This is a genomic window from Mucilaginibacter gossypii, assembly GCF_017569325.2.
Lineage (GTDB): Bacteria > Bacteroidota > Bacteroidia > Sphingobacteriales > Sphingobacteriaceae > Mucilaginibacter > Mucilaginibacter gossypii.
Window position 1 is genome coordinate 6,857,645 of sequence record NZ_CP071878.2, and the last position, 115,343, is coordinate 6,972,987.

91 protein-coding genes and 1 tRNA gene (2 of these 92 running past the window's edge) are annotated in these 115,343 nt (G+C 43.0%); 59 read left to right on the forward strand and 33 right to left on the reverse strand.

Annotated features, from left to right (window positions below; translation table 11 throughout):
• The 18 genes from J3L18_RS29560 to J3L18_RS29645 form a co-directional block, all read left to right on the forward strand.
• Positions 1 to 915, forward strand: partial view of a cytochrome c oxidase subunit I gene (locus tag J3L18_RS29560; RefSeq protein ID WP_175490027.1) — the end only. It extends 975 nt beyond the left edge of the window; the window shows 915 of its 1,890 coding nt (coding positions 976–1,890); its start codon lies beyond the left edge, outside the window; its stop codon occupies positions 913 to 915.
• 145 nt (positions 916 to 1,060) lie between these two features.
• Entirely contained in the window at positions 1,061 to 2,119 is a 1,059-nt protein-coding gene (locus tag J3L18_RS29565; RefSeq protein WP_129571515.1) for a COX15/CtaA family protein, read from the forward strand.
• Positions 2,116 to 2,982 (forward strand): heme o synthase, encoded by an 867-nt coding sequence (gene cyoE, locus J3L18_RS29570; RefSeq protein WP_129571516.1) that lies wholly within the window; start codon positions 2,116 to 2,118, stop codon positions 2,980 to 2,982. The genes J3L18_RS29565 and cyoE overlap by 4 nt, the downstream gene beginning before the upstream one ends.
• A gap of 1 nt (position 2,983) precedes the next feature.
• The gene (locus tag J3L18_RS29575) at positions 2,984 to 3,568 is read left to right on the forward strand and encodes a cytochrome c oxidase subunit 3 (protein ID WP_223266290.1); all 585 of its coding nucleotides are present in this window, start codon (positions 2,984 to 2,986) and stop codon (positions 3,566 to 3,568) included.
• Between the two features lie 21 nt (positions 3,569 to 3,589).
• Entirely contained in the window at positions 3,590 to 4,309 is a 720-nt protein-coding gene (locus tag J3L18_RS29580) for a cytochrome c oxidase subunit 3 (RefSeq protein ID WP_129571517.1), read from the forward strand.
• 13 nt (positions 4,310 to 4,322) lie between these two features.
• Positions 4,323 to 4,661, forward strand: a complete 339-nt coding sequence (locus J3L18_RS29585) for a cytochrome C oxidase subunit IV family protein (RefSeq protein ID WP_129571518.1) — start codon at positions 4,323 to 4,325, stop codon at positions 4,659 to 4,661.
• Entirely contained in the window at positions 4,661 to 5,359 is a 699-nt protein-coding gene (locus J3L18_RS29590) for an SCO family protein (RefSeq protein WP_090530128.1), read from the forward strand. Before J3L18_RS29585 ends, J3L18_RS29590 begins: the two co-directional genes overlap by 1 nt.
• Before the next feature lie 6 nt (positions 5,360 to 5,365).
• Positions 5,366 to 5,941, forward strand: coding sequence for a DUF420 domain-containing protein (locus tag J3L18_RS29595; protein WP_129571519.1), 576 nt, complete (start codon positions 5,366 to 5,368; stop codon positions 5,939 to 5,941).
• A gap of 25 nt (positions 5,942 to 5,966) precedes the next feature.
• Complete coding sequence (locus tag J3L18_RS29600) at positions 5,967 to 6,245, forward strand: CAMCR motif-containing small membrane protein (protein WP_129571520.1); 279 nt, start codon at positions 5,967 to 5,969, stop codon at positions 6,243 to 6,245.
• 53 nt (positions 6,246 to 6,298) lie between these two features.
• Positions 6,299 to 6,703, forward strand: a complete 405-nt coding sequence (locus J3L18_RS29605; protein ID WP_189549461.1) for a DUF983 domain-containing protein — start codon at positions 6,299 to 6,301, stop codon at positions 6,701 to 6,703.
• Positions 6,681 to 7,343: a DUF2461 domain-containing protein gene (locus J3L18_RS29610; RefSeq protein WP_129571521.1), complete on the forward strand. Its 663-nt coding sequence runs from the start codon at positions 6,681 to 6,683 to the stop codon at positions 7,341 to 7,343. The genes J3L18_RS29605 and J3L18_RS29610 overlap by 23 nt, the downstream gene beginning before the upstream one ends.
• 23 nt (positions 7,344 to 7,366) lie before the next feature.
• Positions 7,367 to 8,194: an OmpA family protein gene (locus J3L18_RS29615; RefSeq protein WP_223266291.1), complete on the forward strand. Its 828-nt coding sequence runs from the start codon at positions 7,367 to 7,369 to the stop codon at positions 8,192 to 8,194.
• A gap of 272 nt (positions 8,195 to 8,466) precedes the next feature.
• Complete coding sequence (locus tag J3L18_RS29620) at positions 8,467 to 8,976, forward strand: MarR family winged helix-turn-helix transcriptional regulator (protein ID WP_129571522.1); 510 nt, start codon at positions 8,467 to 8,469, stop codon at positions 8,974 to 8,976.
• Positions 8,969 to 10,528 (forward strand): histidine ammonia-lyase, encoded by a 1,560-nt coding sequence (gene hutH, locus J3L18_RS29625; protein ID WP_129571523.1) that lies wholly within the window; start codon positions 8,969 to 8,971, stop codon positions 10,526 to 10,528. The genes J3L18_RS29620 and hutH overlap by 8 nt, the downstream gene beginning before the upstream one ends.
• Positions 10,506 to 12,179 carry a urocanate hydratase gene (gene hutU, locus J3L18_RS29630; RefSeq protein ID WP_129571524.1) on the forward strand — a complete coding sequence of 558 codons (1,674 nt, stop codon included), beginning with the start codon at positions 10,506 to 10,508 and terminating at the stop codon, positions 12,177 to 12,179. The genes hutH and hutU overlap by 23 nt, the downstream gene beginning before the upstream one ends.
• Before the next feature lie 346 nt (positions 12,180 to 12,525).
• On the forward strand, positions 12,526 to 13,752 hold the full coding sequence (gene hutI, locus J3L18_RS29635; protein ID WP_129571525.1) for an imidazolonepropionase: 1,227 nt from the start codon (positions 12,526 to 12,528) through the stop codon (positions 13,750 to 13,752).
• A gap of 52 nt (positions 13,753 to 13,804) precedes the next feature.
• Positions 13,805 to 15,496: a glutamate formimidoyltransferase gene (gene ftcD / locus J3L18_RS29640; protein WP_129571526.1), complete on the forward strand. Its 1,692-nt coding sequence runs from the start codon at positions 13,805 to 13,807 to the stop codon at positions 15,494 to 15,496.
• A 178-nt stretch (positions 15,497 to 15,674) separates the two neighbouring features.
• Positions 15,675 to 16,565: an IS1595 family transposase gene (locus J3L18_RS29645; RefSeq protein WP_189549506.1), complete on the forward strand. Its 891-nt coding sequence runs from the start codon at positions 15,675 to 15,677 to the stop codon at positions 16,563 to 16,565.
• 37 nt (positions 16,566 to 16,602) lie between these two features.
• Here J3L18_RS29645 and J3L18_RS29650 read toward each other — a convergent pair whose 3' ends face one another.
• The 4 genes from J3L18_RS29650 to J3L18_RS29665 form a co-directional block, all read right to left on the reverse strand.
• A complete protein-coding gene (locus J3L18_RS29650) occupies positions 16,603 to 17,346 on the reverse strand; it encodes a head GIN domain-containing protein (protein ID WP_129571659.1) in 744 nt (247 codons plus the stop codon).
• Positions 17,347 to 17,716: 370 nt separating this feature from the next.
• On the reverse strand, positions 17,717 to 19,381 hold the full coding sequence (locus J3L18_RS29655; protein ID WP_129571658.1) for a M1 family metallopeptidase: 1,665 nt from the start codon (positions 19,379 to 19,381) through the stop codon (positions 17,717 to 17,719).
• A gap of 12 nt (positions 19,382 to 19,393) precedes the next feature.
• On the reverse strand, positions 19,394 to 21,064 hold the full coding sequence (locus J3L18_RS29660; RefSeq protein WP_129571657.1) for a M1 family metallopeptidase: 1,671 nt from the start codon (positions 21,062 to 21,064) through the stop codon (positions 19,394 to 19,396).
• Positions 21,065 to 21,302: 238 nt separating this feature from the next.
• The gene (locus J3L18_RS29665) at positions 21,303 to 23,159 is read right to left on the reverse strand and encodes a CocE/NonD family hydrolase (RefSeq protein ID WP_129571656.1); all 1,857 of its coding nucleotides are present in this window, start codon (positions 23,157 to 23,159) and stop codon (positions 21,303 to 21,305) included.
• Positions 23,160 to 23,436: 277 nt separating this feature from the next.
• Between J3L18_RS29665 and lpdA the strand changes: the two genes are divergently transcribed.
• Together lpdA and J3L18_RS29675 are read left to right on the forward strand one after the other, a co-directional pair.
• Positions 23,437 to 24,840, forward strand: coding sequence for a dihydrolipoyl dehydrogenase (gene lpdA, locus J3L18_RS29670; protein ID WP_129571655.1), 1,404 nt, complete (start codon positions 23,437 to 23,439; stop codon positions 24,838 to 24,840).
• A gap of 89 nt (positions 24,841 to 24,929) precedes the next feature.
• Positions 24,930 to 25,370, forward strand: a complete 441-nt coding sequence (locus J3L18_RS29675; RefSeq protein WP_129571654.1) for a sterol desaturase family protein — start codon at positions 24,930 to 24,932, stop codon at positions 25,368 to 25,370.
• Between the two features lie 15 nt (positions 25,371 to 25,385).
• On the opposite strand, the gene J3L18_RS29680 is transcribed toward J3L18_RS29675, so the two are convergent.
• Positions 25,386 to 26,147 carry a hypothetical protein gene (locus tag J3L18_RS29680; protein WP_129571653.1) on the reverse strand — a complete coding sequence of 254 codons (762 nt, stop codon included), beginning with the start codon at positions 26,145 to 26,147 and terminating at the stop codon, positions 25,386 to 25,388.
• Positions 26,148 to 26,258: 111 nt separating this feature from the next.
• Between J3L18_RS29680 and J3L18_RS29685 the strand changes: the two genes are divergently transcribed.
• Positions 26,259 to 27,239: a glycosyltransferase gene (locus J3L18_RS29685; RefSeq protein ID WP_129571652.1), complete on the forward strand. Its 981-nt coding sequence runs from the start codon at positions 26,259 to 26,261 to the stop codon at positions 27,237 to 27,239.
• A 32-nt stretch (positions 27,240 to 27,271) separates the two neighbouring features.
• Complete coding sequence (locus tag J3L18_RS29690; RefSeq protein WP_129571651.1) at positions 27,272 to 28,939, forward strand: ArnT family glycosyltransferase; 1,668 nt, start codon at positions 27,272 to 27,274, stop codon at positions 28,937 to 28,939.
• Between the two features lie 164 nt (positions 28,940 to 29,103).
• On the opposite strand, the gene J3L18_RS29695 is transcribed toward J3L18_RS29690, so the two are convergent.
• On the reverse strand, positions 29,104 to 30,912 hold the full coding sequence (locus J3L18_RS29695; RefSeq protein WP_129571650.1) for a RagB/SusD family nutrient uptake outer membrane protein: 1,809 nt from the start codon (positions 30,910 to 30,912) through the stop codon (positions 29,104 to 29,106).
• A gap of 11 nt (positions 30,913 to 30,923) precedes the next feature.
• The gene (locus J3L18_RS29700) at positions 30,924 to 34,244 is read right to left on the reverse strand and encodes a SusC/RagA family TonB-linked outer membrane protein (protein WP_129571649.1); all 3,321 of its coding nucleotides are present in this window, start codon (positions 34,242 to 34,244) and stop codon (positions 30,924 to 30,926) included.
• A 521-nt stretch (positions 34,245 to 34,765) separates the two neighbouring features.
• Between J3L18_RS29700 and J3L18_RS29705 the strand changes: the two genes are divergently transcribed.
• Entirely contained in the window at positions 34,766 to 36,985 is a 2,220-nt protein-coding gene (locus J3L18_RS29705; protein ID WP_129571648.1) for an alpha-N-acetylglucosaminidase, read from the forward strand.
• A gap of 409 nt (positions 36,986 to 37,394) precedes the next feature.
• On the opposite strand, the gene J3L18_RS29710 is transcribed toward J3L18_RS29705, so the two are convergent.
• The 7 genes from J3L18_RS29710 to J3L18_RS29740 all read right to left on the reverse strand — a co-directional run bounded on the left by J3L18_RS29710 (position 37,395) and on the right by J3L18_RS29740 (position 47,935).
• A complete protein-coding gene (locus tag J3L18_RS29710) occupies positions 37,395 to 37,793 on the reverse strand; it encodes a response regulator (RefSeq protein WP_129571647.1) in 399 nt (132 codons plus the stop codon).
• A gap of 266 nt (positions 37,794 to 38,059) precedes the next feature.
• Positions 38,060 to 38,884, reverse strand: a complete 825-nt coding sequence (locus J3L18_RS29715; protein WP_112653969.1) for a family 16 glycosylhydrolase — start codon at positions 38,882 to 38,884, stop codon at positions 38,060 to 38,062.
• A gap of 254 nt (positions 38,885 to 39,138) precedes the next feature.
• The gene (locus J3L18_RS29720) at positions 39,139 to 40,668 is read right to left on the reverse strand and encodes a glycoside hydrolase family 32 protein (RefSeq protein ID WP_129571646.1); all 1,530 of its coding nucleotides are present in this window, start codon (positions 40,666 to 40,668) and stop codon (positions 39,139 to 39,141) included.
• 122 nt (positions 40,669 to 40,790) lie between these two features.
• Positions 40,791 to 42,497: a RagB/SusD family nutrient uptake outer membrane protein gene (locus J3L18_RS29725; protein ID WP_090529584.1), complete on the reverse strand. Its 1,707-nt coding sequence runs from the start codon at positions 42,495 to 42,497 to the stop codon at positions 40,791 to 40,793.
• An 18-nt stretch (positions 42,498 to 42,515) separates the two neighbouring features.
• Positions 42,516 to 45,656 (reverse strand): SusC/RagA family TonB-linked outer membrane protein, encoded by a 3,141-nt coding sequence (locus tag J3L18_RS29730; protein ID WP_129571645.1) that lies wholly within the window; start codon positions 45,654 to 45,656, stop codon positions 42,516 to 42,518.
• 29 nt (positions 45,657 to 45,685) lie between these two features.
• Positions 45,686 to 46,597, reverse strand: a complete 912-nt coding sequence (locus J3L18_RS29735) for a carbohydrate kinase family protein (RefSeq protein WP_129571644.1) — start codon at positions 46,595 to 46,597, stop codon at positions 45,686 to 45,688.
• Positions 46,598 to 46,609: 12 nt separating this feature from the next.
• Positions 46,610 to 47,935 carry a sugar porter family MFS transporter gene (locus tag J3L18_RS29740; protein ID WP_091165151.1) on the reverse strand — a complete coding sequence of 442 codons (1,326 nt, stop codon included), beginning with the start codon at positions 47,933 to 47,935 and terminating at the stop codon, positions 46,610 to 46,612.
• 356 nt (positions 47,936 to 48,291) lie between these two features.
• Here J3L18_RS29740 and J3L18_RS29745 point away from each other — a divergent pair, with 356 nt between their 5' ends.
• Together J3L18_RS29745 and J3L18_RS29750 are read left to right on the forward strand one after the other, a co-directional pair.
• Complete coding sequence (locus tag J3L18_RS29745) at positions 48,292 to 51,078, forward strand: hybrid sensor histidine kinase/response regulator transcription factor (RefSeq protein WP_223266299.1); 2,787 nt, start codon at positions 48,292 to 48,294, stop codon at positions 51,076 to 51,078.
• Between the two features lie 213 nt (positions 51,079 to 51,291).
• A complete protein-coding gene (locus J3L18_RS29750; protein WP_129571643.1) occupies positions 51,292 to 53,301 on the forward strand; it encodes a PAS domain S-box protein in 2,010 nt (669 codons plus the stop codon).
• 179 nt (positions 53,302 to 53,480) lie between these two features.
• Here the strand turns inward: J3L18_RS29750 and J3L18_RS29755 are convergent, their stop codons facing one another.
• From J3L18_RS29755 to J3L18_RS29785, 7 genes are all read right to left on the reverse strand, one after another.
• Complete coding sequence (locus tag J3L18_RS29755) at positions 53,481 to 54,257, reverse strand: CHAD domain-containing protein (RefSeq protein ID WP_189549477.1); 777 nt, start codon at positions 54,255 to 54,257, stop codon at positions 53,481 to 53,483.
• A gap of 166 nt (positions 54,258 to 54,423) precedes the next feature.
• The gene (locus tag J3L18_RS29760; protein ID WP_129571641.1) at positions 54,424 to 55,176 is read right to left on the reverse strand and encodes a DoxX family protein; all 753 of its coding nucleotides are present in this window, start codon (positions 55,174 to 55,176) and stop codon (positions 54,424 to 54,426) included.
• 168 nt (positions 55,177 to 55,344) lie between these two features.
• Positions 55,345 to 56,130, reverse strand: a complete 786-nt coding sequence (locus J3L18_RS29765; RefSeq protein ID WP_129571640.1) for a hypothetical protein — start codon at positions 56,128 to 56,130, stop codon at positions 55,345 to 55,347.
• Between the two features lie 547 nt (positions 56,131 to 56,677).
• Positions 56,678 to 57,568 carry a helix-turn-helix domain-containing protein gene (locus J3L18_RS29770; protein ID WP_129571639.1) on the reverse strand — a complete coding sequence of 297 codons (891 nt, stop codon included), beginning with the start codon at positions 57,566 to 57,568 and terminating at the stop codon, positions 56,678 to 56,680.
• A gap of 11 nt (positions 57,569 to 57,579) precedes the next feature.
• Complete coding sequence (locus tag J3L18_RS29775) at positions 57,580 to 58,512, reverse strand: SDR family NAD(P)-dependent oxidoreductase (RefSeq protein ID WP_129571638.1); 933 nt, start codon at positions 58,510 to 58,512, stop codon at positions 57,580 to 57,582.
• 414 nt (positions 58,513 to 58,926) lie between these two features.
• Positions 58,927 to 60,327 (reverse strand): alginate export family protein, encoded by a 1,401-nt coding sequence (locus J3L18_RS29780; RefSeq protein ID WP_311084900.1) that lies wholly within the window; start codon positions 60,325 to 60,327, stop codon positions 58,927 to 58,929.
• 129 nt (positions 60,328 to 60,456) lie between these two features.
• Positions 60,457 to 61,041 (reverse strand): Crp/Fnr family transcriptional regulator, encoded by a 585-nt coding sequence (locus J3L18_RS29785; protein ID WP_129571636.1) that lies wholly within the window; start codon positions 61,039 to 61,041, stop codon positions 60,457 to 60,459.
• Positions 61,042 to 61,232: 191 nt separating this feature from the next.
• Between J3L18_RS29785 and J3L18_RS29790 the strand changes: the two genes are divergently transcribed.
• The 5 genes from J3L18_RS29790 to J3L18_RS29810 all read left to right on the forward strand — a co-directional run bounded on the left by J3L18_RS29790 (position 61,233) and on the right by J3L18_RS29810 (position 65,012).
• Entirely contained in the window at positions 61,233 to 61,862 is a 630-nt protein-coding gene (locus J3L18_RS29790) for a Crp/Fnr family transcriptional regulator (protein WP_223266298.1), read from the forward strand.
• A 124-nt stretch (positions 61,863 to 61,986) separates the two neighbouring features.
• Positions 61,987 to 62,640 carry a hydrolase gene (locus tag J3L18_RS29795; protein WP_129571635.1) on the forward strand — a complete coding sequence of 218 codons (654 nt, stop codon included), beginning with the start codon at positions 61,987 to 61,989 and terminating at the stop codon, positions 62,638 to 62,640.
• Positions 62,641 to 62,720: 80 nt separating this feature from the next.
• Positions 62,721 to 63,596 carry a pirin family protein gene (locus J3L18_RS29800; protein ID WP_129571634.1) on the forward strand — a complete coding sequence of 292 codons (876 nt, stop codon included), beginning with the start codon at positions 62,721 to 62,723 and terminating at the stop codon, positions 63,594 to 63,596.
• Between the two features lie 83 nt (positions 63,597 to 63,679).
• Positions 63,680 to 64,036: an ISAon1 family transposase N-terminal region protein gene (locus J3L18_RS29805; protein ID WP_129571947.1), complete on the forward strand. Its 357-nt coding sequence runs from the start codon at positions 63,680 to 63,682 to the stop codon at positions 64,034 to 64,036.
• 7 nt (positions 64,037 to 64,043) lie between these two features.
• Positions 64,044 to 65,012: an ISAon1 family transposase gene (locus J3L18_RS29810; RefSeq protein WP_129571946.1), complete on the forward strand. Its 969-nt coding sequence runs from the start codon at positions 64,044 to 64,046 to the stop codon at positions 65,010 to 65,012.
• 107 nt (positions 65,013 to 65,119) lie between these two features.
• On the opposite strand, the gene J3L18_RS29815 is transcribed toward J3L18_RS29810, so the two are convergent.
• Positions 65,120 to 65,192: transfer RNA gene (locus J3L18_RS29815), tRNA-Phe, on the reverse strand.
• Between the two features lie 207 nt (positions 65,193 to 65,399).
• Between J3L18_RS29815 and J3L18_RS29820 the strand changes: the two genes are divergently transcribed.
• Together J3L18_RS29820 and J3L18_RS29825 are read left to right on the forward strand one after the other, a co-directional pair.
• Entirely contained in the window at positions 65,400 to 66,698 is a 1,299-nt protein-coding gene (locus tag J3L18_RS29820; protein ID WP_129570984.1) for a 4Fe-4S dicluster domain-containing protein, read from the forward strand.
• Between the two features lie 104 nt (positions 66,699 to 66,802).
• On the forward strand, positions 66,803 to 67,600 hold the full coding sequence (locus J3L18_RS29825) for a (Fe-S)-binding protein (RefSeq protein WP_129570983.1): 798 nt from the start codon (positions 66,803 to 66,805) through the stop codon (positions 67,598 to 67,600).
• Here the strand turns inward: J3L18_RS29825 and J3L18_RS29830 are convergent.
• Entirely contained in the window at positions 67,595 to 68,077 is a 483-nt protein-coding gene (locus J3L18_RS29830) for a hypothetical protein (RefSeq protein WP_129570982.1), read from the reverse strand. The genes J3L18_RS29825 and J3L18_RS29830 overlap by 6 nt on opposite strands.
• Before the next feature lie 45 nt (positions 68,078 to 68,122).
• Here J3L18_RS29830 and J3L18_RS29835 point away from each other — a divergent pair, with 45 nt between their 5' ends.
• Entirely contained in the window at positions 68,123 to 68,608 is a 486-nt protein-coding gene (locus J3L18_RS29835) for an ABC transporter ATPase (protein ID WP_091165184.1), read from the forward strand.
• A 118-nt stretch (positions 68,609 to 68,726) separates the two neighbouring features.
• A complete protein-coding gene (locus J3L18_RS29840) occupies positions 68,727 to 69,128 on the forward strand; it encodes an SPW repeat domain-containing protein (RefSeq protein ID WP_091165187.1) in 402 nt (133 codons plus the stop codon).
• 59 nt (positions 69,129 to 69,187) lie between these two features.
• Here the strand turns inward: J3L18_RS29840 and J3L18_RS29845 are convergent, their stop codons facing one another.
• Positions 69,188 to 69,874, reverse strand: coding sequence for a PAS domain-containing protein (locus J3L18_RS29845; RefSeq protein WP_129570981.1), 687 nt, complete (start codon positions 69,872 to 69,874; stop codon positions 69,188 to 69,190).
• Between the two features lie 88 nt (positions 69,875 to 69,962).
• A complete protein-coding gene (locus J3L18_RS29850; protein WP_129570980.1) occupies positions 69,963 to 71,219 on the reverse strand; it encodes a BamA/TamA family outer membrane protein in 1,257 nt (418 codons plus the stop codon).
• A gap of 194 nt (positions 71,220 to 71,413) precedes the next feature.
• Here J3L18_RS29850 and J3L18_RS29855 point away from each other — a divergent pair, with 194 nt between their 5' ends.
• The 7 genes from J3L18_RS29855 (at position 71,414) to pyrH (ending at position 78,062) form a co-directional block, all read left to right on the forward strand.
• A complete protein-coding gene (locus J3L18_RS29855; RefSeq protein WP_129570979.1) occupies positions 71,414 to 72,838 on the forward strand; it encodes a S41 family peptidase in 1,425 nt (474 codons plus the stop codon).
• A gap of 321 nt (positions 72,839 to 73,159) precedes the next feature.
• Positions 73,160 to 73,597, forward strand: a complete 438-nt coding sequence (gene rplM / locus J3L18_RS29860) for a 50S ribosomal protein L13 (RefSeq protein ID WP_090529488.1) — start codon at positions 73,160 to 73,162, stop codon at positions 73,595 to 73,597.
• A gap of 25 nt (positions 73,598 to 73,622) precedes the next feature.
• On the forward strand, positions 73,623 to 74,009 hold the full coding sequence (gene rpsI, locus J3L18_RS29865; protein ID WP_090529485.1) for a 30S ribosomal protein S9: 387 nt from the start codon (positions 73,623 to 73,625) through the stop codon (positions 74,007 to 74,009).
• Between the two features lie 18 nt (positions 74,010 to 74,027).
• Positions 74,028 to 74,870: a 30S ribosomal protein S2 gene (rpsB, locus tag J3L18_RS29870; protein ID WP_091165203.1), complete on the forward strand. Its 843-nt coding sequence runs from the start codon at positions 74,028 to 74,030 to the stop codon at positions 74,868 to 74,870.
• 166 nt (positions 74,871 to 75,036) lie between these two features.
• Complete coding sequence (gene tsf, locus J3L18_RS29875; RefSeq protein WP_091165207.1) at positions 75,037 to 75,888, forward strand: translation elongation factor Ts; 852 nt, start codon at positions 75,037 to 75,039, stop codon at positions 75,886 to 75,888.
• A 219-nt stretch (positions 75,889 to 76,107) separates the two neighbouring features.
• Positions 76,108 to 77,232 carry an N-acetylglucosamine-6-phosphate deacetylase gene (nagA, locus tag J3L18_RS29880; RefSeq protein ID WP_129570978.1) on the forward strand — a complete coding sequence of 375 codons (1,125 nt, stop codon included), beginning with the start codon at positions 76,108 to 76,110 and terminating at the stop codon, positions 77,230 to 77,232.
• 125 nt (positions 77,233 to 77,357) lie between these two features.
• The gene (gene pyrH, locus J3L18_RS29885; protein WP_090529473.1) at positions 77,358 to 78,062 is read left to right on the forward strand and encodes a UMP kinase; all 705 of its coding nucleotides are present in this window, start codon (positions 77,358 to 77,360) and stop codon (positions 78,060 to 78,062) included.
• A 174-nt stretch (positions 78,063 to 78,236) separates the two neighbouring features.
• On the opposite strand, the gene J3L18_RS29890 is transcribed toward pyrH, so the two are convergent.
• Entirely contained in the window at positions 78,237 to 80,735 is a 2,499-nt protein-coding gene (locus J3L18_RS29890; protein WP_223266257.1) for a M1 family metallopeptidase, read from the reverse strand.
• 527 nt (positions 80,736 to 81,262) lie between these two features.
• Here J3L18_RS29890 and J3L18_RS29895 point away from each other — a divergent pair.
• From J3L18_RS29895 to J3L18_RS29935, 9 genes are all read left to right on the forward strand, one after another.
• A complete protein-coding gene (locus J3L18_RS29895; protein WP_223266256.1) occupies positions 81,263 to 84,037 on the forward strand; it encodes an ABC transporter permease in 2,775 nt (924 codons plus the stop codon).
• A 168-nt stretch (positions 84,038 to 84,205) separates the two neighbouring features.
• Complete coding sequence (locus tag J3L18_RS29900) at positions 84,206 to 86,635, forward strand: ABC transporter permease (RefSeq protein WP_129570977.1); 2,430 nt, start codon at positions 84,206 to 84,208, stop codon at positions 86,633 to 86,635.
• Positions 86,636 to 86,888: 253 nt separating this feature from the next.
• Positions 86,889 to 89,249: an ABC transporter permease gene (locus tag J3L18_RS29905; RefSeq protein ID WP_129570976.1), complete on the forward strand. Its 2,361-nt coding sequence runs from the start codon at positions 86,889 to 86,891 to the stop codon at positions 89,247 to 89,249.
• A 90-nt stretch (positions 89,250 to 89,339) separates the two neighbouring features.
• The gene (locus J3L18_RS29910) at positions 89,340 to 91,733 is read left to right on the forward strand and encodes an ABC transporter permease (protein ID WP_129570975.1); all 2,394 of its coding nucleotides are present in this window, start codon (positions 89,340 to 89,342) and stop codon (positions 91,731 to 91,733) included.
• Between the two features lie 334 nt (positions 91,734 to 92,067).
• Positions 92,068 to 95,379 carry a preprotein translocase subunit SecA gene (gene secA, locus J3L18_RS29915; RefSeq protein WP_129570974.1) on the forward strand — a complete coding sequence of 1,104 codons (3,312 nt, stop codon included), beginning with the start codon at positions 92,068 to 92,070 and terminating at the stop codon, positions 95,377 to 95,379.
• A 263-nt stretch (positions 95,380 to 95,642) separates the two neighbouring features.
• The gene (locus J3L18_RS29920) at positions 95,643 to 96,107 is read left to right on the forward strand and encodes an SPOR domain-containing protein (protein ID WP_129570973.1); all 465 of its coding nucleotides are present in this window, start codon (positions 95,643 to 95,645) and stop codon (positions 96,105 to 96,107) included.
• Positions 96,100 to 97,290, forward strand: coding sequence for a M20 metallopeptidase family protein (locus J3L18_RS29925; protein WP_090529452.1), 1,191 nt, complete (start codon positions 96,100 to 96,102; stop codon positions 97,288 to 97,290). Before J3L18_RS29920 ends, J3L18_RS29925 begins: the two co-directional genes overlap by 8 nt.
• A 109-nt stretch (positions 97,291 to 97,399) precedes the next feature.
• The gene (locus tag J3L18_RS29930; protein WP_129570972.1) at positions 97,400 to 98,326 is read left to right on the forward strand and encodes a hypothetical protein; all 927 of its coding nucleotides are present in this window, start codon (positions 97,400 to 97,402) and stop codon (positions 98,324 to 98,326) included.
• 388 nt (positions 98,327 to 98,714) lie between these two features.
• The gene (locus J3L18_RS29935) at positions 98,715 to 100,610 is read left to right on the forward strand and encodes a T9SS type B sorting domain-containing protein (protein ID WP_189549395.1); all 1,896 of its coding nucleotides are present in this window, start codon (positions 98,715 to 98,717) and stop codon (positions 100,608 to 100,610) included.
• A 170-nt stretch (positions 100,611 to 100,780) separates the two neighbouring features.
• Here J3L18_RS29935 and J3L18_RS29940 read toward each other — a convergent pair whose 3' ends face one another.
• Positions 100,781 to 101,302 carry an NADPH-dependent FMN reductase gene (locus tag J3L18_RS29940; RefSeq protein WP_091165234.1) on the reverse strand — a complete coding sequence of 174 codons (522 nt, stop codon included), beginning with the start codon at positions 101,300 to 101,302 and terminating at the stop codon, positions 100,781 to 100,783.
• Between the two features lie 298 nt (positions 101,303 to 101,600).
• Here J3L18_RS29940 and J3L18_RS29945 point away from each other — a divergent pair, with 298 nt between their 5' ends.
• The 7 genes from J3L18_RS29945 (at position 101,601) to lepB (J3L18_RS29975) (ending at position 109,095) form a co-directional block, all read left to right on the forward strand.
• The gene (locus J3L18_RS29945; protein WP_090529444.1) at positions 101,601 to 102,404 is read left to right on the forward strand and encodes a ParA family protein; all 804 of its coding nucleotides are present in this window, start codon (positions 101,601 to 101,603) and stop codon (positions 102,402 to 102,404) included.
• A gap of 3 nt (positions 102,405 to 102,407) precedes the next feature.
• A complete protein-coding gene (locus J3L18_RS29950; RefSeq protein WP_091165240.1) occupies positions 102,408 to 103,319 on the forward strand; it encodes a ParB/RepB/Spo0J family partition protein in 912 nt (303 codons plus the stop codon).
• Positions 103,320 to 103,334: 15 nt separating this feature from the next.
• Complete coding sequence (locus tag J3L18_RS29955; protein WP_091165243.1) at positions 103,335 to 104,012, forward strand: DUF5683 domain-containing protein; 678 nt, start codon at positions 103,335 to 103,337, stop codon at positions 104,010 to 104,012.
• Positions 104,013 to 104,035: 23 nt separating this feature from the next.
• A complete protein-coding gene (gene dapB, locus J3L18_RS29960) occupies positions 104,036 to 104,785 on the forward strand; it encodes a 4-hydroxy-tetrahydrodipicolinate reductase (protein WP_091165245.1) in 750 nt (249 codons plus the stop codon).
• A gap of 16 nt (positions 104,786 to 104,801) precedes the next feature.
• Positions 104,802 to 106,256: a signal peptidase I gene (lepB, locus tag J3L18_RS29965; RefSeq protein ID WP_129570970.1), complete on the forward strand. Its 1,455-nt coding sequence runs from the start codon at positions 104,802 to 104,804 to the stop codon at positions 106,254 to 106,256.
• 198 nt (positions 106,257 to 106,454) lie between these two features.
• Complete coding sequence (lepB, locus tag J3L18_RS29970; protein WP_129570969.1) at positions 106,455 to 107,594, forward strand: signal peptidase I; 1,140 nt, start codon at positions 106,455 to 106,457, stop codon at positions 107,592 to 107,594.
• 22 nt (positions 107,595 to 107,616) lie between these two features.
• A complete protein-coding gene (lepB, locus tag J3L18_RS29975; RefSeq protein ID WP_189549393.1) occupies positions 107,617 to 109,095 on the forward strand; it encodes a signal peptidase I in 1,479 nt (492 codons plus the stop codon).
• Between the two features lie 181 nt (positions 109,096 to 109,276).
• Here lepB (J3L18_RS29975) and J3L18_RS29980 read toward each other — a convergent pair whose 3' ends face one another.
• From J3L18_RS29980 to J3L18_RS30000, 5 genes are all read right to left on the reverse strand, one after another.
• Positions 109,277 to 110,359, reverse strand: coding sequence for an Ldh family oxidoreductase (locus J3L18_RS29980; protein ID WP_129569199.1), 1,083 nt, complete (start codon positions 110,357 to 110,359; stop codon positions 109,277 to 109,279).
• 132 nt (positions 110,360 to 110,491) lie between these two features.
• Entirely contained in the window at positions 110,492 to 111,310 is an 819-nt protein-coding gene (locus J3L18_RS29985; RefSeq protein WP_223266156.1) for a cytidylyltransferase domain-containing protein, read from the reverse strand.
• A 142-nt stretch (positions 111,311 to 111,452) separates the two neighbouring features.
• Positions 111,453 to 112,169: a DUF4397 domain-containing protein gene (locus J3L18_RS29990; protein ID WP_129569198.1), complete on the reverse strand. Its 717-nt coding sequence runs from the start codon at positions 112,167 to 112,169 to the stop codon at positions 111,453 to 111,455.
• 246 nt (positions 112,170 to 112,415) lie between these two features.
• Complete coding sequence (locus J3L18_RS29995; protein WP_129569197.1) at positions 112,416 to 112,688, reverse strand: hypothetical protein; 273 nt, start codon at positions 112,686 to 112,688, stop codon at positions 112,416 to 112,418.
• Between the two features lie 11 nt (positions 112,689 to 112,699).
• Entirely contained in the window at positions 112,700 to 113,296 is a 597-nt protein-coding gene (locus J3L18_RS30000; protein WP_129569196.1) for a sigma-70 family RNA polymerase sigma factor, read from the reverse strand.
• 260 nt (positions 113,297 to 113,556) lie between these two features.
• Here J3L18_RS30000 and msrB point away from each other — a divergent pair, with 260 nt between their 5' ends.
• Complete coding sequence (gene msrB / locus J3L18_RS30005; RefSeq protein ID WP_129569195.1) at positions 113,557 to 114,051, forward strand: peptide-methionine (R)-S-oxide reductase MsrB; 495 nt, start codon at positions 113,557 to 113,559, stop codon at positions 114,049 to 114,051.
• Positions 114,052 to 114,074: 23 nt separating this feature from the next.
• Complete coding sequence (gene msrA / locus J3L18_RS30010; protein ID WP_129569194.1) at positions 114,075 to 114,743, forward strand: peptide-methionine (S)-S-oxide reductase MsrA; 669 nt, start codon at positions 114,075 to 114,077, stop codon at positions 114,741 to 114,743.
• A gap of 171 nt (positions 114,744 to 114,914) precedes the next feature.
• Here the strand turns inward: msrA and J3L18_RS30015 are convergent, their stop codons facing one another.
• A protein-coding gene (locus tag J3L18_RS30015; protein WP_091165277.1) for a hypothetical protein crosses the window boundary here: on the reverse strand, positions 114,915 to 115,343 show its final stretch. 627 nt of this gene lie beyond the right edge of the window; 429 of the gene's 1,056 nt are visible here — the last part of the coding sequence; its start codon lies beyond the right edge, outside the window — the gene reads right to left on this strand; its stop codon occupies positions 114,915 to 114,917.

Sequence of the window (115,343 nt, forward strand, 5' to 3'; positions counted from 1 at the left end):
ATGGTTTACTCTCTGATCGGTATCACTGTATTATCGTTTATCGTATGGGGCCACCACATGTTTGTTACAGGTATGAATCCATTCCTGGGTGGTGTGTTCATGATCACTACGTTGATCATTGCGGTTCCATCGGCAGTAAAAACATTTAACTGGTTAGCTACGCTTTGGCGCGGTAACATCAGGTTTACACCTGCTATGCTGTTCGCTATCGGTATGGTATCGTTCTTTATCTCTGGTGGTTTAACAGGTATCTTCCTGGGTAACGCTACTTTGGATATCAACTTACATGATACTTACTTTGTGGTTGCCCACTTCCACCTCGTAATGGGTTCGGCTGCTATATTTGGTATGCTTGCAGGTGTTTACCACTGGTTCCCTAAAATGTTCGGCCGTATGATGGACGAGAAATTAGGTTACCTGCACTTCTGGTTAACATTTATCTGTGCTTACCTGGTATTCTTCCCAATGCACTTTATGGGTCTTGACGGTGTTCCACGTAGATATTATGCCTTCACCGAATTTGCTTCAATGCAAAAATGGTTAACCATCAATACATTTGTAACCTGGGCTGCTATTATCGCCGCACTTACCCAATTTGGTTTCCTTTATAACTTCTTTGTATCCATCTTCAAAGGGCAAAAAGCAACTCAAAACCCATGGGAGTCAAATACACTTGAGTGGACTACTCCTGTTGAGCACTTACACGGCAACTGGCCGGGCGAAATTCCAACCGTTTATCGTTGGCCATATGATTACAGCAAACCAGGTGCAGAAGAGGATTATATCCCTCAAACTGTTCCTTACTCGCAAACTATGAGCTCAAACCTTCCGCACGATTTTGAAGATAATCCTGCAGGTTTGGAAGAACTTAATAAGTTTACAAGTACGCTGAAAGCAAACGAACAAGTAAAATAATTAATACTTATCTGATCTTTTAGGGTACCATCCTAATTTGAAGATTTGAAAATGTGGAAAAATTTGAAAATCGATATTTTCAAGTCAATAAATTTTCAAATCTTCAAATTCAGAATAGGTACCCTAAATTTTTAGAACTATTTAGATGAGCACAGCCGGAAAAAATAGGTTTCAAAAGATCAATATTACAACCATTGTTCTGCTCTTTGTTTTGATTCTTGCCGGTGGTGTTGTGCGTAGCTCAGGTTCAGGCATGGGATGTCCCGACTGGCCAAAATGTTTTGGAAGGTACATTCCGCCTACTGATATCAGTGATCTGCCTAAAGATTATAAACAGAAATACGTAGCCAAACGGGTTGAAAAGAACCAGCGTTTTGCAAAAACACTTGATGTATTTGGTTATAGTGATCTAGCAAAACGAATCCGCGAAGATCGTTCTATCCTTGTGCCTGAGGAGTTTAATGCAGGCAAAACATGGACTGAGTATATCAACCGCCTTATTGGTGCTTTATCTGGCTTTTTTCTTTTGCTTTCGGTTGTTTTTTCATTCAGCTACTGGAAAACGGATAAGAGGATAGCCATCCTGAGTATTTTTAATCTGGTGCTTGTGGGGTTTCAGGCGTGGTTAGGCTCAATCGTGGTATCTACCAATTTGATTGCCTGGATTGTTACCGTACACATGCTTTTAGCGCTGGCTATCTTAGCTATTTGTATTTACACTTATCATGGAGCGCGGATTTCGGGTAAAAGTACTTCAGGGTCGTCACCTTTGGTTTATGTTATAACGCTTGCTGCACTGTTTGTAAGTATTCTGCAAATTGCTTTCGGAACCGAGGTGCGTGAGAAAATAGATGCGGTTGCCAATCATTTTCAGGGAGGTTACCGTAAAGATTGGATCACTAATGCCGGCGAGATATTTCAACATCACAGGGATATAGCCATTTTGGTGTTGATATTGAACGTTGCTCTGTTTGCTTTGATCCGTAAAGGCTTTAACAGGCATTCTATTCAGCAGCAGCTGATGAGTTTTACATTTTTAATGATCACGTTGCAGATAGTTACCGGGATCTTGTTATCATATCTCGCATTGCCGCCTGTTGCCCAGGCTGCACATATTGTATTGGCGAGTTTAATATTTGGGGCACAATTTTATTTGCTTTTGAATTTATTTCAGGGTGTTAAGGGTAGGGAGGTAAGCAGATGAAATGGGCTGATTTTTCAAAATTGATCAAAACAAGACTTACTACCTTGGTGGTATTTTCGGCGTCGATATCATTTTTAATCGGAAGTCGCGCAAATGGCCATATTGTTTGGATTGATTGGGTAAAGCTTATTATAGGTGGTTTCCTGGTTACATCGGCAGCCAATGCTTTTAACGAAATCATCGAAAAAGATCTGGATAAGCTAATGAAGCGCACTATGGACAGGCCAATCCCTTCAGGCAAAATGACTACGGGGCAGGCATTGGTATTAGGTTTAGGCATGGGCATGGCCGGCACTTACTTGCTAGGCAGCTTAAACCTGTTAACCGGCTTACTATCTGTATTTTCGATTTTATTGTATGCATTTGCGTATACGCCTTTGAAACGCAAATCGGGTATTGCAGCAGTTTTTGTTGGCGCTATCCCCGGAGCATTGCCGCCGCTTATAGGCTATGTAGCTGCGCAGGTGCACGGTAGGATAGACGAAATAGCCTTAATCTTATTCTCTATCCAGTTTATCTGGCAGTTTGTCCATTTCTGGGCTATTGCCTGGGTTTTGGATGATGATTACAAGCTCGCAGGTTTTCGCTTGCTACCGTCAGGTAAAAGAGATTTAACAAGTGCGGTTATTACGTTTATATTTGCCGTTGTTTTAGTCCCTGTAAGTTTATTGCCAACCTTTTATGGTTATGGCGGTTACTGGGTAGGCGGCGTATCGCTGCTATGCGGCTTAATATTTTTATATCAGTCATTTATGCTGTTGCGTACCCGGCAAATACCCGAGGCTCGTAAATTAATGTTCGGCTCGTTTTTTTACCTGCCGGTAGTCCAGATAATGTTTTTAGTAGATTTTATAGTTAAGTGAGATGATGGCAAGGATGGAACAAGATAACGACAGGCTGAACCTTGGTGCCAAAAAGTTTAATATGTGGATCTTCATATTCACATCATTTATGCTTTTTGCAGCTTTTACCAGCGGCTTTATCGTTTATTCGGGAGGCAGCGGGCACGGTTTAAATGTGATCATGCCGCAGTCGTTTTTGTATAGCACTATTGTTATAGTGTTAAGCAGCGGCTCGTTGTTTTTAGCGTCAAAGGCTGCCAAGGCGTTGCAGTTTGACAAACAGAAGCTGTATTTATGGATAACATTGGGCTTAGGGCTGGCTTTTTTTGCCTTACAGATCTATGCCTGCTATGTGTTAACCTTCAAAATGCAGATCTATTTTGTTGACCCTAATGCTTCACGCTCCTTTGTTTATGTTTTTGTTGGCGCGCATTTGGTACACATTTTTGCGGCGCTGTTATTGCTAATAAATACACTTATAGGTACATACCGTAATATCCCCCAGGTAAGGAATATGTTTAAGATGGAATTAACTTCCATTTTCTGGCATTTTCTCGATATTATATGGATTTATCTCTATGTTTTTTTACTTTTGAATCATAATTAATACACCCATAGATTAGTACAGATGAGTACAACAGTTTCACAAATTGACGAAGTAAAAACTTCGCCCTGGTCGGGAGGAAGATCCCCGTTCAACGTGGAGTACGGAAAAATAATGATGTGGTTTTTCCTCCTTTCGGATGCGTTCACCTTTTCATCATTATTGATAGCTTACGGTTCATTGCGTTTCAGCGCAAGCGTATGGCCAGGTGCAGATAAAGTTTTTCAATCAGTACCCGGTTTAGTTGATCACGGTTATCCATTGGTTTTCGTGGGTATAATGACCTTCATCCTCATTGCAAGTTCTGTTACTATGGTATTAGCTGTTGAGGCTGGTCACCGTAATGCAAAAAGGGAAGTTGTAACCTGGATGATATGGACTGTTATTGGTGGATTTATGTTCCTGGGTTGCCAGGCGCTTGAATGGAGCCATTTGCACCACGAAGGTTTTTGGTGGGGTAGCGTTCCTCCAGCAGAAGAATTGAGACATTTGTTTACTGGTGGTACGGAAGCTGTACAGCACATGACCTCGCAGGAGTTTGCTAACCTGTTCTTTACCATCACGGGTTTCCACGGTTTCCACGTATTTACAGGTGTAATCATCAATATTATTATTACCGTTAACGTGTTAATGGGCACATACGAAAAACGCGGTAGCTATTTAATGGTTGAAAAGGTTGGTTTATACTGGCACTTTGTTGACCTTGTTTGGGTATTCGTATTTACATTCTTTTACTTAGTTTAAAAACATTTTACATATGTCAGCAGAATCGCACGAAGTTCACCATGATGGTGATCACGAAACCATGAGCAAAAAGCGGATATTGCAGGTTGCAGGTATATTAACCATAATTACTTGTATCGAATTTTTTATCGCGCTTGTATGTGTGCCTAAAGGAATTCTTCCGATACAGTATGCCAATCCTGTATATATCGTTTTAACATTGTTTAAAGCATTTTATATCGTAGCATATTTCATGCACTTGAAATTTGAGAAAATGGGTCTCATATTGTCAATAGCAATTCCGGTAATATTTATAATCGGTTTAATCCTGGTACTTACAAACGAAAGCCACCACTGGGTTGACCTGAGGTAATGAACAAGGCTTCTATATTAAAAAAGATCCTGATCCTGGTACTCATATTAGCGGTACCGGGATTTTTATATTATTTACTTACCGCTAAAGGTAAAAACAGGTATAAGCCCCTCGCTGTTTTTGGGCCAAAGGTGGTTGCCAAAACTGGGCATAAATTTCACGGCAAGTACATTCCTGATACCATCTACCACACCATTCCTGATTTTAAACTTACCGATCAGGAAGGAAAGCCGGTTACACTGAACACACTGAAAGGAAAGATTTTTGTAGTTAATTTCTTTTACGCTAACTGCCCTACGGTTTGCCAAACCATCAACAAAAACATGAGCTGGCTGGTGGGTACGTATTACAAAAACAAGATGGTTTACTTTTTAACCATCACAGTTGATCCGGAACATGATACTCAGGAAGTATTAAACAAATACCTGCAAACATTTAAGCCCGAATCAAACCGCTGGCTGATGTGCAGTGGCGATACTTCATCGGTTTACAACTTTGCCCGTAATGGGCTGTTTGTAAATGCTGCAAAAGCCGGTAGCGACTTTGTTTACAGCGATGATTTTGTACTGGTTGATCAGGAACACCGGATTCGTGGATATTACAAAGCAGCGGTAACACCAGAGGTAAACCGCCTTAACGATGAGATAAAAGTGTTGATAGCCGAAGAGCTTCGTAAAGTTGATAAGCCGTTATATTAATTTGCCATGAGTGATAAATTTATAATCCGCTTTGTTGCGGGTGTTACCATATTTGTAATTGCAGTAGTTGTTTTGTTAAACAGGCACCTGATACCGGGCCCGGCTGTGGCCCCTGCTTTTACACCTTACCTGCCGATGCTTAATGCTGTACTTAACGGCACTTGTACCTTATTGCTTCTTTTGTCGTTATATCAAATTAAACAAGGGAACATAACACTGCATAAACGACTTAACATTGTTACCTTCTGTTTATCGTCGTTATTCCTTGTATCGTATATCCTGTTTCATTACCTGATGCGTAACGAGATCGTTTACGGAGATCTTAATGGCGACGGGAAATTGTCAGCAGCAGAAAGGGCATCTGCAGGTTCTTTAAGGACGATATACTTAACCATTTTAACGCCTCATATTATACTTGCGGCGGCTGTTTTGCCGTTAATATTGTTGAGCTTTCACCGCGGTCTGCAAATGCAGGTTGAAAAGCACCGTAAACTGGTGCGTTGGGCGTTTCCAATCTGGCTTTATGTTACCGCAAGTGGTGTGGTGGTTTATTTAATGATCTGCCCGTTTTATCATTTTTAATTTATAATTGGTTAAATTTGTACCTATGAAACAAGGTTTTAAAGTTGTCCTTTTTGTACTGGCCCTTGGCCTTATGCTAATTGCCCGTGAACCTGTAAACGCACAGTGCGCACAATGCGCTGCTACTGTTGAAACCAACGCGCAAAGCGGTAGTTCAAAAACAAGGGGTTTAAATAACGGGATCCTGTTTTTATTGGGCGCTCCTTATTTTGCTGTTGCATTAGGTGGTTACATCTGGTATAAAAAATACCGCCGTAAAGATGTTAAGCTTGAGATGCGCGGCGAAAAACTTAATCTGAATTAATAAGCAGCTGCGGGTGTTATTTGCCGCTTTTGTAACCTTATAAGATACTTATCGTGTCTCAAACACCAAAGTCATGGGCTATGCTTAAATGTAAATGTCCGCGCTGCAGGCGCGGCGATATGTTTAAGGGTAGCCCTTACAGTTTCTCCAATAAAATAAATCTTAACTGCCCGCATTGCAACCTCTTTTTTGAGATAGAGCCTGGCTATTTTTATGCCGCCATGTACGTTAGTTATGCACTGAATGTGGGCGAGGCCCTCGGCATTGCCTGGCTTACTTATTTGGTTACCCATAACCAGGATTCGCCGTGGTTATATCTTGGTGCTATAATTTTTGGCTGTTTTGTACTTGCTCCTGTAAATTTCAGATATTCGCGTATGTTTTTGTTGTATTGGTTATCACCCAAGATACATTACCAAAGCTATTTAGATACCGATGATATACCAGGAAAGTATTGATTTTTTAAAAGATCTCGCCGTAAATAACAACCGCGAATGGTTTGCCGCCAATAAAGAGCGTTACGATAAAGCCCGCGAAAATGTAATTGATTTTACAACGAAGGTGCTTGACAGCGTTCGTAAGATTGAGGCAGGCATGGACGAGAACCTTGATGCCAAAAAATGTGTGATGCGAATTTACCGCGACATTCGCTTCAGTAAAAATAAAGCACCTTACAAAAATAACTTTGGGGTAAGTATGCCAACCTCGGGCTTAAAAGGTGGCGGTGTGGAATATTACCTGCATATCCAGCCCGGCAATTCATTTATCGGCGGCGGATACTGGATGCCGGAGGCGCCACATCTGAAAGCAATTCGGCAGGAAATTGATTACAACGCTGCCGATCTGAAAAAGATCATTGATCAGAAGGAGTTTGTTAAGTTATTTAGTGATTTCAGAAAGCAGGAGCAGCTTAAATCGGTACCGAAGGGATACGAACCCGATAATGAAAATATCGACCTGCTAAAGCTTAAAAGCTTTGTAGCCTGGCATAAACTGGAAGATAAAGAGCTAACGGCCCCTGGTGCGGAAAAGCTGGTTGCTGATGTATGCAGCATGATCCATCCGCTTAATGTATTTTTGAAGAACGCCCTTTCTTAATTGGATATAACCCCTTAATAACTATGAAAATTAGATATGCATTTTTAGCCGCTGCTGTATGTTTCACAATGTACTCATGCAAGGTAATGTCTCCAAAAGCATACAAAAGCCTTGTTGCCGAACGAGACTCTTTAGCTAACCGCACAACAAACCTTGAAGGAGAGCTTGCACAGCTGCAGGCAGATACAGCCCGCCTGCACAACCAGCTTGCCGATCTGCGTAAAAACAACAGTGTATTAAACAGCAACCTGGATGCAACATCATCAAAAGCTAACGAATTGGCCGCCCAAACCTCAAGACTGGCTGCTGATTTGAAAAAACGTGAAGCCCGTTTAAAGGAAGTAGAAGATATTTTAAAGAAACGCGATGAGGCTACTAATGCATTGAAAGATAAATTGCAGAAGGCATTATTAGGCTTTCAGCAAAGCGGTTTAACGGTAGATATCAGAAATGGCAAGGTTTATGTATCATTAGCTGATAAGTTATTGTTCCCTTCGGGCAGTATCATTATTGATGAGAAGGGTAAGGCTGCGTTGAAGCAATTAGCGGTGGTGGTAAACAAGGAACCAGACATCAATATGGCGGTTGAAGGTCATACGGATGATAAGAAAGTAAAAAACCTTGGCCAGATCAAAGATAACTGGGATTTGAGCGTTTTACGCGCTACCTCGGTAACCCGCTACCTGACCGAAACTGAAGGTGTTGACCCGCACAGGCTCACTGCAACAGGTAAGAGTGAGTTTCAGCCGATAGATGCCAGTGGTACTGATGAAGCCCGCGCAAAGAACAGGCGAATAGAGATCGTGCTTACCCCTAAGCTCGACGAGTTATACAACCTGATCACTAAGTAATAAATGAAAAGCTCCCGGATAACCACCGGGAGCTTTTTTGTTTCAAGCAGATTCCTTCCCGCTCCTAAGAAGTTGTTTGAATTTTGGCGGAGAGCTTTCATGTAGAGACGCATAATTGCGTCTCCCATAGGACAAGCAGCTTTGCATGTGTTTAACTACCTTAACTTGCATACTGTAGACGCAATTATGCGTCTCTACATTCAAAAAACATAATATTTAAACGACTCCAAAATAAAATTTGCAATTATATAAGCACTTATATAAATTGCATCATGAATTTATATCAAAGTCTCGGTCATCTGGTTTTGGGCAGCCGTTTGAGGCGGCTGAGTGAAGCTTTTTTGGCCGAAATTAATCGTGCTTATCAAACCGCAGGTATCGATTTTGATGCCAGCTGGTTTCCTGTGTTTTATTTACTATCAAAGAATGATGCTTTATCTATCAAAGAATTAAGCGAACAGATAGAGGTTTCACATCCTGCTGCCAGTCAGCTGATCACTAACCTGAAAAAACGGGGTCTGGTAAGTACAGGTACCTGCACCGACGATGGCAGGCGGCAACTGGTTACCCTTACTGCCGAAGGGCGTGAGTTGCTGAAGCAGGTTATACCTGTTTGGGATGCTATCAGCCTGTCGATGGCCGACCTTGTTGCTAAAGACGAAACTGCAAAACAATTATTGCCGGCCATAAGCGCGCTTGAAAATACTTTTCGCCAAACTAAACTGGCCGATAACATCGTTGAAAAACTGAATACCAATTTAAAACCCGCCGGCAATGACTGATATATTTAATTACGGCACCGACCATCTTACAATAGGTATTTGTCTTGATATAGCAGCAGGCAAAACCAAAGGCATCATTAACAAAGAAGCCGCCGATATGATCAAATCTTCATGGCGCGAGGTGGAAAAGATTGTGCATAGCCATCACCCGGTTTATGGCATTAACACCGGCTTTGGCCCACTGTGCGATACCCGGATCTCGGAGGAAGACACCAGTTTGCTGCAAAGTAATATCCTCAAAAGTCATAGCGTAGGTGTCGGGAAACCCATCCCGCATGAAATTGCCAAACTCATGATGATTACTAAAGTGCAGGCTTTGGCACAAGGCTATTCGGGTATTGCGCTTGCAACGCTTCAGCGGATCATTTGGCATATCGATAATGATATTATCCCGGTGGTTCCGGAAAAAGGCTCTGTAGGTGCTTCCGGTGACCTGGCTCCTTTGTCCCACCTGTTTTTACCATTGATTGGTTTAGGAGAGGTATTTGAGAATGGCGGGAGGATACCGGCCGGAGAACTTTTAAAGAAGCACGGTTTACAGCCGTTATCCCTTGGCCCCAAAGAAGGCCTGGCCCTTATCAATGGTACACAGTTTATCCTGGCTTTTGCGGTTAAAGCTGTACAACGACTGGATGACACCCTGAACCGTGCCGACCTCATCGGTGCCATGTCATTAGAGGGATTGATGGGCTCTATCCGTCCTTTTGATGAGCGACTGCACCAGATCAGGCCTTTTAAAGGTACAAGGATGGTAGCTCATCGCCTGTTTACTTTGCTTGACGGATCGGAAATCAATTCGTCGCACATCAGTTGTGATAGGGTACAGGATCCATATTCGTTGCGTTGTATGCCGCAGGTACATGGTGCTTCACGCAATGCATGGCTGCACCTGAAAGAGCTTACGGAAATCGAACTCAATTCGGTTACCGATAACCCGGTTATTTTTAATGCCGATGATACCATTAGCGGGGGCAATTTTCATGGACAGCCACTTGCTCTGCCGCTTGATTATGCAACCACAGCAGCAGCCGAAATTGGTAACATTGCCGACAGGCGCTGCTACCTGATGAGCGAAGGTCGTTACGGTTTGCCCAAACTGCTTACGCATGATGCCGGGCTTAATTCGGGCTTGATGATTCCGCAGTATACTACTGCCGCCCTCGTTACCGAAAATAAAACCCTGTGTTTCCCCGCCAGTGCCGATAGTGTGCCAACCTCACTTGGGCAGGAAGACCACGTATCCATGGGTTCCATAAGCGGGCGCAAGCTGCACCAGGTGATAGATAATATTGAATACATTCAGGCTATTGAGTTGCTTTACGCAGCCCAGGCTATGGATTTTCGCAGGCCGTTAAAATCAACCCCGGTTATTGAAGCTTGCCATCAGCTGGTAAGGCAACATGTTGATTTTATACAGGATGACCGCGTTTTTGCTGTTGATATTAACAGTCTTCACAAACTTATTACGGATGGCTCCCTGCTGAAAACTGCAGTTGAAGCTGCTATTGCTCACCAAATAGATTTAAGTCATGACGAGTTCGGAATTTATTAAAACCTACGCTAATCATCCGGTGTACAAAGCACCGCGTGGTACGCAGCTTCATGCCAAAAGCTGGCAAACCGAGGCTCCGCTCAGGATGCTGCTTAATAACCTCGATGGTCAGGTAGCCGAAAATCCTGATGAGTTAGTGGTTTACGGAGGTATCGGTCAGGCCGCGCGTAACCCGGAGGCGCTCCGCAAAATTATTGAGTTGCTGCTGAAATTGGACGAATATCACTCGTTGCTGATCCAGTCGGGCAAGCCTGTAGGGATTATCCGTAGCCACCCCGAAGCACCAAGGGTTTTGATTGCCAACAGTAACCTGGTACCTGCCTGGGCCAACTGGGAGCATTTTAATGAGCTGCGCGAAAAAGGGTTGATGATGTACGGGCAGATGACAGCAGGCAGCTGGATCTATATTGGTACGCAAGGTATTTTACAGGGTACCTATGAAACTTTTGTGGAATGCGGTAATCAGCATTTTAATGGCGACCTGACAGGCAAACTCATTGTAAGTGCCGGTTTAGGTGGTATGGGCGGTGCTCAGCCGTTGGCAGCAACTATGGCGGGTGCCGTGTTTTTAGGTGCCGATGTAGATGTGTCACGGATTCAAAAACGGGTTGATACGAAATATATTGACAGGATGACTTCATCATATGATGAAGCCATCGCCTGGATAAAAGAAGCAATCGCCCAAAAAGGAACACTTTCGGTAGGATTAGTGAGCGATGCCGGTGATTTGCTCGAAAAGTTATTTAAAGATAATATCGTTCCTGATATACTTACTGATCAAACTTCAGCACATGACCCTTTAAATGGTTATATTCCTAATGATCTGTCATTAAACGAGGCTGCTGCATTAAGAAAAGATGATGCAGTGGAGTATAAACGGCGTTCGCTGAAAAGTATGGCAAGGCATGTGGGTTTGATGCTGGCACTGCAAAAAAGAGGTGCGGTAACTTTTGATTATGGTAACAACCTGCGTGAGTTTGCCCGGCAGGGAGGTGAAGCCGATGCTTTTAATTTTCCGGGTTTTACGCCGGCTTATATCCGTCCGCTGTTTTGCGAAGGGAAAGGGCCGTTCAGATGGGTAGCGTTATCCGGTGACCCTGAAGATATTTATACTACCGACCAGGCGTTAATCGGAGCTTTCCCCGAAAATAAGCCATTAATTACCTGGCTTAAAAAGGCAAGAGAGAAAATTGCTTTTCAAGGATTGCCTGCCCGCATTTGCTGGCTGGGCATGGGCGAGCGTGAAAAAGCCGGGCTGATATTTAATGAACTGGTGGCCTCCGGCAAGGTAAAAGGCCCTATAGTGATCGGTCGCGACCACCTTGATTGCGGCTCAGTGGCATCGCCCAACCGCGAAACAGAAGCTATGTTAGATGGCTCGGACGCTGTGTCCGACTGGCCGCTGCTTAACCTGATGGCCAATGCCTCGGGTGGAGCAACCTGGATTTCGTTCCACCACGGCGGCGGTGTAGGTATGGGTTACTCCCAGCACGCCGGTATGGTAGTACTGGCCGACGGTAGCCATCGCGCAGCAACCTGTTTAAAAAGGGTGCTTTATAATGACCCGGCCATGGGTATCTTTAGACATGCTGATGCCGGATATGATAAGGCTGTGGAGTGGGCGGATAAGTTTGGGTTGAAAGTGTGGTAAAGCAAGTGATAACGTTATACGCCACGCAGATTCGCTGTCGGCCTGATAGATACTTAGAACGCGATAATCCTCAGGGTCCTCTGCGAGAGACCCTGAGGGAACGTAAAGTGTGGTAAAGCATAATATGTAAAAAGGTCATTACGAGTAATTAAAATCCGCGGCCTTTGAAGGAAGATAACATATGCCTACCGTCATGCCGAATTTATTTCGGCATCCCATAGGACAGGTGGCCGCTTTGCTTAGTATGGCCGCTTAGCGAGTGGGGTGCTGAAACAAGTTCAGCATGACCTTGATTTTTATTATGTCATGGGTAGATACGAAGCAACCCCCGATCTAAGATAGAACGATGAAAAAACTAACAGGTCCATTTACACAAATACTGCCTTTAACAGGCTTGCCGATTAAAGGTGCCCTGAAAGATGAGCAATTGCACATAATTGCCAATGGGGGTGTGTTAATTGAAGATGGGCTGATACTTGCTGTTGATGATTTTGAAAAACTCCGCACAAACTATCCATCGGCACAAATAGAAGAAATTACCGGCGATCATGTATTACTGCCCGGATTTGTGGATTGCCATACGCATCTTTGTTTTGCCGGTAGCAGGGCTAAGGATTATGCCATGCGCAATGCCGGTAAAAGTTATTTGGAAATTGCCGTATCGGGGGGCGGGATCTGGGATTCGGTAACTCAAACCCGTTTGGCTACAGAAACTGAATTAAGCAATTTACTGGCGAAACGGATAGCCCGTCATTTGGCAGAAGGTGTAACAACTATTGAAATTAAAAGCGGTTACGGTTTGTCGGTAACTGAAGAACTCAAACAGCTAAAAGCTATTCATCAGGCTGCTAACAAAACTCATGCTCATATTGTGCCAACCTGCCTCGCTGCACACATTAAACCGAAAGATTTTGATGGTGTTGAAAGCGAGTATCTGAAGTATCTGTTAAATGAGCTGTTGCCGAAGATAAAGCAACAGGATTTGGCCAACCGGGTGGATGTTTTTATTGAGCAAAACGCTTTCAATACCAGCGATGCCCTATTTTATTTAAGCAGGGCCAAGCAAATGGGTTTCGAGGCCACTGTTCATGCCGATCAGTTTACAACCGGAGGCAGCGAAGTTGCAGTTAAAGCAAGGGCGGCTTCCGCCGATCATCTGGAAGCGAGCGGCGATTATGAGATAAAATTATTGGCCAATTCAGATACTGTTGCTGTAACTTTACCCGGCGCCTCGCTTGGTTTGGGAATGGGATATGCCCCTGCCCGGAAACTGCTTGATGCCGGGGCCTGCCTCGCTATTGCGAGCGACTGGAATCCCGGCTCGGCCCCAATGGGCGATCTGCTGATGCAGGCGTCGGTAATGGCGGCGGCAGAGAAGTTAAGCACGGCCGAAGTTTTCGCCGGTTTAACCTATCGCGCGGCACAGGCATTAAAGTTAAATGATCGCGGGATATTGACCAAAGGTAAGCTTGCCGATATGCAGGCCTATCCATGTAACGATTACCGCGAAATATTATATCATCAGGGAAAACTAAAACCAGCCCGCGTTTGGACGGCAGAAAATAACGATTAAGCAGTTTTTGCAATTTGCTTAGCTACCAATGAACCATTGAACTAATGAACCAATGACCAAATTAATAGAATGCGTACCCAATTTTAGCGAAGGTGTTAACCTCGATATCATTAAACAGATAACAGATGCAGTTGAATCTGTTGAGGGGGTAAGATTACTCAATGTTGATCCGGGAAAGGCCACTAACAGAACCGTGGTAACTTTTGTGGGCGAACCGGAAAAAGTGATTGAAGCAGCTTATCGCGCCATAAAAAAAGCGGGCGAGGTGATTGATATGAGCAAACAAAAAGGCGAGCACCCAAGGATGGGCGCAACAGATGTTTGTCCGCTGATACCCATTAGTAATATCACCATGGAGGAAACTGCCGAATATGCAACGCGGCTTGCCAAACGTGTGGGGGAGGAGTTACAGATCCCGGTTTATTTGTATGAGGCTGCGCAGCCTAACAAAAGCCGGAGCAACCTATCGGTGATACGTGCCGGTGAATATGAAGGCTTTTTTAAGAAGATCAAGCAACCGGAATGGGCACCCGATTTCGGTCCCGCGGAGAATGATGTTAAACGTGGGGCTACTGTGATTGGTGCCCGTGATTTTTTGGTGGCTTATAATGTTAACCTGAATACTACCTCTGTCCGCAGGGCAAATTCTATTGCTTTTGATGTACGTGAGGCTGGCCGCACCCTGCGCGAAGGAGATCCGATCAATGGTAAAATAGTATACGACGAAACCGGCAAAGCCAAAACCATCCCCGGTTCATTAAAGGCGGTAAAAGCTATCGGCTGGTATATTGAAGAATATGGTGTTGCCCAGATCTCGATGAATTTGACCAATATCAATGTTACCCCGGTTCATAAAGCTTTTGACGAGGTGTGTGATAAAGCTGCTGCACGCGGTATCAGGGTAACAGGCAGTGAGCTGGTGGGCTTGATCCCCTTGAAGGCGATGCTTGATGCGGGTAAATATTTTTTGGAGAAGCAGCAACGCTCTACTGGAGTAAGCGAAAAAGAACTGATCAGGATAGCCATTAAATCAATGGGACTTGATGAACTTTCACCTTTCAAGCCTGAAGAACGCATTATTGAATATTTACTGAAAGATAAAGCAGGCAGCAAGCTCATTAACATGAGCCTTGCCGATTTAGCCGATGAAACCGCGAGCGAAAGCCCGGCACCTGGTGGTGGTTCGATATCAGCCGCTGTTGGCGCTTTGGGAGCCTCGCTGGCTACCATGGTGGCTAACCTAAGCTCACATAAAAAGGGTTGGGACAGCCGCTGGCGGGAATTTAGCGACTGGGCGCAAAAAGGACAGCAGTTTAAAAACGAACTTTTAGCATTAGTTGACCAGGATACAATAGCCTTTAACCAAATCATGCAAGCATTCTCCCTGCCCAAATCAAACAATGAGGAAAAAGCAGCCCGTGATAAAGCAATACAGGATGCTACCCGTTATGCTATTGAAATTCCTTTTAAAGTAATGGACGCAGCTTTAGGTAGCATGGAAGTAATAAAAGCAATGGCGCTAAGCGGTAACCCCAATTCCATAACTGATGCCGGCGTAGCCGCTCTTTGTGCCCGTACCGCTGTATTGGGTGCATTTATGAACGTAAAGATCAATGCTTCGGGCTATAAGGATAAGAGCTATGTAGTTGACGTTATTTACCGCGGTAATGAAATTGAGCGGAAAGCGATTGCGCTGGAGGCGGAGATCATTGAACTGGTGAATGAGAAAATAGGGTTGGAGTAGTTGAAGGTCCTTCCAAACGTCATTGCGAATTGATAAAGCAATCGCGAACTTTACAGGGCGAACCTGCTAATTGGTGATTGCTTTATTAATTCGCAATGACGCTTCTAAATAGTTAAGGCGGCTCCTTTGGAGAGTAATAGCCCATGAAAAGGCAGGAATAATTTGTATATTTATGATAATGAATATCATAGAGACGATTAAGCGTTTTCCAGATCAGTCCAGTTGCATAGACTATCTTGAAGGATTAAGATGGCAAGGATTGCCAGAATGCCCGTATTGCAACAGCAAACGGAGCAGCAAGCGCCAGGAAAGCCAACGGCATATTTGCAATAGCTGTAACCGCAGCTATAGCGTTTTGGTCGGCACTGTTTTCGAGGGCACCAAACTTCCTTTGCCGCAATGGTTTTTGGCTATTTCATTAATGCTGAATGCGAAAAAGGGGTTATCTGCACGTCAGTTAAGCAGGGATCTGGGATGCAATCGTAAGACAGGCTGGTATTTGCAGATGCGGATACGGGAAGCCATGCGGGACGGCGGGGATGGCGGTTTGTTTAAGGGTATTGTTGAGGTAGATGAGACTTATTTAGGTGGTAAAAAAGCCAATCACTCAAAGAAAAAGCGGCAGGAAAGGCGCGATAATAATTTGCAGGTCACCGGCATGCAGGATAAACAGCCCGTGATTGGGTTATTGGAGCGGGATGGCCGTCTAAAGCTTCAGGTCATAGATAAGGCACATGGGAAAACGCTCAAACCCATTGTTGAACAATCAGTGAGCACAGATGCTACTATTGTAACGGACGGCTTTGGTGGATATGCCGGTTTAAATAAAATATTCCGTGAACATCAGGTATTAAACAAGGAAAAAGAAGAGTATGCCCGGGGAGAGTATCACACCAATACGATTGAGGGCTTTTGGACATTGTTAAAACGGGGGATATATGGTCAATACCATAAAGTATCGCTCAGACATTTGCAATCATACCTGAATGAGTTCACATTTAAATATAACAATAGAGGCAATAACCAGGTGTTTAACTTTTTAATTAACAAAATGGCTACTGCCTCTTGATGGGCTATTACTCTTTGGAGAGGATTTCGCTGAGTTTCTATATCCTCTCGATATCTCCGCTCCCTGCTTTTGAGCTTGAAATATTTTTAGCACCGCCGGTATAATGCACATCGCCCGAGCCGCTTACCGATGCATCAATTTTACTGCTGGCATTGATGGTAGCGTCGCCTGAACCTGCTATGTGTACCTCGGTATTAATGGTGATCAAATCGCGGGCGGTAAAATCGCCAGAGCCTACAACATTTACTCTTGAATTATCGGCACGGCCCGAAAGTTTCATATCACCAGAGCCCGAAATGCTGCTATCCAGGTTTTTAGCATTCACTTTGCCCAGCATATCGCCCGAGCCAACAACTTTTAATTTTAATGAGGTAGTGCTGATGCCTTCTTTAAAATAAACATCGCCCGAACCGGCAACGTTAATGCTGGTCATATCTTTAGCTACAACATGTACAATCATTTTACGGCTGCGGCCAAAGCTCCAGCTATCCCAGTTAGTTCCTTTTTTGCTGTAGATCTTCAATACCCCGCCCTGAACTTCAGTAATGATCTTGTCGATAACATCCGAAGGTGCTTCAACCTTTACCGATTCGTTTGAGCCCTGTGTAAAGTAGACATCAAAAGAGCCTGCCAGGTCAATTGCACTAAAGCCTGATAAATGACGGTCTTGCGTGGTTTGGTCGGCGTGTTTAACAATTGGGTTTACTGTTTTTGCCGATGCGTAACCTGTAGTTCCTGATGCCAACACGGCTGCCAATAATATTTTTGAAATCGATTTCATGACGGTTGTTTTAGTTTCGTTTTCCAATTAGACGCCGGCAGTGGGAGGAAAGTTGCACGGGATTTGATTTTTTTAGTGAGTAGTTGATTAGGTTGATTGGGTGAGTGGTTGTTTTGGGATGGGGGAAGTTTTTCACCTTATTAAACAAAAAAGACTTACGAAGTATTTTAAAACTTCGCAAGTCTGAACTCTACAATTTCTCATCCTGAGTAAATGTCTTTGAAGGAGTAGTAACAAAGTGGGCGTGTCAGTCTGAGCCTGTCGAAGACTCGTGCGCAGAGGCCCTATTCACCATGCTTCGACGGGCTCAGCATGCCCCCCGTTTTTTGTTATGGGTAGGAATCAACTACTCACCCAATGAACCACTCACTCAATCAACCTTAATATAATAATTGAAAGTATCCACCTCTACATTATCCTTCGTAATACCGTCAATTTTTACAGGAGTAAACTGTGTGGTTGGTTTAATAAATATATAACCGCCGCCTTTTACACGCACCTTTACCGGCATGTTGAAACCTTCGGCATTGGCAATCCACTTGGAATAAAGCTTGCCGTCTTTAGTTACAAACTGGAGGGTTGGGATGTCTTTATAATGCAGGTACTGGTCAAATACGGGAGCAAGGTTCATGCCTGCCTGTTTGCAGATATAGCCTACAATATCGTCATAGGTAACGGTTTTATGGTAGAAGGTTTTGTTAAGCCCGCGGAGGATGCTGCGCCATTTGTCATCATTATTGATAATGGTGCGCACCATGTTTAACAGGTTGCCTCCTTTATAATACATATCACCTGAACCTTCCATGTTTACACCATACGGCCCTACAATTGGTTTGTCGTTACGGATATTTTTACGGGTTCCGTTCACGTATTCCTGCCCGGCTTGTTTACCGTAATAGGTTTCAATGAACAGCGATTCGGAATAGTTAGTAAAACTTTCGTGGATCCACATATCGGCAACATCTTTTGAGGTAATGTTATTGCCAAACCATTCGTGACCGCTTTCGTGTACCACGATGAAATCCCATTTTAGGCCCCAGCCGGTACCTGAAAGGTCGCGACCGAGATAACCGTTTTTGTAATGGTTGCCATAAGCTGTGCCGCTTTGGTGTTCCATGCCGAGGTGTGGCGTTTCAACCAGTTTATAGCCGTCTTCATAAAAAGGATAGGGGCCAAACCAGTATTCGAACGATTTAAGCATTCGCGGCGCATCAAGCTCCCATTGTTTTTTGGCTTTGTCAACATTGTAACTTAATGGCCAGTAGTCCAGCGTTAACGGGCCTTTTTCGCCCTGGTAAGTACCTTCAAAGTGGGCATAGTCGCCAATGTTGGCTTCTATGTCATAATTGTTGATAGGGTTAGCCACAAACCAATCGAAGCGGGTATAGCCGTTATTTAAGTCGGTTACTTTGCGTAATCTGCCGTTGGATACATCTTTTAAACCATTAGGTGCGCTGATACTGATCAGGGCGCTGTCTACCTCATCGTATTGATGATCTTTTGTAGGCCACCAAATACTGGCGCCGATACCCTGGCAGGCAGTTGCCACCCATGGTTTGCCCAATGAGTCTGTAGTATATACCACGCCGCCATCCCATGGCGCACGTTTGGCAATAGTTGGGTTACCGGAATAATAAACAATAAACTCGTCCTTACTGCCTTTTTTTATGGTTTTAGGGAAGGTAACAAACACCGCATTAAACTCGCGTGTAAAGGGGATTTCGGCGCCCTCATACACCACTTTCTCTACTTTTAAATTGGAAAACAGATCAAACTGAAGTTTGGTGAAATTTTGAGTAGCCGTGAATTTGAACAGGTTGCTGCCGCTGATGAATTTTTTATCGATATCAAATTTCACATCCAGGTGATAGTAGTTAATATCATAACAGGTACGCAGCGGTGTTAAGCTCCCTCTGAGCGAATCGGCGCGGGTAAATGTTTGCCTGTTGGTGCCTAACTGTGCCTGAATTGGCGTTATGCCAGCTACGGTAAGGCCTAAAGCGACAGCAAAAATATTTAAGAACTTATTTTTCATGTATGTTGAGGGTTAATCCATGAGCGCACCCACGTAGTAGTTTAAATAATCAATTTCAATATTGTCTTTGGTGGCGCCTGCAATTTCAACCGGGCTCATTTGTTTTGTTGGGATGATGAATTTGTATTCGCCCCCCTTTATCCGCACCCTGATCGGCATGTTGAAATCTTTAGCTTCGGCTATCCAGCGGCAATAAAGCTTGTTTTCATGACTGGTAAATTCAAGCACCGGAAGGCTGCGGTAATGCAGGTATTGCTCAAAAACAGGCGAAAGGTTCATGCCCGATTGTTGGTTGATGAAGCCCACCACATCGTCATAGGTAACCGTTTTATGATAAAAAGTTTTGTTAAGCCCGCGCAGGATGCCGCGCCATTTTTCATCATCATTAATAACAGTGCGGATCATGTTCAGGAAAACAGCGCCTTTGGAGTACATATCGCCCGAGCCTTCTTTGTTTACATTGTAAACGCCAACTATAGGGCTGTCATTATTAATGGTGAGCCTTAAACCGTAGTTATATTCCTGTCCGGCTTTTTTACCCCAGTTATCCTCCACAAAAAGCGATTCGGAATAACAGGTAAAGCTTTCGTGGACCCACATATCGGCAAGGTCTTTATCGGTTATATTATTGCCAAACCATTCGTGCCCGCTTTCGTGCACGATGATATAATCCCATTTGCTGCCCCAGCCTGTACCCGATAAATCATAGCCCATATAGCCATTCATGAAGTGATTGCCATAGGCTACTGCTCCCTGGTGTTCCATGCCCAGGTGCGGGGTTTCAACCAGTTTATAGCCATCTTCATAAAAAGGGTAAGGGCCAAACCAGTGCTCGAAGGCTTTCAACATAGGCTTAACATTGGCGGCAAATTGTTTTTTTGCTTTTTCCAGACTGGTTGGCAAAACCCAATAATCAAGCGTAAGCTTGCCTTTTTCGCCCATGTAGGTGTCTTCAAAATGAGTATAATCGGCAATGTTGGCAGCAACATCGTAATTGTTGATCGGGTTGGCCACAAACCAGTCGAACCGGGTATAGCCATCCTTAAGCTGCGTCACCTTGCGCAGGCGACCGTTGGATACATCTTTCAAACCTTTTGGCACACTGATGCTGATCATCATGCTGTCCACCTCATCGGCCAGCTGATCTTTATTGGGCCACCAGATGCTGGCGCCAATCCCTTCGCAGGCGGTTGCCACAAAGGGTTTGCCTAACGAGTCTTTTTTAAATACCAGTCCGCCATCCCAGGGGGCGTTTTTAGCTATAGTTGGGTTACCGGAATAGTAAACGGTAAACTCATCTTTGCTGTCTTTACTTATGGTTTGCGGAAAGTTGAGGAATACGGCGTTGCCATCGCGGGTATAGGCAAGTTCTTTCCCCTTATAAACAACTTTAGCAATGTTAAGGTTAGCAAACAGGTCGAACTGGAGTTTATTGAAATCCTGTGTGGCGGTGAATTTAAACTGATTGCTGCCGCTGATAAACTTTTTATCGATATCAATCTTAACGTCAAGGTGATAGTAATTGATATCATAATAGGTACGCAAAGGCGTAAGCATTCCACGCAATGAATCGGCATGGGTGAATTGCTCTTTTTCCTTCAGGAGCTGTGCCCCGGCTGGCTGAGTGAATGTTGCAGCACTTAATAAGGTCAGGGCTGCAAGATATAGTTGTTTTATTTTCATGTATTTAAATTGTGTCAGGTTAAAAGGTATCCATGATAGCTAAGTTAAAGTTTTTTTTAACGCATGTCATTTCGATGAAGCAGCGGGAGCCTCATGCGGTGGCGCGGAAGAGAAATCTTATACGCCCTGTAAAGTTGCTTTTCAAGCCTACTCTTCGCGCGTATAAGATTTCCCCCTGCGGAAATGACATCGGAGAAAAAAACTAATCTCTGACCTCCAACCTCTAATCTCTAAATAACTACTTCAACACCTGAACATCAATATAGCTATCATTATAAACCGTTTCGGTTGCTTTGATGTAATCGCTTTCATCAGCTTTATATGGGTTTTCCACAAATTTTTGAGGATTGCGTGCTACTATCGGGAACCAGGTGCTTTGTACCTGGATCATGATACGGTGACCCTTTTTAAAGGTGTGCAATACATCCTGCAGGCGGAAATTTACATCGGTTTTTTGATTAGCCACCAAGGCCTCCGGCTTTTCAAAACTATTGCGGAAACGTGCCGGCATTACTTCCGAACGTACCATTTGCCAGTAATTACTCAGGATGATGTTTTTGTTTGGCATATACGGGTTGTTCGGTTCATCGGCCGGATATACGTCAATCAGTTTGACAACAAAATCGGCATCGGTGCCTGTTGTAGCAATTTTAAGGTGTGCCATGATCTCGCCCCCAAGGGTAACATCATCATTTAATATCTCGCTTTGGTAAACCAACACATCCGGACGGCGACCTGCAAAACGCTGGTCCTCGCTCATGTAATTGTGCGGCGTAAAGCCCATGGTGGTGGTATTGTCTTCAGTGTAAGGAACCGGTTTAAGCGGATCGCTTACATAGGAAACTGAACCTGCGGTTGCAGGCTGCGTATTGGTAAGCTTACCATCGGCACCTAAAAACATTTTTTCATGCACTGCATTGGCGGCAGGCCATTTATCAAATGTTGCCCATTCCTTTTTGCCGGTATTAAACATGTATGCATTTGGTAAGCCGGAATTTTTATCTCCATTGCCTTTCAGGAAGTGGTTAAAGAATTTGGCTTCAATATTTTTTTGATAGAAGGTAGCCACGCTATCGCCAAAGTAAACATTGCTGTGCATGGTATGCCCTGTTTCGCGCGACCAGCGGCCATGACCGAAAGGTCCCATCACGATGTTATTGTAAGCGTTTGGATCGGTTTTGTTGATGGTTTTATAAATAGCCAGCGGGCCGGTTAAGTCTTCGGCATCAAACCAGCCGCCAACCAGCATTACAGCAGGTTTTACTTTGCCGTAATGTTTTAGCAAGCCGCGCTTTTGCCAAAACTCATCGTAGTTAGGGTGGTTAATAGTTTCCTGCCAAAAGAAGTTATCATGATAAAATTTATCGGCATTTTTAAGCGGGCCAAGATCTAATAAGTACTGGTAACCATCTTTGCTGTCAGGTTTAAGCATGGTATACCAGGCTTTGCTGGTTGTATCCGTTTTTTGAACACCAAATACCGGGAAGGTGAAAAAGTACCCCTCAATGAAAGCACCGTTGTGGTGAAAATCGTCAAAAAAGAAATCGGAAATAGGGGCTTGCGGCGATGATGCCTTAAGTGCCGGGTGGTTTGACAGGATGCCCGCTGCAGTATAAAAGCCCGGGTAGGAGATACCATACTGGCCAACCTTGCCATTGTTGTTAGCTACGTTTTTAACCAGCCAGTCGATAGTATCATAGGTGTCAGAACCTTCGTCAACATCTTTTTTGCTTTTCTTGTTATCGATAACCGGCGTCATGTTGGTCCAGCTGCCTTCACTTTTCCAACGGCCGCGTACGTCCTGATAAATAAAAATATAACCTTCTTTCATCATAATTTCAGACGGGCCAAGCCTTTGAGGATATTTATCCTCGCCGTAAGGGGCGATGCTGTAGCAGGTACGCATCATCATCATCGGGTACTTATTTTGCGATGAAGCATCCTTTGGGGTATAAATAGAGGTGAACAGTTTTACACCATCGCGCATGGTGATGTACACATCTTTTTTGGTAAAATGCTCCTTTACATAGTTGCTTTGAGCATTAACGCCGGTATATAATAATACCAGCACAAAAAGTAAGTTAATTTTCTTCATGAGATCAGTCGTGTTAAATTGGGTTAAATTTAATAAAGAGTTAACGATAAACCGATTTATCATTAACTCTGTTACAAAATGGGATAAAATGCGGTTGGTATGGGGTAAATTTTATGTCGGATTTCGGATGTTCGATTTCAGATTTTTGTGTGAACCGGGATTAAATCCCTAAAATCATGGATCGGAAAATAAATGCTAGCCTCTAATCTCCAATCACTAATCTCTCAAAAGCAACTTTAAAATCCTTAACTTTGCCCACCATAAAATACACACTACTATGCAATATGATGTTATAGTTATAGGTTCGGGCCCTGGCGGTTATGTAGCCGCTATCCGCTGTGCCCAGCTTGGTTTAAAAACCGCAATTGTTGAAAAGTATAATACCCTTGGCGGTACCTGTCTTAATGTAGGCTGTATCCCGTCAAAGGCGCTGTTGGATTCGTCTGAACATTACCACAATGCTGCCCATGCTTTTAAAACCCATGGCATCAACCTTAAAGATCTTTCGATAGATTTTGGACAGATGATTAAACGCAAGCAGGAAGTTGTTGATGCCAATACCAGCGGCATCAGCTACCTGATGAAGAAAAACAAGATTGACACTCACTTTGGTGTAGGATCATTCAAAGATAAAAACACCATTACTGTTAAAAAGAACGATGGTACCGTTACTGAGATTACCGGCAAAAACGTGATCATCGCTACTGGTTCAAAACCATCGGCATTGCCATTTTTGCCTATCGATAAAAAACGCATTATTACATCAACCGAAGCATTGAGCTTGAGCGAAGTACCAAAACACCTGGTGTTGATTGGTGGCGGCGTTATCGGTTTGGAGTTGGGTTCGGTTTATGCCCGTTTAGGCGCCAAAGTATCTGTAATTGAATTTATGGACGGCATTATCCCAACTATGGATAAGGGCTTGGGCCGTGAGCTGCAAAAAGTATTAACTAAACTGGGTATGGAGTTTTACCTGGGGCACAAAGTTACCGGCGCTGCCGTAAAAGGTAAAGAAGTAACCGTTAGCTTTGATACCCCTAAAGGCGAAAAGAAAGAACTGAAAGGCGATTATTGCCTGGTAGCCGTAGGTCGTATAGCTTACACTGATGGTTTAGGTTTAGAAAACATAGGCATCACTGTTGAGGAACGCGGTCGTAAAATTACCGTTGATGAGCACCTGGAAACCAAAGTTAAAGGTGTTTATGCCATTGGCGATGTAATTAAAGGTGCCATGCTTGCTCACAAAGCTGAAGATGAAGGTACGCTGGTTGCCGAAATTATTGCCGGCCAAAAACCGCATATTGATTACAACCTGATTCCGGGTGTAGTTTATACCTGGCCAGAAGTTGCCGCTGTTGGTCAAACAGAAGAGCAGTTGAAAGCAGCCGGTGTTAAATACAAAACCGGTTCGTTCCCGTTCAAAGCCAGCGGCCGTGCCCGTGCCAGCGGCGACCTGGATGGTTTTGTAAAAGTATTGGCCGATGCCTCTACCGACGAAATTTTAGGTGTACACATGATCGGTCCGCGTGCTGCCGATATGATAGCCGAAGCCGTTGTAGCAATGGAGTACCGTGCAAGTGCCGAAGATATTTCGCGCATGAGCCACGCCCACCCAACCTATACCGAAGCGATGCGTGAAGCATGTTTAGCCGCTACTGAAAACAGGGCGATACATATTTAATAATTTCGGAATTGGGATTTTCGATTTCGGATTTTTAATTTTATAAAAGCAGGAACAACTTTATGTTCCTGCTTTTGTTTTATGTACAGATGCAGACATTAATCAATATCGGAATTGTGTTATTAACCATTGCGTTCATGGAACTGCTCTCCTGGGCCCTGCACAAATACCTTTTCCACGGGCCATTATGGTTTATTCACAAAACGCATCATCAACAAAGGCATGGCTGGTTTGAATTAAACGACCTGTTTAGCATCGGCTTTGCGGGCTTTGCTTTATGGCTAATGTGGATTGGGCATTTGAGTTTAGACTACCGCTTTTGGATTGGTACTGGTATCAGCATCTACGGTATTATTTACTTCATTTTTCACGACTGGTTTATCCATAACCGTTTCAAAGCATTCAAAAGTGATAATCGCTACCTGGCCGGCATCCGCCGGGCACATAAAATCCATCATAAATCGACGGAGAAATATCCATCGGAAGAGTTTGGGTTGTTGGTTGCGAATAGGAAATGGTTCAGGAAGTAAGATGCTGTAAAAAGATTATTTTTTTGCACCGGGCCATTGCTCTTTAAAAAGCTTATCGACAGCTTGATTAAACTCCTTACTAAAAACAGGTTCGGCAGGTCCGCCTTTTTTGAGGTCATACACGTATGGTACTATGTGATCTTTGTTGTTAAATAGCTTGTCGTTATTACTATCCGATTGAACTTCAATAAGCAGCTTATTTGTTTTAGCAACACGTTGCCAGCTAACAACATTGAGGTTTGCAGGCGAAATCTGTTTGAAGTTATTTCCGGCATCGTCGGATGTGAAAAGATATTTCGGATCAGCATAGGTGAGTTTTTGATCTTTGTTAAAATCCTCAATTATTACCGAATAACAAATCAACTTCCCATCAATATTCAAGCCTTGTGCTGGGTTAGGATCATGCACTTCTGGTGAATATACATCTGGACCCGAACTCAACTCTTTCTGATCTTCATATTGGAGAATTATCATTTTACGGTTATCGAGTAAATGATATTTTTTGCTTAGCGAATTATAAAATGCAATATTCCAATAAGATACCTGTTCGCTCGATTTGAAACTCATTCTATCGTCATCAGTTGGATTTGCCAACGGAAATAGCACATTTTGCGAACTGTCTAAAAGTACGGGATTGTTAAAGTCAGTTACAATAGGTTGGAAGTTAGCGGCTGTGTCTTTATAAGTAAGCTCATTATTCGCCGAATGATCAGAACTATTGCCACATCCTAATAAAAAAACAGAGCTGATAAGTAATAACTTGCTTGAAATACGCATTTGTGAACGGTTTAAATTATTGATATAAATATAGTCATTTACATCAAAGAGTTAACAGCCGTTAAGTTGCTATAACTATCGCCCTCAAACCTTACCTTTGCCCCAATATCTATGAATATCCTCATCGTAAACAACACCCCCATCCCGGCAACAAAATATGGCGGCACCGAGCGTATCATCTGGTGGCTTGGCCGCGAGCTGAATAGGTTAGGGCATAAGATTACCTATTTGGTAGGAGCGGGTTCAACGTGTCCATTTGCGAGGGTATTGATCTACGATCCGGCTGTTGATATAAACCAGCAGGTGCCCGATGATATTGACGTGGTACACTTCCAGTTTCAGGTGAGTGGTTTTACTAAAAAGCCTTATATCGTAACTGTTCATAATAACCCTGGTGGTGTGCAATTAGATGTTAACTCGGTATTTGTGTCGGCCAATCATGCACAAAGGCATGGCTCAACAGTTTTTGTGCATAATGCCATAGATACGGCTGATTATCAAAAACCTATGCTCGATAATAAGCGTATCCATACCCATTTTCTGGCTAAAGCAGCCTGGCGCGTTAAAAATGTAAAAGGGGCTATCGATGTAGCTACCATGAGCGGTAATAAGCTGGTTGTACTTGGAGGTACCCGGCTTAACCTGAAAATGGGATTACGCTTTACACCCAACTTAAATGTGCGTTTTAAGGGAATGGTTGGTGATGAAGCAAAATCGGTAGTGATGAACGGTTCAAAGGCGCTGCTTTTTCCGGTGCTGTGGCATGAGCCATTCGGAATTGCTATTGTTGAAAGCCTGTATTTTGGCTGCCCGGTTTTTGGTACACCTTACGGATCGTTGCCTGAACTGGTGCCCGCTGAAGTTGGCTTACTTTCGGCCAGTAAATCTGAATTAGCCGCCGGACTTAAAAAGGTTGAAAGTTTTAATAAACAATATTGCCATCAATATGCTGTCGATAATTTTAATATCGGCAAGATGGCTGCAGCATATTTAACCTTATATGAACAGGTTTTGAATGGTCGAAAATTAAATTTGGCCAGGCCCGAACTCATCAATCGTGATCAACCCAAATACCTGCCCTGGAATAATTAAAATTCAGCTATTTTTGGGCATAAATATTTTTAGTGGAGAGTACAGCAGCTTCAATTTTTTCATCGCAAAAACGGCCTTATTTTATTGTGCTGTTATTAGCTATCGTGCTTAATGTAGCCGGTATCGGCATCAAATTCTTTACTGATGATGGGGCTTTGTATTCGGCCCTGGCCCGGAGCATCGCACAAAGCAATAATTTTACCGATCTGATGTATCACGGTGCCGACTGGCTTGATAAACCGCATTTCCCCTTCTGGATTATCGCTATCAGTTTTAAGATTTTCGGCATCAATACTTTTGCTTATAAATTGCCCGCCCTGCTGTTTTTTTTCATGTCGGTGGCGTACACTTACAAGCTTGCCAAAAAGTTTTATGGCGATGAAACAGCTATTATCGCTATCCTGATCCTGCTTACCGCTCAACACAGCGTAATGTCAAATACGGATGTACGTGCCGAGCCTTATATTATGGGCTTGCTCATGGGCGCTGTTTATCACTTTTATAAGGTAAAAGAACGGTTCAGCATGGCCGATGTGCTGCTGGCATCCATATTTACAGCTTGCGCGGTAATGACTAAAGGCATCTACCTGCTCATCCCGATAGGGGCGGCTATCATCGGCGATTATTTATTTCAAGGAAATATCAAAGGCGTGTTCCATTGGAAATGGCTGCTCTCGTTTATATCGGTGGTGATATTTACTTTACCCGAAATTTATTCGGTATACACGCAGTTTGATCTTCACCCCGAAAAAGTTGTTTTCGGTCGCACCGGGATTTCAGGTATCCACTGGTTTTTGTGGGACAGCCAGTTCGGGCGTTTCAACAATAACGGTTACATTACGAATACACACGGCGACAAACTATTTTTTGTTCATACCCTGCTGTGGGCTTTCGCGCCATGGGCTATTCTCCTGTTCTATGCACTTTATGCTACCGTCAGGAAAATGATTAAAGGTATAACCCAGCCCGAATATCTGTGTATCTCAGGAAGCGTATTAATGTTGCTGATCTTTTCAGCTTCCAAATTTCAGCTGCCATTTTACACTAATATCCTGTTCCCATTTTTTGCTATAATTACGGCGGTTTTTATTAGTTCATTAAAAGCTGGCGCCGGGTTAAAGTTTTTCAAGATAACTCAATACATTATCACATCGTTTTTATTGGTTGCTGTTATCGTACTTAATTTTATTTTCGCGCCCGAATGCTGGCCGGTATTTGTTTTGTTGATTGCAGGGTTTATTGGGTTGTCCATCTACATTTATAAAAAGCCAACACAAATTTATCAGCCTGTGTTTTTATTTACCTGCGCCGTGTCTGTTTTAGTGAATGCCTACCTGGTGACCGTAGCTTATCCTATTATTGTTGATTACCGCGGGGACCTTTCGGCCGCCGAATATCTTAATCAAAATTACCCGCGGCAAAAAGTGAGTGCGGCGGTCTTATCAAATACCTTCGATTTTTACTACAAAGGCGGCGTTACTTATACCAATATTGATGCTATCCTAAAAACCGATAGCCTGAAAAGCCGGATTATAGTAGCTGATGAAAAAGCGGTAGCTGAGTTAAAGCAAAAAGAGATCGGGTATACTACAATAAAATCCTTTCAGGATTTTCCTCATGAAAACCTAAGCCTGCCCTTTATCATCAAAAAGAAGAGAAGTGCTACTTTGGATAATTTTTATCTGATCAGGATGAGGTAGAGCAATGCCCGCTATAAATTGGCAATGCCCAAATTAACAACTACCTTCTTGTTTAAACGCCTTGATGGGAGCAACTGTTTAGGCCAGGTTTGTAATTATAGGGTGATAACACACAACAATCAAAAGGCTGTCCCTGGGGCAGCCTTTTGATTGTTTAAATAAATTTACCAGCCCGGATTTTGTGTTAACGCGGGATTAAGGGTAATTTGTTGTGCCGGAATCGGGTATAAATAATTTTTTTCCGAAAAATTGCGCGCTGTATTGTCAAGGATCAGCTGACCGTTAGCATCTAACGCGTTGGTAGGAGCAGGCTTTAAAGGGTTTGGCCCAACATCGGCCTGCGTACCTTTAAATTTAATACCTACCGGCCATGGGCTTACAAAAGCACTGATGTTTCCATAAGCTGTACCGCCGGTGTTGGTCACCAGGTCGGTAGCGGCACTATGCCAGCGCTTAATATCGTCAAACCTGAAGTTTTCATAATAAAGTTCAATAAAGCGTTCCCTCCTGATCTCCGTACGCAGATCCAATCCGTTTGCACCTGCGAAACCATTTGTTAATGGCGGCATATTTTTATTAACACGCAGACGTACCAGGTTGAGCGATTTGTTGAGATCGGCATCTGTTATGGCACCGTCACGTTCATAAACCGCTTCAGCATAGTTTAGCAGTACTTCGGCATAGCGGATCACCGGGTAATCTTCAGATTCTTTTGTATCTGGGCAGTTGCGTTCGGTTACCCATTTTTGATTGGTATAACCGCCAATCTTAACAACTTTTCCCATAGATAAAGCAATATCAGCGGCGTCATTTAGCCAGGTTACCCGGTAATTGGCATTACCGTACCAGTAGTACATATTGTTAACCTGGATTGTATACTTTAAACGATTATCGCGGTTTATAAATTCCGATCCGTAACTTTCAAAACCCTGGAACAGGGGCGATTTCTCAATAGGCAATCCATCCTGGCATAAAAATGCGTTCACGTATTTATGCTGAGGCCCAATCTGCGTTCCCTGCCTGCTGATATTTGTTCCGATTGTTTTGCTCACATCATCATAACGGTACGATAAAAGGTACTCATGATTAGCAGTTTTGGTAACTGAAGCCGGGTTTGATTTTGGATTTTCGAGGATGAAAAGGTATTTCTGTGCAGAATCACCCAATATGGTACTGTTACCGCCCAGGGCATTTGAAGCCGGGGTACCGAAAAGTGCAAATTGATTGCTGGTTATTACTGCATTAGAGGCTGCTGCCGATTTATCAAGCAGCATGTTGTAACGGGCAGCATTACCGTTTCTGAATTTTTGCCATGTGCCTTCATAAAGTGCAACCCTTCCTAAAAATGCTTGCGCGGCAGGTTGGCTCACCCGGCCAAAATCTGCAGAATTGGCTAAGATGGATGCAGGCAGATTTGGTATGGCCGCTTCCAGATCGGCAACAATCAAATCAACTACCTGATCGCGTGATGCCCTGGTGCCATATAGTTCGGGCGAATCAAGGTTCAGCGTTTTGGTGATCAGCGGAACCCCGCCATACAATTGTAGTAATTCAAAGTAGCAGTAAGCCCTGAAAAATTTGGCTTCGGCAACAAACTGGCTGATGCTGGCCTGGTCGGGGAAAGTGGCGGCCTTTTCAAGTAAATAATTGCAATTCCTGATCCGGGAGTAATTATTATTCCAGTACGAATCACTTGCTGGTACGGTATTGATACCGGCGCCATAAACGCCACCTCCGCCAAATACATCGGCACGCCCGTCATAATGAGGGTTATCTGCAAACGAATTGTTGAAATTACGGAGATAACCATAATATTGGTTGGCAAATGTTTTAAAATCACTGGCCGACTTAAAATATGCCGCATCCGATAGCTGGTCCTGTGGTTTAAGGTTAAGTGACTTGTTGCAGGCGAACAAGCCTGTAACAATAATGATTGAAAGGATACTGAAGATCCTCCGGTAAATATTTTTCATAATCATTTCAATTAAAAAGTAATGTTTGCGCCTACGGTTACATACCTGTAAAATGGATAACGCTCATTGCCTGCGGTGGTCCTGGTTATTTCAGGATCCCAGCCATCATGAATTTTGCTGTATTCCCATAGGTCGCTTCCCGAAATGTAAAACCTTAAACGGCTGATAGCTTTGGTGCGCTCTGTTAACGATTTTGGTAAGGTATAACCGATAACAAGGTTTTTCAGGCGTACATAAGCGCCGTTTTCAACAGACCAGCTTGAAATCTGGTAATTGTAACCGTTGATTCCATTGCTATGCAGGTTAGGGTAATAGGCATTTGTATTTTCAGGGGTCCAGGTTTTACCAACCCATTGGGTGGTTTGCGCCTGATAAACGGCGGCAAAAGGTACGCGCCAGTTATTTGCACTACCATTGGCCCTGAATATTGTCCGTTTACCTACCCCTTGAAAAATGCTTGTGAAATCAAAACCTTTCCATTGCAGGCTTAATGTCAAACCAAAAGTATAGCGCGGAATGTCGCTGCCTAAATAAACAAGGTCGCCCATGTCTTTTGCCGATGTACCTGTAGTAAGTTTACCATCGCCGTTAACATCAACAAAATAATTATCTCCCGGACGTAAGCCTGAGTTTTGACCCGGCAGGTTGGTTAAAGGGGTAGCTACAGGGATGCCAATAGTATTGATCACACCGCCGGGGGCATAATAAGTGGAGTTATAGGTATCAACCTGTGCCTGTGTCTGGAAACGGCCTCCGTATTTAAGGCCGAAATATGATCCAAGCGGATACCCCTCAACAGTAGCGTTATAACCTGCACCTAATGCCGGAACGCCGTTAAAATATACCAATTTGTTTTGGCTGTTGGTAATATTACCCGAAATACTGTAAATTACCTGCCCAACGTGGTCTCGCCAGGTTAATTGTCCTTCCCATCCCCAGGTTTTCAGGTCGCCGTTATTTGACTGGGGCGCTCCAATGCCCAAAACAGCCGGATAGGTAACACTCACCAGCATGTTTTTATTCTGATTACGGAACACTTCAAAAGTTCCGTTTAAGCGACCGTTCAGCAAACCGAAATCAATACCAATGTTCCGTTTAATAACAGTTTCCCATGTCCTGTTGAGCGAAACCAGGTTTCCGGTGGTTGTAGTAGCGGTTGCGAGTGCTGAACCTAAAAGGGTATTGCTATTGCCGACATTAAGCGATTGCAGGTAATCATAAAGGCCGATGCCACCCTGGCTGCCCGACGTAGCGTAAGAGGCCCGTAGCTTTAACTCGCTAAAAATATTTGTTTTCTTGATGAAGCTTTCTTCGCCTAAGCGCCAGCCGCCCATAAGGCTGTAAAATGGTTTCCAGCGTTTATCTGCAATAAATTTTGAAGAACCATCATACCTGCCGGTTCCTTCAAACAGATATTTGCCTTTATACGCGTAGGTAGCTCTTGCAAAGTATGAACCCAGGGCGTAGTGGTTGCGCTGTTCGTCGTTGGTTACAAAACCGGCCAACGAACTGCTCAGCCCCAAATTTAAAGAAGGCACATCATCGCTGCCCAAATTGTAGGTACGTGTATTAAACATATCATACTCATCCCTTTCGTAGGAGCTGCCGATCATTAACGATACATCATGTACTCGGTTAAAGGTATTGGCATAGGTTACGCGGCCAATGAGGTTATAATATTTATCATTGATATTAGCACGGAAATAGTTTTGGCTCCCTCCCGAAGTACCACCTGCCGGCGCGGTAGTGCCGGTCAGGTATTTATCATCGTATGAATAAAGGCGTACGGTTTTGGTTTGCACACGGTCATCCTGCCACCAAACGTTATATCCCGCGGTTCCGGTAAAGGTAAGGTGCTTCATGAAATTATAGGTAAGCGTTGAGTTTAACAGTGCCCGGCTATTGTTTTCCAGGTTGTCGCCCCCATCCCTTAATAGGCCCGCGGGGCTTGTTACTCCTCCCCACTGATATGGCCGGCCAGATTGCGTGAACATAGGCAAACCGATCTGAAATCCGTTTCCGAGCGCACTGTAACTCCCCGAAGTATACATGGTTGGCTGTTGAATATTATTTTGCTCAAGCGAAATATTGGTTTCCAGTTGCACTTTATCGCTGAATCTGTAACCGTTATTAAGTCTGAGATTATAGCGTTGATTACCGTTATTGCCAATCCGGAGCTGGCTGCCGTCATTTAAATACCCTAACGAAACACGATAAGTGTTTTTTTCTGTTCCGCCTGATACCGAAAAATTGTGTTGTGTTGAAGTAGCCCTCCCCCATATGTACTGTTGTAGTGATACATCAATAAAGTCAAGTTCCTTTACATCGAGGAATGCCGGCACAGGCAAGCCGTTATAAAACGAATTTGCAGTGATACCTCCGGTGGTGTTTCCGGGAATCTGTGATGCCAGTACCACCGTGCCTTTATTGGCCAGCGCGAAGTTGGCCAGTTGGTACCAAAGGTCGGTTGTTGGCGCTACTCCATAATTATCATTTGTTCGGGCCTGAAGCAGGCCATTTGCCCATTGGTCAATATTTGTCATTTTAGGCTGAAGACCTAAAAATTTCTCAGACACAGAAGGGTCATACTGGATCACCATTTTACCCGCTTTACCTTTTTTGGTAGTGATCAGTACAACACCATAAGCTGCACGGGCACCATATATTGAAGCCGAGCCATCCTTCAAAACTGAGATATTGTCGATATCATTTGGATTGATAGAGTTTAGCTCGTTGTTATTGTTAAGGGCAACCCCATCCAAAATGACCAAGGGATCCTGTCCGTTAACGGAGGTTGCACCGCGGATCTGGAAGTTCCAGTTTTCGCGCCCCGGTTGCGCCGAGCTCCTGGTTACCACCATACCCGGAACCTGGCCCTGTAAATTGGCAATAGGGTTATTGGTTGGCCCGCGGTCTTCAAATACTTTTGCACTAACTGTGGCAATAGCGCCTACCACTGATGGTTTCTTTTGTGTACCGTAAGCAACCACTACAACCTCTTCCAGATCGCTTCTTTTGTTTGATAACTGAATGTTGATAACAGGGTCATCGCCAATGGTCACTTTACGCGTGTTATAGCCCACAAAAGCGAAAGATAACTTTGCTCCGGGGTTAACGGTTAGTTTGTACTTGCCGTTTACATCAGTTTGAATGCCATTGGTAGTGCCAATAACCTGCACAGTTACACCAGGCAGGGGTTCCCTGGAGGTTGAATCTGTGACAGTACCGCTGATTTGGCGGCTTTGCGCCGCAGCATGATAGCCCATGCCTACCAGCAGCAAAAAAACTAAAAGGCACCTTGCCGAATACTTTTTTTGGTAAAAAAAACTCATAGTTCTTAAATTTTAGGTTTATGACTTAGTGTAATGATCGGCGCTATCCGCTCAATCACTATAAAGACACACGCAGGATTTTATTATACTCATTAATGAATGAGATTCTTTTTGGCAGGGAGCTTTGCGAAATTGAAAAGGGGGGATGTTTGAGTGGATTGCAAGAGGGATGATGATTGGGGATTGTACTAAATCGACGATTTAGATGGATTTATTTAAGTAGGGTTCGCGGTTTTCTTTAACAAAGAAGCGTAGCTTAACCGGCACGGAAATGCCAATGTTGTTTACGTGCTCCTGACCCACAGGTCGGAGTTTAGCCTGCAGGTACCGGTTTACATAAAGCATTGTATCCTAAAGGTTTTATTAAACAGTCGATTTATCCGTTCACAAAAAGTCCGTTTGATACGGATTTAAAAAATGGAGGAAAGGAGCGAGCTATAGTTTGCATCAGGAAAGAAAACTAAAGGGCTGCATTTTGTAAGGTAAATAATTTTATTACTTTAAGGGCCTTAATAGCCGCTATGTATTTAAAAAAACACTTTTCCATTGCAATTCTTTCAGTTCTTACATTTTTTTTGTCGCCGTTCAACACCGCTAAAGCCAATGAAGGTCCTAATATCCTTGAAGCTCAGGCTTTAATAAATCGTGTAACCCATGGCAGAGCGGGTGAATTTCATTTACAGCCTATAACAGCTAATGTTGATACTTTTTACCTTGCTAATGAGGATAACAAAATAGCTATTAAAGCAAGCAGCACCATTGCCATGGCTAAAGGGTTTAACTACTATCTGAAAAACATTTGCCATATTTCCGTAACCTGGTATGCTGCAGATTCAGTAATAATGCCCGCAGTTCTTCCAAAAGCGTTCACTCCGGCAGGTGAACGCTGCCGTTTTGATAATCGTTTCTTTTTAAACTATTGCACTTTTGGCTACACCACGGTTTGGTGGAAGTGGAGCGATTGGCAGTACTTTATAGACTGGATGGCTATGAACGGGATTAACATGCCGTTGGCTATAACCGGGCAGGAATACATCTGGCAACGCGTTTGGCATAAATTTGGAATGACGGATGAACAATCGCGCGCATTTTTTACCGGCCCCGTGCATTTACCCTGGCAGCGTATGGGTAACCTTGACCGCTGGCAGGGGCCACTGCCACAAAGCTTTATAGACGGGCAGTTCGAGCTTCAGAAAAAAATACTGACACGCGAGAGGGCCTTAGGAATGCACCCCATTTTGCCGGCTTTTGCAGGGCATGTGCCAAAAGACCTGAAAAAGAAATATCCTAATATTAAACTCACTGATCTGGGCTCTTATGATACAGGCGCAGAAAATGACGCTTATTTTCTTGACCCGATGGATCCGCTTTTTGTTAAGATACAAAAGGAATACTTGAGTGAACAGCAAAAACTTTTGGGTACAGACCATTATTACGGGGCAGATCCTTTTAATGAGATGGACCCACCAAGCTGGGAGCCATCATACCTGGCAAAAACAGCGGCAACCATTTACAGCGGTATGAAAAGCATAGACCCTAAAGCTGTTTGGATACAGATGGGCTGGACATTTTATTACGACCGTAAACACTGGACCAACCCAAGATTAGAAGCCATGATAAAGGCTGTTCCGCAAAATCATATGATGATACTGGACTATTTTTGCGAGCAAACCGAAGTATGGCGCATGACGGACGGTTTTTTTAATGCACCATACATCTGGTGTTACCTCGGAAACTTTGGGGGCAATACACAGTTAGCCGCTCCGGTTTTAAAAACTGCAAAACTTTTAAGTGCAACAGAGGATGACCCAAACCACCGGCAAATGACAGGCATTGGCTCAACGCTTGAGGGTTTTGGCGTAAATGAATTTATGTTCGAGTGGCTATTTGATTACGCCTGGAATACCGATGCCAAAGACCCGGCCGATTGGATAAAAAAATATGCTGAAAGCCGCTGCGGGCATAATGATCCGGTTATTGCAGCTACCTGGACAAAGCTGCTCCCGGTAATTTATAATTCTGATGTTTCGGGTGTAGGGCTTGGTAATATCATACAATCAAAACCGATGTTAAAAGGGAACGGAGGGTTTACCTGGCTCGGAAAATACAATTACCAGGCATTGGCTAATATTTTTCCGCAATTCCTGCTTGCCGATTCAGCATCAAAGGCCAATCCTAACTATACACGAGACCTGGCTATGCTGGAGAAGCAGGTGCTGGTAAACCTCGCTGTGTCGTTAAGGGATTCTGTTGGCAGGGCATACCATTCAAAAAATCAGCAATTGTTTAATAAATACACCGGCTTGTTTCTTGATTTGTGCGACGATGTGGACCGTATAACAGCTACTCAGCACGAATTGCTATTAGGTGCATGGATAAAAGAAGCCCGTGATTTTGGCTCGACGCCGGAAGAAAAAAACTATTACGAAAAAAACGCCCGCCTGCTGATAACCACCTGGGGAGGAGAAGGTAACGTTACAACCGATTATGCAGCAAAAGATTGGTCGGGAATGATAAGCACTTACTATAAAGGCCGCTGGATTTTGTTTTTTAATGAACTACGTAAAACCATTGATACCGGCAAAGAACCAGACATGGACGCCTTTGATAAGCAACGCGCCACCTTTGACTGGAAATGGGTAAACACCAACCAAAGCCAGCAACCTTTTAAATGGAATACAACCGGAGATACTTATTCGGTAGCGCTGGGTATTTATAAAAAATGGGCACCTTATTTGTAATGAAATATAAGTTTAAAACTATAGTTCAATTAGATAAAAGTAAAGTTTAAAATAAGCAAGGCCCGGCAGAGATGACGGGTTTTGTTATTTAAATGGAGTTTGCGTTTTGTTTTAAAAAAAGTACCCCAAACTGGCGCGAGTGATGCTTCCGCTGGCCAAATGTGGAAAATGATAACACGGATGGTTGGGTATAAACTTGTCAGTGTTCAATTTTTTAAAAAGCAGCTGTTCAACTTTTGGGAATGCTATTTTGTAATAGTTTGATTATCAATGATGATTTGTTCAAAACACGGTTTTGTATATTTTGAACCAGATGTAAGTTGTTGATTATTAGCGCTATTTTTTTGGCGAAAAATACAAAGTGTTCACACTTTTTAAAATTGAACACCTGTGAAATGGGTAATCATCCTTATGTTTTCGAACGCTCAACACAGGCCGTTAATACTTGTTCAAGCACCGGCCGTGAAACTGGTTTGCTAAAAAAGCCGGTGACATAGCTATAGCTAAGCGCGCGCTCACGGTCTGTCGGATCGATGGATGAGGAAAATACATAGAGTAGTGGTTTAACCGACAATGCAGGGTACAGGTCCCTAAAGCCTTCAAGGAAATCCCAGCCGTCAAACCTGGGCATCCTGATATCCAGAAAAATAACATCCGGGCAATCCGCCGGGTTGTCTATCAATGATTTTAACGCATCTTCACCGTCGTAACTATGTGACACGGGTTTAAAACCTTCAATTCCTGCAATAAGCTTATCCAGTATAATATGGTCAAGTTTACTGTCATCAATAAAGAGTAATCGGAACATAATTGGTAATTATGATATTGTTGCATAAGTTAAGATATATTATCCGCTTTTAAAAAAAATGGATAGTATTACTACGCTCAACCTGCAATTGGGAAAAGTTATTGTAGTATTGATTAATTTATTTAATAAATTATGTGTGTTTCTATTTTTGAAAGTAATAGCTAAAAGGGCACGTATTTCGCTTTTGCGCATACATACCCTTTTTAGTTTTAATGAACCAGGAATATCACCGGTGCCGGAGAAGCAAGCTTATAATTTGGTTAAAGCTATAACGTAGCGCTTTTTTCAACAATTACATTCCTTGCGCGCATATAGGTGGTTCCGGTAGGACCGGGTGATCCTGACGACCCTTCCATTTGGTAATCAATAATAATATTCAGGTTTTTACCAACAAAGTTAGCGCCCGTTTGGGTGCTTTTTAAAACACCATCTATCCAGTATTCAATGGACACGTCGGTCGCATTGGTCTTGGTCATATAAACCGAATAAGTGTGCCAGTTTCCGGGGCTGGAAATAGTTGTACCTACACTCGACCAGCCTCCGCTTGCGTTTTTGTAGGTGTTTGTCCAGCAGGTTGCACTTCCTTTAAATTCCATAAAGTCGCTTTCGGGGGGCCATGAGTCAGCTCCTGTAACCCAAAAGGCAGGCCATGTGCCAGTTTGTGATTCGCACTGAAATTCACCTTTAAAATGCCACTTAGGCCAGGAGTCGGTTACTACAGGTACGGTCTTGGCATAAACTGTCCCGGAATAATAATGGATCGGTAAATATGGATCTTTATTGCTGTTGCCAACGCTGCCGCTGGGCGCACTGGTTAGTGTAAGCACACCTCCGGAAACTGATATATTTTGAGAGCGCATACGGGCAGACCCATTATGATCAGATCCCCAGGGATACAGGTCATTCCAATAAGTGCTGTACGAGCTAAAGGAGGTGGAAGGAATAACATTTACCCATGATACCGTATTAGTTGCAAGATGACTGGCTGAAGTATTTGCGGCGGAGTTGACGGTGGCTGCATTATCTTTTCTACATGCAAAAAACGATGTAATCACAATAAATGCAATTAAAACAAAAGTTAAATTTTTCATAATAAAGATTTTTTAGGTTAATAGGTGTGCTTCTCCCGATAGTTAATGAGAGTACTGGTTAATTGGTGAAACAAATTAACATAATTAAAATTCCATGGATAGGGGGCAAAACTGGAATTTATGGGGGTTATTATATATTAATATTATAATATAACGATACGATAAAGCGATTGGAGAGAGTGCCCCGAAATGCCCGGAAATGAAAAAGGTTGTTTTCGGGATGAAAACAACCTTTCAGAGCTTACTGTCGCCGGTTATTTCCAGATAGATTTCAATCCGGAAATGCTGATATTATTAATGGCTAATTTCCCGGTGGTTTTAACTGCAAGGTTGTTGAAATCTTCGGTTGGGAAATAGATTGCAGTCATGGTGGTTAAACCTCCGTCGGCAAATAACTCTACCGATGATTTGTCGACTACTAAAATGAAGTCGGAATTTTTAGCAGTGCTTAGTCTCGGAGCCGTAAAACGGCCCGAAAAATTCTTTTGGAAATCCATTTTTCCGGCTTTGGTACGATCTATATAGTATTCATCTTTTGCAGGGTCAAAACCAATAAGCAGTTCTTCACCTTTAGTGTTTGACAGCCCGATGCTATAATCTTTTAAGGTAGCAAAGCTCAATTTTAAAACATACCGGCTTTTGAGCTTATTAATTTTTGAAGTAAGATCAAGAGACCGGTTAACCAAGGGTTGCTTTAACACAATTGTTTTTTCTTCAATATTTTTTAGCTCAGTCACCGGTTTGGATACCAGTAAAATTTGGCCTTTGCTTTGTTTCAGGCTAAGCTCACGTGGAATGGTTGCAGCATTACGCCAGGCCTTTGTGGGTACCTGGTTGGCATATTGCCAGTTGCTCATCCAACCTAAAAATATTTTACGGCTGCCGGTATTGCTCCAGGTAATACCGGCATATTCGTCGGGACCGTAGTCAAGCCACCTGGTATTTGAATCAAGTGGACTAAATTTGTTCCCGTCAAAATTTCCTACAAAATATTGCGTTGCCGAACCGCCGTTAGGCCCGCCGGGGTTAAGGTTTACGATCAGGATCCAGTAGGTTTTTCCGTTCATTTTTAGTGGGAACAGATCAGGGCATTCCCATACGCCACCGTGTGCACCTGCCTTGATGCCGAACTCGCTTTCTTTTTTCCAGTTTTTCAGGTCAGGGGCCGAATAGAAGGAGATATGATCTTGCGTTGCAAGGGTCATTACCCATTTTTTCTCCGGGGCATACCACATCACTTTGGGGTCGCGGAAATCCCGGACTCCGGGGTTTTTCAAAACCGGGTTGCCGCTGTATTTAGTCCATGTGCTGCCGCCATCCAGGCTATAGGCAAGGCTTTGGTTTTGAAATTTATCGGTACCCTCTTTTTCTCCTTTAGGGTCATGATGGGTGAATATGGCCACCAGGGGTATTTTGCCATTTTTACCAAAACCGGTTGTATTATTGGAATCGACAACAGCACTACCAGAAAAGATATAACCAAGGCTATCCGGATACAATGCGATAGGTAACTGTTTCCAGTGGATTAGGTCTTTACTTTCCGCATGCCCCCAGTGCATTGGTCCCCATACAATGTCTTTAGGATAATACTGGAAAAATAAATGATAAGTATGGTTATAATAAACCATACCGTTTGGATCATTCATCCAATGTTGGGCTGGTGAAAAGTGTGCCTGGGGACGATGTTCATCCGCATAAGGTTTTGGGGAGGAATCCTGGGCCTTACAAATACAATTTAAGGCAATAAGGAGGGGCAATATAAATGCGCCGCATTTTGTTTTCATAATTTAAGCTTTTAATAGGTTATATATTTGGCAGGGTATGCAAAAACTTACGGTACTTCTGGTATAAAAAAGGGAATCCCGGCCTAATAATTCAGGCCAGGTTTCCGTTGGTTAATTATAGTTTAATAGCCAGGGTTTTGTTTATATAAACCGTTGGTGAACGTAATCTCCGATTGCGGAATCGGGAGGTATTCATCTCTTCCAGCGGTAAATTTAGCCGTTGCTAAAAATGGCCTCCTAACTTTTTCTACATTAATGTAGTCGTTTAAAGTTTTTTCTGCAATCCCCCATCTAACTAAATCAAAGAAACGTGCCCCTTCGGTAGCAAATTCCAATCGCCTTTCCCATTGTAAAGCCTTGCGGGCATAGTCCTGTGTCCAGTTTGCCGGGCCATAGGGTTTTATATTGTAGGATGAAGGGAAAGTTCCATCCAGCTTTTTAAGTCGCCCTGTACTGGCTGCTGCCCTGTTTCTTATTTGATTAATTAATGGCAGTGCACTTGCCTGTTGCCCTAACTCAATATAAGCTTCGGCCTGCATTAATAAAACGTCATCATACCTGATGATATCATAATTTTTTGCCGAGCCCATAAATGGTCCCAGTTTAAAATAAGATGCGCTTGTAGCTAACTGCTGGTTACGCATAGTATGAAAGTTGCCATAAACTCCCGGGTCGCGCACCCAGCTATTGCTGAATGGTTTGGTGTTATCATATTTGTACGGATGCCCGTCAATGCCAACAGTATGGTCTAACCTAGTGTCGACAGTAACTTTCGACAGATCGGCTATGCTGTTATTGAACGTATCAAAGTTAGGTAAACCATTGGCATCAGTTGTATAGGCATTAACTAAATTCTGACTTGCAGCATGGAACCCGCAACAGCCGTATTGAGGTGCCCCGTGCGGATAGTTTAAGCCGTCTTCAAAATTTAAACGCCCGGAGGTAGTACCATCATTGATAGTAAATTGTATGGCGAATACTGATTCGGGCCCGTTCTCTGTTTCGGGTAAAAAGTTATCAGCAATATCCGGGCTTAGCGAGTATTTGCCAGATGCTATCACCGCTTGTGTAAGCGTAACAACTTCCTGTAGCCTTGTTTTATTGATATTGATCACATGGTGTTTATCATCCTGCTCATAGGCCTGGTATAATCTTAATTTAGCTAAATAAGCCTGTGCATTTACTTTATTGGCCCTCGCTAATTCAGATTGTTTAGCCGGCAAATTATCAACTGCATATTGAAAATCATCGGCAATTTTATTCCATGAATCTTCGTTTGATAAAGTGTTTGAAACCTTCAGAATGTCGGCAGGAGTTGCGGTTTCATCAAAAATAGGGATGTTTTTGTATAGCAATTTCATGGTAAAATAGCTATGTGCCCGCAAAAACCTCAATTCGGCCAAACGGATCTTTTTGTTTGGGAATTCAGCATCCGAAAGGGAGTTAACTGCCCTAATTGCCACATTTGCCCTTGAGATAGATTTAAACAAATTTTTCCAGGTGCGTGACACAAACGAATCCATCGAGGGCGTTACCAGGTTGTAATGTTCCAAAGCGTCAACTTCGCCAACATCTCCTGTGCCGCCGCCACCTTTATAAGCATCATCTGAACGGACGCTGCCATAAGCCCAGTCACTATATATTGGCCCTATCATATCGCCATTCCCGATAGCTGCATAAGCTGCGGTTACCAAACCTTCAACGGCGGCCGGTGATTTTAAATCTGAAGGAGATAATACACCCTTTGGAGTATAATCTAATGCTTTTTTACAGGAACTAAAAATTATTAGCCCCGATAAAATAGTTGTTACTAATATTTTCGATTTCATATTGAATGATTTTTTTCGTTAAAATGATGCATTGACGCCAAAGCTGAAGATCCGTGGAATTGGGATAGGGTTGAGGTCAATCCGCTCAGGATCGGGGCTCAGGTACTTGCTGCTTTTTACAGTAAAGATGTTTTCGGCCATGGCAAACACCCTTAACCTGGTAAATACAGCTTTAGGTAAAATGGTATATCCAAGTTGAAGGTTCCTTAATTTGAAATAAGAGGTGTTTACAATGAAGTAATCGGAAGTACGGCCTTCGTTGTTATTGTCTTTTAACGTTAATGCCGGTACATTGGTGTTGGTATGCTGCGGTGTCCAGCCATCAAATACGCCGGGGCCAACGTTTTCGCGGCTGTGCATCAAATTGTTAAACAGAGTATATACGTCAAACCCCTTTCGGCCGGCAACACCTGATCCGAATATGGAGAGGTCGAATTTTTTATAGGTGAGATCAATTCTTGCGCCGTACTCTAAAGCCGGTAAAGTAGTACCTATCCATGTTTGATCGTTGGCATCAATTTTTCCATCGTGATTGATGTCTACATAGCGGATCCTGCCAGGACCGGCGCCGATTTGCGTTGGGGCAGCATCAACTTCGGCCTGTGATTGGAAAAGTCCATTGGTTTTATAACCAAATATATCAAACTGTGAATGCCCTATAATGGTATTGTCTATATTGCCCGGGTAAGCTGGTCTAACGTTCTCCGGTAAATCGGTGATCTTATCCCTGAAATGAGAGAAGTTTAAAGTCACATTGTAATTAAAATCTCCTGACCGTTGGCCGTGGTAGGTTACTAAAAACTCCCAGCCTCTATTGGTTTTTGATGCACCGTTAACGGTTTTAGATTGTCCTTCACCAAGTGCGGATGCAACCGGAGGAGTAATCAGGATGCCGGTGGTTTTCCGGGTAAAATAATCGAATGAACCCGAGATTTTGCCGTTTAATATAGCAAAGTCTAACCCCGTGTTTAGTTCGTCGGTTGTTTCCCATTTAAGAGCAGGGTTTGCTGCCTGGGTCTGAACAAAGCCTGATGGCAGCGCTCCTGTATTGGCGCCGGATAATGAATATGCGGTACCAACGTTCATATATTGTTCCCAAAAGCCTGGCGTAAGTTGGTTTTGGGTGGTGCCGTATCGTGTGTTATAAAGCAAGTAACGCGAGAGGTCGCCAATTTCCTGGTTACCTACCCGGCCTACGCCGGCCCTTAATTTAAGTTCAGAGAATATACTGCTGTTTTTCAGGAAGTTTTCCTGGTCTATTTTCCAGCCGATTGAGGCGGAAGGGAAAATACCATATTGGTTGTTGGTACCGAACCTTGATGAACCGTCGCGCCGAACGGTAGCCGACACTAAATATTTGCCTGCATAATTGTAATCAAAACGACCGAATTGCGAAAATAAGCTATTACCTATTGACCTGCCGGTAACAATGGTATTTCCTGTGCCGGCATCCAACGTAAAATAATCTTCTGTTTGGATGGTATATCCCTGTTTTAAGGTTGTTTGAAAATCAGTGAAGGTTTTAATATACTCTGTACCAACTAATATTTTAAAATGATGCTTGCTATTCAAATCATAGCTGTACCTCAAAGTGTTAGAAAGTGTGGTGCTTAGGTAATGGTTCTGATCAAAAAATAAGCTGTTGGTAGTGCGATTTAATGCACCCTCCGAAAAAGTTGGTGTAATTACCTTGCTCAGGTAGTCTGCATTATCGGCACCATAATTTGACCGGAAGTATAAATTCTTAATGGGCTGTACTTCTAAAAATACGTTGCCGAATGTGTTTAACCTGTTGGCGTTATTCCATTTGGCAAGGTCCTGCATGTGCAATGGGTTGTTCCTGTCAGAGTAGCCAGCCCCTGATTCGCCGGCGTAGGTTACACCATCTTTTTGATAAACGGGGATAGTGGGCGCCAGCGTAACTGCCAGAAATGGGGTCGAGGCACCACCCAGATCGTTAGTGGTAAGGGTTTCGTTTGAGTTGGTGATTTTTATATTGACGCCGAAGGTAACTTTGCCATCAAAAGGCCGCGTTATGGCATTAATGCTACCGGTGGTACGTCCGTATTTGGTAAAGCGCACAAGGCCGGTGTTTTTGATGTTTCCAAAATTTATTTGGATAGAAGAGTTTTTATTACCTACCGAAGCCGTAAAATCATTATTATAGACAAAAGCTGTTTTATATAATACGCTTTGCCAGTCGGTATCGCCGGCGGGAGTGTTGGGGTCGCCGCCTACAAACGGTTTAGGCGTAACGCTGTTTAAAACAGGGTTACTGAAATTATTATTCCAATCAAAGCTATAGATCTCTCCATAACCCGCGGCGGGGTCCTGCCCGTCGTTAACTGAAGCTTGCCACAAGGCCCTACCTCTGTCTACCGAGTTCAGCATTTTAAACCGTAACGATTTTTCGGACTGGATTGAAGTACTGTTATTGAACTGGAACTGTACCTTACCCTCGGTGTTGCCGCCGTTTTTTGTGGTAACGATGACAACGCCGTTAGACGCGCGTGAACCATAAATTGATTCGGATGAGGCATCTTTTAATACCTGAACTGATGCAATATTTGAAGGCGACAGGTTTTGAAATACCTCTGGCCTGGTGGTAGGGATCCCATCAATAATATACAGCGGGTTATTGTTGCCCAAAGTATTGGCCCCCCTAATCAGGATCCTGCTGGTTGCACCATTGGCCGAGCCATCTTTTTCAATATATAAACCCGCAACCCGGCCCTGTAATGCCTGCATGGTATTTCCCGAACTATTGTTTTTTACCGGCGCTAAATCAACAACCGCAACCGCGCCTGTTAAATCTTTCTTTCTTTCAGAAGTGTAACCGGTTACAACTACTTCATTCAGCTTGTTTTCCGCGTCTTTAAATACTACGTCAAGTGTTTTGGTATCCGCAGTGATAGTAACCAGTATTGGTTTGGCACCTACATAAGAAAACCGCACCGACTGACCGTTTTTTACGGCGATACTGAACTTTCCGTTTGCATCTGATAGTGTTGATTTTTGGGTTTCAACAACCACTATAGTAACTCCGTCTATAGGTTTCGAGGAGTTATCTAACACAGTCCCGGTAATGGTACGGGATTGCGCATATCCTTCACTTATGAGCAGTATAAGGAAAGAACAAATAAGTAATAATTTTCTCATTGATTTTTGTTTAAGAGTAATTGGTTTGGTTAAAACATTTTGTTTATAAAGTCTTGGTATTCTTTAATTTTATAATCCGGGCAACCTCCTTTCTTTGTTGCAATAAAACCGCCCATCGCTATTGCATTTTTTAATAAAATTTCTGGTGATTCGCCACGGTAATGGTTGGCTATGAATGCCGCTAAAAAGGAATCGCCGCTGCCTATGGTATCCCTTACTTTCACCTCACGCCCGGCAATGTGATAGGCTTTATCTTCTTTATAATAAGAAGCGCCGAATTCGCCTTTGGTAACTATGATCTCAGGGACGTTAAAATGATCCTGGATAAATTTGATCTGTTCCGATTCCTTCCAGAATGAACCCCTGAACAGGCCCTGCACCATCTCAAGCTCGGCCTGGTTAAATTTTACGATGTTGGCTTTGTGCAGCAGATCGGCCAGCAGGTCACGGCTTATAAAGGGCGGCCTCAAATTAATGTCGAATACTTTGATAGCATCGCTTTCCAGCAGCTCAAACAAGGTGTTGCGCGATACGTTGTTCCTTGACGCAAGGCTGCCGAAAACGAAATAGGTTGACGGCCTGATCTGTGTTTTAATATGCTCGCTGTCATTAATAAAGTCCCAGGCTACAGGAAAAATAATCTCGTAGGATACCTCGTTGCCATTATTCATTTTGGCGATTACCTGGCTGGTTGGGTGTTCGGTGTCAGTTTGCAGCAGGTGCTTTTTTATGCCCCAGTTATCGAGCAGGTTTTCAAGCTTTTGGCCATCGGCATCATTACCAATTTTACTTACCAGGCTGGCGGGCATACCCAGTTTATTAAGGTGGTACGATACATTCAGCAATGCCCCGCCGGGCTGCGGGCCATCCGGCAAAACATCCCAAAGTATTTCGCCGTAGCAAATGGCCGGTGTTAAGGTATTTGTATGTAAGTTCATCATTGCAGATCCTGATTAATGCATTACCATATTAGTTTCAATTTGCTCCAGCGATCTGCCTTTTGTTTCGGGCATCAACCTCCACACAAAAATTAGCTGGCATATCATCATGGTGCCGAAAAAGGAAAATGTTATTGTTCCGCCAAGCTTTTCGGCGAAATATGGAAAGGAGAAAGCGATCAATGCCGCCATGATCCAATGGGTTGAGCTGCCCAGTGTCTGGCCTTTTGCACGTACCTGGTTTGGGAATATCTCCGAGATAAATACCCAGATAACTGCCCCCTGCGAAAACGCAAAGAATGCAATGAACAGCATCATATAAGCGGGAACGGCAAAGCCGCTCATGTTTCCTGAGTAAAAGGTATAGGCTACCAGGAACAGGGAAATGATTAAGCCAGCCGAGCCGATGAGCATCAGGATACGGCGCCCAACTTTATCTATCACATTAATAGCGATGAGCGTGAATACAAAGTTGATAGCCCCCAGGCCAACTGTTGACAGTAATGATGAATGAGCACCTAAACCTGCCATTTCAAATATGCGGGGTGCATAATAAATAATAGCATTGATACCCGAAACCTGGTTGAAAAAGGCAAACAGCACAGCTAATATTATAGGCGTTTTATATTGACCCGAGAAGAGGTTGCCGCCGGAAGCAGTATCATTTAAAGTTGAGTGTTTGATAGATGCCAGCTCCTGTTCACAGTTAAGCGGATTAATGATCCGTAAGATCCCGAGGGCCTTTTCCATTTCGCCCTTTTTAAGAATAAGCCAGCGCGGGCTTTCAGGTATAAAGTAGATCAGTATTAAAAACAGAGCCGAAGGGAAAGCCTGTACGCCAAGCATCCATCGCCATGAAGTTTCGCCAACCTGGCTGATAAGGTAGTTGGACAGATATGATATCAGAATGCCCAGCACCACGTTAAACTGAAACAGGCCCACCAGCCTGCCCCGGCGGTCAGCAGGTGAAACTTCTGAAATATAGATAGGCGCGGTAACCGATGAGATACCAACACCAAGACCGCCCAGTAACCTGAAAACCAGAAATGCATACCAGCTATCGGCCAGTGCAGTGCCCAATGATGATAGTAAATACGCCGCAGCTACAAAATAAAGCGTGTTTTTACGGCCAAACAGATCTGAAGGCCGGGCTCCTAACAATGACCCGATGACTGTTCCTATTAGTGCGATAGAAATCGTGAACCCATGCTCCACTACGGATAGGTGCCAGAATTGCTGGATAGATTTTTCAGCGCCCGATATTACAGCGGTATCAAACCCGAAAAGGAAGCCACCAAGGGCCACGACCATGGACCAGGCCAGGACGGAGTGTTTTCTCATAATAATTATAAAAGGTGTTATATTGGATTTATTGAGGCCAAAGTAGGGTAATGGGCCATGTGAGGGTTATTGATTTTGTATCAATAAAGTATAAAAATCAATCTTGTTTTATCTTATTGGTTTTCAGTTAGATAAAATAAAAAATGCGAAATTTGAAATTGAAATATTCGTTTATGTTACCTGTTACTTTCAATTTGGTTACATCACTCCGGTTGTTAGGTAGGTTGCCCGGCCCTATAAATTTGTTTTTCAGGAACGTTTATAGATATCTTTACTTTGTTTAATCCTAAAAGGGAAAAAATAAACCAATAATTAATCCTGTTTTATTACCTTTTTCTTCCAAATAATCTGAGCTTATGACCTTGCTTAATAAGTGGCATGCAAAAAACATAAGGACCGGTATCCTACTGATCGGTTTTATGATGCTTATTGCTGCCGGTTGTAAGCGGGCTGATAAAACATCACAGTATACGATAGGGTTTTCGCAATGTATTGGTTCTGATCTCTGGCGTCGCACGATGCTTGATGAAATGAGGATGGAACTTTCATTACACCCCGACGCCCAGTTTATTTATGCCGATGCGGACGGTAACAGCAGCAAACAGGTTGAACAGGTGAAAAAAATGCTGGACGATGGCGTCGATCTGTTGATCATATCACCCAACGAAGCGCAGCCCCTCACCGGGATAGTGGAGCAAACGTACAATAAAGGTATCCCGGTAATTGTGATCGACCGTAAAACATCATCAGCTTTATATACAGCTTATGTTGGTGCGGATAATTACCAGATAGGTAAAATGGCGGGTGAATATGCAGGTGCCCTTTTAAAAGGCAGGGGGAACGTTGTAGAAGTTATGGGGCTGCCCGGCTCGTCTCCGGCTATTGAGAGGGACCGCGGCTTTTCCGACGGTTTAAGGAAATACACTGACATTAATATAACCGACAGGATATATGGCGATTGGTTAAAGGATAGCGCTAAAAAACAATTGACCAGGATAGCGCCTGTTATAAAAAATGCAGATGTAATATTTGCACATAACGACGTAATGGCCCTCGGGACCAGAGAGGTGCTTGACAAATTTAAAATTCATGGCACCAAAGTGTTGGGCGTTGATGCCTTGCCCGGGCATGGAGGTGGCTTGCAAATGGTTGCTTCAAAAACTATCAATGCCAGTATGCTATATCCTACGGGGGGTAAAGAAGCAATTATGACCGCTTTCAGGATCCTGAATAAAGAGTCGTTTGCCAGGGAAAACCTGCTACAGTCGGTTGTTATTGACTCTGCCAATGTACAGTTAATGAAAATGCAATGGAGCAAGATCAGCAGTCAGCAGAAAGATATTGAACGGCAACGATCATTATTGACTGAGCAGCGTGAGGTGTACAACAGCCAGCAATTGGTTTTAAATGTAATTGTAATGTCGCTGGTGTTAGCTATTGTTTTTGGCGGTCTTGCATTTTACTGGCTCATGGAAAACCGGAAGATCAACAAAAGCCTGGAGGCAAAAAATAATGAAATTCTGCAACAGCGTAACCAGCTGATCGAGATGTCGGCAAAGGCTGAAGTAGCTACGGAGGCTAAATTGCAATTTTTCACTAATATTTCTCACGAATTCCGTACTCCGCTCACGCTTATCCTCTCGCCGGTAGAAGATATGATGAGTAATGAAAAGCTAAACCTGGTTGCAGGGAAAAGTCTGAAACTGATCCATAAAAACGTATACCGTTTGCTACGCCTGGTTAACCAATTGATCGAGTACCGTAAAATAGAATATGATAAACAACAGATCAATGTATCGCCCAATAATATTGTTGAGTTTGCCCGGGAGATCATCACCAGCTTTCAGGAAAATGCACAGAAACGCAATATCAGCCTGAGCCTGGTAAGCGATGAGCAACAGATAATTGTTTGGTATGATGTTAACCTGTTAGATAAGGTGTTTTTTAATATCATAGCTAATGCGCTGAAGTTCACCAGCGACAATGGCCGTATCCAGGTAAGTTTCAAAAACAGAGATGATAACTCCGTTGATATTGCCATCCAGGATAACGGGATCGGTATGGAGCCGCAGGACACCGCCCATGTATTTGAGCAGTTTTACCAGGCCGAAAACAGCTCTTCAGGAGGATCCGGATTAGGGCTTGCACTGTCAAAAGAAATCGTGTCCCTGCATCATGGCAGTATCGAAGTTAGGAGTAAAAAATGGGAAGGGACAACTTTTACCATTAACCTGCTGTTAGGAAATGATCATTTTGGCCAAACTTTGCATGAGCATATAAACACAAAACAAACAGATCTTGAAGAGCGGGCAAAAATTTATGTTACAGACCTGGCTGCACCTGTTACATTAACGGATGAAGGGCAAATATTCGGCACTCCAAGGGAGCAATCCATATTGATCATCGAAGATAATAAGGACCTGCTGAACTACCTGTGTGAAAAATTGGGAACTACTTATGAGATATTTACAGCGGATAATGGCACAAGCGGATTAAATGAAACCTTTGAGCGTGTTCCAGACCTGATCATATCTGATGTGGTGCTGCCGGGGATGTCTGGCAAAACGTTAACAGTAAAACTAAAAACTGATGTACGTACCTCGCACATCCCTATTATTCTTTTAACGGCACAAGGCAGTGTTGAACAACAGATAGATGGGATTACTTGCATGGCCGATGCCTACATTGTTAAGCCATTTAATTTTGATTATTTACTCGCGACCGTGAAGAATTTGATCAAAAGCCGGGCAACACTTAAAGAACATTTTACCAGCGATGTAAGTAAATCAACTGTACCTGTATCAAAAGCCCTTGACAAAAAATTCCTGAATGATTTTGCGGGTATTGTAGAACAGAATTTAGCGAATGAAAACTTTAGCGTTGATGAAATATGTAAACTGATAGGTGTTTCAAGAATCCAGCTTTACCGAAAGGTTAAAGCGTTGCTTGGCTGCAGCATCTCTGATTACATATTAAACCGCCGGCTAAAAAAAGCGAAATATTTGTTAATGAATGAAGGGTATCCGATATCCGAAATAACCTATATGGTGGGTTTCTCTACGCCAAACTATTTCTCCACGGTTTTTAAAGCAAAATATGGCTGTACGCCAAGTGAATATAAACGCAAGCAACAGCATTCATAGGTTTTATTTTCTGATCATTAACGAAGGAATAAACGTTAGCTATTGTATAACAAGATAACGCCGCATACACAGTTATTAAAACCTTTTTTGCCAATCCCTGTTACTCCTGCATCGAAACGGCCTGTTGAGTTTTCAATGATTAGATAAGATGGATAACCACACATCTACATAAGACGGATATTTACAGACAGCGCAAAAAGAAGATAGCTTTTCATGAAGAATAACTTATTACCTGACCTCTTCACACTAACCGCCATTTTTGAAGGAATGGAAGATGCGGTATTGAGCCATGATCTTGACTATATTATTTTAAATTGCAATACGGCTGCTGAAAAAATGTTTAGATGCCCGGCCCCGGTGTTGTTAGGGCAGAACATCCTTGGCCTGATCCCCGAAAGCGTCCGTCAGGAACAACTGGCTATTCTTGAACGTGTATGGTCAGGTGAAAGAGTAAACCACTTATATACTGTCCGCAACGACAAACTACATGTCGATTTTCCGGTATCACTTACCATTTCCCCAATAAAAAATGAAGAGGGGGAGGTTATTGGAGCATCACACATTATGCGTGATGTGACTGACGAAAGAGAGACAGAAGAGAAACGGGGCATGCTGGCTGCAATTGTTGAAAATTCTGATGATGCCATTATTAGCAAAACCCTTAACGGGATCATCACTACCTGGAACGGTGGTGCCGAAAAGATTTTTGGTTACCAGGAAAGAGAGACTATCGGTAAACATATATCTATTCTCATTCCTCGTGACAGGCTGTCCGAAGAGGATATCATCATTAAAAACATCAGGAACGGTAATAAAGTTGATCATTTTCAAACAGTTAGGCTGCGCAAAAATGGAAGCGCCATTGATATATCTCTTACAGTTTCACCGGTAAAGGACCGGCATGGAACCATTATTGGTGCATCAAAGATCGCCAGGGATATTACAGCCGCAAAAAAAGCCGAAACGGCTATCCGACACCAGGCGGAAAAATTGAAGATCCTGAATACTATAGGGAAAGCCATTTCGGAGAAACTTGATACCGAATCTATTCTGCAAAAAGTAACGGATGCCACTACACAAATTACCGGTGCCACTTTTGGCGTATTTTTTTATAATACCATCAATCAGGACGGCGAAGCCTATATGTTGTACTCTTTGTCGGGCGCACCAAAAGAGGCATTTGAAAATTTCGGAATGCCCCGGAATACGGCAGTTTTCCATCACACATTTAGCGTTGAAGGCGTACTAAGGGTAGATGATATAACGAAAGACCCCAGGTATGGACAAAATGCGCCGTATTTTGGAATGCCCGAGGGGCATCTGCCGGTAGTAAGCTACCTGGCCGTGCCGGTTATAAGCAGTTCAGGCAATGTTGTTGGTGGCTTATTCTTTGGTCACCCGGAAGCTGGGGTTTTCCTGCAGGAGCATGAAGACATCGTGGTTAGCCTGGCTTCCCAGGCGGCAGTGGCACTCGATAATTCCAGGCTGTTTACAGAAGTAAAAGAGCTGAGTCAGAAAAAAGATGAGTTTATCGCTTTGGCTTCCCATGAATTGCGAACCCCTCTCACTTCTATGAGCGGTTTTTTACAACTGCTGGAACGAAAGGTAATTGATGTACACCAGCCTTTTGTTGCAAAAGCAATAACCCAGTTAAAAAAGCTGAATGCCCTGATCAATGACTTGTTTGATATCTCAAAAATACAATCCGGAAAATTGCAGTTTTATTTTGAAGAATTTGATTTTGCGGAGCTTATCAAAGAAAACCTTGAAGCTATCCTAGAAGCATACACATCACATGAAATTTATTTCGAAGAAAGTGGAGAAATGATTTTAGAAGGGGATAAAATGAGGCTGGATCAGGTACTAACCAATTTGGTCACCAACGCGATCAAATATTCGCCGGAATCTGATAGAATTGAAGTATCAGCAAAAAGGTCAGAAACGGAAATTCAGGTATCTGTTAAAGATTACGGTATGGGCATCAATGAGGAAAATATCAGCCACATATTCAGCCAGTTTTATCGTGCAAAAGATGTAAACAGTAGCATTACTGGCCTGGGCTTGGGGTTATATATTACCAAAGAGATTATTGAACGGCATGGGGGCCGCATTTGGGTAGAAAGTGAGGCCCGGATGGGATCGACTTTTTTCTTCGTGTTACCGCTAAAAAAACGAAACAGCGTTAATAGCCACCTCCGAAAAAAAGAAGAAGAGAGGGTCTGAAGTTGTGCTTTTCCATCAATTAAGGCATCAGGCTTTGCACTCAATATATGCCAGCAGGCAAATGTTAACATACAACACCGATTTCTTAAGCCATTTGTATATGTCAACAGCCCGATTTTTATAGGTATCCTATAATAGGGTAATTCGAATTTGTACTTTTTTACATCTTTACGCTATAGTTAAATTGCGGCCGGTGGACTTGCCTGTTCGCGGAAATTCCTGGTGAGTGTGGTGAGTTGTCTTTTAAGCACGGTGGCCTGCTTCTTTAGTCCTTTGAGTGTCTCTTTGCTGTTCCGGGTATCCGCCGTGGTTGAAAGAAGTGCGATGGCCAGTTCATTGTCATGCCAGTCGCCGATGGCTGCCTGCACCAGGTCAAGATAAGGTTCATTAAAAGTGAGGTCCAGTTCCGGGCCAGCGAGGGGGTAATTATAAAGAAGTACCTTCAGTTGTTTACGGCAGGTATGCAATTCCTCATTAAAACGGGGGCGGCTTAAGGCTGCAGCAATAATTTCCAGTCGTTGCCTGTAATATAGGGAGAGGTGATGTTTACTGATCGGCCTGATCCGCTTCAGCAGTTTGCGGCGTGTTTTTCGGAGCCAGGCCCGGTGCTGATCCTTATCGGTGTTAAATGCCCGGGTGGTGATTTTCATGATTTGCTCTTGCTCCCGGATAAAATTGGTGTTTTCACCAACTGCTTTGCCCAATTCCTGGTTTATATAGGCATTCCTGATTTCGCCGGCCTGCTTAAATATCTTACGAACAGGTTTGAAGCGTTTCTCCAGCACAGCATCCTTTGCCGCGCTGTCTCCCAAGATCAAAAGCGCCCGTAGTTTTTTTACCCCGGTGCGAAAACGATGCAAATCTTCCTGTTCGCCGTTTTTGACAAAAGAGCGGAGATGGCGTTTCATGGTTCGCCATGTCTTAATTATAAACTTCTTTTCCGTCTTCTTTTTCATAGCCAGCGGCATAAAAAAGGATGCCACATATTCAAAAATACGGCTAAAACGACAAATTTGGTGCTAAAAATCGATCTAATTAATCCAATATTATTACATACAAATCACCGGCCGTACAACAGCATGGGATGCTTGGTGAGGCAATGATAGAAATAACAATCATTGCTCACCTGCTATGTTTTGGATTGCCTGTGCCCGATGTCTGGATAGTTTTAACCGGAACTTTATCATATTGGGCCAGGCAACTGTCTAGTGGTTTACCCAGGTTGTGCACACAGTCGCAAAAAACCTTACAAGCCTCCGGTTTGGCATTTCCGGTACATCCATTATTGCATTCCATTAATGAATTGCCCGGACGGATATCATATACGAACTGGTTAATTACTATTACTGCGGCTATTGTTGCAAAAACGTCTCCAAAAAACATGAACGGAAACTTATTACTCTGCATTTCGGGTTGCGTTGTATGGCTGTTTTTTTGCTTGAATGGCAAAATGAATTTTAAACGGTCATAATCCCACCCCAGCAAATATAAGTTGGCAAGTACCATTAAGGTGGTGATGCGGGTGCCTTCAAACCTGACGGCATAGGCCAGTATGCAGATGTTCAGTATAATCGGGAAATAGATTAGCGCCCCGAGGAGCCGAGTACGGGGAATCAATAACAGGATAGCGGCTGCAACCTGCAAAATGCCAATAAAAGTGTAATAATAACCTGTATGGTGCAACGCTTCTAAATAATGGCCCATTGGTTGGTTGGCCGATAAACCACTGGCGAACCGCTCACCCATAATTTTAACACTACCGGCAATAAAAAAACCGGCCGCCAGCATTATCCTGTTAAAAGTAGCAAAAAGCTGCATCCATTTATTTCCTTTTGCCAAAGAGTGCAATTGATCGAGTGTGGTAGAAACGCGCATGATTACCTGTAATTTATGTTTATAAAAGTACTTTGAAGTGCAAAGTTACTGAAAATAGATTGATATTTGCAAGAAGCAAAAAATCCCCTTAACGTTAACTAAGAGGATTTCTTTTTCTGTGGCACCAACAGGGATCGAACCAGCGACACAAGGTTAAATAAAGAATTTTTATTTGACTCGCCTGTAGATTTCTACAGATTGGCCATTTGTAGCACTATTAATCACCTGGGTATATTGGTCATGACCATTCATCGTAACTTTAACAGTAAATTTGTTACCCTGAAGAAGCCGGTAATTTGATATTTGCTCTTCTTCCCTAAGCGTATCATTACTAAAAGTAAATACCCCGGTGCCAAACCCATTTTTAAAGATGGTTTTTTCCTTGTTTTGAGCGAGCCTGTGGACGAAAATAAAATGCCCTCTCCAAAATATTTTATACTGCGTTACATCAGTTGGGATTGTGTCTTTGCCTTTTATCGTGTAGGTTTTTTCCATTTTCCACAAGCCGTCAAGTACTGAGCTATCCGCCTGTGGGAGTTTTTTATAATCTTCCTTCAATGCATATTTTATACCTTTTACCGTGGCAAAGTCGGGAATCACTTGGCTATAACCATCAGGTTTTTTTGTAACCTCAAGATTGTACGTTAGGGATGAGTCGAGCGCTCTGCTGGTGTAAATACTATGTTCTTTAAGTCGGTTAGCCGAGTCAAGTGTATAAGTGCCCACACCAAACCCAACAGATGAATCAGGAACTATACTGGCGTATAAATAATTATGATCTGTGTAGATTTTAATTTGCGTTCGTTTAATAACAGAGTCTTTGCCTCCTCGATCAAGCACTTGTTTTTCAAGTTCATATACACCCGAGAGGCCTGCCTCGGACGGCTTATCTTTTTTCTTACATCCAAAAATCAGGAAGCTAAATAAAGCTGCGAAAACTAAAATCTTATTCATAATGCTTAAGGTTTAATATGATATAAAGCTTTACTTCGTCTGGTAGCGGTTTTATTTGGCGGGCGACAACTTCTTGGTAAAAGAGCCAGGTAAAGACAAAATAATGCCTAAAATTTTATCACCATAAATAATGCAATTGGTTACATAAACTTACAAATAATATATATCATAAACAATTTGTTAGTGAATTATTAAAAGCCTGTTAATGAATTATTTAAAAAGAGGTAAGGCCCTTTAATTAAATACGGAACAATGAGAATCAATATTTAGCCGGAGAGAAAAAGATGCCTTTAAACGGGAAGAAGGCCATTTTCTTATCGAAAAATGACTTTCTTCTTTCTGTGGTGGCTACTATACAAATGTCGAACCATTTCCTGGCTGATTTGCGTTGAATAGCGAATTTGGACTTATAAATGATGGGGTTCAAATTAATAACATTCAAATAAAATCGCGCTGTCAGGATAAAAAACCTATTCTTTTGAGTTAATTTATCTCAGTGAAAATAAAAGTTGACTAACGTTAACTAAATTATGTTTTGATATGCCAGTTAGTTTAAACCATGGCTTTTAAATTCATTGGGACTCATGCCAGTTTGTTTTTTAAACAACCTGGAGAAATACGGAGGATTCTCAAAGCCTAACTTGTAGGCAATTTCGGCGACAGTGGAATCTGTTCCTGTCAACATATTTTTAGCTTCTGAAATTAAATAAAGGTGGATTAGTTCCAATGCTGTTTTACCGGTTTCCTGTTTAAGCAAATCGCTCAGATATCGGGGTGAGAGGTTTAGCTCACCAGCCATGTAATTTACCGTAGGTAGCCCCTTATCGTTCATAAGGCCTTTTTCAAAATATGAGGTCATTATTTTATTGAACCTGGACACCGTGGTGCCGGATAATGGTTTTCGGTCGATGAATTGCCTTCTATAAAAGCGCTCCGAGTATTTAAGGATAGAATCAATATGGGTAAGTATGATGGCCCTGCTGAATTCATCCCGGTTATTATGATATTCCGTTTCGATTTTTCGATATAATTCCCAGATAGTTTTTTCTTCTGCAGGTGACAGATGCAATGCTTCGTTTGCTTCATAGTCGAAGAAACTATATTTCTTGATCTCATCGTGGAGTGGGTGTCCAATTAAGAAATCCTCATGAAAGGAAATATTAAAACCATTTTCCTCCAACTTAATATCTCTCATATCTACAACCTGTCGCGGTTTAATAAAAGACATTGAACCCAGGTCATGATCGTATTTGGTTTTTCCATATTGTATCACACCCGATTTCATTTTTTTGAACGCAATCAGATAAAAATCACAGGTATAACTTATATCGTTTTTGAAAGTTGTACTGTCGCACATCATTACGCTGATCAGCGGATGTTCAGGTGGTGCAAATCCTAAAATGCGGTGCGCCTCACTAAGACTTTTAAAATGGTTCATAACAACCGAAATTACTTAATAAAACTATGAAGTGCTTCGTAAGCATTGTCTTGAAATGCAATGTTCTTTAAATCAGGAAAAATTGGCCCTTGTTCGACCATAACTCCCGTAACTTTTCCTTCCTTACTACCATAAAATTCACCACTTTTGAAGTTTGGGTTATTCAATGCTGCAATATAACGTGCAGCGCCTTTTTTAATGCCATGAATCATTCCAATAAGAGGCATTACAATAGGCGCGAAAACGTATTTGAACAAAAATTTGGTCATAGTCGGCAAGTTGTCATATCCTGCCGTACCACGTGTATTACCGGGACTAACGCTAATAAATTTTATTTCGGGATATTTGCGGGCATTGGCTGATGTCCAAAGGGTCCCGATATATTTAATATACCCATATCCATAGGCTTCACTGGCATCTAATTTCACTTCAGAAAAGGAACCATTAAGAACAGAAATAAGTTCAGGTACTGAGTTAGTCTTTAGACTTGGTTTCTTCATAATACCTTTAATCCCTCTTGCTCCCTCTGAGCTTACATATAAAACTTCATTGTTTAATTTACCGGCTTTAATCATCTCATCAACCAATACCACATGGCCCAATAAATTCGTAGCGGCGATATTAGTCATACCTGTTGATGTAATTACCAGCGGGTCATTCCCTCCTTGTCCGCCCGCATTTAATATCAAAGCATCTATTGGGTATTTGATTCCCTTCACCGCAGCTCTTACTGAATCCATGTCACTTACATCCAGTATAATAACTTCAAAAATGGACCGTCCCGTTAAGCTTTCCAAATCTTGTTTGGCCTCTTCTGCTTTCTGACGGTTTCTGCACCCAAGGTATATCTTTTCTGTTTCATTGATCAAGGCCAATTGCCTTGCAGCTTCTTTACCTAAGCCTACATTTGCCCCTGTAATTAAGATACTTCTATTTTTTGTCATTGCTATTTATGTTAAAAAGTATGACACAAAATTATCCCGATCAATACTTGAGCGGCGTATACAAAACTCAGGAAATCAGATACATTTTTACGGAATTAGAATTGAGAAGTTTGAGGCTGCGTTTATGAATCAATAAAGCATCTGCTGTTGAACTTGGCCAATTAAAGAAACAAGGCTATGGAGCATAAAATAAAACGTTCGCAAGTGTTTGGCAACTTGCGAACGTTTGTGGTGGCTACTATGCAAGTATCCAACCATTTTCTATCTGATTTGCGTCCAATAGCGAATTTAGAATTGTAAATTCAGGATGGAAATTGGGCTGTTTTATATAAATCGTTGACAAACATTAATCACATTAAGAGAACAAAGAGAACAGATTAAGTGAGGTAGATCTGTCGAAGAAAAATTATAGTCTCAGAAAGCAAACTCCACTCTGGCTGCTAAATAACGACTGTCACCTAAAGTGTTTGGTTGTTGCAGCAGATATTGCCCACGTTTATCATAAGCGGCAAATAAGGAAATGGACATGTTGGTAACCGGGGTATAGGATAATTTGAGATCATACATATCTGACACATGCCGTGCTGAATTTGATGAAGGGAATAATAGCAACCCATTAGCCAAATACACTCCGTCACTTATGGATTCCCGCCAGAATTTATAATAGCCTAAAGCTAATGCCAACCTCGTATTGAATGGAATTTCTAATTTTTCATGTACAACAATCATGTTGGAAGATCCGACATTATCCATATACCCATAATAAACACCCCTGGGATAAATCGGGTTGAAGGTTTGAAGTTTATTATCATCCAGGCTTTGGTCACCGCTGGAGATGGCGCAATTAAGGGAAAATACTGGCTTAAATTTTATGTCTTGAAATTTGTAAGAAATTGATTGTACAATTTTCCAGGCCAGGATAGGGCCGTTACTGAAATGGCCAAATTGAAAACTGCCTTCAGAATAACCACCCAAATTACCTGTTTGAAACCATGCATCTGCCCCAACGGTACTTCTGTATTCATGACCAGTCCCTTGATTAAATTGAGCGGCATCCCTGTCAATAAAAATATAGAATGCATCAATTTTATTGAAGAATTTATTCGCCCTTGTTTGGGTCATCCACGCCCCCCCCCCAATTTTTTGCGATTTATTCAATCGGTCATCGAAATAACTGGGGTTATTTTGGATAGCTTCCATTAAAAACGCATCAATTTTGGTGTTTCCGTGTTCAAAAATTAATTTTCCACCGGCGAGTGAAAATCTGACGTTTACATCACGCAGATCCAGAAGAGAACCTATTCCATAAGTTAGCTCTTGTTTTCCAAGTCGCAATTTTAAGTGAGAATTATTAAAAGCATCGAATGCAAATTCTGCAAACGCCTGGTTAACGGCCAGCTTGTTTTCATCTACTACAGGACGAGGGCCGCCGTTTCTTCCTATGACCAAACTGTTTTCGATTTCTGAAAAAAATCTAATTGAATGATTCCACCTTACATCAGCGTGAAGTAATAATCGATGTAATGAATACCCATTATTATCCTGGGTACCCAATCCCCATAAGTAATTCTTATAATTTTCATACCCCTCACGAAGCGTTCCACCCACACTGATAAATCCTTTACCATCGCGGATAGGGTTGTGCTTAATCCTTTGAAGAAAATCCTGTTTACCTATTGTGTCTTTGGATTCAGGCCAATATTCTTCAGCGGCGTCCGGCAGATGCCCGGTCGGTAGGGAATCCTGGGAAACCTGGGCATTGGTAGAAAACGAAATTGCAAATAAGGGGATAAAAAACCAAAGAATTGCTTTCACTGTCATACATATGTATGGCTACAAAAATGTTTTATATGAAAGCAAAGAACGATGATAAATGACGAAAAAATCTATAGACAAATGTCAACAGAAGCAAGGCAGAAAAGGCTGTTAATTTTGAGAAATACCTTATTTTTTTATGGTTTGATTCCGTACCCGGCTTAATGTATCTTTCGTAATGCCGAGATAAGACGCGATCATATGTAACGGAAATCTTTGTAGAAAATCAGGGTGACAACTAACAAATTCGGTATAGCGTTTCTCCGCGGTAAAGCTAATTGATGAGGTTATTCTTTTTTGAGTGGCAATCATGTGTCTTTCGTCTAATTGTGTTATCATTTCATTGAAAGCTGGAAACTGCCGTACCAATTTCATACCATCTTCTCTGTTAATAAGCAACAATTCGCTATCTTCCCAGGCTTCGATATTGTAGATAGACGGAGATAGCGTAGACCAACTTTCCCTGTCTCCAACCCACCAATTCTCAATACCCAGTTGTACGGTGTGCTCTATGCCTTTTTCATCAACCATGTACTGTCGGATGGCGCCCTTGGTAATAAAAGCGAAGGTTTTGCATACATCGCCTTGTTTCAACAGATATTGTCTTTTCCTTATTTTTTTCGGTATAAAAGCTTTTTTAATCCCTTCGAATTCACTTTCTGAAATAGGCTTGGATATATAGCTATTTATATATTTTAAAAGTGCTTCAAACATTGTTTGATAAAATATTAATTGTACACGCACGTACATCTAAGTGCGGCACGATAAGTTAGCCTGACTGTCTCATTGGTAATAAATAATCTCATTCCAATGATATACGAATAAAATTACAACAAATATCTATCCAGTATAACTTCCTGCTACTATTTCTTTACTTACATTATACTAATTTTGAGCAATTTTCAATGTATCAGCCAGGTAGATTTATGAGTCTCAATATGCAATTCTCAGGGTTTGAATATTTTCGCGATTATATTACCAAATATTCAACGACGCCGCTGACGAATAAGCAGTTTGAATTGCTGAGTGCAGCTTTTCAGCCCAAATTTTTGAAAAAGAAACAATACTTCCTTCAGGAAGGCGAAGTATGCAATTACTATGGTTTTATTACTAAAGGTGCCATGCGACAGTATAGGGTTGATGAAGGGGGAATGGAGCGTATTGTCCACCTGTCTATTGAGAATTGGTGGGTGGGAGATCGGGAAAGCTGGGTGATGCTTACGCCATCTTTATATAATATTGATGCATGGGAGGATACAGAATTACTTCTTATTAAAAAGGCCGATACCTTAAAGCTTGTTCAGGAAATACCCGCGTGCAATGAAATGGTAAGAAAAATGGATGAAATGCATGCAATCGCCGCTCAAAAGAGAGCTAATGCTTCCATAAGTCTTTCAGCTGACGAACGATATATCGATTTTGCTTATCACTACCCTCAAATCGTAAAACGTTTCCCGCAGCATATCATTGCTTCCTATCTCGGCATTACAAAAGAAACATTAAGCAGGGTTCTTCGCAGGGTAATAAAAAAATAATTCCTCTTCTGGTTTGTTGATATTTGTCAACGATTCTTTTCGCCAAAAGTCATCGTTTTTAGTTTGTTGCTGATTGCACTTTTACATCAGCAAAATCAATGTCAAACAATTAAATTCAAAAACGATGGACAAAAATCCTAAAGCAGGGTTAGATGCCCTGCTGACACCACAAAACTGTGTACTGATCTTAATTGATCATCAACCTTTTCAATTTGCAGCGTTAAGAAGTCATGATTCACAAACAATCATTAACAATGTTGTTGGACTGGCTAAAACCGCAAAAGTGTTTGGCGTGCCAACACTTTTAACCACAGTTGTTGAAGAACGGGGTGGTTATCTGCTCAAGCAACTACAGGATGTATTCCCGGATCAGAAGCCTATTAACCGGACATTCATCAATACCTGGGAAGATGGCCGTGTGGTAGACTGGGTAAAGCAAACAGGAAGAAAAAAAGTTGTAATAGCTGCCTTATGGACAGAAATATGTCTTGCATTCCCGGCGATACAAGCTGCAGGTGAAGGGTACGAGGTATATGCGGTAACAGATGCTTCCGGTGGCACCAGTTTAGAGGCCCATGAAGTAGCGGTGCAGCGGATGGTTCAGGCGGGTGTTACTCCAATTACATGGATGGTTTTTGGAGCAGAACTGCAGCGTGACTGGGCACGTTTGGAAACCGTTCCTGGTATAGGCCAGGTCGGTATGGAACATCAAGGCAATGTAGGAACTAATTTCCTATGGGAACAACAACTTCTTGATACCCAGCCACAAAGTAAGTAATACCCCAATATTTTCCAGGAATAAATTACCAATTAAAATACCAGCATCCCGATTTATCTCAGGATGCTGCATTATTATGTATGAAAAAACAAATCAGTTTCTCAACACAAGGTCACAGAGCGGATATTGGCGAGATGGTTATTTACCGGATATTACCCAATCGATATGCAGAGGCGGTGGGCCCCTTTGTTTTTCTTGATCATCTGGCCCCTATAAAACATTCCACCGATAAGCCCAAAATGAAAGAGGGAACGAGCGCACACCCTCATCGCGGTATTGCAACACTAACATATGTTTTGAGTGGTGAAGGAGAACACTTTGACAGTCGTGGCAATCATGCAAAAGTTTATTCCGGCGGCGTACAATGGATGAAAGCCGGTAATGGAATCATTCATGATGAGACGATGAACCCTGACTCCCAAACGGGGAACCCTGAAATGCACGGCTTTCAATTCTGGATTAACCTGCCTTCGAACATTAAAAAGGAAGATCCGGAATATCTGTCTATTAATGCAAATGAAGTTCCGCAAATGCAGTTGGGCGAAGACAATGGTTGGCTGAAAGTCATTGTCGGGCGATATGAAGAACTTGCTTCAAAAATTCCGGATTACTCGAAACAATATCTATATCATATTCAGCTTAAGGAAGGAAAGCAGTTCTCTATGTCAACTGAGAAAGAGTTGGAGTATGCTATATTTCTCCCGGCACATGATTTGACGATCAATGATACAAAATTCGTCGCCGGTGACTTTATTGAATTTGACAGGGAAGAAGGAACAATAGAACTTACTAACACCCACGAGGGCGACGTGGATATCATTTTGTTCGGTGGCGAAAAATATGCTGAGCCAATTCTTGCTCAGGGGCCGTTCGTAATGAATACGATGTCGGAAATTTCAGAAGCATATAATGACTTTCATTCGGGTAAATACGATAAAGTAGTATACGTCAAATAGATTTTTTGAGGATCAAGCAGAAAAATTGTGGGGGAATAAAAAAAGTGTTTGCTTTGTGGATATAAAACACAACAGGCATCCACTTGTCATCAGCATACGAAACCCTCGTCCGTTTAATCCTACCAGAAGGCCTTTTAAACTATTTTGAACTTACAGATGTTCATTCCTCGGAGAAGGGTCAATTGAATATCTATCTTGAAGAAAAGAACCTGGTGCCATCGGGTTATGATAAATCACAATTAGAGTCGAAAGGCTTCTTGCCGGAGACGGCAATTCAGGATTTTCCTATTCGTGGCCATAAAGTAGCCTTGTGTATAAAAAGACGCAGATGGGAAGTAAAGGCGAGCGGGGAGATCATCACAAGAGATTGGGATTTGGTAAGAAAAGGGGCGCGAATGACAACGGAATTCGGCATTTTTTTAAAAGGAATATTTAGATAATCACCCGATCAGCAGCCATTTATTAGGCCGGTTATACCAGGTAGACGGCAAGCAGCTCGGGCAGCAATACAAAGACCACCTAAGTGATTTCCACAGCTGGGATCAAAAAGAGCATGCAGAGGACTGGATGCTGTTTGCAGATAACATAGGCCCTTATCTGAGTATAGATGAAACCGCGTTAAGCAACGGGGAGCTCTATACCATCGTGACTAACAAACAGGCCAAAGGGAACAAAAAAGCTATAGTGGCGATGATCAAAGGCACACAGTCTGAACAGATCATAGCTGCGCTGGAGAAAATACCCTTAAGGTCAAGGAATAAGGTAAAGGAAGTAACGATGGACATGGCGGCTAATATGATCAAAGCTATCCGCAGGTGTTTTAATTATGCTGTGCGTGTGGTAGATAGGTTCCATGTACAAAAGCTGGCTTATGATGCTGTACAGGAAGCAAGAATAAAGTATCGCTGGGAAGCTCTTGATGCGGAAAGTGAGCTGATTGAACAGGCCCGGAAAAACAAACAACCCTATCAGCCCGAAGTATTTAGTAATGGCGATACTTTAAAACAATTACTGGCCCGAAGCCGCTACTTATTGTTCAAACACCGGTCAAAATGGACACTATCTCAAAAAGAGCGGGCTGATCTGCTTTTTACCAGATATCCGGAATTACTTAAAGCTTATGATCTTGCCATCGGTTTAGGTAAGATATTTACAACCTGTAAAACCAAAGTGATAGCCTTTAAAAAACTGGCTATCTGGTATAATGATGTGGAAACGGCAAATATTGACGCTTTTAAAACTGTAGCCAGATCTGTTCATCAACATTATGAATCTATCTTAAACTTCTTCGACAACAGAAGTACAAACGCATCTGCAGAATCTTTCAATGCGAAGGTGAAAGCTTTCAGGGCAACTTTAAGAGGAGTCAGAGACACTTCCTTTTTTCTATTCAGACTCGCTAAAATCTATGCATGACTTTTATCCCCCCCCAACTTTTCGGTCTGATCCTTTTTTGATCACCAATCGATTAGGTATAAAAAAGAACTGGACAGAATCGGAATTAACCGATCTGTCCAGTAAGGTGGTACCAACTGGGATCGAACCAGTGACACAAGGATTTTCAGTCCTTTGCTCTACCATCTGAGCTATGGTACCAAACCGTTCCCGTGTTTGGGGAGTGCAAATGTAGCCTTTTTTTTATGTTTGAAAACTTTTTTTTGAAAAAAGTTTCTGTTCGCCCCCTGGTTTTAAATAATTGTACAGGTAATCAGCTAATTAATTTTCAAATATTTTTTCAATCCCAAAACATTTTGCGCTTTAAACAATTCATTTAACTTTGAGAAAAAATACTATGCACGCATAATGATTGCTCAGCTTATATTTATTATCATCCTGGCGGTTGCCGTTTACTTCTTCGGCAAGAACGTGTCTAAAATCAGGCGCAATATTTTGCTGGGTAAAGACACGGATCGTAACGACCAGCCGGCCCTGCGCTGGAAAGTGATGGCCAAAATTGCCCTTGGCCAAACCAAAATGGTTAAACGCCCCGTAGCGGCGGTAATGCACTTTTTTATTTATATTGGTTTTATTATCATCAATCTTGAAGTGCTGGAGATCATGATTGATGGGATCTTTGGATCGCACCGCATTTTTGCGCACCCGCTTGGTGGCTTGTATGGTTTTTTAATAGGCGGTTTCGAGATGCTTGCAGTGTTGGTACTTACGGCATGTATCGTTTTCCTGTGCAGGCGCAATGTTGTGCATCTGAAACGCTTTACGGGGACAGAAATAACTCAATGGCCAAAATCCGATGCGAATTACATCCTCATTACCGAAATATTGCTCATGACCGCTTTTCTGACCATGAATGCGGCCGATTATAAATTACAACAGCTGCATTTTGGCCACTATATTACAGCCGGAAGCTTTCCGGTGAGTTCATTGTTGGCGCCGTTACTGCCTGGTAGCGCTTCGGCATTGGTAATTACCGAACGGGTTTGCTGGTGGTTTCATATTGTAGGAATCTTGTGTTTCTTAAATTACCTGCCATATTCAAAGCATTTTCATATCCTGCTGGCTTTCCCCAATACATACTATTCAAACTTGAACCCTAAAGGGAAATTTACCAATATGGCATCGGTTACTAATGAGGTTAAGGCCATGCTTGATCCATCATTCGTCCCTGAAAATAATGGCGAGCCCGCCCGTTTTGGTGCAAAGGATGTAACTGACCTTACCTGGAAAAACCTGATGGAGTCTTATACCTGTACCGAATGCGGCAGGTGTACTTCGGTTTGTCCTGCAAATATTACCGGCAAATTGCTATCGCCGCGCAAGATCATGATGGATACCCGCGACCGGATTACGGAAGTCGGCAATAACATTGATAAGCACGGTAAAGACTACCAGGATAATAAATCATTGCTTGACAATTACATTACCCGCGAAGAGCTCTGGGCCTGTACCAGTTGCAATGCCTGTGTGGAAGCTTGCCCGGTAAACATCAATCCGCTGGAGATCATAACAGAAATGCGCCGTTATATTGTAATGGAAGAATCGCAGGCCCCGGCAAGCCTCAACAATATGTTTGGCAACGTAGAAAACAACGGCGCCCCCTGGAAATATAGCCAGGCCGACAGGTTTAACTGGGCGGAGGAATAGTTTTACAGATCATAGTTAATGGTTTATAGATCATGGCTGTGAAGGGAAATAAAAATAATTAACAATGGTCCATGGACTATCGACCATAAATAAAACCATGAGCTATGAACAATGAACCATTGGCCATCCCAACCATGGCCGAAATGGCTGCACAGGGAAGGGAGCCTGAAATATTGTTTTGGGTAGGGTGTGCCGGCAGCTTTGATGAACGTGCCCGTAAAATTACCCGCGATATTTGCAAGATATTACAGCATGTGGGTATTAGCTACGCAGTGTTAGGTACAGAAGAAAACTGCACTGGCGACCCGGCTAAGCGGGCTGGTAATGAATTTTTGTTTCAGATGCAGGCCATGATGAACATCCAGGTGTTGGATGGCTATAACATCAAAAAAATAGTTACCGGTTGTCCGCATTGTTTCAATACCATAAAAAACGAATACCCTGGCTTGGGGGGTAATTATGAGGTGATTCATCATACACAACTTATTCAACAGTTAATTGATGCCGGTAAGCTGAAAGCCGAAAACGGTGAAAGTTTTAAGGGTAAAAAGATCACCTATCATGATCCTTGCTATTTGGGCCGGGGAAACGGCGTCTACGAGGCTCCGCGGGCAGCGCTGGAGATATTGGATACTGAGTTGGTGGAAATGAAACGCTGTAAATCAAATGGTTTGTGCTGTGGTGCCGGTGGTGCCCAGATGTTTAAGGAGCCTGAGCCCGGTATAAGGGATATCAATATAGAACGTATTGCTGATGTTATCGAGACTAAGGCCCAGGTGGTAGCCGTTGCTTGTCCGTTTTGTATGACCATGCTTACCGATGGCGTAAAAAACCAGGATAAGGAACAGGAGATAAAAGTTTTGGATATTGCGGAGATCACGGTTAGGGCTAACGGGTTATAAACCTTTTGTCCTGAAATAATGCAACGCATTCTTCAGGCTGTCGAATTTGGTGGCGCTCATGTTATGAACCGGTAAACCAAATGTAGTGGCCATTGAGTCGATATTGCCATTAGGGTCTTCGTAGGTTTGTACAATAATATCATCAGTTTGCGTATTGAATTTTAATATCCCTGTAGTATCGCTGGCCAGATAATCAACATTGGTTAATCGGTGCAGGTTAAAAGAAAAATATTCCTGTTTACCCTGTTGATAAGTTTTCCTCACACGTAAAAAATAGTCGTTAGTAAGGGTTATCTCCCACTTTTTGAGTTTGATATCAGGCGCGGGATTAAATGAGCTGTTGAGGCATTTATTGCTCCAGTTTAACCATTCCTGTTCGCTCATTTCGGCTTTAAAACCGTAATTTAGCGCAATAAGGGCTAAAATTGATGTAATGAGCGCGGTTTTTCCAATTGATGGCAGAATTGATATTTTCATGACAACAAAATGTAACCCGAAGTTAATAAATTGATACTTTTGGAAATGAAATTTTCTCCACAGTCAAGAGTTTGGATCTATCAGTCGGACAGGAAATTAACCGACCAGGAAGTACAACAGATTCAGCCTGAGCTGGACAAGTTTGCTACCGGGTGGACGGCTCACAATAACCAGCTGAAAGCCAAAGGTGAGGTTAGGTACAACCGTTTTTTTATTTTGATAGTTGATGAAAGCCAGGCAGGCGCCAGCGGCTGTTCTATTGATAAATCGGTTCATTTTATGCAGCAGGTGCAGCAGCATTTAGGCATCAATCTTTTCGACAGGTTTAATTTGGCTTATCGCGAAGGTGAGGAAGTGCTCTCACTGCCACGCCGTGATTTTGAGGCTAAGCTGAAAGATGGTAGCATCAATAAGGAAACGGTTGTTTACAATAACCTGGTTCAAAATTTAACCGAACTTGAAACTAAATGGGAGGTGCCGTTTAAAGATAGCTGGCATATTCAGTTATTTCGCGACCTGGTAGCCAGTTAATTAACCGGCTATCCAAATTTTTTAAATTTACTGTGCTTAAGCCATGCAAATGTTTACCTTTGGCACAAAATTTAGATATAAATCATTTATACTGATACTTTATAAATAAGCTATAAAAATGAAAGGCTTCATCTCAACCAAAACTTACGGATTTTTAAACTACGTTGTAGCCCTGTTAATGATCTCAACTTTGTGGACTTTTGGTGGTACCCTGCATGTTGGTGGCGCTGCTTTATTCCTGCCTCTGATAATTGGCTGGCTGCAGTTGATCATGGCTATCTTCGCTAAAAACGAAATGGGTTTTATCAAACAATTCCCGATGGTTATGCACAATGTAGGTGACGTAATTATGGGCTCGTTCCTGTTTTGCTCGCCTTGGGTTTATGCTTTTTCTGATAAAATGGTTTTACCTCAATTAGTTTTTGGTGCTTACCTTTTAATTGTAGGTTGCTTTACCAAAGGGTCACCATTCATTAACCCACAGGTTGAAGAAGATCACGGCGTAAGCTATAATGCTTAATCCTTTTTCCCGAAAAGATATAAAACAAAAGAGGTGCTCATTTGAGCACCTCTTTTGTTTTATATGCCAAGCTCTTTTGATCGCTGCTCTTCCCGTTGATTACGCATGATTTTAGTGAAACCACGATGATTGTGCTGTTCATCAAACAGCGGAAAAACCAACCCGCTGCCCCAGAAACGTGTGCCGTCCTTGCGTACATGATAACGCTCATCAATAGCCCTGCCCCGGCTCAGCGCTTTTTTTAATTCGGCTTCGGGTTTACCTTCAGCACTATCTTCGGGAGTAAAAAAAATCCGGGCGCTTAGGCCTAATACTTCCTGTTCGGTGTAGCCAAGCACTTTTTGGGCGCCGGTATTCCAGCTGTTAATGTCACCATTTTTATTTGTAGTGATCACCGCGTAATCTTCCAGGCTGTCCAACACCTGCCTGAAAAAGTCCTCGCTCATCCTAAAATAAGTGTCATCGAAAAGGTCCTGGCTGGTTATAGTGTCATCAAAGGTTTGATATTCGATGAAAATACTGGTATTGTCGACACCGCAAACCAGTTGCATGGGCTCGCGGGTGATGCGGTAAAAAGTTTCAAAGCCAGCTGGTAATTTATTTAATTCCGGTTTTTCTTTTATTGGTACAAGTGTTATGTCGACAGCCTCATCTTGTTGTGGGTTCAGGTTGATCTTTACCAATACATATTCGTAGCCTTTTTCAATCAGGTCGCCAAGTAGTTGTGAGGTTAACGGAGTGCGCATTTTTAAGGTAGATTGCTTGTTCAGACGATTCCAGCACAAAAATGACACCAGTTATAACGGTGTACTTATCATCGCAGCCTGTTTACAGCTAAAATACCTCGTTAAGTCCCAAAAAGAACCCACTTGAAACATAAGTTCCTCTGGCATAATCAATACATAGATTGGAGCGCGTGTATTTATTAAACAACAGTCGCAGCCCTGCGCCGCCGCCGGGTTCCCAATACCTGAATAGTTTTATGCGTTGCTGATTGTTTGCTGTTTCTGCATTAATAAAGGCAACGCCACTAAGTAATTTGTTGCTTGTTAGCGGAAAACGGTATTCGGCCTCGTTATATACAAATGACATGCCTTTAAACCTACCTATAATAAATGCTCTGCCAATGCGGCCATAAGCATCGCTGCCGGTGCCGGGCAATTCAAGGTAAGGCAGCGCCCCGCTCAACAAATAGTTTGACCAGTGCCACAACGCAAAAACATGTTCGGGGTGGGTTGATGACAGGCTCCAGTATTTCCTGAATTCAAACTTTACCTGCATGGCATTGCGGTTGCTGCCCAGCCAGGTTTGGTTGCTCCGCAAAACAATATCGGCATAAATACCCCTGAACGGTCGGTTGGGCTGGTCGCGGTTATTAAACTGGAAATTGAACAGCAGTCCATTAGCCTGGTACGAGTTAACAGGAAAACCGTTACGGATACTATAGCGATAATTATGAGTTTTTGATAGCGGAATGTCCTTGCGGTCATCATCTATATGGCTGTAATAATTAAAGCTTAGCCCGGCACCCACATATATATGATGTGCCAGTTTACGGTAGATGCGCTCATTGGCTTTGATATATACATAACGGATAGGGAATGCATCAGGATTATTTTCAAAATGGGTGTTGTTCATAAAAAAGTTGCCTTCACCAAAACTGCGCCTGCCGGTGCCGAGGCCGTTGTCCATGGCAACGGTTTTCCCAATTTGTACAGTGCCCTGCAGGTTCCACTTGTTTTCGGCCGAGAAAGCGTTTTGTTTAAACTCAAAAGTAGAGAGCCCGCTTGTTGACAGGTAAAAGCCCGCATTAATTACCGAAAGGGTTGTAGTTGAAGGATCGCCAAAATATTTTCCTCCTGATGAGATCACCCCTCCCGCAAAACCTACACTTGGGTTATAAGCGGCCGATGGCAATACCGACCAATAGGTACGATTTCGTAGCTGTTCGGTAGCTGCGGCAGGTTTGCTGCTTTTGCCGCTGAATATGGAAGCTAAGATTCCATTGGCGTCTACCTGTGATTGCAGCGAATCAACCGGATCGGCCAGGGTTTGGGCAAACAACTTGCAGGTACTTAAAAGTACAATCAAGGTTAAGGTGAGCCGGTAAGCAGCGGGAGCCAATTATTCAGGAATTAATTAGTGTTCCTGCTAATATATTTATATCATCTGAGTGTAAAAAACTTATTACAAAATAAAAATTCCATAAGTGCCGGCTGTCTGCCGAATGACTGATTACAAGTAATTAAGAAGCTGCTTGCAACCAATTTGCTATTTTGCGCATCATGTTTGATATGAAGCTGCCTTTACTCTTATTACTAATGATGGTGTTGCCTGTTGTTGGCTTATCTGCAAAAAAACGGGACACTCTTGCTACAGAAAAACACTACTCAAAACATCAGTTAACCGAAGATGTAAAATACCTGGTTGCCACGGTTGCCGACGTACATCCTGATATGTATCACAGCATAAGTAAGGCTTCCTATTCGCGGCTCATTGATAGTGTGCTTGCCGGCCTGCACGATGGTATGACAGCAAAAGAGGCGTGGCCAATTATGGCAAGGCTGATAGGCGCATTGAATGAAGGGCATAGTGTGTTTAACTATCCCGAATCGTTAGTTGGCGAATTGAAGGCTGGGGGAAATCTTTTATTTCCTGTACTGATAAGAGAGTTTAACGGCTCAGAGTTTATTGTGAGGCTTGATGCTTCCGCGGAAGATAAACTAAAGCCGGGCGATGCCATCATCAGCATTAATGGAATTACTACAGAGAAATTGATGGGTAAGCTGGGTGGTTATGCGGGCGGTCTGCCGCAATATAAAGCTCTTGATATCTGTCGTAACCTCATCGTGTATTTGCATCTGTATGGAGTAAACGGGCCATGGCATATCCGTTACCTGCGCAATAATCAGGTAGATAGTGCAGTAGTAAACCCGGTTTCATGGGCAGATTTCAGAAGCAATATTGCTGCAAGAGCGAAAGACCTGCCTAAGATTAAACCAATTGCAGATCATCAATTTGATTTTTTGAATACGGATAAAGCCTATTTGGCATTGAATACACTTACAGCTGAACCGGCTGTATTTAAACGGTTTTTAGATTCGTGCTTTACCTCCATTAAAAACAAACAAGCCAAGGCGCTGATCATCGATTTGCGAAAAAATGGAGGAGGTAATTCGGCATTAGCCGAAATGCTATTAGGCTATATTACCGATAAGCCTTTCCGGATGACAGGAGGTGTGAAGTGGAAAGTAAGCCAGGAGTACAAAGATCAGCTTAATGAAACATTAAAAGGAGAAGGGCCACAAACGATGGCTTATTATTTTAATGCCATTAATGGTACTACTATATCAAATAGCGGTGATAAACCTGCCCGGCCAACATTCAATGATTTGTTATTCAAAGGGAACGTTTTGGTGCTGATTGGCCCGCATACTTTTTCAAGTGCCAACATGCTGGCCAATACCATTCAGGATTATAAACTGGCTACATTGGTCGGTGAGCCATCAGGCGAACCGGCCAATGATTATGGTGAACTGATTTTTTTAAAACTACCTAACACCGGGTTTACTTTTACTACTTCAACCAAGCAATTTATCAGGGCCAATGGTAATACTAATGATCAACACCCGGTAATGCCAGATTTTATGGTAAAGGATAACCCGCTAACACCTGCTGATGAGGTATTGGATTTTGCTTTGGCCAAGTGAAAATTTTCGAGTTGGGGAAGGTAGCGTATACCGGCCAATGTGGTAAGACCTGCAGGTGTATGAACGGATAGCCAGGGCCGCAGGCAATACCATTATGAACCATGATTTTTAGGATTTAAGGATTGTCGGGATGTTTCTGCCTGTTCAAACAAAATAAAACCCTGGCAATCCCTGAATCTCCAAATCCCGGTTCAGACAATCCTTTAATCATGCTACAATATTTTCCTTAAAATCTATTTGCTAATAAGATAATTAACCCTATCTTTGCAGTCCCGAAAATACGGGGTATAATAAACGTTTAAACAATTTAATTTAAAGCAAGTGAATACGTTAAGTTACAAAACTGTCTCAGCCAACAAAAAAACCGTTAACAAACAATGGGTTGTTGTTGACGCCGAAGGCGAGATTTTGGGGCGCTTGTCTACGAAGATCGCAATGATCATCCGTGGTAAAACCAAGCCTGATTTCACCCCAAACGTAGACTGTGGTGATAATGTGATCGTTATCAACGCAGACAAGGTAAAACTGACCGGCAACAAACTAAGCGACAAAGTTTATGTTCGTTACACTGGATATCCAGGTGGTCAGCGTTTTATTTCTCCTAAGGAGTTATTGGCGAAACATCCAACCCGCATCATCGAGAAAGCGGTACGTGGTATGTTACCTAAAAATCGTTTGGGTAAAGCATTATTCGGCAATTTGCATGTATATGCAGGTGCTGAGCATCCTCATGCAGCGCAAAACCCAACAGCCATTTAATTTTTAATTTTTAAGGAGAAAAAAAATGCCAACAACTAACACTTCAGGCAGAAGAAAAACAGCCGTTGCCCGCATCTACCTTACAGAAGGAAATGGCGCGATCATCGTTAACGGTAAAGATTACAAAGAGTATTTCCCTACTTTGCCATTGCAATATATCGTAACTCAGAGCACTGAGGTTTCTGGTAGCACCGGAAAATATGATGTTAAAGCAAACGTTGCAGGTGGTGGTGTAAAAGGACAGGCAGAAGCTGTTCGTTTAGCTATCGCTAAAGCTATTGTTGAACTTGATGCTGAAAAGAAACCGGCATTACGTGCTAAAGGCTTAATGACCCGCGATGACCGTATGGTTGAGCGTAAAAAACCAGGTCGCAGGAAAGCACGTAAGAGATTCCAATTCAGTAAACGTTAATCAAAGGAGGACAACAAAATGGCAAGAACAACTTATCAGGATTTACTGGACGCTGGTGTACACTTTGGTCACCTTACCCGCAAATGGGATCCGAAAATGTCACAGTACATTTTCATGGAGCGTAACGGTATCCACATTATCGATTTAAATAAAACCTTAACTAAGGTTGAAGAAGCTGCTGCAGCTATAAAACAAATTGTAAAATCAGGCCGTAAGGTATTATTCGTAGCTACAAAGAAACAAGCGAAAGATATCGTTGCTGATTATGCGAAAAGCGTAAACATGCCATACATCACCGAGCGTTGGTTAGGTGGTATGTTAACCAACTTTGCTACTGTACGTAAGTCAATCAAAAAGATGTCAAACATCGATAAATTGACTAAAGACGGTACTTACAGCAACCTTTCTAAAAAAGAGCGTCTGATGATTCAGCGTGAGCGTATCAAATTAGAAACCCTTTTAGGTGGTATCTCTGATTTGAACCGTTTACCAGCTGCTTTATTCCTGATCGACGTTAAGAAAGAACACATCGCGGTTTCAGAAGCATTAAAGTTGAACATCCCTACATTTGCTATGGTTGATACCAACTCTGATCCTTCAAACATCGACTTCCCGATCCCTGCGAATGACGACGCTACAAAATCAATCTCTTTGATCACCAGCATCATCATCAAAGCTATCGAAGAAGGTTTAGATGAGCGCAAACGCGAGAAAGAAGACGAAGCTGAAAAAGAAGCAGTAGCTGCAAAAGCTAAAGCTGATGCTCCTGAAGTTAACGAAGGCGGTAAAAGAACCCGTAAAGTTGCTGAAGTAGCTACTGAAGGCGAAGCTGAAGCTCCGGCTGCTGAAACAGAAGAATAATCTTCCTTGTTAACCCTTTAAGGGAACAACAAAAAATATATTAATTCTCTCACCTCAGCAAGGGGTGGGAGATTTTTAATATTAAAAATAGTTGCAGGTTACAGTATTATAACACCATAGCGGTAACTTGTAACCCGATATAAAAAATCTTAAAACTCAAAAAAACATGTCTACAGTACAAATTTCTGCAGCCGACGTAAACAAACTGCGCCAGCAAACCGGTGCCGGTATGATGGATTGCAAAAAAGCATTAACCGAAACTAACGGTGATTTTGAAGCAGCTATCGATTTTTTAAGGAAAAAAGGTGCTAAAGTTGCAGCAAGCCGTCAGGACAGGGAATCAAACGAAGGTGTTGTTATTGCACGTACGTCTGAAGATTTTAAAACCGGTGTTATCATCGAGCTTAACTGCGAAACTGACTTCGTAGCTAAAAACGCTGAGTTCATCGCTTTTGCAAATGAAATTGCTAACAAAGCTGTTGAAGCAAAACCAGCTTCAATTGAAGAGCTTTACGCCCTTGAAATCGACGTTGAAACTGCCCGCGTTAAAATTGGTGATGCAATCATCGAAAAAACAGGTAAAATCGGCGAGAAAATCGGCGTATCTAAATATGAAGTTGTTAACGGCGAAAAAGTTGTTGCTTATATCCATGGTAACTTCCGTTTAGGTGTATTGGTAGCATTGAGCGCTGATGGTGCAGGTGCCGAAGAAGCCGGTAAAGACGTAGCTATGCAAATTGCTGCTATGAACCCTATCGCTTTGGATAAAGATGGTGTTGACGCTTCAGTAATTGAGCGTGAGCTTGAAATTGCTAAAGAGCAGATCCGTGCAGAAGGTAAACCAGAAGCAATGGTTGAAAAAATTGCTGCAGGTAAGTTGAATAAATTCTACAAAGACTCAACCCTGTTAAACCAGGAGTTTGTGAAAGATTCGTCTAAGAGCATTTCACAATTCCTTGACTCAGTTGAAAAAGGCCTTACAGTAACCGCCTTCAAGCGAGTAGCTTTAGGAGCTTAATCATATTATCCCCCGATGAAAATCGGGGGATTTTTTTTGCGATATTGTTTCGTTATCGAAACAACTGTTTGCTTCCCCTCTTGAGAGGGGGCGCGACGGGAAAGAGCGTTTGCAGGGATGTGTTTGTACAAGCGGACAGACACACCCCTCCTCTCAAGAGGGGAATCGCACACCCCCTCGCTTTAAAATGTATTGGTTTAAAAGTTATATTGATCAATCATGTCTATCCTCGCCCTCCACAACCTCAAACTCATCTCTACCGGCACTATTGCCGAGGGCAAAGCCGTTTTAATTTCAAACGGTACCATTACCGATGTAATTGATGAAAGCGCTATCCCAGCGGATGCGGTAAAGAAAAAGCTGAACGGCGCATACCTTGCCCCGGGATTTATCGATCTGCAGATCTACGGGAGCGGCGGTAAGCTTTTTGCCGGTACACCTACCGTTGAGGCGCTTGAACAATTGGAGAATGACCTGCTGAACCAGGGAACTATAGGCGTGTTTGCCACTATCGGCACCAACACCAATGATATTGTGGAAACCGGTATTGAAGCGGCTAAGATCTATCGCCAAAAAAGCAGGGGTGCTTTCTGGGGATTGCACCTGGAAGGGCCTTATTTAAACCCTGCCAAAAAGGGCGCACACCCCGAAAAATTTATTAAGAAAGCTACCCTTGCCGAAGTTAAAAGCTGGCTTGAAAAGGCCGATGGTGTTATCAAGATGATCACCATAGCGCCCGAACTGCAGGATCAGGAGGTGATAGATTATTTATATGAGCAGGGTGTTATCATATCATCCGGCCATAGTAATGCTACCTATGCCGAAGGCAAATCATTTTTAAAGAAACCGGTGCAGGCAGTAACCCACCTGTTTAATGCTATGCCATCCATGCACCATCGTGAGCCCGGTTATATCCCTGCAATTTTTGAGGAAAGGCCATATACCAGTATTGTAGCAGATGGTATCCACGTTGATTTTGCTATGATCCGCCTCGCCAAACGTGAGTTAGGTGACAAGCTTTTTCTGATCACCGATGCCGTTACCTCAACTAAAGAGGGGGCATACCAGCACGAGTTACGCGGCGACAGGTATACCATGCCCGATGGTACTTTATCAGGTTCAAACCTTACGATGCTTAAAGCAGTTGAAAATTGCGTTAAATTGGCCGGTATTGACCTTGCTGAGGCCGTAAATATGGCTTCATTATATCCCGCCGAGCTGGCATCGCAAACAAAAAAGGGTAAAATAGAGAAAGGCTTTGATGCCGACCTTGTTATTTTTAATGCTGATTTTGAAGTGCTTGGGACTATACTAAAGGGTGATTTTTTAACAAAGACAACATAAAATTTTAACACTGAAATTTATTCGCTATTTTTGGCGAACTACTCCCGTATGAACAAAGCTTTATCAATTCTTGATATAAACAAAAGCAGGTTTCATCTTTTTCTATTATTAGCAAATCACACCAAATGAAATACAAAAGAATATTACTGAAACTTTCGGGCGAATCGCTGATGGGCGCAAGGCAATATGGTATTGATAACAACCAGGTTTTGCAGTATGCTCATGACATTAAAAACGTTTATGATGCCGGTATCGAGATTGCGGTAGTTGTTGGAGGCGGTAATATTTTCAGGGGATTAAGTGCTGAAAAATCGGGTATGGAACGTGCGCAGGCCGATTATATGGGTATGCTTGCAACGGTGATTAACTGTATGGCGCTGCAAAATGCTTTAGAAAGCATTGGTGTGGAAACCCGCCTGCAATCGGCCATTAAAATGGAACAGATCTGTGAGCCGTACATCCGTCGTCGTGCTATGCACCACCTGGAAATGGGCAAGATCGTGATCTTCGGAGCCGGTACAGGTAATCCTTACTTTACTACTGATACTGCCGCTTCATTACGCGCTATTGAAATTAAAGCTGATGTGGTATTGAAAGGTACCCGCGTTGACGGCATCTACACTGCCGACCCGGAAAAAGACCCAAGTGCAACCCGTTACGACGAGATCACTTTCCAGGAAGTATATGATAAAGGCCTGAATGTAATGGATATGACCGCCATAACCCTTTGCCAGGAAAATAAGCTGCCTATCATCGTATTTGATATGAACAAGGAAGGTAACTTTATGAAAATTGCCAAAGGCGAAGATATTGGCACACTGGTAAAATAATTTAAGCTAAAAGAAGGCTTAAAGCTTAAAGCCGAACGCAAAAGCTGAAAGCTAAATAATGCTAACAGTCAAAAAGCTTTAGGCTTTAGGCCTTAAGCTCAATCACATCGCTTTAAACTAAAAATAAAAGGACGCCCGATAAAAGGCGTCCTTTTATTTTTAGATGCTTATATATTATTTAGCATCATTCACAGCCTTGATAGCATCGTCAGCAGCTTTCGCCGATGCATCGTCTTTCATAGTAGTACGCGAGGTTTTGATACCTTCCAGTTGGGTTACTATAAATGGTGCTGCTCCGTAAACCTTAAATTTAATGCCGGCGTTTTTAAGCTCTTCAATACCTTGTTGAGCGTACTCAGGCTTATTCACTTTGGCCGTCATGTCAGCAAAGTTTTTAAGGGAATTGAACTTTTCCTGAATCCCTGCCTCGGTAAACGCATGGTAAACAAATGGCCATTCAGCATCATTACCATTAGTTGTATATAAAGTCATGATAGCGGCAGTTAACGCGCCTTTGTTGTCTTTTTCAAGGCCTTTGGCTAAGCTTAATGCGTTGGCCGGGTCAAGTTGTGCTATGGCGTTTAAGGCAGCGCCCTGTACAGCGTATGATTCGCTCGATATGGATTGGGTAAACAAAGCCATGTTACCGCTCGCTTTCAATTTGCCTAATGCAGTTATAGCAGCAGCTTTTACAAGCGTGTTATTATCGGTTTGAGCTAATGAGATTAATATTGGCTGGGCTGCATTACGCACGTCATCTTTAGTGAGATTTAATGCCCTGATGGTTTTAATGCGGAGGCCATAATACTTATCCTTTAAAGCCGCGATTAGGATTTTTTGTGCTTGCGGACGGGTTTGATCTGATGCAGCAGCTTCTATAGCCTCGTAACGGTCGAGGTAATTAGGGGCGTTGAAGTATTGGAATGAAAACTCTTCAATAGTTTTGTTGTCAGTTTTCTTGGTTAGCAGGATTTTATCGGCATCAACATTCACCAGATCTGGTTTGCCGACCAGTTGATAGCTGATAGAATCTACCTTGCCATTCATCCACTCTTTGTGGCGCACTTTTTTACCGCCCTGGTAAATATCAATAGCCATTGGCAGTTTAAAGGTCTGGCCATCCTGGGTTTGTTTCAGGTAAACGGTTTCGGTTTTGGTAGCCTCATCCCATTTATAGCTGATATTCAATATCGGGTGACCGGCACCATAATACCATTGGTTAAAATACCAGTTAAGGTCCTGGCCGCTGGCCTCTTCAAATGCTAAACGTAACTGTTGTGCTTCGCCGTTTTTGAGGGCGTTAGTTTTAAGGTAGATATTAAGGCCTTTATAAAATGCGGCATCGCCCAAATAATTGCGGAGCATGTTCAGGATGCGACCGCCTTTTTGGTAGGTTACTGCGTCAAAAACGTCCTCTTTATCAGCATAGTAAAAACGCACCAGGTTTTTGGTGCTGGCCCCCTGCGAACGGAGATAGCTTTGCATATCTGCATAGTTATGGGCATCGGCTTCATCCTTGCCATATTTATGTTCGGCCCAGATGGTTTCGCTGAAATTGGCAAAAGATTCGTTTACGGTAAGGTTGCTCCAGCTTTCGGCGGTAACATAATCGCCAAACCATTGATGAAACAGCTCGTGCACAATAGTGCTGCGGCCATTGCTAAAGTTGGCGTCTATCAGTTCGCGGTGGGTAGCCTGTACGTAATCACCGTGTAAGGTAGCCGAGGTATTTTCCATAGCGCCGCTTACGTAGTCGCGTACTACAATTTGTGAGTATTTAACCCATGGAAAATCAACACCTAAAGTTTTTGAATAAAAGTCGATAGCTTCTGGGGTAAAGCCAAATATTTCTTTGGCATAAGGCGCATATTTAGGCTCCAGGTAGTAGCTTACCTCTTTATCTTTCCACTTATCTTTATAGATCTTGAAATCGCCAACGGCCATCATAAACAAATATGGTGAGTGTGGAAGCTCCTGTTTCCAGGTATCGGTACGGGTACCGTCGGCATTTGTTTTTTGAGCAGTCAGTTTACCGTTTGATAGGGTTACGTACTTTGCAGGCACGGTCATCGTGATCTCTTCGGTAGTTTTTTGGCTTGGCTTATCAATGGTAGGGAACCAGGCCGATGAGCTTTCGGTTTCACCCTGGGTCCAGATCTGGGTTGGCTTATCTTTTTCCGTGCCGTCGGGGTTGATGAAGTATAAACCTTTTGCGTCATTGATAGCCGCACTGCCTTTTTCTTTTAGTTCATTGGGCTTAGCAGTATAGTCAATGTAAATGGTATAGCTTTCGTTGTTGTGATAAACCTTATCCAGTTTAATGGCTACCGAAAGGCTGTCCTGGTAAGTAAATTTAAGCGGCACATTTTTACCATTTTTTACCATCGAGATGTTTTTAAGGTCCATGCCTTTAGCGTCGAGCCTTAAGCTGTCGGTTGGATAAAAGTGAGGTTTCAAAGTAACCCATTCTTTGCCATACAGGTAACGTTTTTTGTAATCGAAACGAACATCAAGTTTGGTGTGGATGAGATCGTTGATTTTAGTTGGTACGGCCCGGTAAATTTTTAGTGCCGGGTTTTCCGGTGGAGGAGTTTGCTGCCCGTAAGCAGTTGCCATAGCTGTGGTAAGCACACACGACAGCATGAGTTTTGTAATTAATTTGCGATCAGTCATATATGGTACAAAAAGTTTGCTTTTTACAAGCTGTTAAGGATAGTTAATTTTCAAATATACACCCCGACAGCCAAAATGTTTTGTGCGTAAATCACCTATGACGCACGGGACGGGATTATGTTACGGGGGGTGACTGATTTTTGAAAGACGCTAAGGACGGGAGGCACAAGTAAATGCGACCCTGGCCTCCGCACAACACTTACTACAGCTGAGGGCGGAAGGGGTTAACAGGGTTAACATAAATTGGAATTTTGATGAATAATCTATTGGTAATCAGTTTAATGAAAAAAACAGGGGTTACACCGATGATTGGTTAAAGATGTTCAGTTTGTGGCAGGTGTTTTCACACCTCTTCAGGCAAAAAAATGACTTTGCCTAAAACCGGACACCGGATGTACGCTATCGTACAGTTGTAGCAGGGTATTTTATTTAAGATGTTGATTTTAAGATATTTATATAAATGGCATGGCTTTTATCTACCAAAACAGTAGTGTACTGCCTATCAATAAACTGACAACCTGTGAGATATGAACTTGGATGACCACGTTTGGAACCTGGCTTCAAAGAAGTTAGCCAACGAAGCTTCGGAAAGAGAGTTAGCTGAGCTAAACGCTTTGCTGGCCGAAAATCCTGAATTGCATAGTCAGCTAAAGCTCATGTCGAAATGGTGGGATGATGGAGAAGAAAAGCCGGCAGACAATGGTTCGGCTTTGTTCAGTAAAATCCAGGCAAAAATTAAAGATATTGAAGGTGTAAAGGCACCGGAACTTGCAGCGGAGCGCCCGGTTAAGCAAGTGAAAGTACTACAGCGTAATTATAAGACTGAAAAACTACAACAACATAAGCCATTTTTAAACAGCATAGCCATGATCAAAAATTACCTGAAGGTTGCCTTAAGACAGTTGCGCAAGCAAAAAATGTATACTGCTATTAAAATTGGTGGCTTTGCGTTTAGTATTGCGGCCTGTTTGCTAATTGCCCTCTACATTCGCGATGAGTTGAGCTTTGATAAAAGTTACCCTAATGCTAATAATATTTATCGCTTGCTTGGGCACTACCACGATGGCTCGGTAGATGAAAAAGGTGTTGATTGGCCTTCGGTGATGGCTAAGGTGATCAAACAGGACTATCCGGAGGTAGAGAAATCAGGGCGTTTAATGCCAAACTCGCTGTTTTGGGGGGCCGGCGCAAATGAGTTAAAGCGTGCAGACCAGGCCGATAATACCCACGAAGAAGGGTTTGCCTATGCCGACCAGGGGCTGATAGATATTTTAAACCTGCCCATGGTTTACGGCGACCCAAAGCATGCCTTAAGCGAGCCGTTGAGTATGGTGATCTCAAAAAGCAAGGCCGATAAATACTTCCCCGGCCAAAACCCGGTAGGTAAGGTAATGTACCTGAACAATAACAAAACCAAACCTTTTAAGATAGCCGCGGTAATGCAGGATATCCCCAATAATTCGCATCTGCACGATTTTAAGTTTTTCATCACCCTTGCCGGTGTCGAATTCTGGAATGGCGAGCAGGCAACCTGGGATGCAAATAATTATCATATATATATGGCGCTGAAACCCGGCACCGACATAGCACAGTTTAATAAAAAGGTGAATGATGGGATCCTGAAAAATTATTACATCCCCAGCATGACACGTAACGGCGATAAACGGGCCAGCAGGGTAATGAGTATGTTTAACTTGATGGTACAGAATGTACAGGATATCAATCTGCGTTCGTATGACGTTCATGATGGTATGTCGCACGGCGATATCCGCTTTGTGTGGTTGTTTGGTGCGGTAGCCGGTTTTATTTTGGTGATAGCCTGTATCAATTTTATTAATCTCTCTACAGCCAAATCAGCTAACAGGGCCAAAGAGGTAGGCTTACGTAAAGTAGTTGGCTCACAGCGTAGTGGTTTGATCAGGCAGTTTTTGGCCGAATCATTATTGTATAGCTTTTTCTCGTTTGTATTAGGCCTGATCCTGGCCTGGGTACTACTGCCATATTTTAATACGCTGGCATCTAAATCGCTTGCTATGCCATGGGCGGTTTGGTGGTTAGTGCCGGTAGTGTTGGCAGCGGCATTCTTAATTGGAATTGTGGCGGGCATTTACCCGGCCTTTTACCTCTCGGGCTTTAAACCAGCCGAAGTGCTTAAAGGTAATTTAAGTGCCGGAAGTAAAAGTTCGGTATTGCGTAATGTGCTGGTGGTTTTCCAGTTTGCCACATCTATTATTCTCATCATCAGTACGGTAGTTATTTATAACCAGATGCAATACCTGCTTAACAAAAAAGTAGGTTTTGAAAAAGACCAGGTGGTGATGATACAGGGTACCAACACGCTTGATAACCAGGTGAAGCCATTTAAAAGCGAATTGTTGAAGCTATCCACAGTTAAAAGTGCATCTATCAGCGATTTTTTACCGGTTTCGGGCACTAAGCGTAATGGCAACCAATTTGTTATTGAGGGAAGAGAAAAGATTGATCCTACTGTAGGTGGCCAGTTTTGGGATGTGGATCATGATTATCTCAAAACACTGGGCATTAAACTGGTAGCCGGCCGCGATTTTATCCCCGATATGAAAACCGATTCGCAGGCGGTGATTATTAACCAAATGATGGCCAACAAACTCGGACTTAAAAATCCGATAGGGAAAAAGATAGTTAACTATGGTCCGGGTAAAACTATTATCGGCGTAGTACAGGATTTTAATTTTAACTCGATGCGCGATGGCATTGAACCATTGGTGATGCACTTAAGCCCAAGTGAATCGATAGTATCCGTGAAAATAAAAGCCGGCGATGTAAAAAAATCGCTTGACCAAATCACCGCAACCTGGAAGCAGTTTGCACCCAATCAGCCCATCCGCTATACTTTTATGGACGAACGCTTTGCCAGTATGTATGCCGATGTGCAACGGATGGGGCGTATTTTCACAAGTTTCGCGGTATTGGCCATTATTATAGCCTGTCTTGGCCTGTTTGCTTTAGCCGCCTTTATGGCCGAGCAGCGCAGCAAGGAAATAGGGATTCGCAAAGTACTGGGCGCAACCGTTGGTAATATCACCACTATGCTATCTGTGAATTTTGTAAAGCTGGTGTTTGTTGCCATCGTGGTTGCAACACCGATAGCCTATTATGCAATGACCCAATGGCTGCAGGATTTTACCTATCGCGTACAGCTTAGCTGGTGGATGTTTGCCCTTGCAGGTGTGGCAGCAATTATGATAGCACTGGTTACAGTAAGCTATCAAAGCATTAAAGCCGCGTTGATGAACCCGGTAAAGAGTTTGAAAGCGGAGTAGTTTTGATTTCGGATTTCGGATGTTCGATTTCGGAATTAAGAAAATAATAATTCATGTCATTGCGAGGCACGAAGCAATCGCATGCTATACAGAGCTGCTCTGCTTCCGTGCGATTGCCACGCTATCGCTCGCAATGACATATTTGAATGAACCATTGAACCAACTAAAATGTTAAAAAGTTATTTAAAAACAGCATGGCGGTTTTTGTTGAAGAACAAAACCTTTAGTTTGATAAACATAATAGGATTAGCCACAGGTACACTGTGCTGCCTTTATATTTTGCTTTATGTGCAGGATCAGTACAGTTATGATAAGCAACACAAAGATGTTAAAGACCTGTACCGTATTACCACAACGCTTGAGCTCACGGGTGATAAGCATGATGGCGCGGCAAGCTCGCCGCCAATAGCGCCGGCCATGAAAAATGATTTTGGCGAGGTTTTGCAATTTACCCGGCTGGTAACAACCGAAGGTTTTGGAGCTAAACAGCACCTGTTACGCTACAAAGAAAAATCATTTTATCAGCAGGATGCTGCTTATGTGGATTCTACCTTTTTTGATGTGTTTAACTTTCATTTTGTTAGCGGCAATGTTAATAAAGTGCTGGCTGAGCCTTACAGCCTTGTATTAATGAAGCCGGTTGCTGATAAACTTTTCGGCACTGAGGACCCAATAGGGAAGATGATCTCTATCGATAATTCATTCGGTAAACATGATTTTAAGGTTATGGGGGTGATAGACGAAAGTGCTGGCCAGTCGCATATTAAAGTGAGCATGTTTATGGCCATGAACAGTGGGGGCTTAGGTCAATACGTACGGCAAAATACTGCATGGGCCGGTAATAACTTTTTATATGCCTATGTAAAGCTGCGCCCTAATGCCAGTGCGGCAGCCCTTGAAAAAAAGCTTCCTGACTTTTTAAATAAATATGGTGCCGACCAATTGAAGGCCATCGGCATGAAAAAGGCGCTGCACCTGCAGCCTGTAACTACCATTCATACAACGCCGGGGCATGAGCATGAGCTAACCAAAACGCTTGATCCTGCATTCCTGTACATCATGATATTGGTGGCTGTACTGATACAGGTAGTGGCTTGTATCAACTTCATGAACCTTTCAACAGCGCGTGCATCAAAACGCGCCAAAGAGGTTGGTGTACGCAAAGTAATAGGCGCCGGCCAGGGTGATTTGATGAAACAGTTTTTAGGCGAATCATTTATGCTAACGCTCATTGGTGTGGCAATAGCCTTACCAATGCTTATAATTCTGCTGCCTTATTTAAACCAGGTGACGCATACAGATATTCATTTATCGTTTTTTAGCAATTATAAGCTTTGGCTAATGCTGGTGTGTATAGTTGTGGTTACCGGTTTTGTGGCAGGGAGCTATCCGGCTTTTTATTTATCGGCGTTCAAGGCTATTAAGGTAATCAAAGGGAATTTTACCAGTCATATTTCGGCAGCAGGGATCCGTAAATCATTGGTAGTGTTTCAGTTTGTGCTGTCGATAGTACTTATAACAGGTATTATCGTGATTTACAGTCAGCTCAATTTCGTAAAGAATAAAGACCTTGGCTTCGACCAAAATCAAAAGCTCATCTTTAATTTTTATACCGGTACTACTCAAGGCAAAATGAAAAATTTTGCAAATGATTTAAGGCAGATGGCCGAGGTTAAAACAGTAAGTAATGCCGATAATTACCTGAGCCAGTTTGTACCACATGATCATGGTGTTTATACCGCAGGCGGCAACATGACCACCGCAACGGATGCACAAAATATTAATACTGATGAGTTTTTTGCCAAAGCCAACGGCATCAAAATAATTGCAGGCAGAGATTTCCGTATTGGCGATACTACCCGTGTACTTATCAATGAAACCTTATGTAAAAGATTGGGAATTAGTCCGCAGGCTGCTCCCGGTACCAGGCTTTATACGCAATATGCGCCCGATCCGGTAAGCTTTGTTGAAGTGGCCGGTGTAATGAAGGATTTTAACTACAACTCCCTGCATATGGAAGTAAAACCGTTTATGCTGGTTTACAGGAATGATCCGCGGCAGTTTAACGTAATGGTGGTATCAACCGATAGCAAAAACTATAAATCGTTACTGAGCAAAATGGAAGCGCTGTGGCGTAAAGACATAGCCGACGCACCATTTGAATATTCTTTCTTAGATACAGAGGTGCAAAAGCAGTATGAAACTGAAGTTACCTTGTCGCAAATTATTAATGCCTTTACGCTTATGGCGATAGTGATATCCTGCCTTGGCCTGTTTGGCCTGGCAGCTTTCAGTGCCGAACAGCGCAGTAAGGAAATAGGTGTACGTAAGGTGCTCGGCGCCAGTGTAACGGGTATTGTGCAGTTACTGTCGAAAGATTTTGTACAACTGGTGCTGATAGCCCTTGTAATATCCACGCCAATAGCATGGTGGGGCATGAGCAAATGGCTGCAGGCATTTGAATACCGGGTAACTATAAGCTGGTGGATGTTTGCCCTGGCCGGTGTGCTGGCTATGGTAATAGCTCTGTTAACGGTAAGCACACAAGCCATAAAAGCCGCGAGGATGAACCCGGTGAAGAGCTTGAAGGCGGAATAGAGTGGTTAGAGGTTGGAGATTAGAGGTTAGGAAGATTTCGGAATTCGGATGTTCGATTTCGGAATTAAAGAAATAATATAATCTATGTCATTGCGAGGAGCAGGCTGAGTAACGAATAGGCGCGACGCGGCAATCTCGTAACTAATGCATAAACGCCATGCAACGCGGTCGAGTTAAGCACGACGAGGTTGCTACGCTGCACTGCGCTGCAATGACATGATTGCAAATACCAATGAACCAATGAACTATAATCATGTTAAAGAATTACATCAAAATCGCGTTCCGTAATATTGTTAAAAACAAGGTGCATGCCTTTATTAACATTGCGGGTTTATCGGTGGGGATGGCAGTGGCCATGCTTATCGGTCTTTGGATCTGGGACGAGCTATCGTTTGATAAGTACCATAGCACCTACAACCGCATGGGGCAGATTATGGTTACACAAACGGCAAATGGAGAAACGCCTACTTTCCGATCTACCGTGGTGCCGCTGAGTGCCGAATTGCGTACTAAGTATGCCAGCGATTTTAAACACACCTCGCTTTTTTGGGGTGGGGCGCATATTCTTACAGTAGGTGATAAAAAGATATCACAAATTGGGGCCTGGGCCGAGGGTGATTTGCCGGCCATGCTTGCATTGAATATGGTAAGAGGCAGTTATACCGAGTTTAGGGATCCTTCATCAATAGTTATATCTCAATCAATTGCCAAAGCGCTGTTTGGCAATGCCGATCCGGTCAATAAAACTATCAAAGCTGATAATAAAACAAACTTAAAAGTTATCGGCGTATATGAAGACCTTCCACGCAATACTTCATTTTATGAAACAAAGTTCCTGATGCCTTTTTTTAATAAAAACAACTGGTGGGGCACGCAAACGGGAGCATGGGATAATCATGGCTGCTCATTGTTTGTTCAGCTGGCCGATAACGTGGATTTTGATAAAGTATCGGCTAAGATCAGGAACATTACCAAGCCACATTTCAAGATGAATGATGAAAGTATACAGGTGCACCCCATGAGCAAATGGCACCTGTACAGCGATTTTAAAAACAGCAAACCTGTTGGTGGACTTATTGAAATGGTTTGGCTGTTTGGTATTATTGGGGTATTTGTGTTGTTGCTGGCCTGTATCAATTTCATGAACCTGAGTACCGCCCGAAGTGAGAAACGTGCTAAGGAAGTGGGGATCAGAAAGTCTATCGGCTCCATGCGCTCACAGCTCATCAACCAGTTTTTAAGCGAATCGGTAGTATTTGCCTGTTTGGCGCTGGTAGTTACACTGGGTATAGTTTTGATTGCGCTGCCATCATTTAATCATATTGCCGATAAACAAATAGGTATGCCATTTGGCAATGTTTGGTTTTGGCTCCTGGCTTTGGGTTTTACTTTATTTACAGGCGTCATAGCAGGCAGTTATCCGGCATTTTACCTTTCATCATTTGAGCCGGTGAAGGTTTTAAAGGGCACTTTCAAGGTCGGCCGTTTTGCGTCTCTGCCGCGTAAGGTTTTGGTTGTTGTGCAGTTTACGGTATCCATAGCGCTGATTATAGGTACCATTGTCGTATTCAGGCAAATCCAGTATGCTAAAGACAGGCCGGTCGGTTATTCGCGTGCGGGCTTACTTTCTTTCGAGATGAAGACTCCTGAAATTTACGGACATTATGAAACCATGCGTAACGACCTGATCCAAACCGGCGCGGTTGAGGATATGGCCGAATCAAACAGTACCACCACAGAGATTTGGGCAAATAACGGAGGCTTCGATTGGGAGGGCAAGCCCGCAGGCTTCGATCCAACTTTTGGTACCGTTGCTACAACCTATGATTTTGGGCATACCGTAGGCTGGAAAATTATCCAGGGCCGCGATTTTTCAAGAAACTTCCCAACGGATACCGGTGCCTTTATCCTCAACGAATCGGCAGTGAAAATGAGCGGCATTAAAAACCCGGTGGGCAAAGTGATCAGGTGGAACAAACAGGATCATGTTGTTACGGGCGTTGTGAAAGATATGGTGATGGAATCGCCTTACAAAAAACCTGTAGCTACTGTATTTATGATGTTGCCCGGCTGGGTTAATTTCATAACGTTGAGGGTTAAACCAACCATGCCCATGCAGGAAGCCTTAAAAAAGATAGAACCGGTGTTCAAAAAATATAACCCCGGAAGTCCGTTTGATTTTAAGTTTAATGATGATGAGTACGCGAGCAAGTTTTCGGACGAACAGCGGATCGGCAACCTCGCTACCATATTTGCGGTGCTGGCTATATTTATATCGTGCCTTGGCTTATTCGGCCTGGCTTCATTTGTTGCCGAACAACGTATCAAGGAAATTGGCGTACGCAAGGTGCTCGGAGCGTCGGTAGCCAACCTGTGGCGATTGCTTTCGACAGAATTTGTAGTATTGGTTACTATTTCGCTGTTTATAGCGATACCTGCTGCTTATTATTACATGAACAACTGGCTGCACAGGTACGAGTATAGATCAGCCATAACCTGGTGGATCTTTGCTGCATCGGGTGCGGGAGCTATTGTAATAACTTTATTAACGGTTAGCTATCACGCCATAAAAGCAGCGCTGGCTAACCCGGTGAAGAATTTGAGGAGTGAGTAAGACCTCACCCAACCCTCTCCAAAGAAGAGGGCTAATAAATTAATAATCAAATTAAAGATCCCTCCCCTTTGGGGAGGTTAGGAGGGGTAAATGTTTAAAAACTATTTAACCGTTGCGTGGCGAAACCTTGTTAAGAACAAGGCGCATACGCTTATCAATATCACTGGGCTATCGGTAGGTATGGCGGTAGCGATGCTTATTGGCCTGTGGATCTGGGACGAGTTATCGTACAATAAAAACTTCGATAATTACGACCGAATAGTTCAGGTATGGCAAAACCAAACATTCAATGGAGTAACAGGCTCGCAAACGGCTATGCCTATACCTCTGGGTTATAAGTTGCGGAACGACTATAAGCACGATTTTAAATACGTGGTGCTTTCGTCCTGGAATTATGGGCACATCATGGCCTATGGAGAAAAAAAGCTGACTAAGGAGGGAAGCTACATGCAGGCCGAAGCGCCTGATCTGCTTACTTTAAAAATGCTGAAGGGCACACGTGACGGTTTGAAAGATCCATCATCTGTTTTACTTTCGGCAACATTGGCCAAGGCCTTGTTTGGTGATACCGATCCGATGCTTAAAACCATCAAAATTGATAATGTATGGAATGTTAAAGTGACCGGCGTTTATGAAGACATGCCGCATAATTCCGAGTTTCGCGAGCTGGGTTTCATAGCGCCATGGGATTTATATATAACTACCGCCGCTTGGTTAAAACGTGCCGAAACACGTTGGGGCAATAACTCCTGGCAAATTTTTGCTCAGCTGAAGCCTGGTATCGACGCCAAAAAAATATCGGCCGAGATCAAAGATCTTAAACTGCATGCTATTAAAGCGCAGGGCGACGATGTTGGTGCCAGCTTTAAACCGGTAGTGTTTCTGCATCCAATGAGTAAATGGCACCTTTACTCGAGCTTTAAAGATGGCTTTAATGTTGGCGGCGATATCAAATTTGTGTGGATGTTTGGTATTATCGGCGTGTTTGTGCTGATGCTGGCCTGTATCAATTTCATGAACCTGAGTACCGCCCGCAGTGAGAAAAGGGCCAAGGAAGTAGGGATCCGCAAAACGGTAGGCTCGTTAAGGAGCCAGCTGATCAGCCAGTTCTTTATCGAGTCGGTAATATTAGCGTTGTTCGCATTTTTAATTTCGGTTTTACTGGCGCAGCTTACGCTATCGTGGTTCAATGGCGTAGCCGATAAAACCATGCACATCCTTTGGGGCAACGCGGTTTTCTGGCTGCTGGGTTTAAGTTTCAGCATTATCACAGGGCTAATTGCCGGTAGTTACCCGGCATTTTATCTGTCGTCCTTTCAACCGGTTAAGGTTTTGAAGGGTACATTCAAGGCCGGCCGCTATGCAGCAGTGCCGCGTAAAATACTGGTGGTACTGCAGTTTGCTGTGTCGGTTACGCTAATCATCGGCACCATCATCGTGTTCAGGCAGGTGCAGTTCACCAAAAACAGGCCTATCGGTTATGAGCGTACGGGGTTGGTACAGATAGATATGCGTACCGATGAAATTCATAAACATTTTGAAGCCGTAAGGACCGATCTGCTTAAATCGGGGGCTATTATTGAAATTGCCGAGTCTGGCAGCCCGCTTACCGCTGTGTACTCCAATAACAGCGGCTTAAACTGGCGGGGAAAACCTGCCGGTTTACAGGATGACTTCGCCACGATAACCCTTAGTCCGGAGTTTGGCAAGGTTGCCCAGTGGAAGTTAATTGAAGGCCGCGATTTTGAACGCAACAATGCAGGCGATTCGTCAAGCATGATTGTAAACGAAACTGCCGCCCGTTTCATGAATTTTAAGCACGCTGTAGGTGAAACAATCGACTGGGGCAAAAAATTCAAGATCATAGGCGTGGTAAAGGATATGGTGATGTCGTCGCCATATGAGCCGGTTAAGTCATCGATATTTGTGCTGGATAATGATCCGGGCGGGCTTGTCGATATCCGTTTAAACCCCAAAATGAGCGCCCACGATGCTATTGCCAAAATTGAGTCAGTTTTTAAACAATATGCCCCCGGCAGCCCGTTCGAATATAAGTTTACCGACGAAGAGTATGCCCGTAAATTCACCAACGAAGAGCGCATAGGCAAACTCGCCGGGTTCTTTACCTTGCTGGCCATTTTTATCAGTTGTATGGGCCTTTTTGGAATGGCATCATTCATGGCCGAACAACGTACTAAGGAGATTGGTGTACGCAAAGTGCTGGGTGCTTCAATATTTAGCCTATGGCAATTAATGTCGAAGGAATTTGTGGTCCTGGTATCGGTATCATTAACGATAGCTATACCAACAGCTTATTACTTTATGCAGGGCTGGCTGCAGGATTATAAATATCGGGCCGATTTATCATGGTGGATATTTGGCCTCACCGCAATAGGAGCTATCGTCATAACGCTGCTCACCGTAAGTTATCAAAGTATAAAAGCAGCTTCAATGAACCCGGTAAAAAGTTTGAAAACGGAATAGAGTAGTATTGTTGGAGATCAGTTTTTACCCCGTTGTCGTGCCCCCGCGACAACGGGGTGGGAGTTTTGTGAACCTAAATTTATAGAATTTAATGAATTAACCGGATGCCGGGCAAATTCCAAAAAATCTTTAATTCGTTTAATTCGAGTTCAGACATTCTGAGTTAGGCAATAACAAATACAAACACCGTAATGTCAATCTTACATCCACGCATAACGGTTTAAAGCATTATCCTTTCGGCATTCGGCACAAAATCTTACATTTGCCTGTCAATTTGGCTCTAACGGCTGCTATGGCGCAATTGTTGAGCCGGGTTGTATCATAATAAAATAATATGTTAAATTTTATCAGTAAGCTTTTCGGAAGCAAATCAGAACGGGATGTAAAAAGTATACAGCCTATAGTTGAGAAAATTAAGGCTGAATATGCTAAGCTTGGCTCCCTGAGTAATGATGAGCTTAGGGCTAAGACCATATATTTTAAAGAAACTATTGCCGAAGGCCTTTCTGGTATCGACAGTGAAATACAAGCCATTAAAGATCGTACAGAAAACGAGCTTGATATGGATGTAGCCGAAAAAGTTGAGCTTTATACTCAGCTTGATAAGCTTGAAAAAGACCGTAATAAAGAGCTTGAAGATATATTGATGAATATATTGCCCGAGGCATTTGCTGTAGTTAAAGAAACAGCAAGCCGCCTGGCTGCCAATAGTTCATTAGAAGTTACCGCTACCGAGTTTGACCGCACGCTGGCTGCCCGCAAACCCAATGTTACTATTAAAGGCGATAAAGCTTTTCACAGCAGCACCTGGATAGCAGCCGGCAACGAGGTTACCTGGAACATGGTTCATTATGATGTACAGCTGATTGGCGGTACCGTACTGCACCAGGGTAAAATATCGGAAATGGCCACAGGTGAAGGTAAAACGCTGGTAGCCACGCTGCCTGCATATCTTAACGCTTTGGCCGGACAAGGCGTTCACATCGTAACGGTGAACGATTACCTGGCCCGACGAGATAGTGAGTGGATGGGCCCGTTGTATGAATTCCACGGTTTATCTGTTGATTGCATCGACAAACATGAACCAAACTCTGAGCAGCGCCGTGCCGCTTATTTGGCCGATATTACTTTTGGTACCAACAACGAATTTGGTTTCGATTACCTGCGTGACAATATGACACGCAGCCCGGAAGAGTTGGTACAACGCAAATTGCATTATGCCATGGTGGATGAGGTTGACTCCGTTTTAATTGATGATGCCCGTACACCTTTAATTATATCAGGCCCTATCCCACGTGGCGATGAGCATGAGTTTTATGAGCTTAAACCACGCATCGAGCGTTTGGTTAATGCGCAAAAAAACTACGTTAACGGCGTATTGAACGAAGCTAAGAAAGCGATTAACGATGGTAATACTGATGTTGATGGTGGGGGGTTAGCCTTGTTACGTGCCTTCCGTGGTTTGCCAAAAAGCAAAGCATTAATTAAATTTTTGAGCGAAGGCGGTAACCGCACCATCCTGCAAAAAGTAGAAAATCACTACATGCAGGATCAGGGCAAGGAAATGCCTAAGGTTGACTCTGAATTATTCTTCGTTATTGACGAGAAAAATAACCAGGTTGAACTTTCTGAAAAAGGTATCGAACTGATCACGGCATCTGGTGAAGATCCACACTTCTTTGTGATGCCTGATGTAGGTACCGAAATTGCCGAGATCGAAAAATCAACCTTAAGCACCGAAGAAAAGATTGCCCGTAAAGACGAATTGATGCGCGATTTCTCGATCAAATCTGAACGTATCCATTCGGTTAACCAGTTACTGAAAGCTTATACCCTGTTTGAAAAAGACACTGAATACATTCTTGACGAAGGCAAGGTAAAGATAGTTGACGAGCAAACCGGTCGTGTATTGGACGGCCGCCGTTACTCTGATGGCTTACACCAGGCTATTGAGGCTAAAGAAAACGTAAAAGTTGAGGATGCTACCCAAACTTTTGCAACCATTACCCTGCAAAACTACTTCAGGATGTACCATAAGCTTTGCGGCATGACTGGTACCGCTGTTACCGAAGCAGGCGAGTTTTGGGAGATCTACAAACTGGATGTGGTTGAAATACCAACCAACACCCCAATTACCCGTGATGACAAGCAAGACCTTGTTTACCGTACTGTACGTGAAAAATACAATGCGGTGGCCGAGGAAATTGTTAGTCTTACTCAGGCTGGTCGCCCGGTACTGGTTGGTACAACGTCGGTTGAGATCTCGGAGTTATTAAGCCGTATGCTTAAACTGCGCGGTATCAAACATAACGTACTGAATGCCAAAATGCACCAGAAAGAAGCCGATATTGTGGCCGAAGCTGGTAAGGCCGGCACTGTGACTATTGCTACCAACATGGCTGGTCGTGGTACGGATATTAAATTGGGCCCTGGTGTTAAAGAAGCCGGTGGTTTAGCCATTGTGGGTACCGAGCGTCACGAATCGCGGCGTGTTGACAGGCAGTTGCGCGGTCGTTCTGGTCGCCAGGGTGACCCGGGCTCTTCACAGTTCTTTGTATCGTTAGAGGATAACCTGATGCGTTTATTCGGATCAGAGCGGATTTCCAGCCTGATGGTACGTATGGGTATTGAAGAAGGAGAAGTGATCCAACACTCCATGATCTCCAAATCAATTGAGCGTGCACAAAAGAAAGTGGAAGAGAATAACTTCGGTATTCGTAAACGTTTGCTGGAATATGACGACGTGATGAACTCACAGCGTACGGTTATCTACACCAAACGTAAAAACGCCCTGTTTGGTGAGCGTTTGGACGTTGACCTGAGCAACACCATTTTTGATGTGGTTGAGGACATTGTTACCGAATATAAAGAAAGTGCCAACTACGAAGGCTTTACCTTAGAAGTGATCCGTTTGTTCTCGGTTGATATTGAGCTTAGCGCTGACGAATTTACTGCAAAAACAATTCCGGCGTTAACTGATCTGACCTTCCAAACGGTAATGGATTTTTATAAACGTAAACAGGAAGCAGTTGCACAACAGGCTTACCCGGTTATTAAAGACGTTTATGAAACCCGCGGCCAGTATGTTGAAAACATTGTTGTTCCGTTCAGCGATGGTATTCACGGCATCCAGGTAGCTGTTCCGCTTAAAAAAGCGGTTGAAAACCATGGTCACGAGGTATTTAAATCTTTCGAGAAAAACGTTACCCTGTACCTGATCGACGATGCGTGGAAAGAGCACCTGCGCGAAATGGACGAGTTAAAACAATCGGTACAAAACGCGGTTTACGAACAAAAGGACCCACTGTTGGTTTACAAGTTTGAGGCCTTTGAATTATTCCGCGGCATGCTGGCCAATGTGAACAAGGAAATTGTAAGCTTCCTGTTCCGCGGTGGCATCCCGGTTCAGCAACAGGCCGAAGAGGTAAGGGAAGCGAGGCCCGAGCCGAAGCTTGACCTGCGCAAGATGAAAACAACCAAGGCCGAAGTGGTGAGCGAAAGCAACGGCGTGCCTATGGATGATTTTCCGCAGGAGCAGCAAAAGATCACCCCGGTAAGGGTTGAAAACAAAATTGGCCGTAATGACCCTTGCCCTTGCGGTAGCGGTAAAAAATACAAAAACTGCCACGGTGTAGGGCAGAATTAATATAAAGCTCGTGAAAACGGGCTATGATAATCATGTCATTGCGAGGTACGAAGCAATCCCAAACTATACAGGGCAAACTTTAATGGATGCTCTGCAAATCGGGGATTGCTTCGTACCTCGCAATGATGGTTAAAAAAAGGTGTCATGCTGAGCCTGTCGAAGCATGGTGGGAGTGCCTTTACTCGCGACCCTTCGACAGGCTCAGGGTGACAGGCCTTTATGCAAGTTTCATCCGCTATTAATGCCAAATAATAATTTATCATATGAAAAAAGCAGTATTTGATCATCAAGCTAAATCAGCCATTATCAGATACTGCTTTTTTGTTTTATTACTGCTTGCATCAACCCAAACCTTTGCCCAAACACGCGGCAAGGTTGAAGTGATCAAGGACCCGCTGGTTGACAGCCTGATAGCTAAAAGATTTACGCTGAACAGTGCAGCGGGTACTGATGCCGCCGGTTATTCATCCTACGGCTACCGCGTACAATTCTTCAGCGGCTCAAACCGAAAGGATGCCTATAACGCGCAAAACCGGTTGCAGCAGCAATACCCCGAACTGCGTACGTACATCAGTTACCGCGAGCCCAACTTTAAGGTAAAGGCAGGCGATTTCCGTACCCGGCTTGAAGCTGAAAAACTGGTACAGGAACTGCGCTCGTCGTTTTCGAGCATATTCATCATTTCCGAAAAAATAAATCTTCCTAAAACGGATCCTAATAATGATTAAAGAGCAAATACAGGAATTATCCGCAAAAATATTCAATGAGGTAGTGGCTAACCGCCGTCACCTGCATGCCAACCCGGAGCTTTCATTTCATGAATTGCAAACCTCGGTTTTTGTAGCCAACAAGCTTGAAGAGCTTGGCCTGGAATACCATAAGATGGCCGATACAGGTTTGGTAGCCCTCATTAAAGGCGAAAAACCGTCGGACGCCGGCAATGTGGTTGCCTTGCGTGCCGATATGGATGCGCTTCCGATATTGGAAGCCAATGATGTTCCGTATAAATCGCAAAACCCGGGCGTAATGCATGCCTGTGGCCACGATGCGCACACATCATCATTATTAGGTACAGCTAAAATATTAACCGAATTGAAAAGTCAGTTTGCAGGCACCGTTAAACTGATCTTTCAACCGGCCGAAGAGAAACTGCCCGGCGGTGCCAGCCTCATGATTAAAGAGGGCGTTTTGGAAAACCCAAAACCGGCTGCCGTATTGGGCCAGCATGTAATGCCTTTGATTGATGCCGGTAAAGTTGGTTTCCGTGCAGGTAAATATATGGCCTCAACTGATGAACTTTATGTTACTGTTAAAGGTAAAGGCGGTCACGGTGCTCAGCCGCAGCAGAATATCGATCCGGTTATCATTACCGCACATATATTAACCGCGCTACAGCAGGTGGTGAGCCGCTTTGCCGATCCTAAAAGTCCGTCGGTATTATCATTTGGCAAGGTGATAGCCAATGGGGCTACCAACGTGATCCCTAACGAGGTTTACCTGGAAGGTACTTTCCGCACCATGGATGAGAAATGGCGCGAGGAAGCTCACAAACGCATGAAAAAAATGGCCGAAGGTATTGCCGAAAGCATGGGCGGAAGCTGCGATTTCAATATCATGCGCGGTTATCCATTCCTGATTAACGAAGAAAAATTAACCCATGCCACCCGTGGCCATGCCGAAGCTTACCTGGGGAAAGAAAACGTGCTCGACCTGGATATCTGGATGGCTGCCGAAGATTTTGCTTATTACTCACAGGCTGCCAGCAGCTGTTTCTATCGCCTCGGTACCCGTAACGAAGCCCGGGGAATAACTTCATCTGTGCACACACCTACTTTTGACGTGGAAGAAGATGCATTTAAAATAAGTACTGGTTTGATGGCTTATTTGGCGGTTAAACAACTCGGCAACTAAAAACCATGTCATTGCGAGGTACGAAGCAATCGCGAACTCTGCAGATCCGCTCTGTATTGCATGCGATTGCCGCGCTACGCTCGCAATGACATGCTGTAAAAAGCAATCAATGAAAAAACTACTCCTGATCCTTATCCTTACTACTGCCAGCCTGCTAACAAAAGCTCAGCAAATCAATCGCTTTAATCCGGATACTATCCGTACCATCGTTATCGATTCACTGGTTGATATCCGCTCACATAAACTCAATGCGCAGGATTTCATAGATGCCGTATTGGCCGATACCGGTTTTTATAAGGCCTTCCAGAATATGAAAGGCTTTGGCTTTGCTGCCGAAAACCGAATTTTTACTTACGACAGCAAGAACCGGGTAAACGGGCGCATCTACCGTAAAATACTGCACAGCAACGCAGCCGGTAAACATAAAATAGAATACGTTGCTAAAAGGGACAGCGGTGACGTTTACAAAAAGAACGGCAAGTACCAGTTGTATACGGTTGAGATGTTCGATTTTATTTTCATGAACGCGTATAATTCCGATTTTACCAAGGGTGATGCCCTGCCGGGATCGGGAGGTAAAAATGAATCGTACAAAAGCAAACTCAAAACGCTGATCTTTACGCCGGGCCGCAAAGTAAGCGGAATCCCTTTCATCAGCAGCAAAACGGAAATTTTCTCTAATGATATGCGCCAATATTATTATTACGAATTTGCCCGTGGTAAATACCTCGACACCATCCCTGTTTATCGCTTTAAGGTGAGGTGCAAGCCGAGCACATCCGACAGCGATACCATGATTAAGGAAATGACCACCATTTTTGATGAGCGTACCTTTCAGATCCTTGGCCGGTATATCGATATGAAATTCAGCAACATGTTCTTTGATTTTAATGTGCAGATGAACATCGAGCTTAATAATTTCCAGGGCGAAACGCTACCTGCAAAAATTACCTACCAGGGTAATTGGAATATTCCTTTTCATAAGGAAGAGCGTGCGAGTTTCTTGATTGTACATAAGGATTATGAGAAAGAGTAGAAACTCTTAACCACCTGAAAGGGGCATTAAGAAAAAGCCCTTAGCCAGCGCTCAACCGGAGCCGGGCGTAGCAGCCTTTTTTGTGCTTGCAGACCATAAGCATGACATCTGCAACACACAGAAATATGATTAGCTTGTTTTTCATATTAGCAGGCTTTTGTATACTAATAGTTAACTTTTGGGAGATAACGCCTGTTCACGATAAGTGGTTGTTTTGCAGTGAGTAATATATTTGTGGTTTAATTGCTTTTATACGCTGGGATAACCAAAAAAATATATTTTTGATGGTTCGATGTTTATATCCTTCAACCGGTTAATGCCTTTTAATTTCATTAAATTATTTCTATTGATCTTGTTTGCTTTTACTTTTCCAAAAGTTAAAGTGAAAATGGCTGTTTGTAATGGCAGTTACGGCGACCCGGTAGTAAAACTTGATTTTGGATCGGGAGTTAGTCATACCGGTCCTCCACTGGCTACAGGTATTACAACCATGTTCTATGCTCCTGATTGCCCGGATGATAGGTATTATTCAATTGTAAGCAGTCAAACTTCGTGTCATGATACCTGGCATACTGTACTTCATGATCATACAGGAAATTCTGGTGGTTATATGATGCTCGTGAATGCATCGTACGAACCAAGTGTTTTTTTTACCGAAACGAAGGAGCTTAATCTTTGCGAAAACACAACCTACGAGTTTTCAGCTTATGTACTCAATCTCATGAAACTTTCATCAAGTGATGCCAGTACTAAACAGCCTGATTTATTATTTACCATAAAAAAGCCCGATGGCACAATCTTAACCCAGTACGATACCAATACCATACAGCCCACCGCAGATCCTCAGTGGAATAAATATAGTGTGCCATTTTCAACAGGGGCGGGCGTTACGCAAATTGTATTGGAAATCAGCAATAGTGGGCCGGGGGGTAATGGAAACGATTTGCTGCTTGATGATATTGAATTCAGGGCTTGCGGACCTAACATTAAAGTTGGATTTACAAATGTTGACAACACCGAACCGCAAAATATCTGCAAGGGGCAGGTGCAAAACTATAAACTTATTGCCGATCTGAATAACGGCTATAGCAACCCTAAAGTACAATGGCAAAGCAGTACTGATGGTGGCGGTAGCTGGACTAACATTCAGGGTGCTACTGATCTTAGCTATGCTTTTCAATTTGCTGCGGATAAACCGGTAGGTACCTACCAATACAGGATGGCTGCTGCTGAAGGAGATAATATCAATTCGCCAACTTGCCGCGTTTATTCAGACGTGCGCACCATAACGGTTAATGCTTACCTGGCCAAACCTTCTATTACTGCACCGGCTGTATGCGAAGGGGATGTGCTTACACTTACCGCAAATGCGCCGGGAGCTGTCAGTTATGAATGGAACGGCCCGGGCGTTACCGCTAATAATAAAGCTCAAAATCCTCTGGTAATTGACAATGCCACTGTTGCTGCTAATGGCAATTATCAGGTTACTGTGTTCTCGGCTGGTGATTGTCCTACTTTATCAGATAAAGTTACAGTAACTGTTAACTTAAAACCCGTTATACCTGTTCTCACCCCAGCTCCAATTTGTAAGGGCGACCTAATCATTCTCAATGAAACTACGCCCAATGCCAAAAGCTATAGCTGGTCGCCGGTTACAGGATTGTCTGATCCAACTGCGGCAAACCCTACTGCCATGCCAACCGAAACAACCACTTATACAGTAACAGTGACAAGCAATGGGGATTGTACTGCAACCCAAACGGTAACTGTAACAGTTATGCCCACTCCCGAAGCAAGTATAAGTCCGCAGAAAAAAATCTTTGAAGGGCAATCGGTAGTACTGGATGCCGAGGCAAAATATGCAGATACTTATTTATGGAGCCCCGCGGATGGACTCGACGATCCTACCAAATTGAACCCTGTTGCCAGCCCTACCGATGATGTTACTTATACCCTAAAAGCCTCATCAGGTATTGGTTGCGGATATGTTAATGCCTCAGTTTTTGTACGGGTTTATAAAAAGATCGTTATTCCATCAACGTTTTCGCCCAATGGAGATGGTTTAAATGATAACTGGGATATTGAGGCTTTATCAACCTATCCGCAATGTTCACTGAATGTTTTTAACCGAAACGGGCAAAAAGTATATGCCTCTACAGGTTATGATAAACCGTGGAGCGGCGGTTATAAAGGATATGCTTTACCACCCGGGACTTACTACTATGTGATTGATCTTAAAAGTGGGGCGCCGCTATTATCGGGCTGGGTGCTTATAGTGCGCTGATTATATAAAGCCAAAAGCAGATTGTGCAAAGCCTAAAACAAAATTGATTACATAGGTTTAAGTTATTACTGAAGCTAATTTTTAGGCTTCATATAATTGCTTCTTTTTATGTTATCATTAACTGCGGTGCTTGTGCCCGGAATTAATCCAACAGGTAGCTCAAGCAAAAATCAAAACTTAATGATCTTTTCTATCTGCTCGTTTACAAACTTTATGGTATCGGGCTTAAACAGGTTCCCTTCTTCATCAAACTCTTTGTGTATGGCCGCTATGTGTAATTTAAGCGCCATAATGTTGAGGTGCAGGTAATGGCAAACGCCGGTAAAATGGTCAACCCCGCGGATATTACCATATTTGCCCGATGATAAGCCTACCAATGCCGCTTTTTTATCATAAAAACTTTCGGGGAAACTACAGGCATCAATGAAAACCTTAAGTACACCCGGAAAGCTGCCGTTATATTCGGGGATAAGGAATATGAATTTATCTGTATTGGTAACTGTTTGCTGGATAGGCTCAAATGCTGCGCTGCGTTTGTTGTAGAGGTCGGTTTCAATAACGTTTGGAGGCAGCTGAGCAAGTGATAAGATACCTGCTTCAACACCCTTTTCCTGCAGTTTTTGCTGATAAACCTTAGCAAGTTTGAGCGTTGAGCTTCCCGGTCTGTTGGTTGACGATATTATGGTTATCATTTATTATTGGTAAATTGCTGACTGATCTGATTAGTAATATTGTTGTTGAGTAATTTGTAATATTTTGTTAATGAATGCTTTAATAATAAATATGATTAAGTAATAATATTTATTAGTTGCCGCGCTGATAATTCACTAATTGATCAATTTTGTTTGTAAATAGGCAAAAGCTGTGGAATTCTGCATTATTTAATTCCGTATCTTTATCACCGGATAAAAACTTTACGAAAGTAGAAATTTCTGTTTCTATTTAACGTTGTTATAAATCACAGAACTATAAATTTTTTTAAACTATAGAATGAGTAAAATTATTGCTTTAGCCAACCAGAAAGGCGGCGTAGGGAAAACTACATCATCTATAAATCTGGCTGCAAGTTTAGCTGTATTAGATTATAAAACCTTGTTGGTTGACGCCGACCCGCAGGCTAATTCAACTTCGGGTATTGGTTTCGATCCCCGCAATATAAAAAACAGTATCTATGAATGTATCATCAATGAGGTTGATCCTCATGAGGCCATTCAGAAAACTGAAACTCCTAATCTTGATTTATTACCCGCACATATTGATCTGGTAGGTGCCGAAATTGAAATGATCAATTTAACGGGCCGCGAGTTTAAAATGAAACAGGTATTTGAAAAAGTGAGGGATGAATATGATTTTATTATTATCGATTGTTCGCCGTCATTAGGTTTGATCACCATTAACGCTTTAACCGCTGCCGATTCGGTAATTGTACCGGTACAGTGCGAGTATTTCGCATTAGAGGGTTTGGGCAAATTGTTAAATACCATCAAAATTGTTCAGTCGCGCCTTAACCCCCAACTTGAAATTGAGGGGATTTTGTTAACCATGTACGATGTGCGTTTGCGTTTGAGCAATCAGGTGGTTGATGAAGTTAGGACCCATTTTGAAGACATGGTTTTTGATACCATTATACAGCGTAATACCCGGTTAAGCGAGGCCCCGAGCTTTGGCGTATCGGTAATTATGCATGATGCTACCTGTAAGGGTGCAATAAATTATTTAAACCTTGCCCGCGAAATTCTGGAGAAAAACGGGTTGGTTAAGGGTGAACAGGCAACAGCTACAGCAACAGTATAGTAAATGAGTGGTGAAAAGAGAAATGCCCTGGGAAAGGGACTGAGTGCGCTATTGAACGACACGCCTAACGTACAACCATACCAAAACAGAAGTAGAGAAACAGCAAGCCCTGCCGAGGTAAATGACCTTGGCTCGGTTAATGAAATAAAACTGGCCGAAATTGAGGTTAACCCGTTTCAGCCCCGTACCGATTTTGATGAGCAGGCACTGGCCGAGCTTTCAGAGTCGATCAAACTGCAGGGTTTAATTCAGCCGATAACGCTCAGGAAAATTGGGGCGCATAAATATCAGCTGATATCTGGCGAGCGTCGTTTTCGGGCATCAAAGCTGGCCGGCCTAACCCAGATTCCGGCTTATGTGCGCACCGCCAATGATCAGCAAATGCTGGAGATGGCACTTATCGAAAACATTCAGCGCGAAAACCTGAATGCTATAGAGGTTGCCCTGAGTTTTCAGCGTATGATTGAGGAATGTAACCTGAAGCAGGAAGAACTGGGCGATAGAGTAAGCAAAAACCGCTCAACAGTGACCAACTACCTTCGTTTGTTAAGGTTGCCGCCGGTTATCCAGGCCTCCATTCGTGATGGCGAGCTTTCAATGGGGCATGCAAAAGCTATTTTAACGCTAACCGATCCTGCCAAACAATTATTTATACATCAGCATATTATAAAGGAAGGTTTATCCGTTCGTAAGGTTGAAGAACTGGTAAGAGAGATGCAAAAGTCGCCGGTAAAAAAGGAAGGCAAACAGCCCGAGCCGGTATCATATCAGTTGCAGAAGATTCAGGATGACCTGGCTTCAAAATTTAGTACAAGGGTAAAACTAAAAGTTGGCAGCCGCGGAAGCGGTGTTATCGAGATTCCTTTCCTTTCGGAAGATGATCTTGGCCGCATCCTTGAAATGCTTGATTGGTAATTGTTAATTTAAAAAATGTATAAATTCCTGTTTTTTTTAGCTGTATCCGCTTTTTTTATTTCTGCCGCACAGGCTCAGGTAGTTGATAGTACGGGGAGTAAAAAAAGTGATACGCTGAAAGTAAAGCATCCTGTTAAAACCCCGTCAGGCTCATTTGCTCCCAAAATTGATCCTGCCAAAGAAAAGATCTATCATCCCGATAGTACCCATATCCCGCATAAAGCAGTAATGCATTCATTGATGATACCTGGTTGGGGCCAGGTGTACAACCGCAGATGGTGGAAAGTGCCGTTAATTTACGGAGGTTTAGGTTTGCTAACCTCGGCCATTATATATAACCAGCATTATTACAAAGAATATTTAACATTATCAAGATACCGCCAGGGTACTCCTCCTAATCCCGGCGATCCTTATTATACAGAATATAACCTTTATAAAGACGTGCCAGATGCCAACCTGAGCGATGCCCGTGAAAATTCAAGGCGTAACCGCGATTTGAGCATACTGGGCTTTTTAGCTGTATGGGGTATCCAGGCTATTGATGCTTATATCGATGCCAAGTTCATCCACTCATATACGGTAGATAATAATTTGTCGTTCAAAGTAGCTCCGGGTATAATTAATCAGCCGGTTTATGCGCAGGGCGCTAATAATGCTTATATTCCGGGTATAAAAGTTACCTTTACGTTTTAATAAGGAAAACCACAATACCTGAAATGAAGATAGCGTTACTTGGCTACGGAAAAATGGGCAAAATCATCGAAAAGATAGCCCTTAGCCGCAAGCATGAAATTGTACTTACCATTGATCATGAAACCCTTCATGACCTTACAACCGAAAATCTGCAAAAAGCAGATGTGGTAATTGAATTTACTACCCCGGCATCCGTATTATCAAATATCGAGCATTGCTTTAATGCTAATGTACCTGTTGTTATTGGTACTACAGGCTGGTACGAGAAATTACCGGAAGTAAAACAGCAATGTATTGAGGGGAATAAATCATTATTGTGGGCTTCAAACTTCAGCGTTGGCGTTAACGTGTTTTTTTACGTGAATAAGCTGTTGGCTAAAGTCATGAACAAGTACCCTTATTACGAAGTACAGGTTGAAGAGATCCACCATACCCAAAAAATGGACTCGCCAAGCGGTACTGCCATAACCATCGCCGAAGGCATCATTAACAACACCGATACCAAAAATGAGTGGATTAATGTATTAACTACCGACGACAGTGATGACGATGCGAATGTTGCTCCTAACCAATTACTTATAGAATCATTAAGGATAGACAGTGTGCCGGGTACTCATACCGTTATTTATGATTCGGAAGTGGATAGCATCGAATTTAAGCATACTGCCCATAACCGTAATGGGTTTGCTTTAGGCGCTGTACTGGCTGCCGAGTGGCTGCACGATAAAAAGGGTTTTTACTCTGTTGAAGCCATGTTTGATTTTAACAGCTAATAGCTTTTTAATATAAATGGCAATAGCGGGCTATATAGGGTTTTATATCATTACGGGCCCGCTATTGATTTTAATACTGGCTGGATACTGGAAACTTTTTGAAAAAGCCGGTCGCCGGGGGTGGGAAGCACTGATCCCGGTTTACCATCTTTACATTATGCTTAAGTTGAGCCAACGGCCGTTGTGGCTCCTTTTGTTGCTTTTAATACCGGGCGTAAACTTTATTATAAGCATCGGCATCCTCATTGATTTTATTAAATCGTTTGGCAAGGTGGGCATAGGGCAAATCACCATGTCGGTGTTGTTGCCATTTATTTTTATCCCCAAATGGGGTTTTGATAAAAACACCCGTTATGTTGGCCCGTCGGCAAGTGACGATTTCAGGGAAAAATACCGTGACCTTGATAAATCCCCACTAAGGGAATGGACGGAAGCTATTCTTTTCGCTATAATAGCGGCAACGGTTATTCGCGGGCTTTTCCTCGAGGCTTTCACCATCCCTTCGTCATCTATGGAGAGCTCACTAATGGTAGGCGATTTTTTATTTGTGAGCAAGATCAATTACGGTGCACGCCTGCCTATGACCCCCATAGCATTTCCATTTGCACACCACACTATGCCGCTCACCGGTACTAAAGCCTATTGGGATGGTATTAAGCTGCCCTACTATCGGCTGCCGGGTTTCAGCGAAGTGAAAAAGGGTGATGCAGTAGTATTTAACTATCCAATGGATGCTGATTCGCCGTTTTACCGCCCTGTAGATAAGCAGGAAAATTATATCAAACGGTGCCAGGGCACACCCGGCGATACCATAAGGCTGGAGTACGGCCAGGTATACGTAAATAACCGTTTGATAGCCGCCCCACCCAACGCGGAAATGGAATACCGGGTACGTACAAATGGTTCGGGAAGAGGTTTTGGCCCCCATACGCGATATAACCTTCATCTGTCTGATATTCAACAGTTTACCTGGGTTGATTTTACAGCGAATATGACTGCACAATCGGCCGAAAAGCTAAAAACATATCCCTATATCAAGGCGGTGAAGCCCGATGTTAAGTTAAGAGGGGTGTATGATCATGAGGTTTTTCCGCATGATCCGCGCTTTAGGTGGAACGAGGATAACCTGGGGCCAATTATTATTCCGCAAAGAGGCTGGACTGTAAAGCTGGATAGCATGACCATGCCTTTTTATCGCCGGGCCATTGAGGTGTATGAAAATAATAAAGTGCAGGTTAAAGGGAACGCAGTTTTTATTAATGGGAGCAAGGCCGATAGTTATACCTTTAAAATGGATTACTATTGGATGATGGGCGATAACCGCCATAACTCTGAAGATTCGCGTTTTTGGGGCTTTGTGCCCGAAGATCATATTGTAGGTAAAGCCATATTGGTTTGGATGAGCTGGGATGCCAATTCGCCTTCATTTTGTAAAATAAGATGGGACAGGGTATTTAGAAGAATTAATTAGAGAGATATGCAGATGTGCAAATTCCGGATGTGCAGATGAGAGATTAAATAATTATCAATTTGTGCCCTAATAATAGAATCTATAATTAATATGGGGGAGCGTAACATATAACGTGTAACATATATCTTATACATAAAATATAAACATTAAAAAATCTGCACATTTGCACATCTGAAATTTGCACATTCGATACATCATATGAACTGGAAATTCTGGAAAAAGAAAGATTCAACTAAAGTAAAAAAGAAAAAAAGTGCGCTTCGTGAATGGGGCGACGCTATCATATTTGCAGTAATAGCCGCTACCCTTATTCGTACGCTGTTTATCGAAGCCTACGTTATCCCCAGCGGCTCAATGGAAAACTCACTTTTAATTGGCGACTACCTGTTTGTAAGCAAGGTTAACTATGGCGCAAGGATGCCTATAACGCCTGTTTCGTTTCCGTTTATGCACCATACTACTCCCTGGGGGACTCAAGCTTACTGGGGCGGAGTAAAATTGCCTTATTATCGCTTGCCGGGTTTAAGTGATATAAAAAAGCAGGATATCGTGGTTTTTAACGCGCCAATAGAGGCCGATTCTCCTTATTTCAGGCCGGTGGATAAGCGCGAAAACATTATCAAACGCTGCCAGGGTACTCCCGGGGATACCTTAAGCGTAGTTAACGCGCAGGTTTATATTAACGGCAAGGCCGCTCCAAATCCGGAAAGGGGAAAGGAAGGTTATTTTGTTGAAACCAATGGGCAGGAATTTAACCCGGCTATTTTGAACGAGCTTAAGATAGATATTAGGGGCAATACCGGCAACCGTTATGAAATGATGATGTCTAAGGAATCGGCAGCTACTTTGAAAACTTATTCAAATGTAAAATCAATTGTGCCGGCTTTAACGCTTAAGGGTACCAGTGACCCGCTGAACCCGGTTTACCCTGCCAAGTACCCGCGTTATAAGATCACACCTAATTTTCCTGACTTTAAATGGAATGTAGATAATTATGGCCCCATCATTATCCCTAAAAAAGGCTGGACAGTTAAATTGGATAGCCTGACTTTCCCGGTTTATGGCCGCGCTATTGAGATTTATGAAAATAATAAAGTAAATGTTGTGGGTAAGGATATCATGATTAACGGAAAAAAAGCCGATACTTATACCTTTAAGCTTAACTACTATTTTATGATGGGGGATAATCGTCACAATTCGGAAGATTCGCGCTTTTGGGGGTTTGTTCCGGAAGATCACGTAGTAGGGAAAGCTTTATTTACCTGGATGAGTATTGACAGTACAGCCAGCTTCTTTAATAAAATAAGGTGGAACCGGTTGTTCAGAGGCATACATTAATTGAAAATATAAAAACACCAAAGTGAACGGAATAGGATTAATAATAGTATTTGTTCTTTTTATAGTACTGCCATTTGCAGGTTTATGGAAACTGTTTGAAAAGGCAGGGCGGCCAGGCTGGGAAGGCATTGTGCCACTATACAACTTTTTCATCATCATTAAGTTAACTGGTAGGCCGGCGTGGTGGTTTATTATGCTGCTAATACCAGGCTTAAACTTTTTGATAGCGCTGGGCTTGATTGTTGATTTTTTAAAATCGTACGGAAAGTTCACTTTTGTTGAACATGTGCAGGGTGTAATCCTTCCGTTTATATATTTCCCTAAATGGGGCGGTGATAAGGATACCAAATATTTAGGCCAGTCGGCGAGCCCCGAGTTCAGGACTAAGTATAAGATTGCCCTAAAGAAAACCCAGGCACGTGAGTGGGCTGATGCCATCATTTTTGCGGTAATCGCTGCAACGCTGATCCGTACATTATTTATTGAAGCTTATGTAATTCCAAGTGCATCGATGGAAAGCTCGTTGCTTATTGGCGATTACCTGTTTGTAAGCAAAGTGAACTATGGAGCACGTTTACCCATGACGCCAGTTGCATTTCCTTTCGCACACCATACCATGCCGCTTATCAATACCAAGGCCTATTGGGATGGTATCGAACTGCCGTACTATCGTCTGCCGGGTTTAAGTGATATTAAAAAAGGTGATGTGGTAGTGTTCAATTATCCTATGGATGCCGATTCGCCTTATTTCAGGCCGGTTGATAAACGCGAAAACTATATCAAACGCTGCCAGGGTACCCCGGGCGATACGCTGAGTGTAGTTAAGGCCCAGGTGTTTATAAATGGGAAAGCTGCTGTTACACCACCAAAAGGCGAGATTACTTATGATGTTAAAACAGATGGGAACGAGCTTAACCCGCAGATAGCTACAGATTTGCATTTGTCGGATATTTCATCGGTAAATAATACTGAGTTTATTACCAATACCACCGAGGAATCGGCAAAGGCACTGAGGGGATATTCAAACATCAAGTCAGTTACACCACGGTTAACTCCGCCGGGGGCGTCTGATCCGATGAACCCGGTTTATCCTGCCATTTTCTCCAACTACAAAATAGGAGCTAACATTCCCGATTATAAATGGAATGTAGACAACTTCGGGCCTGTCATTGTACCTAAAAAGGGTTGGACAGTAAAGCTGGATAGTTTAACCTTCCCGATCTACGGTCGTGCAATTGCCGTATATGAAGGCAACAAGGTTGAAGTGAACGGTAAAGATATCCTGATCAATGGCAAAAAAGCTGATAGCTATACCTTTAAACTCAACTACTATTTTATGATGGGCGATAACCGTCATAACTCAGAAGATTCACGTTTTTGGGGCTTTGTTCCTGAAGATCATATTGTGGGTAAAGCACTGTTCATTTGGATGAGTGTTGACGACAATGCATCGTTCATCCACAAGATCCGCTGGAGCAGACTGTTTAATCTGATCCATTAGCCCCCTAAACCCCTGAAGGGGAACTAAAGTGAAAAGCCTGTTTTGCTAAGCAAAACAGGCTTTTCACTTTAATAAAATCACGGCCGCGGGCTTTCAGTCCGTGGTTTACCATAGTTTCAGTTTTCAGCTGAATTTCCGTAAGCTGGAAGCTTACATTATGCCCACCACGGGTTACGCTGCGCTAAACCCGCGGTAGCGGGCTAATATTGAACCTTTCCGCCAATTTATTCAAATCTTCTACAACGGCATCAACTAATGGTATGCCGTTGGCTATCCTGTCAGCTTCTGCTTCCAGTTCTGGCTCACCTGGAATAATTACTTTTTGATCAGGATCAACTGTAGCTGATGATTTAAAACGCTCTATCCAATTATCTAAATGATTTTTAAACTCATCTATCGGCCGGAAGCCATCCACGCGCATTGCGCCTAAGAAATGCCCTATACCCGCGCCAACGGGATCATTCGGCGGATCAAGAAAAGCCACAAAGGGCGGTACCCAGGGTCCGTAATTGGCGCCTGATAATACTGCTGATAAAATATCAACGGTAGCACTCAAACCAAAACCTTTATGACTGCCATGGTCGCGGTCGCTGCCGAGGGGGAGGAGAGAGCCGCCGGTTTTTAATGCATGAGGATCGGTAGTATAATTGCCTTCTTTATCCTGGATCCAGCCTTCGGGAACCTGCCTGCCTAAGCGCTGGGCTATTTCCAGTTTTCCGTTAGCAGCGGCTGAAGTGGCAATATCAACTATCACCGGCGGATATTTACCAGCCGGAAAAGCGTAACACATAGGGTTGGTACCCAAAAGCCGTTCACTGGAAAACGTAGGCGCAACCAGCGGACTGGCATTGGTCATGGCAAAACCGATCATATCTTTCTCCACAGCCATCAACGTGTGATAACCGGCAATACCAAAATGGTTGGAGTTGCGTACTGATACCCAACCCGAGCCGTATAGCTCAGCTTTTTTAATGGCTACCTCCATGGCAAACGGAGCTACCACTAAACCAAGGCCTGCATCGCCATCTACAGTGGCAGTTGTTGGCGTTTCATGCACTATCCGGATGTTGGGCGTGGGATTAATGCGTTTCTTCTCCCAAAGGCGTACATAACCGCTCAACCGGGCTACGCCATGCGAGTCGATACCACGGAGATCGGATTTAAGCAGCACGTCGGCTGCTAAAACCGCATGTTCATGGCTGCAGCCAATAACTTTGAATATATTTTCGGTAAATGTGCGTAGAGTGGATGGCGATATCAGCATACGGCAAAGATAACCGTTGATTTTTAAAATGATTACGTTGATTTAGCTGATGAGGAACCTTTATACACTTGATCTGGAGTAGCAGCGGGTAGCCCGGACTAATCTCCAATCACCAGCCTCTAATCTCTGTCCTCAAGCCATCGCAAACTCGGGCTTTACTTCGCTCAGGTGTTTGTTATACCAGTTGGTACTGTTATAGCGGGCGTTTATTTCGTAGATTTCGGGTTTTAGTTTCAGCAGGTTAAGGATATCCTGGCATGAAAAACGGTTGCAAACCGGGTATAACTCTTTAAATACGCGCTCGATAAAATAAAAATCTTCGGGGTGGTCGAGTGCAAAACGGTGCGACATGGAATAATCCAGGCCGGTTTCCCAGGTTACGTTGCCGATGTTAAAAATAAGCGGATTTTCATAGATGTAGGGTGAGGTATGCTCCAGATCATGGGGGCGGCCGGCATTTTCCCAGGCTTGTTTGAGGCAGGCCATGGTCATTACCTCTACATCGTTGCCATCGGGATAGGTGGCCGGGTACAGGTTGCTTACATAATCAAACTTTTGCCTGTTGCTGAAAAAGTATTCAAGCACTTTATCAATGATCCGCGGATCGATTAGCGGGCAGTCGGCCGGAATTTTGACAACCACATCGGCATTGAATAGTTTTGCTGCCTGGTAATGCCTGTCAAGCAGGTTGCCAAGGCTGCCCCGGTAACATTGAACGTTAAGATTTTCGGCCTCCTGTGCAATAACATCATCTTCAGCGCCTTCGGAAGTGGCAATAACAATATTGGCCTGGTGCTGGATCATACCTATCCGCTCCACCATGCGTGCTAACAAACTTTTACCCAATATTGGCAGCATTACCTTGCCATATAAACGACTTGATGCCATGCGGGCCGGCACAATGATCACTACACGCTCATCCATCTTTTCCGGAAATTTGAGGTTTATCAAAAAACATTAACCGGGTTAAATGTAGAATGGTAAAGTTTAAATATGGCGAAGTTTATATTATCAAATTGTTAACCTGATGGGCGACTTGCAAAAAATAAAACCCGGCACAACGGCCGGGCCTTACAACACAGGTATAGGTTATTTAATAATAGTAAACGTTTGTTTGAATATCGGCACTTAGTTTTTTATCGTCGGTTGCTGCTTTAATACCCTGCAGCCACACTGTATATACAGAACCCGCCCGAAGGTTAACATTAGTAAGGCTGGCTAATACCGTAGTGGTGCCTTTTTGGCGAATGTAAAGCGTGTAGGTGACATTTCCTTTAATAGTTACAAAATCAGATACTTGTTTGTAAGCTTTGTTTGATGCCAAAACCGAATCTTTTGAAGTAACCAGGTCAACCGTACCGGCATCGGCGCTGAGGTTTGCCAAACGGATACTGGCCATCCCGGCGGCCGGCTGAACGATAGAATCGGCAACAAAAATTACATCGCGTTTACCTGCGGTGTTGGCAAGGTATACCGAGTAAAGTTTTTTAGCTACGAGGGTGATGGTATCGTCTGCAACTTTTTGCTTGGTGTCCGAAACATAAAAGGTTGCTGTTCTTTTACCAGGATAAGCATTAATGTAATCTATACCGTGACCGTAACGAATTGGAAAATTGTTCGCCCTGTTGGGCTCAAGATAAAAATCAACCGGATCAGAATCGGGCGAGGCATTGATGACTGAAACAAGTGCCACCGGCGGCTGAACGTAATTGTTGTGATCTTTTAAACACGAGCTGAGTGTTGCTGCCAGCAAACACACCATCCCGATAATGCCTGCCCGCCTTGTTAATTTTTGCTGAACTGTTTTCATAAAATAAAATATTAGTAGTAAACTGATATTTTAACTTTACGTAATCAGCAGGCATTACGCTACTTTGGATTAAAAATTTTAACCCCGGTGTGATTGGCATAAATACGTTTGACCTTAGGTTTTAGTATAATGTTTTACATAAGAGCTAAAAGCAGAATGCATAAGGCTTAAAGCGTATCAATAATTATTTAACTACTGAATGTTTGTTATGAAAGAGGTTGTTAAGTACAGTTTTATCAATAGGTTTTATTTTTCAAGTTGTTCGTCAATAAGGTGTTGTAATTCATTTTTGAATTTGTCATCAAGCTTGATGTTTTCGGCAACAGGCTGATGAAACATATTTTTGATCATGCGGTTAATAGCGGTACTTTGTTGCTGAAATACCCTGCAAACGTGGCATCCCGCCAGGTGGATCTTTAATTCCAGTTTTTCTCGCAGGGAGATCTTTCCTATTTCCTGCTTTTCAATCAGGTAAGTAGCCTTTTTGCAGTTGTAGGCTATTTTAGTTAATTCGTCCATAATCCATTAGTTTAAATCCAGTTTTTTTGAAGGCACTCTCTTAGGCTTAGCTTGGCGCGGTGAATAATTACCCAAAAGTTGGATGATGATATTCTCAAATCGCCGCAAATGGTGTCGGTGGTTTCATCATCAAGGTGTTTCATAGTAAAAACCGAGAGCCATAATGAGGGCAATTTTCTCATGCATCTTTGCAGTATCAACTCAAATTCTTTGCTTTCGAGGTGATCGGGTTGTTCAATGCCAAACTCCGCTGGCCTGTGATCGGTTTTCCAGTTATGGGCATCTGGTTCAAAAAAATCGTCTGTTTCATATTCGGCAAATGTTACCGCAGGTTCCTTAACAAAAGCGGATGCTTTTTTGCGGTAAATATCAATAATCTTGTTTTTTAGTATGGCGGTAAGCCATGTACGTTCGGTGCTTTTGCCCTCAAATTTTTGCAAGCGCTCGAGAGCGGCCAAAAAAGTTTCCTGTACAAGATCGCGGGCTAATTCTTCGTCGTTAATGCGGGTAAGGGCATACTTGTAAAGATAGTCGGCATGGCGCGTTACCCAGGCACGGGGTTCGGTGCTGTTATCAAGGCTAAGATTGGTGCTGTTTTGGCTTTGCATAAATCAACGTGGTGGTAATGGTTTGTGTAAAAGTTTATAGCCCATATTGTATTAATGTTTTGATTTGTACATTCGTCGGGTAGGAGAAGGAATCCTTACAAGATTTTTTTATTTTTTCTGAAACCAGGGCTTAATGAAATGGGAGTTTTGGAAGAGTCGTTAATATCTAATATTCCGGTTCAAACTAAATGCAGACAAATAAATGACAGAATAATCGGCTATCGACTGTAAGGTTCTTCGTATATCTACGACAAAGGGGTATGAAAAAGATAAATCTGTTTATTATACCATTGATATTATTGGCCTTTAATGCCTGCAGTCAAAGTACTCCGCATGCCGATAAAACCGTTGATACCAAAACATATCCGCAAGCTAAGCCGGCCAGCTACTGGAAACAGATATTAACGCCCGAAGCTTACGAGATACTGGTAAATAGGGGCACGGAACAACCCTATCATAACCCTTATTGGAATAACCACGAAAAAGGGACATATGTAAGTGCAGCTACCGGTAAGCCATTATTTAGTTCGGATTCTAAATTTGAATCGGGCACAGGCTGGCCAAGTTTTTTTAAACCTATCGATCCAAAAGCGATTAAAATTGTTAAAGATACATCGTACGGAATGGTACGTGAAGAGGTTGTTGAAGCCAGCACAGGTTTACATCTTGGCCACGTTTTTAATGATGGTCCGGCACCTACCGGTAAACGTTATTGTATGGATTCATACGCTTTCAAGTTTGTTCCGGCTAAATAATAAACCATTAAATTAAAATGATCATGTTAACAAAAAAATTGAATGTATGCCTCCTTGGCCTGCTCATATTATTTGGCTGCGCCAATGCGCAAACGGAAGGAAGCGGGTTTGCGAGCCTGCCTGCCCCAAAAAACGGTGAAAAGGTTGCTACTTTTGCGGGTGGTTGCTTCTGGAGTCTTTCGGAAGGTTTGTATGAATTGAAGGGCGTTAATAAAGTGGTAGCCGGATATGCCGGCGGTACAACTAAAAATCCATCGTACGAAGATGTTTGCGGTAAAAATACCGGCCATGCAGAATCGGTACAGGTTTACTATGACCCGGCCGAAATAAGTTACGCTGCTTTAGCCGAAGCATTCTTTTATGCGCACGATCCAACCACTGTAGACAGGCAGGGACCGGATGTGGGTGACGACTATCGCTCAGTAGCTTTTTATCGTACACCGGAAGAAAAGAAAACTTTAGAAAATGTAATAGCTAAAGTTAACGCTACACATCATTACAGCAGTCCTATCGTTACACAGGTTGTTCCTTTTAAAGTATTATATCCTGCCGAAAATTATCACCAGGGATATTACCGGCTGCATATGAATAGCCCGTATATCAGCCATGTTTCAGTACCTAAGGTAATGAAACTGCGTAAGGCCATGAATAGCTTGTTGAAACCCGAGTTTCAGCATAAAGATCTGAATTAAGGGTGAATGTTGTATTTGACTGTTCCGTTGTCTCTACACCACGTTATTGCGGGTAACCATCAGGGAAGTCTTTTCATCCGCCCGTTGTTTAAGAATAAAGCATTAGTCACCAGAAAAAAAAGGCGAAAAGTAACAAAACCTTTCGCCTTTTCCCTTTAACCTTTCCCCTATCTATTGATTACAGATCGTTTTTAATTTTTGATTATAATCAGGATTTAGCGGTTCATTGGTTTGAGCCAGGCGCTGCGAGCCTACATTGGCCGGACAGGCAATGCCATTAGGCCCGTCGTAAACCAAACCGGGTTTTGTGCTGAGGAGTTCTTTCGGCACGTAGATCTGTACAGTGGTTTTTGAATAGCTATGCGGATAAAACCGGATGTAATATCCATCAGGGTGTAACGACCATATGCCTGACGGTACCGCCGGATCAGGCGCCGGAGCCAAACCGGCTAACATGGCATACTTTTCCATCTCTTCGTAAGATGAATTACCAGAGGCTGCTAATCGGCGGATATTGTTTTCAGCCTCAAAAACACTTTGAACCGCAGGCGGCAATTGGCTTTTAGCTTTATCCATTACACTGGCGGGCAATACACCCAG

What these genes read in the sequence shown, in the direction of transcription:
- msrB (WP_129569195.1), top strand. Translation starts at nt 113,557, where the DNA reads ATGAAAAAGATAAATCTGTTTATTATACCATTGATATTATTGGCCTTT.
- J3L18_RS29825 (WP_129570983.1), top strand. Translation starts at nt 66,803, where the DNA reads ATGAACAATGAACCATTGGCCATCCCAACCATGGCCGAAATGGCTGCA.
- J3L18_RS29565 (WP_129571515.1), top strand. Translation starts at nt 1,061, where the DNA reads ATGAGCACAGCCGGAAAAAATAGGTTTCAAAAGATCAATATTACAACC.
- J3L18_RS29955 (WP_091165243.1), top strand. Translation starts at nt 103,335, where the DNA reads ATGTATAAATTCCTGTTTTTTTTAGCTGTATCCGCTTTTTTTATTTCT.
- J3L18_RS29725 (WP_090529584.1), bottom strand. Translation starts at nt 42,497, where the DNA reads ATGAAATCGAAAATATTAGTAACAACTATTTTATCGGGGCTAATAATT.
- J3L18_RS29600 (WP_129571520.1), top strand. Translation starts at nt 5,967, where the DNA reads ATGAAACAAGGTTTTAAAGTTGTCCTTTTTGTACTGGCCCTTGGCCTT.
- J3L18_RS29695 (WP_129571650.1), bottom strand. Translation starts at nt 30,912, where the DNA reads ATGAAAAATATTTACCGGAGGATCTTCAGTATCCTTTCAATCATTATT.
- J3L18_RS29990 (WP_129569198.1), bottom strand. Translation starts at nt 112,169, where the DNA reads ATGAAAACAGTTCAGCAAAAATTAACAAGGCGGGCAGGCATTATCGGG.
- J3L18_RS29765 (WP_129571640.1), bottom strand. Translation starts at nt 56,130, where the DNA reads ATGAATAAGATTTTAGTTTTCGCAGCTTTATTTAGCTTCCTGATTTTT.
- J3L18_RS29855 (WP_129570979.1), top strand. Translation starts at nt 71,414, where the DNA reads ATGTTTGATATGAAGCTGCCTTTACTCTTATTACTAATGATGGTGTTG.
- J3L18_RS29995 (WP_129569197.1), bottom strand. Translation starts at nt 112,688, where the DNA reads ATGGACGAATTAACTAAAATAGCCTACAACTGCAAAAAGGCTACTTAC.
- J3L18_RS29845 (WP_129570981.1), bottom strand. Translation starts at nt 69,874, where the DNA reads ATGCGCACTCCGTTAACCTCACAACTACTTGGCGACCTGATTGAAAAA.
- J3L18_RS29705 (WP_129571648.1), top strand. Translation starts at nt 34,766, where the DNA reads ATGTATTTAAAAAAACACTTTTCCATTGCAATTCTTTCAGTTCTTACA.
- msrA (WP_129569194.1), top strand. Translation starts at nt 114,075, where the DNA reads ATGTTAACAAAAAAATTGAATGTATGCCTCCTTGGCCTGCTCATATTA.
- J3L18_RS29905 (WP_129570976.1), top strand. Translation starts at nt 86,889, where the DNA reads ATGTTAAAGAATTACATCAAAATCGCGTTCCGTAATATTGTTAAAAAC.
- J3L18_RS29755 (WP_189549477.1), bottom strand. Translation starts at nt 54,257, where the DNA reads ATGAAAAAGAAGACGGAAAAGAAGTTTATAATTAAGACATGGCGAACC.
- lpdA (WP_129571655.1), top strand. Translation starts at nt 23,437, where the DNA reads ATGCAATATGATGTTATAGTTATAGGTTCGGGCCCTGGCGGTTATGTA.
- hutH (WP_129571523.1), top strand. Translation starts at nt 8,969, where the DNA reads ATGACTGATATATTTAATTACGGCACCGACCATCTTACAATAGGTATT.
- J3L18_RS29930 (WP_129570972.1), top strand. Translation starts at nt 97,400, where the DNA reads ATGAAAAAACTACTCCTGATCCTTATCCTTACTACTGCCAGCCTGCTA.
- J3L18_RS29590 (WP_090530128.1), top strand. Translation starts at nt 4,661, where the DNA reads ATGAACAAGGCTTCTATATTAAAAAAGATCCTGATCCTGGTACTCATA.
- J3L18_RS29730 (WP_129571645.1), bottom strand. Translation starts at nt 45,656, where the DNA reads ATGAGAAAATTATTACTTATTTGTTCTTTCCTTATACTGCTCATAAGT.
- J3L18_RS29775 (WP_129571638.1), bottom strand. Translation starts at nt 58,512, where the DNA reads ATGACAAAAAATAGAAGTATCTTAATTACAGGGGCAAATGTAGGCTTA.
- J3L18_RS29770 (WP_129571639.1), bottom strand. Translation starts at nt 57,568, where the DNA reads ATGAACCATTTTAAAAGTCTTAGTGAGGCGCACCGCATTTTAGGATTT.
- J3L18_RS29675 (WP_129571654.1), top strand. Translation starts at nt 24,930, where the DNA reads ATGCAGACATTAATCAATATCGGAATTGTGTTATTAACCATTGCGTTC.
- hutU (WP_129571524.1), top strand. Translation starts at nt 10,506, where the DNA reads ATGACGAGTTCGGAATTTATTAAAACCTACGCTAATCATCCGGTGTAC.
- J3L18_RS29890 (WP_223266257.1), bottom strand. Translation starts at nt 80,735, where the DNA reads ATGACTGATCGCAAATTAATTACAAAACTCATGCTGTCGTGTGTGCTT.
- J3L18_RS29760 (WP_129571641.1), bottom strand. Translation starts at nt 55,176, where the DNA reads ATGCGCGTTTCTACCACACTCGATCAATTGCACTCTTTGGCAAAAGGA.
- J3L18_RS29665 (WP_129571656.1), bottom strand. Translation starts at nt 23,159, where the DNA reads ATGAAGAAAATTAACTTACTTTTTGTGCTGGTATTATTATATACCGGC.
- hutI (WP_129571525.1), top strand. Translation starts at nt 12,526, where the DNA reads ATGAAAAAACTAACAGGTCCATTTACACAAATACTGCCTTTAACAGGC.
- J3L18_RS29980 (WP_129569199.1), bottom strand. Translation starts at nt 110,359, where the DNA reads ATGCTGATATCGCCATCCACTCTACGCACATTTACCGAAAATATATTC.
- J3L18_RS29650 (WP_129571659.1), bottom strand. Translation starts at nt 17,346, where the DNA reads ATGAAATCGATTTCAAAAATATTATTGGCAGCCGTGTTGGCATCAGGA.
- J3L18_RS29940 (WP_091165234.1), bottom strand. Translation starts at nt 101,302, where the DNA reads ATGATAACCATAATATCGTCAACCAACAGACCGGGAAGCTCAACGCTC.
- J3L18_RS29820 (WP_129570984.1), top strand. Translation starts at nt 65,400, where the DNA reads ATGATTGCTCAGCTTATATTTATTATCATCCTGGCGGTTGCCGTTTAC.
- J3L18_RS29795 (WP_129571635.1), top strand. Translation starts at nt 61,987, where the DNA reads ATGGACAAAAATCCTAAAGCAGGGTTAGATGCCCTGCTGACACCACAA.
- J3L18_RS29950 (WP_091165240.1), top strand. Translation starts at nt 102,408, where the DNA reads ATGAGTGGTGAAAAGAGAAATGCCCTGGGAAAGGGACTGAGTGCGCTA.
- J3L18_RS29945 (WP_090529444.1), top strand. Translation starts at nt 101,601, where the DNA reads ATGAGTAAAATTATTGCTTTAGCCAACCAGAAAGGCGGCGTAGGGAAA.
- J3L18_RS29830 (WP_129570982.1), bottom strand. Translation starts at nt 68,077, where the DNA reads ATGAAAATATCAATTCTGCCATCAATTGGAAAAACCGCGCTCATTACA.
- tsf (WP_091165207.1), top strand. Translation starts at nt 75,037, where the DNA reads ATGTCTACAGTACAAATTTCTGCAGCCGACGTAAACAAACTGCGCCAG.
- J3L18_RS29710 (WP_129571647.1), bottom strand. Translation starts at nt 37,793, where the DNA reads ATGTTCCGATTACTCTTTATTGATGACAGTAAACTTGACCATATTATA.
- J3L18_RS29685 (WP_129571652.1), top strand. Translation starts at nt 26,259, where the DNA reads ATGAATATCCTCATCGTAAACAACACCCCCATCCCGGCAACAAAATAT.
- J3L18_RS29580 (WP_129571517.1), top strand. Translation starts at nt 3,590, where the DNA reads ATGAGTACAACAGTTTCACAAATTGACGAAGTAAAAACTTCGCCCTGG.
- J3L18_RS29585 (WP_129571518.1), top strand. Translation starts at nt 4,323, where the DNA reads ATGTCAGCAGAATCGCACGAAGTTCACCATGATGGTGATCACGAAACC.
- J3L18_RS30000 (WP_129569196.1), bottom strand. Translation starts at nt 113,296, where the DNA reads ATGCAAAGCCAAAACAGCACCAATCTTAGCCTTGATAACAGCACCGAA.
- J3L18_RS29645 (WP_189549506.1), top strand. Translation starts at nt 15,675, where the DNA reads ATGAATATCATAGAGACGATTAAGCGTTTTCCAGATCAGTCCAGTTGC.
- J3L18_RS29920 (WP_129570973.1), top strand. Translation starts at nt 95,643, where the DNA reads ATGAAAAAAGCAGTATTTGATCATCAAGCTAAATCAGCCATTATCAGA.
- J3L18_RS29925 (WP_090529452.1), top strand. Translation starts at nt 96,100, where the DNA reads ATGATTAAAGAGCAAATACAGGAATTATCCGCAAAAATATTCAATGAG.
- J3L18_RS29660 (WP_129571657.1), bottom strand. Translation starts at nt 21,064, where the DNA reads ATGAAAATAAAACAACTATATCTTGCAGCCCTGACCTTATTAAGTGCT.
- J3L18_RS29900 (WP_129570977.1), top strand. Translation starts at nt 84,206, where the DNA reads ATGTTAAAAAGTTATTTAAAAACAGCATGGCGGTTTTTGTTGAAGAAC.
- J3L18_RS29835 (WP_091165184.1), top strand. Translation starts at nt 68,123, where the DNA reads ATGAAATTTTCTCCACAGTCAAGAGTTTGGATCTATCAGTCGGACAGG.
- rpsB (WP_091165203.1), top strand. Translation starts at nt 74,028, where the DNA reads ATGGCAAGAACAACTTATCAGGATTTACTGGACGCTGGTGTACACTTT.
- J3L18_RS29840 (WP_091165187.1), top strand. Translation starts at nt 68,727, where the DNA reads ATGAAAGGCTTCATCTCAACCAAAACTTACGGATTTTTAAACTACGTT.
- ftcD (WP_129571526.1), top strand. Translation starts at nt 13,805, where the DNA reads ATGACCAAATTAATAGAATGCGTACCCAATTTTAGCGAAGGTGTTAAC.
- J3L18_RS29610 (WP_129571521.1), top strand. Translation starts at nt 6,681, where the DNA reads ATGATATACCAGGAAAGTATTGATTTTTTAAAAGATCTCGCCGTAAAT.
- J3L18_RS29720 (WP_129571646.1), bottom strand. Translation starts at nt 40,668, where the DNA reads ATGAAAACAAAATGCGGCGCATTTATATTGCCCCTCCTTATTGCCTTA.
- J3L18_RS29895 (WP_223266256.1), top strand. Translation starts at nt 81,263, where the DNA reads ATGAACTTGGATGACCACGTTTGGAACCTGGCTTCAAAGAAGTTAGCC.
- J3L18_RS29655 (WP_129571658.1), bottom strand. Translation starts at nt 19,381, where the DNA reads ATGAAAAATAAGTTCTTAAATATTTTTGCTGTCGCTTTAGGCCTTACC.
- J3L18_RS29595 (WP_129571519.1), top strand. Translation starts at nt 5,366, where the DNA reads ATGAGTGATAAATTTATAATCCGCTTTGTTGCGGGTGTTACCATATTT.
- J3L18_RS29740 (WP_091165151.1), bottom strand. Translation starts at nt 47,935, where the DNA reads ATGAGAAAACACTCCGTCCTGGCCTGGTCCATGGTCGTGGCCCTTGGT.
- cyoE (WP_129571516.1), top strand. Translation starts at nt 2,116, where the DNA reads ATGAAATGGGCTGATTTTTCAAAATTGATCAAAACAAGACTTACTACC.
- J3L18_RS29910 (WP_129570975.1), top strand. Translation starts at nt 89,340, where the DNA reads ATGTTTAAAAACTATTTAACCGTTGCGTGGCGAAACCTTGTTAAGAAC.
- J3L18_RS29750 (WP_129571643.1), top strand. Translation starts at nt 51,292, where the DNA reads ATGAAGAATAACTTATTACCTGACCTCTTCACACTAACCGCCATTTTT.
- secA (WP_129570974.1), top strand. Translation starts at nt 92,068, where the DNA reads ATGTTAAATTTTATCAGTAAGCTTTTCGGAAGCAAATCAGAACGGGAT.
- J3L18_RS29575 (WP_223266290.1), top strand. Translation starts at nt 2,984, where the DNA reads ATGATGGCAAGGATGGAACAAGATAACGACAGGCTGAACCTTGGTGCC.
- J3L18_RS29790 (WP_223266298.1), top strand. Translation starts at nt 61,233, where the DNA reads ATGTATCAGCCAGGTAGATTTATGAGTCTCAATATGCAATTCTCAGGG.
- J3L18_RS29745 (WP_223266299.1), top strand. Translation starts at nt 48,292, where the DNA reads ATGACCTTGCTTAATAAGTGGCATGCAAAAAACATAAGGACCGGTATC.
- J3L18_RS29620 (WP_129571522.1), top strand. Translation starts at nt 8,467, where the DNA reads ATGAATTTATATCAAAGTCTCGGTCATCTGGTTTTGGGCAGCCGTTTG.
- dapB (WP_091165245.1), top strand. Translation starts at nt 104,036, where the DNA reads ATGAAGATAGCGTTACTTGGCTACGGAAAAATGGGCAAAATCATCGAA.
- J3L18_RS29785 (WP_129571636.1), bottom strand. Translation starts at nt 61,041, where the DNA reads ATGTTTGAAGCACTTTTAAAATATATAAATAGCTATATATCCAAGCCT.
- rpsI (WP_090529485.1), top strand. Translation starts at nt 73,623, where the DNA reads ATGCCAACAACTAACACTTCAGGCAGAAGAAAAACAGCCGTTGCCCGC.
- J3L18_RS29735 (WP_129571644.1), bottom strand. Translation starts at nt 46,597, where the DNA reads ATGATGAACTTACATACAAATACCTTAACACCGGCCATTTGCTACGGC.
- pyrH (WP_090529473.1), top strand. Translation starts at nt 77,358, where the DNA reads ATGAAATACAAAAGAATATTACTGAAACTTTCGGGCGAATCGCTGATG.
- J3L18_RS29700 (WP_129571649.1), bottom strand. Translation starts at nt 34,244, where the DNA reads ATGAGTTTTTTTTACCAAAAAAAGTATTCGGCAAGGTGCCTTTTAGTT.
- J3L18_RS29680 (WP_129571653.1), bottom strand. Translation starts at nt 26,147, where the DNA reads ATGCGTATTTCAAGCAAGTTATTACTTATCAGCTCTGTTTTTTTATTA.
- J3L18_RS29615 (WP_223266291.1), top strand. Translation starts at nt 7,367, where the DNA reads ATGAAAATTAGATATGCATTTTTAGCCGCTGCTGTATGTTTCACAATG.
- J3L18_RS29935 (WP_189549395.1), top strand. Translation starts at nt 98,715, where the DNA reads ATGGCTGTTTGTAATGGCAGTTACGGCGACCCGGTAGTAAAACTTGAT.
- nagA (WP_129570978.1), top strand. Translation starts at nt 76,108, where the DNA reads ATGTCTATCCTCGCCCTCCACAACCTCAAACTCATCTCTACCGGCACT.
- lepB (WP_129570970.1), top strand. Translation starts at nt 104,802, where the DNA reads ATGGCAATAGCGGGCTATATAGGGTTTTATATCATTACGGGCCCGCTA.
- J3L18_RS29800 (WP_129571634.1), top strand. Translation starts at nt 62,721, where the DNA reads ATGAAAAAACAAATCAGTTTCTCAACACAAGGTCACAGAGCGGATATT.
- J3L18_RS29715 (WP_112653969.1), bottom strand. Translation starts at nt 38,884, where the DNA reads ATGAAAAATTTAACTTTTGTTTTAATTGCATTTATTGTGATTACATCG.
- lepB (WP_129570969.1), top strand. Translation starts at nt 106,455, where the DNA reads ATGAACTGGAAATTCTGGAAAAAGAAAGATTCAACTAAAGTAAAAAAG.